The sequence below is a fragment of the Campylobacter sp. IFREMER_LSEM_CL1097 genome (genome assembly GCF_025772225.1).
GTDB lineage: Bacteria > Campylobacterota > Campylobacteria > Campylobacterales > Campylobacteraceae > Campylobacter_D > Campylobacter_D lari_D.
This window is the reverse complement of record NZ_JAKMRT010000003.1, coordinates 1-115343: the sequence shown is the minus strand read 5'-3', so window position 1 is coordinate 115343 and position 115343 is coordinate 1. Positions and strand designations below refer to the sequence as shown.

The 115343-nt window shown below is 29.2% G+C and carries 119 protein-coding genes, 2 pseudogenes and 1 riboswitch (1 of these 122 running past the window's edge); of the genes and pseudogenes, 47 read left to right on the top strand and 74 right to left on the bottom strand.

Annotation, left to right across the window (positions count from 1 at the left end; all coding sequences use genetic code 11):
* Nucleotides 1-171, bottom strand: partial view of an SDR family NAD(P)-dependent oxidoreductase gene (locus L8W64_RS02100; RefSeq protein ID WP_263669812.1) — the 5' portion only. It extends 576 nt beyond the left edge of the window; 171 of the gene's 747 nt are visible here — the first part of the coding sequence; it begins with the start codon at nt 169-171; the stop codon falls past the left edge of the window.
* Nucleotides 168-1415, bottom strand: a complete 1248-nt coding sequence (locus tag L8W64_RS02095; RefSeq protein ID WP_412175210.1) for an ankyrin repeat domain-containing protein — start codon at nt 1413-1415, stop codon at nt 168-170. Before L8W64_RS02095 ends, L8W64_RS02100 begins: the two co-directional genes overlap by 4 nt.
* Nucleotides 1416-1523: 108 nt before the next feature.
* Between L8W64_RS02095 and L8W64_RS02090 the strand changes: the two genes are divergently transcribed.
* Together L8W64_RS02090 and L8W64_RS02085 are read left to right on the top strand one after the other, a co-directional pair.
* Nucleotides 1524-1976: a methylated-DNA--[protein]-cysteine S-methyltransferase gene (locus L8W64_RS02090; protein ID WP_263672768.1), complete on the top strand. Its 453-nt coding sequence runs from the start codon at nt 1524-1526 to the stop codon at nt 1974-1976.
* 1 nt (nt 1977) lies between these two features.
* Nucleotides 1978-2856, top strand: a complete 879-nt coding sequence (locus tag L8W64_RS02085; RefSeq protein WP_263664411.1) for an EamA family transporter — start codon at nt 1978-1980, stop codon at nt 2854-2856.
* Here L8W64_RS02085 and truA read toward each other — a convergent pair.
* The 7 genes from truA to glmU are packed head-to-tail and all read right to left on the bottom strand — an operon-like array spanning nt 2810 to nt 9051.
* The gene (gene truA, locus L8W64_RS02080) at nt 2810-3544 is read right to left on the bottom strand and encodes a tRNA pseudouridine(38-40) synthase TruA (protein ID WP_263664410.1); all 735 of its coding nucleotides are present in this window, start codon (nt 3542-3544) and stop codon (nt 2810-2812) included. The genes L8W64_RS02085 and truA overlap by 47 nt on opposite strands.
* Nucleotides 3544-4569, bottom strand: a complete 1026-nt coding sequence (locus L8W64_RS02075) for an LptF/LptG family permease (RefSeq protein WP_214100351.1) — start codon at nt 4567-4569, stop codon at nt 3544-3546. Before L8W64_RS02075 ends, truA begins: the two co-directional genes overlap by 1 nt.
* On the bottom strand, nt 4566-5315 hold the full coding sequence (locus L8W64_RS02070; protein ID WP_263664409.1) for a prepilin peptidase: 750 nt from the start codon (nt 5313-5315) through the stop codon (nt 4566-4568). Before L8W64_RS02070 ends, L8W64_RS02075 begins: the two co-directional genes overlap by 4 nt.
* Nucleotides 5312-5980, bottom strand: coding sequence for a polyprenyl diphosphate synthase (gene uppS, locus L8W64_RS02065; RefSeq protein ID WP_263672766.1), 669 nt, complete (start codon nt 5978-5980; stop codon nt 5312-5314). The genes L8W64_RS02070 and uppS overlap by 4 nt, the downstream gene beginning before the upstream one ends.
* 1 nt (nt 5981) lies before the next feature.
* Nucleotides 5982-6602, bottom strand: coding sequence for a hypothetical protein (locus L8W64_RS02060; protein WP_047208387.1), 621 nt, complete (start codon nt 6600-6602; stop codon nt 5982-5984).
* Entirely contained in the window at nt 6599-7762 is a 1164-nt protein-coding gene (gene coaBC / locus L8W64_RS02055; protein WP_263672764.1) for a bifunctional phosphopantothenoylcysteine decarboxylase/phosphopantothenate--cysteine ligase CoaBC, read from the bottom strand. The genes L8W64_RS02060 and coaBC overlap by 4 nt, the downstream gene beginning before the upstream one ends.
* Nucleotides 7759-9051, bottom strand: a complete 1293-nt coding sequence (glmU, locus tag L8W64_RS02050; protein WP_263672763.1) for a bifunctional UDP-N-acetylglucosamine diphosphorylase/glucosamine-1-phosphate N-acetyltransferase GlmU — start codon at nt 9049-9051, stop codon at nt 7759-7761. The genes coaBC and glmU overlap by 4 nt, the downstream gene beginning before the upstream one ends.
* Before the next feature lie 162 nt (nt 9052-9213).
* Between glmU and L8W64_RS02045 the strand changes: the two genes are divergently transcribed.
* The 5 genes from L8W64_RS02045 to L8W64_RS02025 all read left to right on the top strand — a co-directional run bounded on the left by L8W64_RS02045 (nt 9214) and on the right by L8W64_RS02025 (nt 17231).
* Nucleotides 9214-11568, top strand: coding sequence for an autotransporter outer membrane beta-barrel domain-containing protein (locus tag L8W64_RS02045; RefSeq protein WP_263672761.1), 2355 nt, complete (start codon nt 9214-9216; stop codon nt 11566-11568).
* Nucleotides 11569-11712: 144 nt separating this feature from the next.
* Nucleotides 11713-12447, top strand: coding sequence for a flagellar type III secretion system pore protein FliP (gene fliP, locus L8W64_RS02040; protein ID WP_133318758.1), 735 nt, complete (start codon nt 11713-11715; stop codon nt 12445-12447).
* A 65-nt stretch (nt 12448-12512) separates the two neighbouring features.
* Entirely contained in the window at nt 12513-14261 is a 1749-nt protein-coding gene (locus L8W64_RS02035; RefSeq protein ID WP_263672759.1) for a bifunctional anthranilate synthase component I family protein/class IV aminotransferase, read from the top strand.
* Nucleotides 14258-14824, top strand: a complete 567-nt coding sequence (locus L8W64_RS02030) for an anthranilate synthase component II (RefSeq protein WP_263672757.1) — start codon at nt 14258-14260, stop codon at nt 14822-14824. Before L8W64_RS02035 ends, L8W64_RS02030 begins: the two co-directional genes overlap by 4 nt.
* 94 nt (nt 14825-14918) lie before the next feature.
* Nucleotides 14919-17231: an autotransporter outer membrane beta-barrel domain-containing protein gene (locus L8W64_RS02025; RefSeq protein WP_263672756.1), complete on the top strand. Its 2313-nt coding sequence runs from the start codon at nt 14919-14921 to the stop codon at nt 17229-17231.
* A 48-nt stretch (nt 17232-17279) separates the two neighbouring features.
* Here the strand turns inward: L8W64_RS02025 and L8W64_RS02020 are convergent, their stop codons facing one another.
* The 18 genes from L8W64_RS02020 to L8W64_RS01935 form a co-directional block, all read right to left on the bottom strand.
* Nucleotides 17280-17609, bottom strand: a complete 330-nt coding sequence (locus L8W64_RS02020; RefSeq protein WP_133318754.1) for a Spx/MgsR family RNA polymerase-binding regulatory protein — start codon at nt 17607-17609, stop codon at nt 17280-17282.
* Nucleotides 17603-18943, bottom strand: a complete 1341-nt coding sequence (locus L8W64_RS02015) for a class II 3-deoxy-7-phosphoheptulonate synthase (RefSeq protein ID WP_263672755.1) — start codon at nt 18941-18943, stop codon at nt 17603-17605. Before L8W64_RS02015 ends, L8W64_RS02020 begins: the two co-directional genes overlap by 7 nt.
* 53 nt (nt 18944-18996) lie before the next feature.
* Nucleotides 18997-19350: a cupin domain-containing protein gene (locus tag L8W64_RS02010; RefSeq protein ID WP_243705616.1), complete on the bottom strand. Its 354-nt coding sequence runs from the start codon at nt 19348-19350 to the stop codon at nt 18997-18999.
* 1 nt (nt 19351) lies between these two features.
* Nucleotides 19352-19708, bottom strand: coding sequence for a 50S ribosomal protein L19 (gene rplS, locus L8W64_RS02005; protein WP_012661698.1), 357 nt, complete (start codon nt 19706-19708; stop codon nt 19352-19354).
* An 11-nt stretch (nt 19709-19719) separates the two neighbouring features.
* Nucleotides 19720-20424: a tRNA (guanosine(37)-N1)-methyltransferase TrmD gene (gene trmD / locus L8W64_RS02000; RefSeq protein WP_263672753.1), complete on the bottom strand. Its 705-nt coding sequence runs from the start codon at nt 20422-20424 to the stop codon at nt 19720-19722.
* Nucleotides 20421-20945 carry a ribosome maturation factor RimM gene (gene rimM / locus L8W64_RS01995; RefSeq protein ID WP_133318751.1) on the bottom strand — a complete coding sequence of 175 codons (525 nt, stop codon included), beginning with the start codon at nt 20943-20945 and terminating at the stop codon, nt 20421-20423. Before rimM ends, trmD begins: the two co-directional genes overlap by 4 nt.
* Nucleotides 20935-21180 carry a KH domain-containing protein gene (locus L8W64_RS01990; RefSeq protein ID WP_043019956.1) on the bottom strand — a complete coding sequence of 82 codons (246 nt, stop codon included), beginning with the start codon at nt 21178-21180 and terminating at the stop codon, nt 20935-20937. The genes rimM and L8W64_RS01990 overlap by 11 nt, the downstream gene beginning before the upstream one ends.
* Before the next feature lie 2 nt (nt 21181-21182).
* Nucleotides 21183-21410, bottom strand: a complete 228-nt coding sequence (rpsP, locus tag L8W64_RS01985) for a 30S ribosomal protein S16 (protein ID WP_012661702.1) — start codon at nt 21408-21410, stop codon at nt 21183-21185.
* 71 nt (nt 21411-21481) lie between these two features.
* Complete coding sequence (gene ffh, locus L8W64_RS01980; RefSeq protein ID WP_263672751.1) at nt 21482-22819, bottom strand: signal recognition particle protein; 1338 nt, start codon at nt 22817-22819, stop codon at nt 21482-21484.
* Nucleotides 22820-22883: 64 nt separating this feature from the next.
* Nucleotides 22884-23636, bottom strand: a complete 753-nt coding sequence (locus L8W64_RS01975) for a pseudouridine synthase family protein (protein ID WP_263672750.1) — start codon at nt 23634-23636, stop codon at nt 22884-22886.
* A complete protein-coding gene (waaA, locus tag L8W64_RS01970; RefSeq protein WP_263672748.1) occupies nt 23617-24801 on the bottom strand; it encodes a lipid IV(A) 3-deoxy-D-manno-octulosonic acid transferase in 1185 nt (394 codons plus the stop codon). Before waaA ends, L8W64_RS01975 begins: the two co-directional genes overlap by 20 nt.
* Complete coding sequence (locus tag L8W64_RS01965; protein WP_258107572.1) at nt 24798-25517, bottom strand: zinc ribbon domain-containing protein; 720 nt, start codon at nt 25515-25517, stop codon at nt 24798-24800. The genes waaA and L8W64_RS01965 overlap by 4 nt, the downstream gene beginning before the upstream one ends.
* Before the next feature lie 11 nt (nt 25518-25528).
* Nucleotides 25529-26254 (bottom strand): Nif3-like dinuclear metal center hexameric protein, encoded by a 726-nt coding sequence (locus L8W64_RS01960; protein WP_263672747.1) that lies wholly within the window; start codon nt 26252-26254, stop codon nt 25529-25531.
* Complete coding sequence (gene glyQ, locus L8W64_RS01955; protein WP_258107574.1) at nt 26244-27104, bottom strand: glycine--tRNA ligase subunit alpha; 861 nt, start codon at nt 27102-27104, stop codon at nt 26244-26246. The genes L8W64_RS01960 and glyQ overlap by 11 nt, the downstream gene beginning before the upstream one ends.
* The gene (locus L8W64_RS01950) at nt 27101-27607 is read right to left on the bottom strand and encodes a DUF3972 domain-containing protein (protein WP_220566839.1); all 507 of its coding nucleotides are present in this window, start codon (nt 27605-27607) and stop codon (nt 27101-27103) included. Before L8W64_RS01950 ends, glyQ begins: the two co-directional genes overlap by 4 nt.
* 9 nt (nt 27608-27616) lie before the next feature.
* Nucleotides 27617-28111, bottom strand: coding sequence for a 5-(carboxyamino)imidazole ribonucleotide mutase (gene purE / locus L8W64_RS01945; RefSeq protein ID WP_133318743.1), 495 nt, complete (start codon nt 28109-28111; stop codon nt 27617-27619).
* Nucleotides 28108-29364 (bottom strand): peptidase U32 family protein, encoded by a 1257-nt coding sequence (locus tag L8W64_RS01940; RefSeq protein WP_263672745.1) that lies wholly within the window; start codon nt 29362-29364, stop codon nt 28108-28110. Before L8W64_RS01940 ends, purE begins: the two co-directional genes overlap by 4 nt.
* A complete protein-coding gene (locus L8W64_RS01935) occupies nt 29361-30068 on the bottom strand; it encodes a protein phosphatase CheZ (RefSeq protein WP_263659057.1) in 708 nt (235 codons plus the stop codon). Before L8W64_RS01935 ends, L8W64_RS01940 begins: the two co-directional genes overlap by 4 nt.
* A gap of 214 nt (nt 30069-30282) precedes the next feature.
* Between L8W64_RS01935 and glnA the strand changes: the two genes are divergently transcribed.
* Complete coding sequence (gene glnA / locus L8W64_RS01930; RefSeq protein WP_263672744.1) at nt 30283-31713, top strand: type I glutamate--ammonia ligase; 1431 nt, start codon at nt 30283-30285, stop codon at nt 31711-31713.
* 24 nt (nt 31714-31737) lie between these two features.
* On the opposite strand, the gene purU is transcribed toward glnA, so the two are convergent.
* From purU to L8W64_RS01860, 14 genes are all read right to left on the bottom strand, one after another.
* Nucleotides 31738-32565, bottom strand: a complete 828-nt coding sequence (purU, locus tag L8W64_RS01925) for a formyltetrahydrofolate deformylase (protein ID WP_133318739.1) — start codon at nt 32563-32565, stop codon at nt 31738-31740.
* A 2-nt stretch (nt 32566-32567) separates the two neighbouring features.
* Entirely contained in the window at nt 32568-33671 is a 1104-nt protein-coding gene (locus L8W64_RS01920; RefSeq protein WP_263672742.1) for a CCA tRNA nucleotidyltransferase, read from the bottom strand.
* Nucleotides 33640-34077, bottom strand: coding sequence for an effector protein CiaD (gene ciaD, locus L8W64_RS01915; protein ID WP_263672740.1), 438 nt, complete (start codon nt 34075-34077; stop codon nt 33640-33642). The genes L8W64_RS01920 and ciaD overlap by 32 nt, the downstream gene beginning before the upstream one ends.
* A complete protein-coding gene (locus L8W64_RS01910) occupies nt 34074-34322 on the bottom strand; it encodes a hypothetical protein (RefSeq protein ID WP_087691144.1) in 249 nt (82 codons plus the stop codon). Before L8W64_RS01910 ends, ciaD begins: the two co-directional genes overlap by 4 nt.
* 61 nt (nt 34323-34383) lie before the next feature.
* Entirely contained in the window at nt 34384-35556 is a 1173-nt protein-coding gene (locus L8W64_RS01905) for an MFS transporter (RefSeq protein ID WP_263672738.1), read from the bottom strand.
* 2 nt (nt 35557-35558) lie between these two features.
* Nucleotides 35559-35726 carry a hypothetical protein gene (locus L8W64_RS01900; protein ID WP_087699327.1) on the bottom strand — a complete coding sequence of 56 codons (168 nt, stop codon included), beginning with the start codon at nt 35724-35726 and terminating at the stop codon, nt 35559-35561.
* Between the two features lie 2 nt (nt 35727-35728).
* Entirely contained in the window at nt 35729-36064 is a 336-nt protein-coding gene (locus L8W64_RS01895) for a chaperone NapD (RefSeq protein ID WP_133318735.1), read from the bottom strand.
* A complete protein-coding gene (locus tag L8W64_RS01890) occupies nt 36051-36977 on the bottom strand; it encodes a WD40 repeat domain-containing protein (protein WP_263672737.1) in 927 nt (308 codons plus the stop codon). Before L8W64_RS01890 ends, L8W64_RS01895 begins: the two co-directional genes overlap by 14 nt.
* A gap of 4 nt (nt 36978-36981) precedes the next feature.
* On the bottom strand, nt 36982-37500 hold the full coding sequence (locus tag L8W64_RS01885; RefSeq protein ID WP_133318733.1) for a nitrate reductase cytochrome c-type subunit: 519 nt from the start codon (nt 37498-37500) through the stop codon (nt 36982-36984).
* Nucleotides 37490-38281: a quinol dehydrogenase ferredoxin subunit NapH gene (gene napH, locus L8W64_RS01880; RefSeq protein ID WP_263672736.1), complete on the bottom strand. Its 792-nt coding sequence runs from the start codon at nt 38279-38281 to the stop codon at nt 37490-37492. Before napH ends, L8W64_RS01885 begins: the two co-directional genes overlap by 11 nt.
* Nucleotides 38278-39027 carry a ferredoxin-type protein NapG gene (gene napG, locus L8W64_RS01875; protein ID WP_133318731.1) on the bottom strand — a complete coding sequence of 250 codons (750 nt, stop codon included), beginning with the start codon at nt 39025-39027 and terminating at the stop codon, nt 38278-38280. The genes napH and napG overlap by 4 nt, the downstream gene beginning before the upstream one ends.
* A 2-nt stretch (nt 39028-39029) precedes the next feature.
* The gene (napA, locus tag L8W64_RS01870) at nt 39030-41804 is read right to left on the bottom strand and encodes a periplasmic nitrate reductase subunit alpha (protein ID WP_133318730.1); all 2775 of its coding nucleotides are present in this window, start codon (nt 41802-41804) and stop codon (nt 39030-39032) included.
* 168 nt (nt 41805-41972) lie between these two features.
* Nucleotides 41973-42767, bottom strand: coding sequence for a flagellar basal-body rod protein FlgG (gene flgG, locus L8W64_RS01865; protein WP_133318729.1), 795 nt, complete (start codon nt 42765-42767; stop codon nt 41973-41975).
* A gap of 16 nt (nt 42768-42783) precedes the next feature.
* Entirely contained in the window at nt 42784-43596 is an 813-nt protein-coding gene (locus tag L8W64_RS01860; RefSeq protein ID WP_133318728.1) for a flagellar hook-basal body protein, read from the bottom strand.
* 134 nt (nt 43597-43730) lie between these two features.
* Here L8W64_RS01860 and rpoD point away from each other — a divergent pair, with 134 nt between their 5' ends.
* A complete protein-coding gene (gene rpoD / locus L8W64_RS01855) occupies nt 43731-45608 on the top strand; it encodes an RNA polymerase sigma factor RpoD (protein ID WP_133318727.1) in 1878 nt (625 codons plus the stop codon).
* Between the two features lie 21 nt (nt 45609-45629).
* Here rpoD and L8W64_RS01850 read toward each other — a convergent pair whose 3' ends face one another.
* Nucleotides 45630-47723, bottom strand: coding sequence for an RNA degradosome polyphosphate kinase (locus L8W64_RS01850; RefSeq protein WP_263664387.1), 2094 nt, complete (start codon nt 47721-47723; stop codon nt 45630-45632).
* Nucleotides 47724-47949: 226 nt separating this feature from the next.
* On the opposite strand from L8W64_RS01850, the gene nrfH reads away from it, so the two are divergent.
* Together nrfH and L8W64_RS01840 are read left to right on the top strand one after the other, a co-directional pair.
* Nucleotides 47950-48444, top strand: coding sequence for a cytochrome c nitrite reductase small subunit (gene nrfH / locus L8W64_RS01845; protein WP_039618639.1), 495 nt, complete (start codon nt 47950-47952; stop codon nt 48442-48444).
* 16 nt (nt 48445-48460) lie between these two features.
* On the top strand, nt 48461-50278 hold the full coding sequence (locus L8W64_RS01840; protein ID WP_263672734.1) for an ammonia-forming cytochrome c nitrite reductase subunit c552: 1818 nt from the start codon (nt 48461-48463) through the stop codon (nt 50276-50278).
* Between the two features lie 27 nt (nt 50279-50305).
* On the opposite strand, the gene thiC is transcribed toward L8W64_RS01840, so the two are convergent.
* The 3 genes from thiC to rpe form a co-directional block, all read right to left on the bottom strand.
* Nucleotides 50306-51604 (bottom strand): phosphomethylpyrimidine synthase ThiC, encoded by a 1299-nt coding sequence (gene thiC, locus L8W64_RS01835; RefSeq protein WP_263660121.1) that lies wholly within the window; start codon nt 51602-51604, stop codon nt 50306-50308.
* A gap of 43 nt (nt 51605-51647) precedes the next feature.
* A riboswitch (TPP riboswitch) is annotated at nt 51648-51752 on the bottom strand.
* 32 nt (nt 51753-51784) lie between these two features.
* Complete coding sequence (locus tag L8W64_RS01830; RefSeq protein ID WP_263662503.1) at nt 51785-52549, bottom strand: 3'-5' exonuclease; 765 nt, start codon at nt 52547-52549, stop codon at nt 51785-51787.
* The gene (rpe, locus tag L8W64_RS01825; protein ID WP_220566854.1) at nt 52546-53193 is read right to left on the bottom strand and encodes a ribulose-phosphate 3-epimerase; all 648 of its coding nucleotides are present in this window, start codon (nt 53191-53193) and stop codon (nt 52546-52548) included. The genes L8W64_RS01830 and rpe overlap by 4 nt, the downstream gene beginning before the upstream one ends.
* A gap of 142 nt (nt 53194-53335) precedes the next feature.
* On the opposite strand from rpe, the gene rpmB reads away from it, so the two are divergent.
* From rpmB to L8W64_RS08955, 5 genes and pseudogenes are all read left to right on the top strand, one after another.
* Entirely contained in the window at nt 53336-53530 is a 195-nt protein-coding gene (gene rpmB, locus L8W64_RS01820; protein ID WP_012661734.1) for a 50S ribosomal protein L28, read from the top strand.
* Between the two features lie 25 nt (nt 53531-53555).
* Nucleotides 53556-54683 carry a potassium channel family protein gene (locus L8W64_RS01815; protein WP_220566855.1) on the top strand — a complete coding sequence of 376 codons (1128 nt, stop codon included), beginning with the start codon at nt 53556-53558 and terminating at the stop codon, nt 54681-54683.
* A gap of 51 nt (nt 54684-54734) precedes the next feature.
* Nucleotides 54735-54950 (top strand): YdcH family protein, encoded by a 216-nt coding sequence (locus L8W64_RS01810; protein ID WP_133318720.1) that lies wholly within the window; start codon nt 54735-54737, stop codon nt 54948-54950.
* Between the two features lie 431 nt (nt 54951-55381).
* Nucleotides 55382-55666 (top strand): annotated as a pseudogene (locus tag L8W64_RS08960) (methyl-accepting chemotaxis protein); the annotation flags it as partial.
* Entirely contained in the window at nt 55652-56113 is a 462-nt protein-coding gene (locus L8W64_RS08955; RefSeq protein WP_412175096.1) for a CZB domain-containing protein, read from the top strand. The pseudogene L8W64_RS08960 and the gene L8W64_RS08955, both read left to right, overlap by 15 nt.
* A gap of 12 nt (nt 56114-56125) precedes the next feature.
* On the opposite strand, the gene L8W64_RS01800 is transcribed toward L8W64_RS08955, so the two are convergent.
* The 4 genes from L8W64_RS01800 to groES form a co-directional block, all read right to left on the bottom strand.
* Nucleotides 56126-56695 carry an NUDIX domain-containing protein gene (locus L8W64_RS01800; RefSeq protein ID WP_263672733.1) on the bottom strand — a complete coding sequence of 190 codons (570 nt, stop codon included), beginning with the start codon at nt 56693-56695 and terminating at the stop codon, nt 56126-56128.
* 19 nt (nt 56696-56714) lie between these two features.
* Complete coding sequence (locus L8W64_RS01795; RefSeq protein ID WP_263671272.1) at nt 56715-58304, bottom strand: DUF262 domain-containing protein; 1590 nt, start codon at nt 58302-58304, stop codon at nt 56715-56717.
* Nucleotides 58305-58369: 65 nt separating this feature from the next.
* Nucleotides 58370-60007 carry a chaperonin GroEL gene (gene groL / locus L8W64_RS01790; RefSeq protein WP_070256698.1) on the bottom strand — a complete coding sequence of 546 codons (1638 nt, stop codon included), beginning with the start codon at nt 60005-60007 and terminating at the stop codon, nt 58370-58372.
* A gap of 13 nt (nt 60008-60020) precedes the next feature.
* Complete coding sequence (gene groES / locus L8W64_RS01785; RefSeq protein ID WP_039626536.1) at nt 60021-60281, bottom strand: co-chaperone GroES; 261 nt, start codon at nt 60279-60281, stop codon at nt 60021-60023.
* A 162-nt stretch (nt 60282-60443) separates the two neighbouring features.
* On the opposite strand from groES, the gene L8W64_RS01780 reads away from it, so the two are divergent.
* Nucleotides 60444-62987, top strand: coding sequence for a hypothetical protein (locus tag L8W64_RS01780; protein ID WP_263672732.1), 2544 nt, complete (start codon nt 60444-60446; stop codon nt 62985-62987).
* A gap of 33 nt (nt 62988-63020) precedes the next feature.
* Here L8W64_RS01780 and hpf read toward each other — a convergent pair whose 3' ends face one another.
* The 13 genes from hpf to yajC all read right to left on the bottom strand — a co-directional run bounded on the left by hpf (nt 63021) and on the right by yajC (nt 77089).
* Complete coding sequence (gene hpf, locus L8W64_RS01775; RefSeq protein ID WP_220566860.1) at nt 63021-63539, bottom strand: ribosome hibernation-promoting factor, HPF/YfiA family; 519 nt, start codon at nt 63537-63539, stop codon at nt 63021-63023.
* A gap of 79 nt (nt 63540-63618) precedes the next feature.
* A complete protein-coding gene (locus L8W64_RS01770) occupies nt 63619-64299 on the bottom strand; it encodes an endonuclease III domain-containing protein (protein WP_263662500.1) in 681 nt (226 codons plus the stop codon).
* Nucleotides 64296-67235: a DEAD/DEAH box helicase gene (locus L8W64_RS01765; RefSeq protein WP_263672731.1), complete on the bottom strand. Its 2940-nt coding sequence runs from the start codon at nt 67233-67235 to the stop codon at nt 64296-64298. The genes L8W64_RS01770 and L8W64_RS01765 overlap by 4 nt, the downstream gene beginning before the upstream one ends.
* A complete protein-coding gene (locus L8W64_RS01760; RefSeq protein ID WP_263660127.1) occupies nt 67225-67629 on the bottom strand; it encodes a bactofilin family protein in 405 nt (134 codons plus the stop codon). Before L8W64_RS01760 ends, L8W64_RS01765 begins: the two co-directional genes overlap by 11 nt.
* Entirely contained in the window at nt 67557-68468 is a 912-nt protein-coding gene (locus L8W64_RS01755; protein ID WP_243705623.1) for a M23 family metallopeptidase, read from the bottom strand. The genes L8W64_RS01760 and L8W64_RS01755 overlap by 73 nt, the downstream gene beginning before the upstream one ends.
* Nucleotides 68455-69624: a Mur ligase family protein gene (locus L8W64_RS01750; RefSeq protein ID WP_263672729.1), complete on the bottom strand. Its 1170-nt coding sequence runs from the start codon at nt 69622-69624 to the stop codon at nt 68455-68457. The genes L8W64_RS01755 and L8W64_RS01750 overlap by 14 nt, the downstream gene beginning before the upstream one ends.
* Before the next feature lies 1 nt (nt 69625).
* Nucleotides 69626-70993 carry a hypothetical protein gene (locus L8W64_RS01745; RefSeq protein WP_263666140.1) on the bottom strand — a complete coding sequence of 456 codons (1368 nt, stop codon included), beginning with the start codon at nt 70991-70993 and terminating at the stop codon, nt 69626-69628.
* On the bottom strand, nt 70994-71491 hold the full coding sequence (gene lptE, locus L8W64_RS01740) for an LPS assembly lipoprotein LptE (protein ID WP_133318709.1): 498 nt from the start codon (nt 71489-71491) through the stop codon (nt 70994-70996).
* Entirely contained in the window at nt 71488-73917 is a 2430-nt protein-coding gene (gene leuS, locus L8W64_RS01735; protein WP_263672728.1) for a leucine--tRNA ligase, read from the bottom strand. Before leuS ends, lptE begins: the two co-directional genes overlap by 4 nt.
* 8 nt (nt 73918-73925) lie before the next feature.
* Nucleotides 73926-74267 carry a DUF6394 family protein gene (locus L8W64_RS01730; protein ID WP_133318707.1) on the bottom strand — a complete coding sequence of 114 codons (342 nt, stop codon included), beginning with the start codon at nt 74265-74267 and terminating at the stop codon, nt 73926-73928.
* 2 nt (nt 74268-74269) lie between these two features.
* The gene (gene secF / locus L8W64_RS01725; protein WP_258107597.1) at nt 74270-75241 is read right to left on the bottom strand and encodes a protein translocase subunit SecF; all 972 of its coding nucleotides are present in this window, start codon (nt 75239-75241) and stop codon (nt 74270-74272) included.
* Entirely contained in the window at nt 75241-76821 is a 1581-nt protein-coding gene (secD, locus tag L8W64_RS01720; RefSeq protein WP_039628546.1) for a protein translocase subunit SecD, read from the bottom strand. Before secD ends, secF begins: the two co-directional genes overlap by 1 nt.
* The gene (gene yajC / locus L8W64_RS01715; protein ID WP_039618686.1) at nt 76814-77089 is read right to left on the bottom strand and encodes a preprotein translocase subunit YajC; all 276 of its coding nucleotides are present in this window, start codon (nt 77087-77089) and stop codon (nt 76814-76816) included. The genes secD and yajC overlap by 8 nt, the downstream gene beginning before the upstream one ends.
* On the opposite strand from yajC, the gene L8W64_RS01710 reads away from it, so the two are divergent.
* On the top strand, nt 77059-78381 hold the full coding sequence (locus L8W64_RS01710; RefSeq protein WP_263672727.1) for an apolipoprotein N-acyltransferase: 1323 nt from the start codon (nt 77059-77061) through the stop codon (nt 78379-78381). The genes yajC and L8W64_RS01710 overlap by 31 nt on opposite strands.
* Before the next feature lie 10 nt (nt 78382-78391).
* On the opposite strand, the gene metK is transcribed toward L8W64_RS01710, so the two are convergent.
* A complete protein-coding gene (gene metK, locus L8W64_RS01705) occupies nt 78392-79585 on the bottom strand; it encodes a methionine adenosyltransferase (RefSeq protein WP_133318704.1) in 1194 nt (397 codons plus the stop codon).
* Nucleotides 79586-79714: 129 nt separating this feature from the next.
* Between metK and sstT the strand changes: the two genes are divergently transcribed.
* The 18 genes from sstT (at nt 79715) to L8W64_RS01615 (ending at nt 95706) form a co-directional block, all read left to right on the top strand.
* A complete protein-coding gene (gene sstT, locus L8W64_RS01700) occupies nt 79715-80941 on the top strand; it encodes a serine/threonine transporter SstT (RefSeq protein WP_263659036.1) in 1227 nt (408 codons plus the stop codon).
* A 9-nt stretch (nt 80942-80950) separates the two neighbouring features.
* Nucleotides 80951-81829, top strand: a complete 879-nt coding sequence (locus tag L8W64_RS01695) for an aspartate carbamoyltransferase catalytic subunit (RefSeq protein ID WP_133318702.1) — start codon at nt 80951-80953, stop codon at nt 81827-81829.
* A gap of 4 nt (nt 81830-81833) precedes the next feature.
* The gene (locus L8W64_RS01690; protein WP_263672724.1) at nt 81834-83555 is read left to right on the top strand and encodes a M3 family oligoendopeptidase; all 1722 of its coding nucleotides are present in this window, start codon (nt 81834-81836) and stop codon (nt 83553-83555) included.
* A complete protein-coding gene (locus L8W64_RS01685) occupies nt 83548-83994 on the top strand; it encodes a hypothetical protein (RefSeq protein WP_133318700.1) in 447 nt (148 codons plus the stop codon). The genes L8W64_RS01690 and L8W64_RS01685 overlap by 8 nt, the downstream gene beginning before the upstream one ends.
* Nucleotides 83991-86054 (top strand): ATP-dependent helicase, encoded by a 2064-nt coding sequence (locus tag L8W64_RS01680; protein ID WP_263672723.1) that lies wholly within the window; start codon nt 83991-83993, stop codon nt 86052-86054. Before L8W64_RS01685 ends, L8W64_RS01680 begins: the two co-directional genes overlap by 4 nt.
* On the top strand, nt 86051-86869 hold the full coding sequence (gene truB, locus L8W64_RS01675) for a tRNA pseudouridine(55) synthase TruB (protein WP_263672722.1): 819 nt from the start codon (nt 86051-86053) through the stop codon (nt 86867-86869). The genes L8W64_RS01680 and truB overlap by 4 nt, the downstream gene beginning before the upstream one ends.
* Nucleotides 86863-87090, top strand: coding sequence for a carbon storage regulator CsrA (gene csrA, locus L8W64_RS01670; protein WP_012661763.1), 228 nt, complete (start codon nt 86863-86865; stop codon nt 87088-87090). The genes truB and csrA overlap by 7 nt, the downstream gene beginning before the upstream one ends.
* Entirely contained in the window at nt 87087-87842 is a 756-nt protein-coding gene (locus L8W64_RS01665) for a 4-(cytidine 5'-diphospho)-2-C-methyl-D-erythritol kinase (RefSeq protein ID WP_263672721.1), read from the top strand. Before csrA ends, L8W64_RS01665 begins: the two co-directional genes overlap by 4 nt.
* The gene (gene smpB, locus L8W64_RS01660; protein ID WP_039668585.1) at nt 87842-88297 is read left to right on the top strand and encodes an SsrA-binding protein SmpB; all 456 of its coding nucleotides are present in this window, start codon (nt 87842-87844) and stop codon (nt 88295-88297) included. The genes L8W64_RS01665 and smpB overlap by 1 nt, the downstream gene beginning before the upstream one ends.
* Before the next feature lie 12 nt (nt 88298-88309).
* Nucleotides 88310-88927 carry a TlpA family protein disulfide reductase gene (locus L8W64_RS01655; RefSeq protein WP_263661836.1) on the top strand — a complete coding sequence of 206 codons (618 nt, stop codon included), beginning with the start codon at nt 88310-88312 and terminating at the stop codon, nt 88925-88927.
* The gene (locus L8W64_RS01650; RefSeq protein ID WP_220566880.1) at nt 88911-89204 is read left to right on the top strand and encodes an ATP-dependent Clp protease adaptor ClpS; all 294 of its coding nucleotides are present in this window, start codon (nt 88911-88913) and stop codon (nt 89202-89204) included. The genes L8W64_RS01655 and L8W64_RS01650 overlap by 17 nt, the downstream gene beginning before the upstream one ends.
* The gene (locus L8W64_RS01645; RefSeq protein ID WP_133318694.1) at nt 89201-91330 is read left to right on the top strand and encodes an AAA family ATPase; all 2130 of its coding nucleotides are present in this window, start codon (nt 89201-89203) and stop codon (nt 91328-91330) included. Before L8W64_RS01650 ends, L8W64_RS01645 begins: the two co-directional genes overlap by 4 nt.
* Nucleotides 91305-91946, top strand: a complete 642-nt coding sequence (gene aat, locus L8W64_RS01640; protein WP_263672720.1) for a leucyl/phenylalanyl-tRNA--protein transferase — start codon at nt 91305-91307, stop codon at nt 91944-91946. Before L8W64_RS01645 ends, aat begins: the two co-directional genes overlap by 26 nt.
* A 92-nt stretch (nt 91947-92038) precedes the next feature.
* Entirely contained in the window at nt 92039-92470 is a 432-nt protein-coding gene (flgB, locus tag L8W64_RS01635; protein ID WP_263672719.1) for a flagellar basal body rod protein FlgB, read from the top strand.
* Nucleotides 92471-92480: 10 nt separating this feature from the next.
* Nucleotides 92481-92975 carry a flagellar basal body rod protein FlgC gene (flgC, locus tag L8W64_RS01630; protein WP_133318691.1) on the top strand — a complete coding sequence of 165 codons (495 nt, stop codon included), beginning with the start codon at nt 92481-92483 and terminating at the stop codon, nt 92973-92975.
* A gap of 3 nt (nt 92976-92978) precedes the next feature.
* Entirely contained in the window at nt 92979-93275 is a 297-nt protein-coding gene (gene fliE, locus L8W64_RS01625; RefSeq protein WP_133318690.1) for a flagellar hook-basal body complex protein FliE, read from the top strand.
* Nucleotides 93276-93278: 3 nt separating this feature from the next.
* The gene (locus L8W64_RS01620) at nt 93279-95087 is read left to right on the top strand and encodes a peptidoglycan D,D-transpeptidase FtsI family protein (RefSeq protein ID WP_263660141.1); all 1809 of its coding nucleotides are present in this window, start codon (nt 93279-93281) and stop codon (nt 95085-95087) included.
* 367 nt (nt 95088-95454) lie between these two features.
* On the top strand, nt 95455-95706 hold the full coding sequence (locus tag L8W64_RS01615) for a BspA family leucine-rich repeat surface protein (protein WP_263672778.1): 252 nt from the start codon (nt 95455-95457) through the stop codon (nt 95704-95706).
* An 8-nt stretch (nt 95707-95714) separates the two neighbouring features.
* On the opposite strand, the gene hemH is transcribed toward L8W64_RS01615, so the two are convergent.
* The 3 genes from hemH to L8W64_RS01600 are packed head-to-tail and all read right to left on the bottom strand — an operon-like array spanning nt 95715 to nt 98553.
* Entirely contained in the window at nt 95715-96620 is a 906-nt protein-coding gene (hemH, locus tag L8W64_RS01610) for a ferrochelatase (RefSeq protein WP_263672718.1), read from the bottom strand.
* A gap of 2 nt (nt 96621-96622) precedes the next feature.
* Nucleotides 96623-97480, bottom strand: a complete 858-nt coding sequence (locus L8W64_RS01605; RefSeq protein WP_263672717.1) for a Gfo/Idh/MocA family protein — start codon at nt 97478-97480, stop codon at nt 96623-96625.
* A complete protein-coding gene (locus L8W64_RS01600; RefSeq protein WP_263672777.1) occupies nt 97477-98553 on the bottom strand; it encodes a DegT/DnrJ/EryC1/StrS family aminotransferase in 1077 nt (358 codons plus the stop codon). Before L8W64_RS01600 ends, L8W64_RS01605 begins: the two co-directional genes overlap by 4 nt.
* A gap of 108 nt (nt 98554-98661) precedes the next feature.
* Between L8W64_RS01600 and alaS the strand changes: the two genes are divergently transcribed.
* The 5 genes from alaS to L8W64_RS01575 all read left to right on the top strand — a co-directional run bounded on the left by alaS (nt 98662) and on the right by L8W64_RS01575 (nt 105222).
* Nucleotides 98662-101199 (top strand): alanine--tRNA ligase, encoded by a 2538-nt coding sequence (alaS, locus tag L8W64_RS01595; RefSeq protein ID WP_263672716.1) that lies wholly within the window; start codon nt 98662-98664, stop codon nt 101197-101199.
* Nucleotides 101199-101741 carry a septum formation inhibitor Maf gene (gene maf / locus L8W64_RS01590; protein ID WP_263661028.1) on the top strand — a complete coding sequence of 181 codons (543 nt, stop codon included), beginning with the start codon at nt 101199-101201 and terminating at the stop codon, nt 101739-101741. Before alaS ends, maf begins: the two co-directional genes overlap by 1 nt.
* Nucleotides 101741-103672 (top strand): PBP1A family penicillin-binding protein, encoded by a 1932-nt coding sequence (locus L8W64_RS01585; RefSeq protein WP_263661042.1) that lies wholly within the window; start codon nt 101741-101743, stop codon nt 103670-103672. The genes maf and L8W64_RS01585 overlap by 1 nt, the downstream gene beginning before the upstream one ends.
* 84 nt (nt 103673-103756) lie before the next feature.
* Nucleotides 103757-104650: a protein-methionine-sulfoxide reductase catalytic subunit MsrP gene (gene msrP / locus L8W64_RS01580; protein ID WP_220566891.1), complete on the top strand. Its 894-nt coding sequence runs from the start codon at nt 103757-103759 to the stop codon at nt 104648-104650.
* Nucleotides 104650-105222 carry a sulfite oxidase heme-binding subunit YedZ gene (locus L8W64_RS01575; RefSeq protein WP_263672715.1) on the top strand — a complete coding sequence of 191 codons (573 nt, stop codon included), beginning with the start codon at nt 104650-104652 and terminating at the stop codon, nt 105220-105222. Before msrP ends, L8W64_RS01575 begins: the two co-directional genes overlap by 1 nt.
* Before the next feature lie 45 nt (nt 105223-105267).
* Here L8W64_RS01575 and L8W64_RS01570 read toward each other — a convergent pair whose 3' ends face one another.
* From L8W64_RS01570 to L8W64_RS01555, 4 genes are all read right to left on the bottom strand, one after another.
* The gene (locus L8W64_RS01570) at nt 105268-105792 is read right to left on the bottom strand and encodes a DUF2165 family protein (protein WP_220566893.1); all 525 of its coding nucleotides are present in this window, start codon (nt 105790-105792) and stop codon (nt 105268-105270) included.
* Nucleotides 105793-105858: 66 nt separating this feature from the next.
* Entirely contained in the window at nt 105859-107979 is a 2121-nt protein-coding gene (locus L8W64_RS01565; RefSeq protein WP_263672714.1) for a heavy metal translocating P-type ATPase, read from the bottom strand.
* Nucleotides 107969-108160, bottom strand: a complete 192-nt coding sequence (locus tag L8W64_RS01560) for a heavy-metal-associated domain-containing protein (protein ID WP_263661840.1) — start codon at nt 108158-108160, stop codon at nt 107969-107971. The genes L8W64_RS01565 and L8W64_RS01560 overlap by 11 nt, the downstream gene beginning before the upstream one ends.
* A complete protein-coding gene (locus L8W64_RS01555) occupies nt 108161-108706 on the bottom strand; it encodes a GNAT family N-acetyltransferase (protein ID WP_263672713.1) in 546 nt (181 codons plus the stop codon). It abuts the gene before it with no gap.
* Nucleotides 108707-108786: 80 nt separating this feature from the next.
* Between L8W64_RS01555 and L8W64_RS01550 the strand changes: the two genes are divergently transcribed.
* The 6 genes from L8W64_RS01550 to L8W64_RS01525 all read left to right on the top strand — a co-directional run bounded on the left by L8W64_RS01550 (nt 108787) and on the right by L8W64_RS01525 (nt 112538).
* Nucleotides 108787-109494, top strand: coding sequence for a YebC/PmpR family DNA-binding transcriptional regulator (locus L8W64_RS01550; protein WP_039618745.1), 708 nt, complete (start codon nt 108787-108789; stop codon nt 109492-109494).
* 9 nt (nt 109495-109503) lie between these two features.
* The gene (locus tag L8W64_RS01545; protein ID WP_263672712.1) at nt 109504-109986 is read left to right on the top strand and encodes a peptidylprolyl isomerase; all 483 of its coding nucleotides are present in this window, start codon (nt 109504-109506) and stop codon (nt 109984-109986) included.
* Nucleotides 109987-110034: 48 nt separating this feature from the next.
* Nucleotides 110035-110463, top strand: coding sequence for a trehalose-6-phosphate synthase (locus L8W64_RS01540; protein ID WP_263659020.1), 429 nt, complete (start codon nt 110035-110037; stop codon nt 110461-110463).
* 50 nt (nt 110464-110513) lie between these two features.
* Nucleotides 110514-111119 carry a DedA family protein gene (locus L8W64_RS01535; RefSeq protein ID WP_263672711.1) on the top strand — a complete coding sequence of 202 codons (606 nt, stop codon included), beginning with the start codon at nt 110514-110516 and terminating at the stop codon, nt 111117-111119.
* 127 nt (nt 111120-111246) lie between these two features.
* Entirely contained in the window at nt 111247-112023 is a 777-nt protein-coding gene (locus L8W64_RS01530; RefSeq protein WP_220566900.1) for a threonine/serine ThrE exporter family protein, read from the top strand.
* Nucleotides 112020-112538 (top strand): threonine/serine exporter family protein, encoded by a 519-nt coding sequence (locus L8W64_RS01525; protein WP_263672710.1) that lies wholly within the window; start codon nt 112020-112022, stop codon nt 112536-112538. The genes L8W64_RS01530 and L8W64_RS01525 overlap by 4 nt, the downstream gene beginning before the upstream one ends.
* Here L8W64_RS01525 and argS read toward each other — a convergent pair.
* The 4 genes and pseudogenes from argS to L8W64_RS01505 all read right to left on the bottom strand — a co-directional run.
* Nucleotides 112535-114130 (bottom strand): arginine--tRNA ligase, encoded by a 1596-nt coding sequence (gene argS, locus L8W64_RS01520; RefSeq protein ID WP_263672709.1) that lies wholly within the window; start codon nt 114128-114130, stop codon nt 112535-112537. The two genes, L8W64_RS01525 and argS, sit on opposite strands and share 4 nt — an antisense overlap.
* 9 nt (nt 114131-114139) lie before the next feature.
* Nucleotides 114140-114379, bottom strand: coding sequence for a twin-arginine translocase TatA/TatE family subunit (locus L8W64_RS01515; protein WP_263671247.1), 240 nt, complete (start codon nt 114377-114379; stop codon nt 114140-114142).
* Between the two features lies 1 nt (nt 114380).
* A complete protein-coding gene (locus L8W64_RS01510) occupies nt 114381-114995 on the bottom strand; it encodes a deoxyguanylate kinase / guanylate kinase (protein WP_039628617.1) in 615 nt (204 codons plus the stop codon).
* Nucleotides 114992-115343, bottom strand: a pseudogene (locus L8W64_RS01505) (hypothetical protein); the annotation flags it as partial. The pseudogene L8W64_RS01505 and the gene L8W64_RS01510, both read right to left, overlap by 4 nt.

The window sequence follows — 115343 nt, the reverse complement described above, 5'->3', positions numbered from 1 at the left end:
TCTAACATCAAGTTCTATGGGATAAATTTTATCCCCATAAAGCTCTTGTAGTTTTTCTAATCTGTCTTTGCGTCTTGCTATAGCTATAACTTTGTAATCAAGTTCTATTAAAGCTTTTAAACTCTCTAGTCCAAAACCTGAACTTACTCCAGTTATTAAAGCAGTTTTCATGGTTGTGTCTCTTCATATAGCATCAAATTCTCATTTTCCTTTAAACCAAGTTTTTTTAGATATTTAATATTTTGTTCTTTTTTTGCAATTATGGCAAAATCAAGAGCATTAAATCCCAAATCATCAATTTCTTTATAATTTGCTTTGTAATCTATAAGTAACTTAAGCATTTTTACATCTGCATAGTTTGCTCCATGCATAAAAATATTTTTAGAAGTATGCTCAAGTGCACATAAAGTAATGAAATATGGCGTATTACTTCCCATACTAGCAATAGAAAGTTTTTCATTATCGTTAATGTATTTTTGATTTACATTAGCTCCATTTTCTAATAAAACTTTTGCAACCTTATAATTGTTGTATTCAACTGCATAAAACAAAGGTGTTTTTCCAAAAGAATTTCTATAATCAACAATAGCCCCATTTTCTAATAAAAGCTTGACATTATCTGCACTATCTAATGCAAAAAACAAAGCAGACTCATAACCTTCATTTATTTTTACACCTAATTTTATAAACTCACTTATAATTTGACTTTCTCTATTGTTTAACAAAGCAGATTTAAAACCATTATTTAATTCTAAATTGCTAATTTTTTTAGAATAAATATATTCTTTTATTTGTTCTAAAGAGTTGTTTTTATTAGCCACAAATTTTTCAAAGTCCGAAATATCTTTAAAGATTTTAGTCTCGCCAACTGCCCAATTTAAAAATTCATTCAAAGCATTACTAGCAAAGTAAATAGCACTTGCTTTATCTAAATTAAATTCGTTTTGAAAATATTTTGTTAAAGGATTAATCGCATTATTATACTCTTTCCAAAATTCCTTAAAGAGCTTAAAATTTCCTATACTTTGATAAGCCCAAAATCTAAAATAAGCTTTTAATTTTGCAAATTTTTCTTCAAGTATTATAGGATCTTGTAAAGTTTTTTGATAAACTTGCGGATCAAGCGCAATTTCTAATAATTTAAAATCAAATTTTCTCAAATCGCTAAAATATTCCCCTCCCATACAGGCACTATTACTTCCTCTAATTTCATTAGCAAGCTCATATAATCTTTTTGTAATTTGATTATTTTTTAAAGAAAAATCGCAATTTAAATCTACTTGAGCAAAATCTTGAGAAACTTGTGGTTTAAACTCTTTAAAAAAATCCATCTTATTTTCTTTGACATACCCGCAAGTGTAATCTAAAGCTAATGCATTTAAACTTATAATCAAACTAAATAATAAAATCCTCAAATATTTTCCTTTGATATAAATTAAATCACTATTTTAACTAAATTTTTGCTTTAATAACAATTAATTAATTTAAAATTCATACAATGATTATTTTAAAATGAGGAAAAAATGTATCAAAGTTTTTACAAAGCTAGTTTTGCTTATATTCTTTTGCAGAGTAATGAAAATAAACTTATCAATGTTGATTTTATAACATATAAGCCCAATTTTAGCAAAGATAAACACATTATTTTAGAACAAGCCTTAGAAGAACTAGACCTTTATTTTAATAAAAAACTTTTTTTCTTTAATACACCCCTAGCTCTTCAGGGGAGCGAATTTGAGCAAAAAGTATATAAAGCTTTAATTAAAATTCCCTATGGACAAACTAAAACATATCAAGAAATTGCTTCTTTTATCAATCATCCAAAAGCTTTTAGAGCGGTAGGTAATACAAATTCTAAAAACAAACTTGCAATTTTTATACCTTGTCATAGAGTGGTAGCTAAAAATCACTTAGGCGGATACAATGGTGGTTTATTTATCAAAGAAGCTTTACTTAAATTAGAAGGTGTGCTTTAAAATGCCAAGTTTATTACTAGCAAGTTTTATTTGGGCTTTTTCTTTTCCATTAATTGGGCATTTTATAACCTTAGAAATGGATAGTTTTTTTGCTGCATTTGCAAAAGTTTTTTTGTCTTTATTAGTATTTTTACCTTTTTTAAATTTTAAGCTGAATTTGCATTTAAAACTAAAACTCATAAGCATTGGAGCTTTACAACTTGGTGTGATGAATTTATTTTATTATCATTCTTTTTTATATTTAAGTGTAAGCGAAGTGGCACTTTTTACGATTTTTACACCTTTTTATGTTGTACTTTTTTATGGGCTTTTTTCAAAAAATCTTAGATATTTATATTTTATAAGTATTTTTATATGTATTGTAGGTGCTTTTGTAGTTAAATTTGATAATATTAACTCTAATTTTTTATATGGCTTTTTACTTATTCAAGGAGCTAATTTAGTATTTGGCGCTGGACAAAGTTTTTATAAAATTTTATTAGAAAAAAATACAAATTTAAATCAAAAAGAAGCTTTCGCTTATTTTTATTTAGGCGCAACCAGTATAACCTTACCTGCTTTTTTATTTTTTGGAGATTATAATAATTTACCATCCAATTTAAGTTCTTGGATAGCTTTGATTTATCTTGGGACTATTGCTTCAGGATTTGGATATTTTTTATGGAACAAAGGCTCCACTGAAGTAGATAGCGGGGTTTTAGCTTTGATGAATAATGCCATTATACCTATAAGTATTTTTATCAATATGAGTATTTTTGGAGTAGATGTAGAGCTACTACCTTTTTGCATAGGGACCTTGATCATTCTTTTTTCATTTTTTATACATAGAAAAATCATGCATTATTATAATAAGAAATCTTACTCAAATACAAACCACTAGCAGGAGCTAAAAATCTACAATGAGCTTTTTTGGCATTGATTTGATCTAAAAGCTCATTTTTGCTCATTTTTCCTTCTAATACTTTTAAAATACTTGCCATCATCATTCTAATTTGAGATCTTAAAAAACCATTTGCTTCAAAATAAAACACAGTGTAATTTTTATAAGCATAAACTCTAGTTTTATACATTTTTCTTATACTTGTTTTATTATCAGAGCCTTCTTTTTGAAAGAGTTTAAAATCATGCTCTCCTTCAAATAAAAAAGCAATTTCCTTGGCTAATTTAATATTTATTTTTGGATAAAAATGCACATATGAGGCTAAAAAAGGATTATATTTTTCATGACTTATAATATAGCGATATGCTCTTTTTTGCACATCAAAACGCACTTGGAAATTTTCTTGCATTCTTTGGATATGCTTTATATGTATAAATGGGTGTGCAAAATGATTGATTTTATTTTTTAAATATACAAAATCTTTAAAATGTTCTCCTGCTTTTACACAAGCAACTGCATTAAATGCATGCACACCTTTATCAGTTCTTGAAGCAAATAAAGGTTTTTCATAAATACCCAAATGCGACAAGGCCTGCGCTAAGGTATCTTGGACACTAAGCTTATGTGGTTGGGTGGCTGAACCTTGAAATTTAGAACCATCATAAGAAAAAGTTAATTTTAAAAGCATTAATACTTACTTGCAATTTTTGCTTTAAAATAAAACAAAGAAGTAATTAAAAAGCTTGAAAAAATCACAGCGATAGCTACAAAAGGAGGATTATAAAAACTAATCAAAAGCGTAAAATAGGCAAAAATAATCACAAAAATTCCAAAATAAGCAAAACCTTTTTCATAACGATAAGTTACTATACCAAAAGAGAGTGCAAAAAGCACACTAGCTAAAGGAAATAAAGCTATAAGAATATAAATAACAAATTCTTTTGCTTTTTCTTTATTGCTTGTTACATCAGACCAATACCCATAAAAACTTTGAGTATTTAATTCTTTAGAAGAAAGTTTGCTTTTAATTAATAAATTTTTAAAACTAGAAATATGCCAATCTTCTTCTTTAATCTCATAAGCTTTTCCTTCATCTAGCTTAAAAGTAATAACCCCATCATTTGTTTCTAACTTTCCTTCTTTAGCTAAAATCACTTGTTCTTTATCTTGTGGGTTTTTCTTTGGATGATACATTATGATATTTTTATAAGTTTCATCAGAATTTTTGGCATCGATAAAAACAAGCCATTCTCCATATCTTTGTCCAAATTCCCCTGTTTTTATACTTACTTTAGCACTAATTTTTTTATAATCTACAAAATTATCAAAAAGTTCAAAAGATATAGGTATAAAAACCAAGACCACCACAAGCATAAAAGCACTTACTAAAGCTGCAATTTTTGCAAAAAAACTTGCTATCATGCTTGGAGCTATACTCAAAGCAAACAACACTGTGCTTTCATTTTCTCTAGAAAGCCTATAAAAGGCCAAAGTCAAAGCTATGAAAAAAGATATGGGTAGAGTAAAAATTAATATCTTTGGTAAAAGAAAAATATATAATTTGATTAATTCAAAAAAAGTAATTTCAATATAAGCAGTAATTTTAGCAAGTTGTATAAAAAAAATAATCGAAACAATAATAAATAAAGTAAAAAATAAAGATAACATTGTACTTAAAAACTGATTAAGCAAATACTTATAAACTAGTTTCATAATATACTTTCTACACTTAGATTAATCAAAATTCCACAAAATAAAAAAGGAATCATAGGCATTTGATAATCTTTCTTGGCTATTTTTATAAACATCAAAAGACTTAAAAAACTTGCAATAAATAAAATCAAAAAGCCTTTTTCATAGCCAAAAATTCCAAAAATCAAAGCTATTATTATAACATCACCTTCCCCTAAACTTTCTAAAATTTCATCTCTTTTTTTAAAATTTTTAATAAAATTAATCACACTTTTTAGTATAAAAATTAACCCCGCTCCAAAACACACTCTAAATAAAAAGCTATCTTGAAAATCCTCTAAATTTAAACCATTTTGCAAAAAATCAAAACAAAAAGCTAAAATAAATAAAATCCAAAGCCATAGCTCACTCACTGCTTTTAGATAATAATCCATCCAAGAAAGTGCTAATAATACAGCTAGCATACAAGCAAAAATTAAAATTTGAAAAACATCTTCGATTAAATAAAAAGCAAAGACAAACAAACACGCACAAATAAATTCATTAAAAGGATAAATCAAAGAAATTTTTTCTTTACAAAAAGCACATTTGCCTTTTAAAAATACAAAAGATAACAAAGGAAAAAGATGATAAAATTTCAAAGTTTTAAAACACTTAGGGCATTTTGATCTTGGGCTTATTATGCTTTCTTTATTAATCGTTCTTAAAATCAAAACATTGACAAAAGAACCCACACAAAGCCCTAGTAATAAAAATAAAAATATCATTTACCAAAGGTTCTTTTGCGTTTTTTAAACTCAGTAATGATATTTGTGATTTCTTTTTTAGTAAGTGCAGGAAATAAGGTTTGACTAAAATAAATTTCTGCATAACTTGATTGCCATAATAAAAAATTTGAAATTCTTTTAGCGCTCCCTACCCTTAAAAACAAATCCACATCTTCACTTAAGTCAAGATTTGCTTGTATATTTGCTTCATTAATTTCAAGATTTTTTTCAATCACCTTTTTAACCGCTCTAACTATTTCATCCTTGCTTCCATAAGAAATAGCTAAATTTACACATAATCTTGTGTGGTTTTTAGTTTGTTCTTGAAAATTTTGTATTTTTTTCAAGGTTAATTCATCTAAAAGACTTAAATTTCCTATAGCTTTAAAACGCACTTCATTAGCTATAAATTTATTTAAAGATTCATCAAGATATTTATTTAATAGTTTAAAAAGAAACTCCACTTCTTCTTTTGGTCTTTGCCAATTTTCTGTACTAAAAGCATAAAGGGTTAGATTTTGAATTTTTTCATCTATACATACTTCTATAATTTTTTCAACAACTTTAGCACCTTGACTATAGCCAATTTTTTCTAAAAGTCCATTTTTTCTAGCCCATCTTCTATTGCCATCCATTACTACGGCAAGATGCTTTAACTCATTCATTCTATCCCTTTATATCCATCAATCTTTTAAAAACAAACATAGGATTGAGCGTATTAACTACTTCAAATTTAAAATACTCGTTTAAAAAATGTGCTACTTTGGCAAAAGGTGTTTGTATGCGTGTGATTTTACCATTATCAATTATAATTTTTAAAGCACCAAAAATTTCAAAATACAAATACACCTCTAAAATATTTCCATTTTTCTTAGCTTCAAATAAAGCTCTATTTCCCTCATAAACAAAAGGTATATGATAAATTCCTTCAAAAAACGCAAAAAACATTTCCTTATAAATTTCAAACTCATATGCGCTTTTGCTTTCCATAAGTCTTTGGATAATGAATTTTTTATACCAAGCTTTTTCATCACCTTCTTGTAAAAGCTTTTCTATAAGTTCAGTCCCTTCTTCAAAAAGTCTAATTTTAGGCTTTTTCAAAAGATTTTTAAAAGAAATCACGCCTTTGTCTTCATAAACTTCAGCTAAATACTCCTCCCCTACTTCAAGCTCTATCATACTTTTTGTTTCAAGCTTTTTAGTGTTTAAAAGCAATACATAGCGATTATATGCGCGTTTTTCTAAAATTTGCATTCTTACAGGTAAGGTTGAGTTGATGATATTCACCAAAGTTTCCTTAATTCTTGTGCTAAAATAAAACCAAGTTTTTCTTTGCTTTGTTTAGAACTTTGAGAGATACTATCTTTAGTGATAAAACAAATGCTATTTTCATGACTTCCAAAGTTCATTTGCTCATTTAAGACATTTAAACACACCATATCTAAATTTTTACTAACTAAAGATTTTTTAGCATTTTCTAAAGCATTTTGCTCATCAAATTCCATTTTAAAACCTATTTTTTTGCCTTTAAAATCTAAATTTTTTAAGATATCCTCATTAAGCTTTAATTTTAAATCAAGTCCATTTAGATGTTCATTTTTCTTAATCTTACCCTTATAAGCCTCAAGAGTAAAATCACTCACAGCAGCAGCCATAATTAAAGCATCAAAATCTTTGTATTTTTGCAATTTTTCTTTTAGTTCTAAAGAAGATTCAAATTTTTCTAATTTATAAGGTGTTTTAAACTCTACTGAGCTAACTAGCACCACCTTAGCACCTAAAAAATATAAAGCATCAGCAACCGCCTTTGCCATTTTTCCACTTGAAAAATTACTAATACATCTTACATCATCAATTTTTTCTTTAGTCCCGCCACCGCTTACAATAAAACTTTTATCTTTAAAAAAATCTTCTTGCATTAGACTTCTTTTTAAAGCATTTATAATACTATCAAGCTCAGCCAAAGCTCCCAAGCCTTCATCTTTACAAGCTAGAGTTTTAACTATAGGATCAATGATAATATAACCTTGCTCTTTTAAATTTTTTAAAGAATTTTGAGTGCTAAAATGTAAATACATGTTTGTATTTGCAGCGGGTGCGATTAAAAATGGTTTATTTTTATCTACTGCTATTAAAGTTTGAATGAATAAATTATCTGCTATACCATAGTTTAATTTATTAATAGAATTTATACTAGCAGGCGCAAAAAGCACACAATCGCAAGTCTTACTAAAAGCTATATGATTATTAGTATTTTGCCAACTTTCATTATCTTCACATAAAATTTCATCCGCTAAAGCTTCAAAGCTAAGCTTAGTGCCAAATTTTAAAACTCCCAAACTTAGCAAAACTTTAACCCTAAAGCCTTCTTTTTTTAATAAAGAAATCAGCTCATAAGCTTTATAAAAGGCTATGCTTCCACTTACTGCCAGTAAGATTGTTTTCATTTTTTACCTAGTTTTTTATAGTAAAAATCTTCTATAATTTGCGTCTTTGCTCTATTAATATACAAAGAGCCTTTTTCTACATCCTTACACACAGTACTTCCTGCTGCGATGATTACCTCATCTTTTATCTCAACCGGAGCGATAAATTGCGTATCTGAACCCACAAAAACATTTTTACCTATTTTGGTCTTATGCTTTTTAACCCCATCATAATTACAAGTGATAGTGCCACAACCTATATTAGTTCCCTCATCTATCTCACAATCCCCTAAATAACTCAAATGCCCTACTTTAACTCCATTTAATAAAGCATTTTTACATTCTACGAAATTTCCTATATGGGTATTTTTAAGCTGGCATTTTGGACGCAAATGCGCTAAAGGCCCTACATCGCTATTTTCTACTATACTATCTTCAATCACACTTGAACTTTTAATGATAGAATTAATGATTTTTGATTTTCCTTCTATACGCACATTTTCATACACTTCACACTCACCTACAAACTCAACTTCATCTGAAATAAAAGTCGTCGCAGGCATGTGAAAAATCACTCCTTGCTTCATCCATTCTTTTTTAATCGCTTCTTGCATAAGATCTTGAGCTAGGCAAAGCTCAATTTTATCATTTACTCCCATAAAATCTTGCTCATTTACAAACACCGCATCGATTTCATAGCCCTTTTCTTTTGCTAAATAAACCGCATCGGTTAAATAATATTCTTTAGCTTTATTATCATTTTTTATCAAAGGCAATACTTCTTTTAAAATTTGTGCTTTTATAGCATAAACACCACTATTGCAAATGTTTATAGCAAGCTCTTCTTTGCTTGCATCTTTTGTTTCTACTATTTTTTGAATTTTATTTTCTTTTAAAACTATTCTTCCATAACTTTTTGGATCTTTTGCCTCAAAAACTGCCACATTAAAATCACTCTCATTTAAAGCTATTTTTTCTAAATCATCTGCTTTAACTAAAGGCATATCGCCACATAAAATCAATACTTTTTCATGCTTACTCTCATAATTTCTTAAAGCCCCTGCAGTACCTGGAAAATTTTGCAAGTCTTGTTCTAAAAAGCGTGTATTTGGAAAATACTCTAAAACAACTTGTTCAACCTTTTCTTTTTGATGAGAAAGCACCACACATACATCATCACTAATTTTATATGCTTGTTTTAAAATATGTAAAATCATTGCTTTTGAGCAAATTTTTTGAAGCACTTTTGGATTTTGTGATTTCATACGCGTGCCAAGTCCAGCAGCCAAAATAAGCACAGAAATTTTCATAATTTACCTTTGTTTTAAAAATTATTGCTTATTTTAACAAGCTAAAGTAAAAATTCTTACTAGTTGTTATTTGTTTTTTACAGATTTTCATTTACTTTAAACTTAAATTTATGGGGGGGGGTATAATGCTTTTTTCAATTTAATTTTACAAGGAGTAATCAAATGAAACTTTCTTATTACACAAGTAAAGTTTTAATGGGAGTTAGCATTAGTGCTTTATTAAGCAGTGCTGCTTTAGCTCAAGAGATAAATCATGGAAATTTTTCTGATTTTTTTAACTATAAAGATGGAATTTGGAGTTTAGATTCTAAAGAAAATATAGAATTAAAAATAAGTCCGAGTATACCCCAACTATATCCTATCCAAGAAGGTATAAATGGGGCTGGAAAGACAATAAAAGAAATTAATATCAAAACAAGTGGTATTTTAACCATAGGATCTGATTCAGATTGGGTAGATCTAGGTGAAACTTCAACTAATGAAGCACGATATGATTTATATAGTGTTAATTTAGAAGCAAAAGAAATTATTTTAAATAAAGATCAAACTTCTTTAAAAGCAAATAAAGCTTTTAATATAAAAGGAAATGTTACACTTAATGGTAGCTCGCCTATAACAAATGATAATATAAGCAACGAAGAACTTGATAGACCTAGTTTAGATGTATGGAATGGATATGGCGAAAAAGATGGCTATATGAGCATACAAGGAAATTTAAATGTAAACAATTCTTTTATTGGTATATTTGATGCAAATAAAAAAGGTGGCTTAATCTCTGTAGATGGAGATGTAAATATAAAAGATTCAGCTATAGGCATAAGCACAAATAGTGTTTCAAATTTAGGTATAAACAACTATGTAGCTATAAAAACTACAGGCAATTTTAACCAAGATATAGATAAAAACATAGTAACGGCACTATATACTAAAGATATAACGAACATGCTTGAAACAAGTAATTTACTTCCAAAAAATGTATTTTTTGAAGATACTGATTTGGCTCAATTTACAGATTATAAACTTAGTGTTTCTAATGATGGCAAAAGTCTTTTAATTAGCGGTGGTGCTAATGAAAATGTAAGAGATTTATCAAAAATATTAAAATCTGAAATTGATATTAGAAAAGAAGCTTTAGATAGCTTTAATAATATAAAAGAAGATATTAAAAGAAATGAAAATTTAGAAAATTCTGGATTTGGAACCTACCAAAAACCAGGATATATTGGCGATGATGCTATGCTTGAAGCCATAGCACAAGCAGAAAAAGAACTACAAGAACAAATTAAAAAATTAGAACAACAAATCCAAGATATACAAGATAATGATGGAAAATTTGATGGTAGTGATTTAGTTGAAAATATGAAAGATGTTAGCTTAGAAAATAAAAATTTAGCTGTAAATATGCTAAATAGTATTTTAGATTCTAAACTTAGCAATGATGCTATCGCAGCACTCACTCTAGATACCACAGGAAAAAATCTAAACACACTTACCACAAATACAAAAGCAAGTGCAAAAGCTATAGTAAATAATGCTCAAAATTCTTCTGTTAATTCATCTATAGGTGTAGCAAATGACCTAGCAATTGGAACAAGAATAGCAAAACTTTCAAATCCTTATCAAGATAAAGCTTTAGTAGAAAAATTTGCTACAACCCATATAGCAGCACTAGCAAGCGATGTTTATAATTATTATGGAAATTCTTCATTTAATAATAGCTTTTGGGGTAATGTTTTTGGTGGTGCAAATATCATAGATGGAGATAGTGGTGCTTTATATGGATTTACACTAGGTGCTGATAGAAAAATCAATGATAATGCTTTGCTTGGTTTTTACTTTACTTATGCTGATTCAACTATCAAAGATGGAGTTATGGAACAAAAATCAGATAACTATCAATTTGGTATTTATTCTTTAATTAATCCAAACGATCAATGGGAAATTAATCTAAGAGCTTACGGGCAAATTTCTCCAACAGATCAAAGTGTTGTAATGTTAAATGATTCTAATAAGGCTGATTTTGATAGTAAATTCTTTGGTTTAAGTGCTAATGCCGGTAGAATTTTTAATCCAAATTCATCATCATTATTCATCAAGCCTTTTGCTGGTATAAATTACTACTACGCACACACTCCAAGTTATAAAGAAAGTGGTATGTTTGCAAAAGATGTTCAAAGTATGACAAATAATTCCATATCTTTAGAACTTGGTGCTGAATTTAGAAAATATATGAGCGAAACATCATATTTATTTATCACTCCAAAAATAGAACAATATGTAATGAATAATGGAGATGATTATGTAGCTGGATTTGTTGGATCAAATTCAAATTTTATCATCAAAGGTAATGATAAGAAAAAAACTTATGGACAAATCATCATAGGTGGAAATGTAGATATTAGTGAGCAATTTAGCTTAAATGCAGGTGTTGGGGCTAAACAAATACTAGCTGGTAAAACAGATGGTAAAAATGAAACTTATGTAAGTGGTCAAGTAGGTTTTAAATACAAATTCTAAAAAAATATTTTTTGAGAAACTCCTAAATGCTAGAGTTTTTCACTCTAGCATTTTAAAAATAAACCATTAATTCAATCATATAAATTGCATTTTTAAGAGTAAAATTGCTAAAATAATGCTTTTAATTTTAACCAAGGAAATATTTTGAGGGTTTTACTAGTTTTATTTTTATCAAGCCTAGCTCTTTTTGGCGCTGAAGCAACTATACCAACTGTAAATTTAAGCCTTAGTGCCCCAAATAGCCCTCAACAGCTCGTAACAACTTTAAATATAATTATAGTTTTAACTATACTAGCACTTGCTCCAACTATCATCTTTGTAATGACTTCATTTTTAAGACTTATAGTAGTTTTTTCTTTTCTAAGAACTGCTCTTGGCACACAAACCATGCCTCCAAATACCATCTTAGCGACACTAGCTTTGATTTTAACTTTTTTTATTATGGAACCTGTTGCTACAAAATCATACAATGAAGGCATAAAACCCTATATTGCTGAACAAATAGGCTATGAAGAAGCCTTTGCTAAAGGCGTTAAACCTTTTAAAGATTTCATGTTAAAAAATACCAGAGAAAAAGACTTAGCACTTTTTTATAGGATCAGAAATTTAGAAAATCCAAAAACCATAGATGATGTTCCTTTAACGGTTTTAGTGCCTGCTTTTATGATAAGTGAACTCAAAACTGCTTTTGAAATAGGCTTTTTGCTTTTCTTGCCATTTTTAGTTATTGATATGGTAGTAAGCTCAGTGCTAATGGCTATGGGTATGATGATGTTACCACCTGTTATGATTTCCATGCCTTTTAAATTGCTTATTTTTGTTTTGGTAGATGGATGGAATTTGCTTATACAAAATCTCGTCAAAAGCTTTTTAACTTAGCAATTTAGAGCAAAAATATGTGTATTACTAGCTTTATTTGTATTTTTCTAAATCAAAGATTTTAAATGGCATTTGCTATATTTGGAAAATACCTTTATGATGATCTTGCCTTCACTCTTAAAGCTCACACTCAAAAAGAAAGTAAAAAAGCTTTTAAAATCATAGAAAAATATAAAAATCAATATTATTTTTTAGGCTATATTCAATATGAATTCTATAAATATCTAGAAAATAAAAATTATAAAAGCAAAGAGCCTTTTTTATATTTTTTTGCTTTTAAATCAAAAAAAATCTTTACAAACGAAGAAAAAAATTTAGACTTTTATCCAAGTTTTTCATCCAATTTAAACCAAGAAAAGTATTTTGAAAACTTTGACAAAATCAAAGAAGCCATAGCTAAAGGTCAAAGTTATCAAGTTAATCTTACTCAAGAACTACATTTACAATCAAATCTTAATGTATATGAGAGTTTTTTAAGCCTTTATCCTAAGCAAAATACCCCCTATAAAGCTTATATGAAAAATGAATTTTTAGAATTGGCTTCATTTTCACCTGAACTTTTTTTTAAAATCAAAAATAAAAAAATCATCACAAAACCCATGAAAGGCACAATCAAACGCTCAAATAATCCAAAAGAAGATGAAAATCTAAAAAACTTTTTAAAATGCGATGAAAAAACTATTAGCGAAAATGTAATGATAGTTGATTTATTACGCAATGATATTTCAAAACTCATCAAAAAACATTCTTTAAAATGCAAACTTTTTAAGGTTAAAACCTACCCTACCTTACACCAACTCATTTCAAAAATAAGTGGGAAATTAAAACAAGAAAATGATTATTTTAAAATTTTCAAAGCCCTTTTTCCATGTGGATCTATCACGGGTGCACCCAAAATAGAAACTATTAAACTCATAGAAAATTTAGAGCAAAGAAAACGCGGGATTTATTGTGGAGCAATAGGTTTAATCCATAAAGATAAAGCAAAATTTAGCGTAGCCATACGCACTTTAGAGAAAAAAAATAATGATGATTTTTTAAGATATGGTGTAGGAAGCGGACTTGTGTGGGACTCACAAAAACAAGATGAATTTGAAGAATTAAAACTAAAAAGTAAAATTTTAAAACCTAACTTTTATTTATTTGAAACAATGTATTATAAAAATCACTCTATTTTATTTTTCAAAGAACATTTGACAAGAATTTTAAACTCAGCTAATTTTTTTGGCTTTGATACTCAAAGATTAATACATGATTTTAAAAATATACTAGATAGTAAAGATAAAAAATTCCATTGTAAATCTTTACAAAATTTTAATAATTTTGTTTTCAACCATCATCATTTTTTTACAAAAAGTAATTTTACTCAAAAAGGTTCAAAAGCTATTAAATTAAAACTTTTCAAAAATGGCCTTTATGAGTTTGATTTTAGCAATATACAAGAAAATTCAAGCAAAAAACTACTCATAAGTAAAGATATCGTAAAAGTAAATCTTTTAACACACCATAAAACTTCTCTGCGTAGTTTATATAAAGCAAATTCTCATCTATGGAAAGAAAACATTTGCTATGATATAGTTTTTTTTGATGAAAAAGGTATACTTTGTGAGGGTTCAAGAACTAATATTATTATAAAATTAAATGATGAGTATTTTACTCCTTATGCTAAAAACTGTCTCAATGGCATTTATAGACAAGCACTCTTAAAACACAAGCTCATCAAAGAAAAAGATATCACTAAAGATGAGCTTTTAAATGCTAAAGAAATTTATGCTATTAATTCTTTAAGAGGCTTAAAAAAGGTATTTTTGTGAAAGTTTTGATTATAGATAATTATGATTCTTTTACCTACACCATAGCCTTTTATTTAAAAGAATTAAACATTGCTTATAAAATTATTAAAAACGATAAAATCAAAAATCCAAAAAAGCTTAAAAAATATGATTTTACTCATCTTTTAATCTCCCCTGGACCAAATTCTCCAAAAGAATCAAAGTTAAGTTTAAAAGCTATAAAGTATTTTAAAAAAGATAAAAAAATTCTTGGAATTTGTCTAGGACACCAATGCATAGCACATGCTTTTGGTGGTAAAATTTCTAAACTTCCAAATCCAACTCATGGTAAGGTAAAAACTATAAAATTTAAACCAAACCCACTTTTTAAAAACCTTGAGCAAAATTTTAAAATTTGTTTATATCACTCTCTTTATGTCAGTCATATAGGCAAAAAATGTGAAATTTTAGCCAATAGTGAAGATAATATCATCATGGCTTTAAAACATAAAAAATACGATATTTATGGAGTTCAATTCCACCCTGAAGCCATACTAAGTCAAAATGGCAAAAAGCTACTTAAAAACTTTCTTACTTTGCAATAATCTAATATTTATATTTTTTTCATTTACTTTAAACTTAAATTTATGGGGGGGGGTATAATGCTTTTTTCAATTTAAATTTACAAGGAGTAATCAAATGAAACTTTCTTATTACACAAGTAAAGTTTTAATGGGAGTTAGCATTAGTGCTTTATTAAGCGGTGCTGCTTTAGCTCAAAATATTGACATACAATATACAGGTTTTGATCAAAATAATGCTAAGAATTATTTTAATGAAGAAACCAATGGAAATTTTACATTAAAAAATGAATACACCAATAATGATTTAACATTAAATATTAAAATATGGGATATTCCAAATGAATTATTAGAAAAAAACTCTCAATTATATGATAAAGCTGGTGTTAAAATTGACTTGGGAAATAACAATCTTACAATCAACAACATAGATATGCATTCTAACACTTCTACAGATGAAGATAAAGCTGCTTATATAGGAAATTTCAATATTAGTGCAAAAAATATTTATGCAAATGATATTATTTTTCAAGCATTACATAAAGAATCTGTTATCAATGGAAATATCTATTTACAGGGAAGTAAAGATGTTGATATAAAAAATATAGCTGGTGCTCATGATGATAGACGAGGTTCTACTATTTTAATAGGAAATGGTATAGCTGGAACAAGTGGCTCCTTAAGTATAAATGGAGATCTAAATGCAGATAAGACTGGTTTTGTTTATCAAAGTGATAATAGAAATCAAGTAGCTATAAAGGTTAATGGCAATGTTAATATCACAAATTCTATTTTTTCTGTGGGAACATCTAGCTTTAGCAATCTAAAATTAGATAACTTTACCTTTATACAAGCAGACAACTTCAATAAAAACATCATAGAAAATCAAATAACAGCTAGCCTTGGTAAAGATATTTATAGTGTTTTAGAAAATAAAGAAAAACTTGAAATAGATGAAACACTTGTGCATATATTAGATTTAAGTAAATTTGTTAATTACAACCTTTCTATTTCAAATGATGGAAAACATCTTTTAGTAAATGGAGGAGCCAATGATAATATAAACAATAACAAAATGATTTTAGAATCTGAAAAAGAATATTTATCTTATTTCAAAGAAAGACTAAAAGAAGAATTAGAAAGTGATAAATGTAATAATGATATAAAAAAATGTGAAAATATTTATAACGCACTTAATGAAATTAAAAATAAAATACAAAATATTAATGAAATTATAGCAAGCAATAGCAATGCTGGAAGTGGAGAAATCTCTAATGATGATTATATTAAAAACGATTCTAGTGTTTCAGCTTCTAACAAAGACTTTGTTTCTAAAATTTTAGATGGACTTAAAATTGGTGGAGATTTAAATGCAATAGGTAGTATTAAATTTGATAAAGTCGGGGAACAAGTAGCAAATGATATAAAAGATTCAGCTAAATCTATCTCAAATGTAAATCAAGCCTCATCAGGTATAAACTCGACTATCAATGTATCAAATGATGTATCCATAGGTTCTCGTGTAGCTATGTTAAATAATCCTTATGGAAATTACGCTACAAAATTATCTCAAATAAGATTTGCTACTAATGATTATAGAGGAAATTATGTTGATAATTATAATAACAGCATTTGGGGTAATGTAATAGGCGGTGCAAACATCATAGATGGAGATAGTGGTGCTTTATATGGAGCCACTATAGGTATGGATAGAAAAGTCAATGATGATGTTATTATTGGTGCTTATTTTACTTATGCAAACGCTGAAATAAAAGATAATCTTTTAACCCAAAAATCAGATAATTTCCAATTTGGTGCTTATTCTAATATCCATATAAGTCCAAAGGTAGAAGTTAATGTTAAGGCTTATGCTCAAATTTCTCCAACAGATCAAGATATTGTAAATAGAGGATTTAACACTACAAATAGTGCTGACTTTAATAGAAAATTCCTTGGTTTGAGTGCTAACATGGGATATATTTTTGATTTTAGTAATAATACCTTATTTATCAAACCTTTTGCCGGAGCAAACTACTACTATGCACATACCCCAAGCTATAAAGAAAATGGAATTGCAGGAAAAGATGTCAATAGCGCTAGTAATAATTCTATTTCTTTAGAACTTGGTGCTGAATTTAGAAAATATATGAGCGAAACATCGTATTTATTTATCACTCCAAAAATAGAACAATATGTAATGAATAATGGAGATGATTATGTAGCGAGTTTAAATGGAGTAGCGCTACCTAGCGTAAAAAGTGATGATAAGAAAAAAACTTATGGACAAATCATCATAGGTGGAAATGTAGATATTAACGAGCAATTTAGCCTAAATGCAGGTATTGGAGCTAAACAAATACTAGCTGGTAAAACAGATGGTAAAAATGAAACTTATGTAAGTGGTCAAGTAGGTTTTAAATACAAATTCTAAAAATCTTTCGAGAAACTCCTTAAATGCTAGAGTAAAAACTCTAGCATTTTAAAAACTCTCATATTCTTTAGCTATAAAAACTTCATCATCTTTTACAATTAATGGGCGTTTTATAAGCGTTGGATTTTGCAAAATCATCACTTTAATTTCATCTTGGTTTAAATTTTGAAGTTTTTCTTTATTTAACCCTAATTTTCTAGCACTCATACCCGCTGTATTTACAAGCTCTAAAACACTCCTTTTGCTAAACCAAAAATTTAAAGTTTCTTCATCTAGCTTTTTAATATCTAAAAATTCAAATTCAATTTGCTTAGAATTTAAATAATCCATGGCCTTTTTAACACTATTACAATTTTTAATACCATAAAATTTTAACATTTTCTTGCCTTTTTAACTAAGTCTGCTATGATAAATGCTAATTCTAAAGCTTGGTCAGCATTTAATCTTGGATCACATTGTGTTTCATAGCGTTTAGAAAGTTCTTCTTGAGTGATATTTAAAGAGCCTCCTACACATTCTGTTACATTTTGCCCTGTCATTTCCAAATGTACCCCACCAGGATACACTCCTTCACTCATAGCTATCTCAAAAAACGCACGCACTTCTTGAATAATTTTATCAAATTCTCTTGTTTTAAAATTACCTGATTTAACCGTATTTGCATGCATAGGATCTATGCTATAAAGTATATTAAACCCTTCTTGTTTTAACTCTTTAAATAATTTTGGCAAGGCATTTTCTATCTTATCACATCCCATACGGATGATGAAATTTAATCTTCCTGCTTCATTATGTGGATTTAAAATACTTACTAGCTTTTTTATCTCACCTAAATCATAATTAGCGCTAAGCTTAACACCGAGTGGATTTTTTACTCCACTTAAAAAATGCACATGTGCTTCATCTGCTTTTCTAGTACGCTCACCTATCCAAAGCATATGTGCTGAACAATCATAAATTTCCCCGCTTAAACTATCTACTCTAGTTAAAGCTTCTTCATAAGGCAAAAGCAAGGCTTCATGAGAAGTATAAAAGACTGTTTGAGAAAGATTTGGGGTATCAGTGATACCACAAGCTTGCATAAAAGCTAAAGCTTGAGTGATTTTTTCACTAAGTTCATTATATTTTTTCCCAAGCTCTGCTTTTTTTAAAAAACCCAAATTCCACTTATGCACTACTCTTAAATCTGCTAAACCACCTCTTGAAAAAGCTCTTAATAAATTTAAAGTTGTAGCACTTTGATAATACGCTTCTAGCATTCTTTTAGGATCGGCTATTCTTGATTTTTCATTAAATTCAAAACCATTAATAATATCCCCACGATAACTTGGAAGTGTTACTCCATCTACTTCTTCAAAATCACTACTTCTTGGCTTTGCAAATTGTCCTGCAACACGCCCTACTTTAACAATAGGGCAAGATCCTGCAAAAGTAAGTACTATGGCCATTTGAAGCATAACTTTAAACATATCTCTTATATTATCAGCACCAAAATTTACAAAACTCTCTGCACAATCTCCTCCTTGGAGTAAAAATGCTTGAGAATTTACAACCTTAGCAAGGGATTTTTTTAACTTATCTACCTCACCTGCAAAAACAAGTGGTGGTAATTTTTCTAATTTTTTAACAACATCTTGTAATTCATTTTCATCAGGATATTGCGGCTGTTGCTGAATTTTATAATTTTTCCAAGAATCTTTAGTCCATTTCATAGCTTAACTTCCTAATTTTAAGTAAGCTAAAATTATACAAAATGAGACTTAAATTAAGATTTCAAAACACTCTCAACGCGTTCAAGGCTATCTTGTTTATATAGAGTTAAACGCACTATAGAATCTTCTAGTGCTAAAAGATTATGAATTTCATTAGCTTTTAAACTAATGCTATCTAAAGATTTAAGTAGAATTTGCTGATTTAAAACTCCAAAATCAATAGAGCCTTTTAATACTTGTATAGTAATATCAAAAGGTGCTTTATGATCTTTCATAAAGCTATCCTTTGACATATTTATGCATATTTCCTTAGCATAAGCATTTTCTATTTTTTTAGATATATTTATGCCATTTTCAATTTCTTGTTCCCAAGAAATTACTTCATGCATTTGAGTTCTAAATTTCATTTTATTTTTTAAGTTCTTTAATACGAGCAGCCTTACCTCTTCTATCTCTTAAATAGAATAATCTAGCACGGCGTACACGACCTCTTCTTAATACTGTAATACTTTCTAAACTTTCACTATAAATAGGGAAAATTCTTTCAACACCTACATTATTAGCGCCTATTTTACGCACAATGAAAGTTTCATCTACACCATTTCCTCTACGCGCTATACAAATACCTTCAAAATTTTGAATTCTTGTTTTATCGCCTTCTTTAATGCGAATAGCAAGTCTTAAAGTATCTCCAGCACGAAATTCTGGAACATTTTTACCTTCAATTTGTTTTTGCTCAAATTGCTCAATGTATTTATTTTTCATAACGATATTCCTTAAAATTTGCGTTCATGCTTTTGATACAAATCAGGACGAAAATATTTCGTTTTGCAAGACGCCAAAGTAGTTTTTAAAGCTGTAATTTTAGCGTGATTTCCCTTTAAAAACTCTGAAGGAACATAAAATTTTTTATTTTCCTTTTCAAAAACAAATGGCTTAGAAAATGATGGTGCTTCTAATAAATCATTTTCAAAACTTTCTTCACTTAAACTTTCACTATTTCCAAGAACATCTTGAATATTTCTACTAATAGCATCACACATCACCAAAGATGCTAACTCTCCACCTGTAAGTATAAAATCTCCTATAGAAAACACTTCATTAGCAAATTCTTCCACAATACGCTCATCTAAACCCTCATATCTACTACATACAAAACAAATATGCTCTTTGACGCTTAATCTTTTAGCATCTATTTGCTTAAAAGTTTTAGCACATGGTAAAAGAAAAATAAAATGCGTATTTTTATTTTGGCTTTTAATATGCGTTAAACAATCATATAAAGGCTGAGCTTGTAATAAAAGTCCCGCACCACCGCCTATTTTATAATCATCTACTTTTAGATGTTTATTTGTAGTAAAATTTCTAGGATTAACAAAATCAAATTCTAAAATTCCTTTTTCTTTTGCCCTTGCCAAAATAGAAGTTTTAAAATAAGGCTCAATAAGCTCTGGGAATAAACTTACAAAAGTATATTTCATGAATTTTCTAAAATATCTAAAGCAGATTGTGTGAATATTTTTTTATTTTCTATATCAACTTTTTGAATATATTTATCAACATAAGGAATATAAAAGTTTTTAACCTTTGTCTGTAGTTTTTCATCGCATTTTATACAGAATAAAAATCCAGCTCCATTTTCTAAAATATCTTCAACTATACCTAATTTTTGTTCATTTTCAAAAATTTCACAGCCTATAATATCAAAATAAAAATACTCATCTTTTTTTAACTTACAAGTTTCTTTTGTAGTTTTTATGCTTTGAAATAGTGTAATATTAGTTAGTTTTTTTGCAGATTCTAAATTCTCAAAATCTTCAAATAAAACCAAAGATCTTGTTTTATCGAAAGCTTTTATGGTGTAAATTTTTTGATTACCATCAAAAAATTTAGCACCTGCTTTAAACTGCTCATAAAAATCACTTAAATTATGTAATTTTACATAACCTTTCAAACCAACACTTTTCCCAAGTTTAGCAACTTGGACCAAATCATTCTTCAATAGCTTTTACCGTTATACGATATGAAGTTGCATCTTTAACTTTATAAGCCATAATAACTGTTTTTATTGCGTTGATTAATTTCCCATTTTTTCCGATCAACTTACCAGTGTCAGTTGGATCAACATAAATGATAATTTCAGCAAAATTGTTTTCTAAATTTTGTTTTTGTATATCAACTTTTTCAGGAAAATCAACAATTAATTTTGCGTATTCTCTTAAAAAATTTTCAACCATTTTTACTTGCTTGTAATAGCTGCTACTCTATCGCTTAATTTAGCACCTACGCTCTTCCAATAAGCTAAACGCTCAGCATCAAATTTTACTACTTCAGGTTCAACCATAGGATTATAATATCCAATGCTTTCTATCCAACTACCATCGCGTCTTTTTCTACTATCAGTTACAACTATACGATAAAATGGTCTTTTTTTGCGTCCCATTTTTGTAAGTCTGATTACTGTCATTTTAATACTCCTAAAAAAATTAAAATTTTGTTATAGATATTTTAACTCATATATCCATAAAAAAGCTTTAATTATTGCGGTCTTTTAGCTTGCTGCAACATATTCATAAAATTTTCCATTCCTTTTTTGTTTGAAAATTTCTTTGCCAACTTAGCCGCATTACTAAATTGTTTTAAAAAGCGATTTACTTCCATTTGAGATAAACCAGCACCCTCTGCAATACGACGCTTTCTTGCGTTGTTTAACAAATCAGGATTTTCTCTTTCTTTTGGCGTCATTGATGAAATCATTGCTTTAATATGAATAATTTCTTTAGAATTATCCAAATCAATATCTTTAATATTTGCTGCCATAGATGATAAACCAGGTATCATACCAATGATTGATTTCATACTACCAAGTTTTTTAACACTTTCCATTTGATTTAAAAAGTCATTGAAATTAAATTCACCTTTTTTGATTTTTTTATTAAGTTTTTTTGCTTCTTTTTCATCTATAATAGCGGCAGTTTTTTCAGCCAAAGTCGCCAAATCACCTTCACCCATGATACGATTAACAATCCTATCAGGGATAAATACTTCTAAATCAGCTACTTTCTCACCAACACCAATAAATCTTAAAGGCACACCAATTTGTTTAGCTATACCTAGCGCAACACCACCTTTAGTATCTGCATCAAATTTACTTAAAATAACCCCAGTGATTTCTAAAGCTTCATTAAAGCTACTTGCTGTTTTAACTCCATCTTGACCACTCATAGCATCAGCTACATAAAATACTTCATCAGGATTTAAAATAGCTTTTACTTCTTTAAGCTCATTCATCAAAGCTATATCAATTGCCAGACGGCCGGCAGTATCTACAAGCAAAACATCATACATAGAATTTTTTGCTTTTTCTAAAGCTTGTTTAGCTACATTTAAAGGATTGTTTTCATTTTCTATGAAAAATAAATCAAGCTCATTAGCTTGAGTGAGTTGTCTTAATTGCTCTACCGCAGCTAATCTTTGCAAATCACATGCAGCAATTAATACTTTTTTATTTCTTAGTTTTAAGTAATTAGCAATTTTTACCGTAGTAGTAGTTTTACCACCACCTTGCAAACCGCACATCAAAACAACCGTAGGTGGCTTACTAGCAAATACAAAACCTTGATTTTTACCTTTAACACTAAGAATTTCTTCTAAATTTTTCTTAATTGAGTCTAAAAATTGCTTTTGGCCTATGCCATTAGTTTTTACATCATTTTCTACTAAAGTGAGTAATTCTTTCGTAACTTTATGATGTACATCTGCTTTTAAAAGGGCTTTTTTTAAAGTGTCAAGAGCATTTTTTAAAGCTTTTTCATCATCAACAAAACGAAGTTTATTAACCGCGGATTTAAATGACTCACTAACTATTTCAAACACTTTATTTTCCCTTTATTAAAATTTTAAAAAGCTAAATTATAAACCCTTTTAGCTTTAAACGCCTTTAAAAATTTAAATTTTTTATTTCAAAACCATAAGCATTAAAACTCTCATCAAGTAAAGCTTTAAATTGATAATCAAAAATATGCGTTTCATAAGAATGCAAATACATTCTAGAAGAGCTATTTTTTGCATATTTTTCATCGCCAATAATACCATGTTTTATATGATTTAAATGCACTCTGATTTGATGTGTTCTACCTGTTTTAATGACTGCTTTTATTAAAGTTTTTTTTGTATTTACCATTAAAGGTACAACCTGAGTATGAGCTTCTAAGCCAAATTTATCGATTTTACTAAAAGCTCCGGATTTATTTTTTATAGTAGTTATTTTTTCACAAATTTCAAGTTCTTCAGCAATTACTCCATCGACAATAGCTAAATAGCTTTTATAAACATTTTGTTTTTTATACTCTTGAATGCATTTTAGTCTAAATTCCTCATCTTTGCTTAAAAGCAAAACTCCACTTGTTTCTTTATCAAGCCTGTTAATTAATTTAGCATTATAAACACCTTCTAAATTCTCGCTAATTTCCCCATAAGGCTTATTTAAAGCTATGATTTTATCATCTTCAAAAAGTATTTTTGCTTTTTTTATTTTTTGCACGACAAATCTTGTTTTTGAGCTCATCAAAGCTCTAGCTATAACAACCTTTTTTCCCATAGCAAAAACACAACCTTTATCAATCAAATCTTTTGCTGCATTATTGGAAATTTTTTCTTGCATTGCAAGCAATTTATAAGCTTTTTCTTGCATCTAAACCTTCTTTTATACTTAATATAACTTCATTTAAATCATTTTGCTCTTTGACTCGTGCTTGTGATAATTTTTGCTTTAAAAAATCATTTATATCTTTTACACTCTCACAAATATACAAATCATCAACTTCTTGATATAAACTTTCTTGATTAAAATAATATTTCCCCGAGATAATAACATTATTCCATCTAGCCGCTTCTATAGGATTATGCCCACCTATATTATTTACAAAAGAGCCGCATAAAAAAACCACATCACTAATCTTATAAAAACTTTCTAGCTCACCCAAAGTATCTAGTAATAAACACTTGGTCTTAAAAAAATTTGCAAAATCATTTTCACTTAAAGTAAAGTCTGAAAATTTTTGCATATTATAATGATTTTTTTGGCAAAAATCTTTTAAAATCCCCTCAACCTCGCCAAAACGCTCCGGATGTCTTGGAGCGATAATTAATCTATCATTTTCTTCTAGTTTAATCTCATTAAGCAATAATAGTTCTTCATTTTCATGCGTACTAGCAAATATAATAACCCTAGCCTTAGGTTTTGAATAATTTTTCACTTGTTCTTGTTTTATATATGCTTTGATATTTTTATATGCTGCAACATTTTTAGCACCCAAGCATTCTAATCTTTCTTTGTCTTTTTGACTTTGTGCAAACACAACATCAATATATTTAAAAATTAAACGATAAAAAAAGCTAAAACGCTTGTAGTTTTTTAAAGATCTATCGCTAATCCTAGCATTTAATAAAATAACTTTTGCATTATAAAATTTAGCCATCAATACAAGCATAAGCCAAAGCTCTGCTTCAAAAATAATCAAAACTTTGCAAGGTTTCATCCAAAATGGTATAAAAATTTCAAATGGTAAAAAATTTACTTTTTTAGAATGTCTTAAAGCTTCATTAAATCCAGTTTGCGTGATAGTTGAAATTTTACAAGTTGGAAAAAGTTTTATTAAGGGAACAATGCTTTTAATCTCCCCAAAGGAGCAAGCATGAAAATATATATCTCCTTGTTCTTGTTTTAAGTTTTTGTAAAGAAAAAATCTAGATTTTAGAGATACTTTATATTTTTCTTTACAAAAACTTAAAATCAACAAAAAAGGAACTGCGATTACATATATAATCACAGCAAAAATGTAATAAAAAAAAATCAATTTTGATTTTCTTCTTTTTCTTTATATAAAATTCTTCCGCAATGCGGACAAGTTACGATTTCATCACCTTTTAAAACTGCTAAATAAGTTTTATCATAAATTCTCATAAAACAGCCATAACAAGCATGTTTTTTCACAGGAACTACAGCACTATTTCCCGCCCATTTTCTAATTTTCTCATAAAAAGTTAAAACTTTTTGATTTATTTCGCCAACCAGCTTTACTTTTTTATCATAAATCTCTAATCTTTCTTTTTCAATATCAACTAATACAACTTTTGTTTGAGCATCTATTTGATCCACTTCATTTTCAAGTTCAGTTCTCTTAGTTTGCAATTCTTGTATAAATTTTTCTTTGTTTTCTAAAATTTTATCTAATCTTTCTATCTCTTCATTTGCTGCATCAAGTTGCTCTTTAGCTATATCTTCTTCGATTTTTAAAGCATTTGCTTCTTTTTCAGTTTTCACTGCAGCACTTTTTTTGGCTATTTCTTTAATTTTCACACCAAATTCTGCAATATGGTTATTGTTTTGTATTTTTTGATTTTCTATATCTTTAATATCTTTTTCAAAACCTGCAATTTCTTCTTCAGTTTTATCAAGCAAATTACGCTTTTCTTTTAAATCCTTTGTAGCTTCTTCTACTTTATTTGCAAAACCATCTAACTCTTTATCAATTTGCGATAAAGCTATAAGTTGTTCTAAATATTTATTCATTGATTTTTTCCTTAAAAATATTGAAATGGATTTTTTGAAACTGATATTATAACTTCTAAATGAAATTTTTGCAAATCTTTTGCTAAAATTTCACCAAAGTATGACTCACTTTCATAGTGACCTATATCAATCAAATTGAGTTTATTATGATAACTTTCTAAGGCCTGATGATACTTAAAATCCCCACTTAAAAAACAATCTGCTTTTACACTAGAAATCAAATCTCCACCACTGCCTGTACATATTGCTAAAGTTTTTATTTTTTCTTGATGAGCATTAACAACCCTAATATGATTAAGCTTTAAACACTTTTTAACATGATCAACTAATGTATCTAATTGAAAATCTACATCACTATAGATCAAAAATTCATTTTGTTCTTTGATCTTAAAACCCAAAATTTCGCTAGTAAAATAAGTATTTAAATGACTTAAATCAAAATTTGTATGCATAGCGATCAAGGCTATATTTTTTTGTATCATTTTTGTAAGAAGATTTTGCGGATAAAGCACTCCACTTAAATTCTTCAAACCTTTAAAAATTAAAGGATGATGAACTATAAAAAGTGAATTTTCGCTTGCATTTTCAATTAAATGCATATCTACATCAAGCGCAAGATAAATCTTATTTATGTCTTGATCGAAATTTCCAAGCAATAAACCACTATTGTCCCATGAACTTTGCGTATTAAATGGACTAATAGTATCTAAATAATCATAAATTTCTTTAATTTTCATCTAAACTTTCTTTATATACTAAAGCACAATTTTTAGATAATTCTCTAATTTTAAGCATAAAATCTTGTCTTTGAGTTACTGAAATAGCTCCTCTTGCATCAAGCAAGTTAAAAGTATGTGCTGCTAACATACAATAATCATATGCCGGTAAAGCAAGTTTTGCATCTAATGCATTTTTACACTCATTGTAAGCATTTTCAAATTGTACATTTAAAGTTTTTACATCACTTACTTCAAAATTATATTTACTAAATTCAAACTCACCTTGCTTATGAACATCTTTATAGGTAATTTTTTCGCCGTTAAATTCATTCCAAACTATGTCATATACATTATCTACATCTTGTAAATACATTGCAAGTCTTTCCAAGCCATAAGTAATTTCAGCACTAACTAAATCTACGCTTATACCACCAACTTGTTGAAAATAAGTAAATTGTGTAACTTCCATACCATCAAGCCAAACTTCCCAGCCCAAACCCCAAGCACCTAAACTTGGACTTTCCCAATTATCTTCAACAAAACGAATATCATGTGATTTCAAATCAAAGCCTAAATTTTCTAAACTTTTTAAATATAATTCTTGGATATTATCAGGACTTGGTTTAATTAAAACTTGAAATTGATAATAAGCACCCAACCTATTAGGATTTTCACCATATCTTCCATCAGTTGGTCTTCTACTTGGTGCTACATAAGCAGCCGCCCAAGGTTTTTTACCTAAACTTCTTAAAAAAGTTGCCGGGTGAAATGTCCCTGCACCTGCTGGAAAATCATAAGGTTGCATAATAGCACAACCTTGCTTTTGCCAAAATTCTTGTAAATTTAAAATCATTTGAGAAAAAGTCATTTTTCTTCCTTTAATTCTTCAGACTTCTCAGGCGAATTTGCATATAATTCCACTGTTTTATTCCACATCATTTTATATTTTCTTTTTAGAAATTCAACTTCATTACGCGCATATTTAAGTTGCTCGTTAAGATTTTCTATAGTTTTTCTATCCTCATCATAAAGCTCTTGCATAGAATAAAGAGCATCTTTTAAAAATTTATTTTCACCCTTTAAAGCTTCTAAGGTTTCATCCTTAGCATCAAGAACTTTTTCATGTAAATTTAAAATAGTCCCTATAGTTTTTTCTACAAAACTTTCTCCTGCCAAGGTCATAGAATTTACCATAGCAGGTTGCTTTGAACTTGAAGGAACTACGCTAAAAGTACCTTGATTAGCTTCTATATAAATTTTACCTTCTTCTTCTTTGAAATTTAAAGCACCATTTGCCATCATTCCTTTTACAACATCTTCGGATAAATGAACTAACTGACAAAATTCTTTTAATTCCAAGTAAGTTTGCATATACGCTCCTTAAAGAAAAACTTCAATTGTATTAGAATCTTGGATTAATTTTTCTTGTTGTTTTTGTCTATCTTCTAATAATTTTTGCGCTAAAGACTCATCTTCTATTGCTAAAATTTGCACTGCCAAATAAGCTGCATTAATAGCCCCTGCTTTACCTATAGCCACAGTTGCTACAGGAATTCCACTTGGCATTTGCACAGTAGAAAATAAAGAATCCATACTAGCTAAATTACTTCCTGGCATAGGTATACCTAAAACAGGTTTTGTTGTATGTGCTGCAACAGCTCCTGCTAAATGAGCTGCCATACCCGCTGCAGCAATAAATACTTTTGCACCTTTTTCTTCAGCATTTTTGATGTATTCTTGGGTTCTTTGAGGACTTCTATGAGCTGAAGTGATCAAGACTTCATATTTTACATCAAATTTTTCCAAAATTCCTAAAGCTTCTTTTACTATATCATAATCACTCTTACTTCCCATCAATATGGAAACAAATTTCATTCAACACTCCTTCTTAAAAAGCTAAATTCTGGAAGTTTAAATGGTAAAGTAATTTCATTTTCATTACCACTATGAATTTCACTAAATTCTTTATTGTTTTTTGCTAATAATTGTTTAAACACTATGAATTTTTTTCCTTCATTTTCATATACTAAACCTAGTTTATTTTCCCCTAATTCTATATTAGAATCAACCGGAGCTAGAATTTCATATTCTTTGTTTAATTCTATCCTACCCTTACATTTAAAAAATTCACCATCTTCGCTAATAGCATGCACTTGATGGGTTCCTTCTTCTATACTTGTATTATGATTTATTGAATCGGTTTTTTCATAAGCTCTTGAAACTAAATATCCATCTGTAAAACCTCTGTGTTTTAAAGTATGAATTTCTTTTTCATACTTAGCCGCATCAAAAGTATTTTGCAACACATCTTGCACTGCCATTTTATAAGTTCTTGTAGTCAAAGCTACATAATACTCACTTTTCGTTCTTCCTTCTATTTTAAAAGCATGAATGCAATCTTCTTGCATAATTTTTTGAATATACGAGCTTAAATTTAAATCTTTAGAATTAAACACATGCGTGCCATTCTCATCTTCTTCAAGTCTAAAAAGTGTATTAGTTTCTGGGTTCTTTGCATAAAGTTCATAGTTAAATCTACAATCATTTGCACATGATCCACGATTACTCATGCGTCCACTTTGCACTGAGCTTATCAAACATCTGCCAGAATACGCAAAACACATAGAACCATGGACAAAACTTTCAAGCTCTACGTCACAATTATTTTTCAAATCTTTTGCATCTTTTAAACCAAGTTCCCTTGCTATAACAACACGCTTAGCTCCCATATCTTTATAAACTTGAGCGTCTAAGTAATTTAAAATATTAGCTTGGGTTGATACATGAAGATTGATTTCAGGTGCAAGCTCTTTAACCAAACGCATAGCACCTACAGAAGCTACTATAAAAGCATCAGGTTTCATTTCTTTTAGTTTTAAAATATGCCTTTTCAAACCTTCAATTTGCGAACTAAAATGAAATCCATTAATCGTTACATAAATTTTTTTTCCTTTTGCATGCGTATAATCAATAGCTTCTTTAAAAGTTTCATAATTAAAATCTCTAGCAGTTCTTGCTCTTAATGAAAAATTACTCACTCCTGCATAAACAGCATCAGCTCCATAAGCTAAAGCTATTTTTAATTTTGTAAAATTACCTGCAGGAGCTACTATTTCAGGAATAATCATTTTTTTCCTAAACTTGCGATTAATGCCTCAATATCATCATTACTTACAACATCTGCAGTTGTATCTCCTTCGATATGCACAGCAGATCCCACGCGTTTTTCATCATCAATTTTACCTTCAAACAAACTACTCATATATCTACTTAAAGCTCTCATAACATTAATAACACGCTCAATTTTTTGACGATGAATATCTTGATATTGCATAGCATCCATTGCCATCATAACTTCATCTTGCCCAGTTTGCAAACAACCTGTAATCTCATCTATGATATTTTTAGCATTGTTATTTATCTCAATAGCTTCTTTAAAGCTTACCACATTAGGAAATTTTGCATTTAATTTTTCAAAAATTTCTATATTTTTATTTAAAGCATCACTGATTACACAAAGATCACTCTCAGAATTTGCAAAAAAATCGTTAATAGCTTCTAATTTTTCCATCATCTCTGTGGCTTTTATTTCACTATCTCTTGTAACATCATCAAGTTGATGTACAACTTTATGTTCTTTACTAGGTGGTGGTGGTGGCCAAGCCATATCCGCTCTTGCTTTATAATCACCATTAATCATATCATTAACAATTTGCTTATTTTTTTCCTCATCTTCATAATCTGTATCTGGTTTTTCTTCTGTTTCTTCTACAGAATCAAGATCTAAGTCTTCAGTGCCATTCATTAAAGCATCTAATTCTTCTTGAGTCATTGTTACACCTTTTTTAATAAAAAAACTAATGCGAGATTATATTACAAAAAAATATAAATCAACATTAATTTTACCAATTAATTATTTTTTTACACAAAATAATCTTTTTTTTAATTTGATTATAAAAAAAATATTAATTTAAACTTAATTTAAAAAAAATATACTACAATCTATAAAATAAATTAAAAAACCCAAAAAATAAAAAGGAGAAAAAATGGGTAAATTTGTAAATAGCATTGATGAGTTTTTTAGTTATTGTCAAAAACATGAAGTTTTATTTGTTGATTTTAGATTTACTGATATGATAGGCACTTGGCATCACATCACTTATAATATAAAAGCAATTGATGATAAAACCTTTGAAAACGGAATTCCTTTTGACGCAAGCTCTTTGCATGGTTGGCAGCCTATAGAAAAATCAGATATGATTTTAAAACCTGATGTGGAAAGTGCGTTTTTAGATCCTTTTACAGCTGATCCTACTATCATAGTAATTTGCGATGTATATGATATTTACAAAGATCAAATGTATGAAAAATGTCCAAGAAGTATTGCTAAAAAAGCAATGCAACACTTAAGCACAAGCAATATCGCTGATACTGCTTATTTTGGTCCTGAAAATGAATTTTTTATTTTTGATAATGTAAAAATAGTTGATTCTTCTCACTGTGCAAAATATGAAGTAGATACTGAAGAAGGTGAATGGAATGATAATAAAGATTTTACAGATAGTTACAATAGTGGACATCGCCCAAGAAATAAAGGTGGATATTTTCCTGTAAGTCCTATTGATTCTAGTGTGGATATTAGAGCTGAAATGGTACAAGTTTTAGAAAGAGTTGGTTTAAAAACTTTCGTACATCATCATGAAGTAGCACAAGGACAAGCTGAGATTGGTGTAGAATTTGGGAATTTAGTTGAAGCTGCTGATAATGTACAAATTTATAAATATGTAGTTAAAATGGTAGCGCATTTAAATGGAAAAACAGTAACCTTTATGCCAAAACCACTCTATGGAGATAATGGAAGTGGTATGCATGTGCATATGAGCCTTTGGAAAGATGGAGTAAATTTATTTTATGATAAAGAAGGATATGGAAAATTAAGTGAATATGCGATTAATTACATCGGTGGAATTTTAGCTAATGCAAGAAGTGTTGCTGCATTTACCAATCCTAGTTCAAATTCTTATAAAAGAATAGTTCCAGGTTTTGAAGCACCTTGCATACTAACTTATTCTTGCCAAAATCGCTCTGCAAGTTGTCGCGTGCCTTATGGTATTAATGAAAAAAGCGCAAGAGTTGAAATAAGATTTCCTGATAGCACTTCCAATCCTTACCTAGCTTTTACAAGCTTGCTTATGGCAGGACTTGATGGTATTAAAAATAAAACCATACCGGTAGGTCCTATGGATGAAAATTTATTTGCACTAACCCTAGATGAGATTAGAGAAAAAGGTATAGAGCAATTACCTCACACTTTAAGAGGATCTTTGGAAGCACTCATTAGAAAAAATGCCTTCTTAAAGCCTGTTATGAGTGATGTATTTATTGATGATTATCAACATATGAAATTTGAAACCCAAGTATGGCCTGTAGAAGCTAGACCAACTGCATATGAGTTTAAAACTTGCTATTCATGCTAATCTTGATGCTTTTTAGCATCAAGATTAAAATACTATTGTTTTATTATCATATATAAAAATCCTATCATCAAACACTAAATCCAAGGCCTTAGAAAAAACATTTTTTTCTACATTACGCCCTGCTTGTTGCATAGCTTGCCAAGAATATTCATGAGTAACCGGTATAACATCTTGGGTAATAATTGGCCCCTCATCTAAGTTATTATTTACAAAATGTGCTGTTGCACCTATAATCTTTACCCCTCTTTCATAAGCTTGCTTATAAGGATTAGCTCCTATAAATGCAGGTAAAAAAGAATGGTGGATATTAATAATCTTCCCCTCAAAATTCTCTACAAAAGATGGAGATAATATTCTCATATATTTTGCTAAAACAATATAATCAAACTCATATTGTTTTAAACACTCTAGTAGTTTTTTTTCATGCTCTTGTCTGCTTAAATCCTGTGCTAAAATAGTATGAAAAGGTATGTTAAATTTATCCACTAAAGGTTTTAATACATCATAATTTGCAATAACTGCCTTAATATTTGCATTAAATTCTCCACTAAATTGACGGATAAGTAACTCACCTAAACAATGAGTTTCTTTAGTAGCTAAAACAATAATATCTTTTTTTCTTTTTGAAGTAATTTCAATTTGTGCATTATCAGGAAGCATAGCTTCAAGCGTTCCTTTAAAAGCTTTTATATCAAGCTCACCTTCTAAATGCGCCCTAAAGAAAAAACGATTTTCTCCAACAAATTCATCATTTTTTATAATATTGATTCTATATTTAAAAATAACATCTGAAATTCTATAAATCAATCCTTTTTCATCGCTGCATGAAATTTTTAAAATATACTCATTCATTTTTACTCCTTTATATAGTTTTTTAATTCTTGTAATTTTCTTTTTTCAAGTTCAATTCCAAGTTCTTTCCCGCTAAATCCTTCCTTTAGTAAGTCATTGGCGCTAATTTTACTTTCAAAAGCATGATAGTATAAATTTATTTTTTTTGCTTGTGTTATACGCTCATTATTCCAAAGCCCAAGCCATTTGCAAAGTGGTATTTTTAAAGCAATTTTAGCTAAATTAAAATCATCAATTTTACCTAAAATAAATTCTTGTTCGCATTTTTTTAAAAGCTCTTTTTTTAATTTTGTTTTTTTAAAAAATTCCTCTTTACTTATATGAAAAAAATTCAAATACAAATACAAAAACAAAGCCTCATCACAAATTAACTTTTGGCTATACTCTAAAAGTCTCTCAAATTCTTTATTACAACTTTGATAAAAAAAGATTTTTTCTTCTAAATTTAAAATTTTAAAATACTCATAAGCTTTATTCAGTCTTGAAGTTTTAAAAATTTTATAAAGTTCATTATTAATACGCTCTTTAGATAAATCACTTATATCCATAGTTTGCATTAATTTTAAACTTTCTTTTGCAATTGTTAAATCAAACCTACACGCAAAAGAAATTCCACGAAACACTCTTAAACTATCTTCAATAAAACTTTTATCATCAATATGTCTTATAGTTTTTTCTTGTAAATCTTGCAAACCATTAAAAAAATCTAAAAATTCAAAATCAAAAATATTTACCATCAATGCATTAATGGTAAAATCCCTTCTTTTAGCACCTTCTTGCTCATCATTGCAAACTTTAACCTCAAAACCTCTATGACCTATAGAAATTTTATTTTCATAACGCGCTAGAGCTAAATCAAATTTTTTGTATTTATATACAAAAAAACTTTTTCCCACTCCATTTGCGCCAAGTTTTTGCATAAGCTCATCAAAAAGCTTAGGCTCAATATCATAAATTTCTATATCATAATCATCGCTAGATAAATCTAAAAAAGAATTCCTTACACAACCACCTACTAAATAAACCCTTTGTGTGTAAGGCTTAAGTATATTTTTAATTCTTAAAAAATCTTGGTCATTTTTTAAGTCTATCTTCAATCTTTGCAAGCAAAAACTCTAAAAAAGTAATGGTCATATCTAATCTTTTTTCCATATGCTCATCTTTGGTATTTTTTAATCCTTCAAATAAAACCAAGATACGCTCTCTAAGATTTTTTAAGAAAAATTCTTCATTGTTTATAATACTTTCTTCTTTTTCTTCTAAAGCTTCAACCTTGATAACGACATTTTGTTTATCATCTTTTACTTTTACTTCTAAATCATCTAGTTCTTGGATTAGCTCTTGTGCAACCTTACTAATTTCTTCTTTGATTTTTTTCTCTTGAGTATTAACATTTTTTTCTTGAGTAATTTCTTCTACCATAGGGGCAAATTCATCGTTTTTATTTTTTTTATTATCTAATTGCGAATTAACTTCACTAATAGCCATTTTTGCTAAATCTTCTATATTCATAGTTTTATCAACCACCTTTTAAATTCATTAATTTCTTCTTCACTTTTCATATTGACAAAAAAATCAAGCATATCATAATTTAAATCTTCATGATTAGAACGCAAGCCACTCAAACGCCTTATAGCATCAATGGCATTTTTATTTTGCGGATCTTGTTTTAATATATTTTTATAAATCTCCAAAGCCTCATCTTTTAAGCCTTGCGCTTCATAAATAGAAGCCTCTGTTACTGTATATCGCATTATTAACTCACAAAAATAAAATCCTAAAATTCTAACAAAAAAGGCTTTAATTTATTTTTAATTTTCACTTAATCACAGGAGCCTTATATGCCAAAAATACAAAAATGTTAAGTATTATAGCTACTATAATAAGCATAATAAAGCCTGAAGTGAAATTTCTAAAATTATCATGAAGCATGCCTATAATCCAAGGTGATTGAGCAGCTATTAAATACCCTATACCTTGTGACATAGCAGAAAGTTTAGCCGCTATGATAGAATTTGAGCTTTTGATAGCAATAAATAATAGCGAAATTGTAAAAACTCCACTAGAAGCAAAACCTAAAAAAATAGCCGCTAAAAACAAAATCGCTTTTACTTTAAAAAGAAAAATCATCATAAAACTTAAAAAATACAAAAACCCTAACATCACTATAGCAAAACTTTTAGCACGAGATCTAAGCTTTCCTAAAATGATAGGTAGTAAAAATGCCACAGGCATTCCTATGATTTGAGATAATAATAAAACATTAGAACCAAAGTCAATTCCAAAGCCCTTTTCACTAATCATCACACTAAGCCATGCAAAAAGACTATAAGATAAAAAACTTTGTAATCCCATTACAATAGTAACTTTCCAGGCTGTTAAGTTTAAAAAGATATTCACTTTATTAATATTTTTCTTTTTAGGGCGTAATAATCTTTTATTTTTCAAATGTGGAAAATAAAAAATCAAAGCAATTAAAGCCAATATAGCCCAAAAAAACATAGCTTGAGGTACATCAAAAAATTTAAGCAAAGGAAGCGATAAGGCCACGCCAGCAATTGAAGATAAGCCTATAATTGATCCATATAAACCCATTATCTTATAAGTATTTTTAGAAAATTTTTCTTTTACAAAAGAAGGTAATAAAACATTAGCTATTGCAATGCCTGCTCCTATCAAAAAAACCCCAGAAAATAAACCTATAGTTCCTCCATAACTTCTAATAACTTCTCCAAAGACAATCAAAATTAAGGCAAAAAACAAAGCTTTAATTTGTGAAAAATACGCTACAAAAAACGATATAAGACCAAAAGCTATTAAAGGTAAGCTTGTTAGCATACCTGCTAAAGTAGAATTGATATTGTAATATTCTTGAATATGTTCTATCATAGGACCTATGGAAGTTATAGGTGCTCTTAAATTTAAAGCAAGAGTAATCACAACTAAAATATTAATCCAAAAGAATTTTTTATATGAAATTTGTGTGTACATGATTATTTTTGATTTAATATATTTTCAAGATATCTTTGTTTATCAGAATCGGTATTTTTTTGCACTACTTGTTTTTTTTCTTTTACAACTTCATTCTCTTTGGAAAAATAAAAGTGATCAATGATAAAAATAGAAGAAATAATCACAATTAAAGGAATTAAAAAAATCATAATCAATACTTTCTAAAAACATTACCATAGTATTCTAAATTATCTTTTTTTAAATTTTCATCAAAAGTATTTGCCTCAAAATTTGCTTTTAAAATTTTTTCTCTTTCTTCATCCAAATCCTGATACGAAAATACCATATTAATACTTATCACCCCATCAAGCTGTTCTAATTGTTTATATGCTTTTAACTCATCATCTAAATTTTCACTTTCTATTACCACTATAATTTTTTCTTCTTGAGCCAATTCCACACTACAACATGGTGTTTGTTGAATTTGCTCTTTAAGTTTTTCTAATTTTTCCTCTTTAGTTAAAATCAATACACTAGAAAGATTCATCTATACTCCAAAATATAATTTTATCTTCATAACCAGCACTAATAAATTCATGCTCGTTTAAAAATATAAGATATTCTAGCAAAAAATCTTTATTTTGGAATTTTTTTATTGTTTTTAAATTTTTAGTATCTATAAGCTCTATAATATTTTTTTCATTATCTCCAAAAACCGCTATAGAACCACTTTTATTTAGACTACAAGCATATATTAAAAAGTCTCTTTCTATGCTTTTTTCTTGATTATTTCGCACTATGCCTAATTTTCTATCAGTGCTACAACTTGTAATAATTGCATTTTTAAAATCAAGTTGATAAATATTATCTTTATGAAGATTTTTATAACTTTTTATTTTTTGCCACTTTTTCACATCAAAAAGTATTATTTCACCACTTTCAAAACCTGCTACTAATTGAGTTTTTGTCTCATTTAAAACCACATCACTTAAACTTGAGTTAGAGAAAGTAAAATTTTTTATAATATTTTTTGTTTTTAAATCAAAAAGCTCTATATTAGAACCTAGCAAGGCTAATAAAATAGTATCATCATCTAAAAACAAAGCTTTTTTTACTCCATCACTTAAAAGCTTATAGTTATAAAGTTGTTTATTTTTATAAATACTAAGCCTTTTACTACCAAAATCACCTTCACTTAAAATCAAAATAGCCCCATTTAAGTAATCAATACTATAAATTCTAGGGCTAAGATTTTCTTCGTAAAAATTTTTAATCTTATCAAGTTGAGTGATTTTTTGCATTTTTTTGTCTTTAATAAAATACTGATTTAATTCTCCATTATCAAGTCCTATAAGTAAACTACTATCAACAAGTTTTAAGGCATTTAAATTTGAATCAAGTTTAAGCTCATAACTAAATACATATACACTCATTAGTAAGATTAAAAATATTTTTTTCATAGTTTTATTTTACGCCTTCATTTAAAACATCTAAAAGATTAGATTTTTTCTTTAGTTCCTCATTTTTAAATTTAGCTTCAAAACTATTTCCTACTAAAGGTTTTGCATCGCTTTGTGGCACATGGCATTGTGTACAATTAAACCTTGCATCACTTATCATATCTTTAGTAGATTTGTTTTTTCTTAAGTCAAAATAATGGCTACTTGGAAGCGGAGTGGCTCCAACATCTTTAGCTATAGCTTTATCATGACAGCTTAAACAAATATTATTATCTTTAGTAATTGGAAGCATATCCTCTAAAGTATGTGGAATTAATGGCGGAGCATTTTCAAATGATCTCTCAATTAAAACAGATTCTCCAGCCATTGCTTGAGAATACTTTGCATCCAATAACTCTACATTTTCACTTTCTAAACTTGTTTTTCTTAAACCTATATCTTTTGAATCAACACTTTTAACAGCAAGTCCGCAAGCACTTATTAAAACAGCTGCTGCTAAGGATAAAAAGATTTTATTTTTCATTTTCTCTCCTTAAATTTATTATACTAAAACCTAAAGCATCATCACCGCAAACATCAATACATTTTCCACATCTTATACACTCACCTGATTTTACATCTTGATTTTCTTTACCCATCATCCAAAGCACTTGCTTTTCAGGGCATACTCCAAGGCATTTATAACACTTGGTGCATTTTTGCAAGTTATATCTTACTTTTAGTAATGAAAAATGCGAACTTAAAGCCCAAAAAGCTCCTAAAGGACAAAAATGCGAGCAAGTAAATCTTGGACTAAAAAATGTATCTATACAAAAAACAATCAAAGCTACAAAAAGCCAAGAAATACCGCCGAAAATAATTCCTCTTTGGATTATTCCTATATAAGAAAATTCCTCAAAAACAGGAAAGGAAAAAAGAAAAGAAAAAATCAAAACAAAAGCCAAAACATAATAACGCAAATTTTTATTTACATTAAAAATCCTTGCTTGATTAAAACCTAATTTACTTCTAATAAAATAAGCAAAATCAGTAATGATATTTACAGGACAAACCCAAGCACAAAACGCTCTTCCAGCAAAAATAGCATAAAATAAAAATACTATCAAAGCACCACTTAAAGCCATTAAATCTACTTGCAAACTTGCTAACACAAGTTGAATAAATGCAAAAGGATCACTTAGCGGCACCGAAGAAAATAAAACTGAAGAGCTTAAATTTCCTTTTAATATAAAATTAAATATACCAAAAGAAAAAAAAGTTAAGATAGACAATTGCACTATTCTTCTTAAAATAAGATATTTCATAACAATTCTCCATCATTAAGATAATCTTTAGCCTTGTTTTTATTGAAATTTTTATCTGTGTTTACATCTTGCAAGCGTTTTTCATCTTTTTCATCCCAACCTTTGATGTAATTATCCCCAGCTTTTCCCAAGACAAATTCTCTAGGTAAAACTCTAATAGCAGCTTTTTGCGTTATACAGGCTTTCTCACAAATCCCACATCCCACGCATACTTCATGATCTACTACAGGTAATAAAAATGCGTGCTTTGCAGTTCTTTCATTGCGTTTTATTTCAAGCTTTAATGCCTTATCTATCAATGGACAGGCTCTATAACAAGCATCACATTGAATTCCCCAATAAGCAACACAACTTGCACTATCAATTATAGCTATACCCATTTTTGTTTTATAAATTCCATCATTTTGCTCTAAATATTTATGATCTAGCGCATTTGTAGGGCAATCTCTTATACAAGGTATATCCTCGCACAATCTACAAGGATTTTCTCTTGCTATAAAAAAAGGTGTGCCATTTTTAGCACTATTTTCTAAATTTGCTAGTTTTAAAACATCATAAGGACAAGCTTTTACACAAAGTCCACATCGTATACATTTTGATAAAAATTCTTTTTCATCATCTGCCCCAGGAGGTCTTAAAAAATACTCCTGATTTGAGCTAAATGCTAAACTTGCTAAAAATGCACTTCCGCTTCCTATACATAAAAGCTTAAAAGTAAAGGCTAAAAATTCTCTTCTATTTTTCATTTTTATGCTTTAGTAATTTTTACGGCACATTTTTTGAAATCTGTTTGATTAGACAATGGGCAAGTTGCATCTAATGTAACTTTGTTTATATATACATTTTCATCAAACCAAGGCACATACACAAGCCCTTTAGATGGTTTATTTCTACCACGAAAATCTACTCTAGCTTTTACTTTACCACGGCGTGATTGTACCCATACGATATCACCTTGATTAATTTTCATTGCCCTAGCATCATCTTCATTCATATAACAAAGTGCTTCAGGTACTGCACGGAAAAGCTCAGGAACTCTCATAGTCATAGTTCCACTATGCCAATGCTCTAAAACCCTACCAGTACATAACCAAAATGGATACTCTTCACTCGGTCTTTCAGGAGCTTTCATAAATGGTCTAAAGAAAATTTTCACTTTGTTTTTCAAGCTATATTTTTCTTTAGTCTGCGGAGCCAATAAATCTCCTTTTGGCAGTTCTTTAGCGAATTCACCATAAAATGCAAAATCTGAATTTGGAGCTGCTTTTTTAGCATAATAATCAAATTTAGTATTAAATCTCCATTGTGTTTCTTTACCATTTACCACAGGCCATCTTAAACCTCTTACTTTATGATAAGTATCAAAATCAGCTAAATCATGCCCATGACCTAAACCAAATTTGCGGTATTCTTCCCAAAGGTATTTTTGCACAAAAAAGCCATAACCTTCAAATTCTTTACCATCACTACCTATAATTTTTCTTTCATCGCCATTAACATCACTATTATCAAATCCTTTTGCAATAGAATCGTTTGCTTTGAAAGATTTTGCTTCTTTGTTTGCAAATAATACATCATATAAAGTATCATCTTCACTATAACCCATAGCTTTAGCTTCTTCTAAAACACTTGGCAGAGTAAGTTTATCATTTACCTTAGTTTCACCCCAAACTTCTTTTAATTTAAAGCGTTTTGCAAATTCCATAATTTGCCAAGTATCACTCATAGCCTCACCTACAGGCAGCACTTGCTGTTTCCAGTGTTGAGTTCTTCTTTCAGCATTACCATAAGCACCCCATTTTTCATAAATCATAGCACTTGGTAAAATTAAATCTGCCACCTTAGCACTAATTCCTGGGTAGCAATCACTCACAACGATAAAATTATCCATTTCTCTAGCTGCTGCTATCCAGTGATTTGCATTAGCAGTGTTTTGCCAAGGATTATTTACTTGCACCCAAGCAAATTTGATATTTCCATCTTCTAAATCTCTCATGATTTTTAAGTATGGAGCACCTGGTTTAGGATTGATTGTTTTTGCCGGAACTTTCCAAATTTTTTCGCTAATTTCTCTGTGTTTAGGATTTGCAACGACCATATCAGCAGGTAAACGATGCGAAAAAGTCCCTACTTCTCTTGCAGTTCCACAAGCACTTGGTTGCCCTGTCAATGAAAACGCACCGCTACCTGGCTTAGCTTGTTTACCAAGTAAAAAATGCACCATATAAGCTTGTTCATTTACCCAAGTACCTCTTGTGTGTTGATTAAAGCCCATAGTCCAAAAACTTACAACTTTTCTATTTTTTTCTATATATAAATTTGCTAATTCTTGAAGTTTTTTCTTAAATTCTTCAATGCTTTCATCTTCATTACCTTTAGCAACTTTAGCAACATAATCAAGCGTATAAGGCTCTAATGCTTTTTTGAAATCTTCAAATGAAATTTCCCAATGTGCATCAGGAGCACTTTGGTGTTTCATTTCAAATTTATCACCTGCTTTTACTCCTAAATAAGCCAAAGATACCGCTTCTTCTTCATCTACAATAATAGCATTTTGTTTTGCTACTGTATCTTTCTCACTTGCTTTAAATTTAGGATGGTTTGGATTATTTCTCATTCCATAACCAATATCAGCATAGCCTGTTGTAAAGATACAATGTTTTTCAATAAATTCTTTATCCATAGCTTCAGGATGATTATAAACAATCTCTCTAGCGATATAATTCCAAATAGCTAAATCAGTATTTGGCTTGAAGATGATTTCAGTATCTGCTATATGAGAAGTTCTATTAGAAAAAGTAGATAAATTTACAATTTTGACTTTATCTAAATTACTTAATTTTCTATCACTTACCCTTGACCATAAAATCGGATGCATTTCTGCCATATTTGCACCCCAAGTAATAATAGTATCAGTAAGCTCTATATCATCATAACAGCCAGAAGGCTCATCAACTCCAAAAGTTTGCATAAAACCAACAACTGCACTAGCCATACAATGGCGTGCATTTGGGTCTATATTGTTTGATCTAAAACCAGCTTTTACTAATTTTGCAGCAGCATATCCTTCTTGTATAGTATATTGACCGCTTGCAAAAATTCCAATTCCTTCAACACCTTTTTCTTTGTAAGCTTTTTTAAATTGTTTTTCCATTTCATCAAAGGCTCTTTGCCAAGAAACTTGTTGAAATTTTCCATTTTTATCAAACTCACCTTTTGCATTTACGCGAAGTAAAGGTGTTACTAAGCGATCTTCTCCATACATAATTTTTGCATTAAAATAACCTTTAATACAATTTAATCCACGATTTACAGGAGCTGCTGGATCTCCTTTTACAGCAACAATTTTACCATCTAAACTTGCAACTAAAATTCCACAGCCTGTACCACAAAATCTACAAACAGCCTTATCCCAACGCCATTTATTCTCAGTATTAGCAAGTACACTACTTGGAACACTAAGACCTGCAACACCACAAGCACTAGCAATAGCGGTGTTTTTAATGAAGTCTCTTCTGTTCATTATATCCCTCGTTATTGTTTATTCAATGTATTTTAATACATCTAAAAAATATTACTACATTAATGATAAAATTTAAATTATAAAAAAGAATATTTTATAAGTATTTATAAATAGGAGTTTTTTAGTATATTTTTAAATATTTTTACATATTATAAACGCTAGTTAATTCTAGCGTTTTAATTGATTTACAATTCCAAGCATATCATCACTTGTAGTGATTGCTTTTGAGCCTGCTTCGTAAGCTCTTTGTCCTGTAATAAGATCAGTCATTTCCTCTACAAGTTGAACATTACTAAGCTCCACAAAGCCGTGTTTGATGACAGAAAAACCGTTCTCGCCCGCTATACCTGCAATAGGCGCCCCACTTGCATCAGTTTCTACTAAAAGATTATCCCCTAAAGCATGTAAACCTGCAGGATTGATAAAATTTACAAGTTCAATTTGTCCTATTTGAGTTTCAGCTGTATTTCCTGGCTGCATTACTGAAACTGTTCCATCACTTGCAACATTTATAGCAATAGCATCTTCAGGTATAGTCATTTCCGGTAAAAGTCTATAACCATCTGAATTTACTATGTTTCCTTCAGCATCTTTAGTAAATTGACCATTTCTAGTATAAGCTATAGTTCCATCAGGCATTTGAATTTGGAAAAAGCCATTATTACCAGCAATTGCCATATCAAGACCTGAAGTTGATGTTTGTTTTAAACTACCTTCACTAAAAATTTTACTTACAGCTGTTACTCTTGCTCCAAGCCCTACTTCAATGCCGCTTGGATGTTTTGTGGTGCTTGAGGTTGAAGTTCCTGCGTATTTCATCGTTTGATACATCAAATCTGCAAATTCTGCACGCGATTTTTTATAACCTACTGTATTAACATTTGAAATATTATTTGAAGTCACATCAATTTGTGTTTGTTGCGATACCATCCCTGATGCTGCTGTGTATAATGATCTTAACATTTTATCTATCCTTAGTTTATTTAGTACTTGCCAATTTATTAATAGCTTCTTGATTTAAATCATCCATATGAGATGTCATAACTTTTTGATACATCTCAACCATTCTATTTGCCTCAATTAATCCTACCATTTCTGTAACTGGATTAACATTTGATCCTTGAGTAAAACCTTGCTTAATGGCATTTGAATTTGGTAAATCTCTAATCTTGTTTAAATTATCAATTTTATACATATTATCGCCATCTTTTTGCAAATCTCTTAAATCATCAACTTGTGCTACAAATAATCTTGCAATATTTTGATTAGCTGCACTGATAATTCCATTTTTATCCACATTAATAAAAGAAGTAGAATCTCCTATGCGGATGCCATCATTTTCGGGATTATTAAAATAATCACTGCTTAAAACTCTGTATCCTTGACGGTTTACCAAATAACCCTCATCATCAAGTTGGAAATTTCCATCTTGACTTAATCTTATTTCACCATTATTTGTTTTAATCAAGTAAAAAGTATCTTCGCGAGTAAGAGCTAAATCCAAAGGATTATGCGTCATTTTCATAGAACCTACGCTAAAATTTGTATAGACATGATTAACCTGCGGAACTCTATCTATAGTTGTATTAACAAATCTTGCAGCATCTCTTGTGTGATTTTGTATAGGCAACTCATCTTGAGTTTCTTTAAAAATCCTTTTAAAATCTGCAATAACAACATTATCTCTTTTATAGCCACTTGTATTTACATTTGCTAGATTGTTAGTTACAACATCTAAGCGATTAAATTGCGTAACCATAGCACCGGTGGCTTGATAATACCCATTTTGCATTATTTTTCCTAACTAAAATCTTAATTTTTCACTAACAAAGCAAAAGTTGTTCCAAAATATTTTTATTTGTTTTTAATTAATTTTTAGGCATAATATTTAGTTTTACACTCATTACTTAAATACAAGGGGTATCCATGGCTAATGAAACTAATGTTTTAGAAGAACTTTTCAAAGAAAATTCTAAAGATTATATCACATATGAAAAACTTGTCAAGTATTTTGCAAAGCTTCCAAACGCAACAAGTGCAAAAAAAATCCGTGATCTAATGGATAAATATAAAGTAGAATTAATCTCTTCAGCTGAAATTGCCAAAAAAAGAAATTTAGAAGAAGCAAAAAAGCTACAAGAGGAAAAACAAAAATTACAAGATACAAGTTTGGAAAATGAATTTGATTTAGCCAATGAAAATGATTTACTTGAGTGGAGCAGATCAGACTCTCCTGTAAGAATGTATTTAAGAGAAATGGGACAAATTGCTCTTTTAAACAAAGATGAAGAAATTGAAATTTCTAAAAAGATTGAGCTAGGCGAAGACATTATCATCGATGCTTTTTGTTCTGTGCCTTATTTGATTGATTTTATACTTGATTATAAAGAACCTTTAATTAATAGAGAAAGAAGAGTGAAAGAGCTTTTTAAAAGCTTTGAGGATGATGATAAAAGCGATGATGATAAAAGCGATGAAGAAATAGATTCTGAAGAAGAAAACGAAAATGAGGAAAATGAAAATTCTAATGAAAAAAAACCTAAAAAAACAAATAAAAAAGAAGATGAAAGAACTCTAAAAGTCATAGAAAGCTTTAAAGCATTAGAAAAAGCAAAAAAAGAATGGTTAAAAACTATATCTACTATTAATGCAGAAAAAAATGATGATGAACTATTAGATAAACTCATAATTGCTTTTAAGAAAAATATACTAAAAGAAAAACTAATGGATCTAGGTCCAACATCAAAACTTATTTCTGAAATAGTAAAATCTATGGAAACAGCATTAAAAAGTGATGAGGAATTTGATAAAGAATTAAAACGTTTAGAGTATCGCTTACCAATGTTTTCAGAAGAATTAAAACAAAGACACCAAGATATTTTAAAAGATATTACCAAACTTAGCAAAGAAGAAATTGCAGAGCGTGCCCTAGAAACTACCATGGTAAGCACTTATATGGAGATTAAAAAACTCATTCAAACTAAAGAAGCTAGTCAAAATTCTTTTGATTTAGAAAAAGATCAATTAAAAGAAATTCTAGAGCAAATTAAACGCGGTAAAAAAATATCTGATGAGGCTAAAACTAGAATGGCAAAATCAAATTTACGCTTAGTTGTAAGCATTGCTAAAAGATATACTAACCGCGGATTACCATTTTTAGATTTAATCCAAGAAGGCAACATAGGCTTAATGAAAGCGGTAGATAAATTTGAATACAAACGCGGTTATAAGTTTTCAACCTATGCAACTTGGTGGATTAGACAAGCTATTTCAAGAGCAATTGCTGATCAAGCAAGAACTATAAGAATTCCTATTCATATGATAGAAACTATCAATCAAATCAATAAAATCATTCGCGAGTATTTGCAAAAAGAAGGTAAAGAACCGGATGTAAGTATTATTGCAAAAGAAGTAGGACTTAGTATAGATAAAGTAAAACAAGTTATTAAAATTACTAAAGAACCAATTTCCCTAGAAGCACCTATTAGCAACGAGGATGATGGTAAATTTGGAGATTTTGTAGAAGATAGAACCTCAATTTCACCTATGGATCACATCTTAAAAGATGATTTAAAAGAACAAATTGATGAAGTTTTAGATCAGCTTAATGATAGAGAAAAGGCTGTTATTAGAATGCGTTTTGGCTTAATGGATGATGAAAGTGATAGAACTTTAGAAGAAATCGGTAAAGAATTAAATGTCACAAGAGAAAGAGTAAGACAAATAGAAAGCTCAGCTATAAAAAAACTTAAACACCCAAAAGTTGGTAGAAAACTTAAAAACTACATAGAAGGTTGGAAATAATCCTTGCTAAAAAAGCAAGGATTAGCTATCTCTAAAAAGCTTCGTTGCTAAGTGCGTCGCCCTGCTGTGATCAGTATCTTTTTTCAAGGTATTAAAAATTCTACTAATATACTCTTCTAAAGTTTGTTGAGAATTGTTGATTTTTTCTGTCTCATTTAAAATAACCTTACGATATCTTCCCTCGTTGTCTAACTCATAAGCTAAATCATTGTCGCTTAATTGTAGTTTTAAAATTTGAGCCAATTTTGCACGAGAATGCTCATCAAAAATAGGAGTCATTAATTCTAGTCTTCTTTCTAAATTCCTTGGCATCCAATCAGCACTTGAAATAAAATAATTTGGTGTTGTATGTTTAAAATATAAAATTCTAGCATGCTCTAAATATTTTCCCACTATACTTCTAACTCTTATATTTTCACTATATCCTTTTACTCCAGGTCTTAAACAACAAATTCCACGCACAATAAGATCTATTTTAACACCTTTATTTGAAGCTTCATATAAAGCTTTAATCACATCACCATCTACCAAAGCATTCATTTTGGCTATGATTACTCCATCTTTTCCATAGCTTGCTTCAGTAGCTATCATATCTAAAATTCTTTCTTTGATTTGCTTTGGACTCATTGATAAAGTCTTTAAACGACGACTTTTACTATATCCTGAAAGTATGTGAAAAAAAGTTGTAGTATCTTGAGAATATTCTTCTTTTGAAGTAAAATAACTCACATCAGTATAAATTTTAGCTGAACTTGCATTGTAATTACCCGTACTTAAATGATTATAAATTTTTAATTTATCCCCTTCTTTTCTAATCACTTGAGCTACTTTTGCATGCACTTTAAAACCAGTGATTCCATATACCACATGAGCCCCTGCATTTTCTAATGATTTTGCCCAATGCAAGTTATTTTCCTCATCAAAACGCGCTTTTAATTCTACCATTACAGTAACTTGTTTGCCATCGCTTGCTGCATCAATTAAAGCTTGAACTATGTTTGAATTTTTTTCTACTCTATAAAGAGTCATTCTTATAGAAACAACCTTAGGATCTTTACTTGCCTCTTTGATAAATTGATATACAGGCTCAAAACTCTCATAAGGCTGTATAGCCAAAATATCTTGTTTATCTATTGCACTAAATATAGATACATTATCCCCAAAAGGTGGTAAAATTTTTGGTGTATACATAGGATTTAGCAAATGTGTAAATTCTTTGTTGGAAATGATTTGCCATAATGAAGCTAAATTTAAAAGTATATTATACTCATAAATATCTTTATGAAAAATATTCATATGAGAACTTAAAAATTCAATCAACTGCTCATCTGCGCCTTTTTCTATTTGCAAGCGTATAAAAGCACCTTTTCTACGAAGTTTTAAACCCTGCTCTAAAATCAACATAAAATCATCGGCTTCTTCTTCTTCTATTTCCATATCTGCATTTCTAGTTACTCTAAAAGCAGCAGAAGATAAGAGCTTGTAGCCAGGAAAAATATGCTCAGTATGATAGCGTACTATACTTTCTATAGGCACATAAATATTAGAACTTACTTGATAAAATCTTGGTAAAACCCTAGGTATGCGTATCATGCCAAATTTTAAAAGTTCAGGGTGCATAGGATCACAAAGTTTCACCGCTAAAGAAAATGAAAGGTTATTTAAATGCGGAAAAGGATGAGTTGCATCAACTGCAATTGGAACTATCACAGGAAAAATATTAGAAAAAAAATGCTCATTACATTGCTGTTTTAAATCCTCATCAAGTTCTTCGTATGAGCGAATAAATAAATTTTCTTTTTCTAAATCTTGGGTAATTTTAGTAAAATACTGCTCTACTACATATTTTTCTTCATGTAGATAATTTCTAATAGCTTTAAGTTGCGCAAGAGGAGTCATTTCATCATTGCTTGTTGTGCTTATTCCTGCCACAAAAAGTTGTTTTAATCCAGCCACTCTTATCATATAAAACTCATCTAAATTTGTACAGTATATAGCAATAAATTTAAGTTTTTCAAGCAAAGGAAGATCTTTAGAGCATTGATCTAAAACACGAGAATTAAACGCAAGCCAAGAAAGTTCTCTGTTAATATACATTGATGGTTGAATTTGCATGATATACCTACCTTTATTTCTAGATATTTATATTTTAGTATTTCTTTCATTAAAATTTATTTTATTTGTATAATAGTAAATATAATTATATAAAAAATAATACTTTTTTTATCTTATTAAAAAAATAATAAATGATTAATAAATATATATTTACTTTTTTGCCTTTATGGTGTTATATAATTATACACAAGTTCTTGTAACTTAAACTTCATTCAAAGGAGAGACTTTGAAAAAAGCAAACTCAAAACTTTTTGCTGTTTTCCTCTTCTTACTTGTAATTTTAGCAGGAGTTGGAATGTATACTTTCCATAATGCTAAGGGCACTTCTTATTTTAGCGATGCTAGTGAAAGCTGTAATAATTGCCATATTATGAACGAGGTTTATAATGATTATTTAAAAGCTTCGCACTCTAAAGAAGTTGATGGTAAACCAAGAGCAACCTGTAATGATTGCCATTTGCCACATAGCTTTTTTGAAAAATGGATTGCCAAAGCTCAAAGTGGCTTAGGACATGCTTATGCATTTACTTTCAAACTAGATTCTTTACCTACACATTTGAGTGCAAATGCAAAAAGTAAAGAAATAGTCCAAAATAACTGTATAGAATGTCACAAAGAAATTGCGAGTAACACTATCAACCCTACCCTAGATCCACATAAAGATAATGCTTTAAGTTGTGTATCTTGCCACCAAGGTGTTGGTCATAAGAGAGGATTTTAAATGAAAGGAGTATTTAATGAATAACAAAGGCATTTTATATAGTGCTATAAGTGCTACTATAGTAGCTATTGCAGGTGTATTATGGCTTAATCAGGACATTACAGCTAAAACAAATGATTCAGTAGGTGGGATCATTTCACAAGAAATTGTAAAACTTGGTGATGAAAATCCTACTTTTGATTACTGGGGAAAGAACTTTCCTGATTATTTAGACATGCACACAGCAGTAGAAAAACAAACACCTAATGCAACAGAATTTGGTGGAAATTTAGCTTATTCAAAGCTTATTCGCTATCCACAACTAACTGTTCTTTGGGCAGGTTATCCATTTAGCATTGATGCAAATGAAGAAAGAGGACACTTTTGGGTTCAAGTAGATCAAATGGATACAGCTAGAAATAATAAAGATTTCTTAAATGCACATGGTTTTACAGGATTTGGCGGTCAACCAACGGCTTGTATGAACTGCCATAGCGGATGGACTCCATGGCTTTTAAACAACACTGCAAAAGGTGATTGGGTAGCATTTAACTCTGCAAAATATTGGACTATGGTTAAAACTATCCCGGCTGTAAATGGAGCTAAAGAAAACTCACCTGAACACAGCGGACCTCATGGTGGAAAAAGAATGGGTGTAACATGCGCAGATTGCCATAACCCAACAGATATGAGTTTAAGACTTACAAGACCAGCTTTAATTAAAGCATTAATTTCAAGAGGTTATGAAGCAGACGAAAAACAAGGTGTTAAAGCTTCAAGAAGCGAAATGAGAACTTTAGTATGCTCTCAATGTCATGTTGAATACTACTTCAAACCAACAGGCACTAAAGTGAAAACTATAGGCGAAAGTATTGCTAATGATAGTTCTAAAAAATGGTGGAATGGCACTCAAAAAACTTATGATGAGTTTGATTCTTGGAGAGATGGTAACAAGCCAGTTGAAATCGAAGTTGATGGTATAGAGCTAGCATTTCCATGGAGTGAGTGGAAAAAAGGCGAGCCATTTAGAATAGAAATGATTGATGATTATTATGAAAAAAATAGAGAAAATTTTCCAAGTGATTGGGTTCATAAAATCACAAAAGCACCAATGATTAAAATTCAACACCCAGAAAGCGAACTTTATAGTGGTGGAGTACATGCTGCAAATGGTGTAAGTTGTGCAGATTGTCATATGCCTTATATTAGAAAAGGTGCAAAAAAAGTTACTAACCACAATATTACTTCACCTTTAGTTGATATTAACTCAGCTTGTAAAACTTGTCACACTCAAAGCGAAAGCTATCTAGCTAAACAAGTAAAAGATATTCAAAATTCAGTAGCTCATGATTTAAGAACAGCTGAATATTCTTTAGTAAGCTTGATTAAAGATGTAGAAACTATTCGTGCAGAACTTGGAAAAATGCCTAAATTTCAAACTGATGGCAAAGCAGATGATGCTAAAATTTCGGCTGAATTAAAAGAAGTATTAGAACTACATAGAAAATCTCAAATTAGAGCAGACTTTGTAGGTGCTGAAAACTCAACAGGTTTCCACAATCCTAGAGAAGCTTCAAGAATGCTTTTACAATCAGTTGATATGTCAAGACAAGGACAAACTAAGCTAGCAGAAATTGCGGCCAAAAATGGCATTAAAGATTTCAAAACTTCAAATTTAGGTTTTGAAGATATTCAAAAATTAAATCCAGGTGAAATTCACTATAAAGTAGATCTAAATGGTAATAAAGCAGGTGATCGCTACTATAAACACCAAGAAGTAAATGGTAATCCACCAGCAAAACTTCTTGAAGATGATAAAAATCTAAAACCTTATAATTATAAAGTAATAGATTAATCAAAATAAACCCTCATAATTGAGGGTTTATTCTTTTATCAAACTTACATCCTCACCTTTTAAAATTTTATTCATAGTGTTCATAGCACACATTTTTCCACACATTGAGCAAGAATTAAGCTCTTCAGGTTTTCTTTCATTAAACATTTTCTTAGCCTTTTCTCCATCAATTGCTAATTTAAACATTTTTTCCCAATCAATATCTTGTCTTGCTTTACTCATTTCATCATCTATTTTTCTTTCTTTGGGAAGCTTGGCTATATCTCCTGCATGAGCTGCTATTTTAGTTGCTACTATACCATCTCTTACATCTTCTAAATTTGGAAGTCTTAAATGTTCAGCAGGAGTTACATAACAAAGTATATCAGCACCAGCTGCTGCTGCAACTGCTCCACCAATTGCTCCACTTATATGATCATATCCTGCACCTATATCAGTAACTAATGGTCCTAAAACATAAAATGGAGCTCCATTGCAAATTCTTTTTTCAAGTTGCATATTAGCTTCTATTTCGTTAATAGCCATATGACCAGGTCCTTCTATCATCACTTGCACATCTTGAGCCCATGCTCTTTTGGTTAGCAATGAAAGTTCTATAAGTTCAGCAATTTGAGCTCCATCACTTGCATCATGAGTACAACCAGGTCTTAGTGCATCACCCAAAGAAAGTGTCACATCAAATTCCTTACATATAGCAAGCAAATCATCATAATATTCATAGAATGGATTTTCAGCATCATTCATTTGCATCCAAGCATAAAGAACTGAACCTCCTCTTGAAACTATATTAGTAATCCTATCACACTCTTTAAAAACCCTAGCAGCACGAGAATTTATCCCTGCGTGAATTGTCATAAAATCCACTCCACTTTTAGCATGATGATATACTACATCTAAAAAATCTTTTGCTTTAATATCTTTTAAATCTTTTTCTAAAAAACCTACCGCATCATAAACAGGCACAGTACCTATCATAGCTTTTGAAGTAGCAATTAGCTCATCTCTAAAACGACTAGTTTTACCATAATTACTAAGATCCATAATAGCTTCTATATTAAATTTGTGAGCCAATTCTACCTTTTTCATCTCTTCACTATAATCTACACAATCATTTGAAACACCTAAATTCACATTTACCTTTGTTTTAAGTCCATAGCCAATACCATTTGGATCTAATGCTTTATGGTTGATATTTGCAGGAATGATGATTTTTCCACATGCTATATTTTCAAGTAAAAAACCTTCACTTACTTGTTCTTTTTGTGCAACAATTTGCATTTGCTTTGTGAAAATTCCTTCTTTTGCATAAGACATTTGAGTTTTCATTTGAATTTATCCTTGAAATAAATTTGGATAAATGAAGGGTATGTGAGTAGTTGATAAATTATCCCAACGCTAGCATTACCTAGTTCTGGTGCGGTCTAAGCTTTTAGCTTACTCTCAGCCTGTATCACAAGCTCCCGTCATTTATGCAAAAGAAGTATAGCAATAAATACAAAACAAAGTTTATTTTTTTGTTTGATTTTTAGCTTGCTTGCTAAAATGTAACAATTCTTCAGTAGTTTTAATGTAAAAAGGAATTTTTTTAAGACAGTATTTCAAAATTTCACTTGCGGCCAAAGCATCACTTAAGGCTCTATGATGCTTACTTTCAATACACAAAAACTCTTTTAGAGCATCAAGGCCGTATTTGGGACTTTCAATGCATTTTTTAGCTAAATCAATAGTACATAATCTTCTATTTAAAAGCACTCCAAAATCATTTTCATACATAGCTTTAGATATAAAATGATAATCAAAACGCACATTGTGTGCTACAAAAATGCTATCTTTTAAAAATAACTTAAAATCATTTAACACAGCTTTCAAAGAAGGAGCATTTTCTACCATATCTAAACTAATCCCAGTTAATTCTGTAATATTTTCAGGTATGCTTTCTACTTTTACAAAACTCTCAAATCTATCAATTTCTTTATAATTTTGAATTTTTACAGCACCTATTTCTAAAATTTGACCACTTTTTATCCCGCCGGTACTTTCAATATCTACAACACAAAATATCTCATCTTTTATTTTTTTATTTTTACTTTTTAAACACAAACAATTTTGTGCATTAAGCTCTACCCCTAGTCCTAAAAGCTCAAAAATATATAAATCAAAATCATAGTGGTTTAATTCTTCTATTTTTGCAAGTTCTTTTAAAACCCAAGGAAAAGGTTTGTTTTCTTTGCTTAGCTTGATGATTAAATCATCGATTTGTTGTTGGCTCAAAATTCAAGCTTTAAAGAATTAATTGCTGTTTTTTTATCTTGCGAAGAAAAAATATAACTACCCGCGACCAAAATATCAGCTCCTGCTTCATCCAAATCAGGTGCATTTAAGCCATTTACCCCACCATCAACCTCTATAAAAACTTTAAGATTTTTCCTATCTATCATTTCTCTCAACTGGCGAATTTTATTATACACCAAAGGTAAAAAACTTTGCCCGCCAAAGCCTGGATTAACACTCATTAAAAGCACCATATCTACAAATTCTAAAATATGTTCTATGCTTGAAACTGGAGTATGTGGATTTAATACAATAGCAGGATGAATGCCGTTTTTTCTTATATACTCGCACACCCTAATAGGATGGTTTTCAGCTTCTAAATGAAAACTAATAAATTTTGGTTTTATAGGTATAAATAAATCTACAAAACTACTAACATTATGCACCATTAAATGCACATCTAAAGGTACTGAAGTAATTTTTGAAATATTTTCAATCACACAAGGACCAAAAGTAAGATTTGGCACAAAATGTCCATCCATCACATCAATGTGCAACAAATCAGCTCCCGCTTGAGATACTTCTTTAATCTCATTTTCTAAGTTTAAAAAATTTGCAGACAATAAACTTGGCGCTACATACATTATATATCTCCAATAAAATAAAAAATAATTTTATCATACTTATTATCAAATTTTCTTTATGTATTTTTAATAATATTTGATTTTTTTAAGCTTGCTTTAGATATAATGCTAAAAATTATTTTTATTTCATAAGGAAAAATTTATGTCAAGAATTTGCCAAATTACAGGAAAAGGACCTATGGTAGGTAACAATGTTAGCCATGCTAACAACAAAACTAAAAGACGCTTTTTGCCAAATTTAAGAACAGTTCGTATTACTTTAGAAGATGGAACTACTAGAAAAGTTAGAGTTGCTGCTTCAACTTTAAGAACACTTAAAAAACAGAGTAGCAAATAATCCTTAATATAAACGAGGAATTATTATGTCTTTTTTGAAAAAGCTACAAAAATTCCTCAATTGGTCCCCCTCTCCAAAACCTTCAATCAACCTCAATGACGAGCTTTACGAGCAGCTTAGATTTTTAAGAATCCCTCTTATTGCTGTCGTAATAATGACACTAATTGGAGCTTTTGGTTATATGCTTACAAGTAATTATAATCTCAATGATGCTATTTACCAAGCTGGTATGACATTTACCACTTTAGGCTACACTGAAGTCAATCCCATACCAACAGCGGGTAGAATTTTTACCGTTATATATGTATTATTAACTTTTACAATATTTACTTTTTGCATGGGTTTAGTGATAGAAATAGTAAAAAAAGGAATCTTGTCTAAAATAATCAAGGAGAGAAGAATGCTTCATAAAGTTGCAAGATTAAAAAATCATTTTGTAATATGCTATCACAATGATTTTACCATAGAACTAGCACAGCAATTCAAAGAAAATCACATTCCTTTTGTTGTTGTTGATGAAATAGAAAATTTTAGCGAGATAGCTGAAAAATACAATTATCCTTATTATATAGAAAGTGCTCCACATACAAATATAGCCTTTTTAAAGACCAATCTTTCTAGCGCAAAAGGTGTAATTACTCTTAGCAATAACATAGCAGATAATATAGCCATCATTGCTTCAGTGAGATTGTTTGAAAAAGAATTACAAAGAATCAATCCTTATTTTATACTAGCTAGCTCAAGCAATGAAGACGAAACTGAAAAACTAAAAAAACTTGGAGCAAATTCCATAGTTTCTGCTACAAAATTGGTCGCACAAAGACTTAGTGCTATGTCAGCAAGACCTGATATGGAAAATTTATTAGAAAATTATCTTTACAAAAAAAATAGCCCTATTGATTTAGAAGAGGTTAAAATTCCTGACGAGTCATGGGTGAGATTTAAAAGACTAAAAGAAATCCATTTAAGAGATATGGCAAATGTTAGCATAGTAGGAATTTTGGAAAATAAAAAATTTACTCCTATGCCAAGAGGAGACACTTTAATAGGCACTGGTGCAAAATTGTTAATCGTTGGTACAGCAGATAGTATAAAAATAGCTAAAAAGATTATTAAAAATAAACAAAAACCTGACGAGTTAAAATACATTTAACTTATTTAAGCTATAATCAATAACAATAAAATTTCAAAAAAGGAGGCTTACATGCTACATGAATTTAGGGATTTAATCACCGAGTTAAAAGGCAAGGATATGCATTTTGATAAGTTGTTTGAAGAGCACAACAAACTTGATCACAAAATCAAAGATGCAGAAGAAGGTAGAATTCATCTAGATAGCTTAGAAATAGCAAATCTAAAGAAAGAAAAGTTAAAATTAAAGGATGAATTAAATACTTATTTATCAAATTATAAAAAATAATTTCTACCAATTTTTTTAACTTTTAAGGATTAAATATGTTTGGAAAAAAAAGTCAATTATCACAAGACTTTGAAAATTTACAAAATAAAATCAAAGAACTAGAAGAAGAAAACAAAAGACTTCTTTCAGAAAAACAAGAATTAATTAAAAATTATGAAAAACAACTTCAAGGAAATTGCGGAAAAACTGAACTTGAAACAAATCTTTTAGAAATGCTATTAAATGGTGTTTTAAAAGGTATTGCAAATGTTCAAAGTGATATGCAGGAAAATGTTAATAAAGCGGAAATGATTTCTCAATATTCTGATTCCTCTTTAAAAGATATGCAAGAGTTAAATTCAATAACTCACTCTATCATATCTTCACTTCAAAGCATTATAGAATCAGCTAATCGCTCAAGAGATACAGCGGGAAATTTACACCGCAGCGTTGATGAGATCACTAATGTTATTAACTTAATCAAAGATGTATCCGATCAAACCAATCTTTTAGCACTAAATGCCGCAATCGAAGCTGCTAGAGCAGGAGAACACGGCAGAGGCTTTGCTGTTGTTGCTGATGAAGTAAGAAAACTTGCTGAAAAAACACAAAAAGCAACTTCTGAAGTAGAATTAAATATTAACCTATTAAAACAAAATGCTGATGAGATGTATGGACAAAGTGAACAAGTAGAAAAAGTATCATTAGAATCTAATGAGCATATAGTAAAATTCTCTAGTAATTTTGCTCAATTAATTTCTAATGCAAATTCAACTAGTTCTCACGCTAAAAGCATTACCTCTGAAATATTCATATCACTAGCAAAACTAGATCATATTGCATTTAAATTAAATGGATATAATGAAATTATTCATGCTTCAGGAAAAACTTTATCTGATCATTTAAGTTGCAGACTTGCAAAATGGATTGCTGGTATTGGCAAGGAAAGATTTTCTGGCGGAAGAACTTTTGGTAAGTTAAATTTACCACATCAAAAAGTACATGAAAATATGAACCAAGCCGTTGCTTTAGCACATAATGAAGATACAAGTGATAAACTAGTACAAAATCAAATTTTAGATAAATGCTCTAATGCTGAAAAGGCTTCTGAAGATTTATTTGGAATCTTTAAAGAAATGCTTGATGAAAAAGATCTAAATATTGAAAATAAAGAGGAAAAATAAAAAGAGGTAAGATTAATTCTTACCCTTAAACCATAAATACGCATACTCAAGTAAAGGAGTTTTTATAGGATTTTCTTTAGAAAACTTTTCAAAATCTTTTCTTTTTATCCATACTGCTTGGATATCTTCCCCCTCAATTCCACCACCATTACCAATTTTATCATCTTCATTAATTTCAGCAAAAAATAAAAATTGTCTACTAACACCTGAACCAAAACCTGTATAAAATTCTCCTATTTTTTCTACAACCTTAGGAGCATAACCTAGTTCTTCAATACATTCTTCTTTAGCTATTTCTTCCAAACTCAAATCTTTATCAACAAGCCCTGAACAAAGTTCTATACTAAATCCTATCTCATCTAAATACAAATTATTACGTTTTTGATAATCCCATAAAGGAATTCTAAATTGCTTTACAAAAACAAAAGAATCTTTTTGAGTATGATATAAAAAAACAGAAACGCTATCTAATGCTTCTATAAAATCCCAAGTGTATTTTTTGTTATCTTTACCTATATAAGTATATCTTTTAGGCTTAATATATTTTGAGTTAGAAAATTGCTCTTCTTGTAAATTTTTCACTTTATGATACCTTTTGCAATTAAATTCTTTTTAAAATTTCTTCAGCTAACACATTAGCTCTTTTGTCTAAAAACAAATTATAGTCTACAAAATCATCGTGTATAATAAAATGAGATTTTAATGCCTCATCGATATTACTATTTTCTTTTTCAAAATATTTTATATACTCTTGAGGATTTCTATCCCTTATAATTCTTTTATTTAAATAATCATCCACTAGCGTTATGTTAGCTAATGCATTTGCATTATCGGTATTGTTTATTCTTTTCAAATATGCTTTTGGAAAAAAATGATGATAATTTTTAGAAGAAGCTATACTGAGATAAGAATTATCTAATCTTACTTTTGAATTGTCGCTAAATTTTTTAGGTTCATTATAAGCTAATATACAAAGAACTGCTTTATCAAAAGCATTTGATGATGAAAAATCTTCTTTTAAAAGTTCAATAAAATAATCTTTTTGTTTGTTTTGCAATGGTAATTCTTTATCAAAATTTACATTTATATTGTTTTTGATATTTTCAATTATTTTTATATCAGAATTTAATTTACTTTCAACAGAAGAAGAAAACCTCCAACTGATTGCACATCTAAAAAAATATCTTTCAATTTGTTTTAATTGAGTATTAGTTGGAGGTTTAAAATCATTAATTCTATAAAAATAAGCAATTGGAACTATTAAAACATAATAAGGCAAAAGTTTTGATACTTCTATTTTAAAATAATCTCTTATTTTATCAATCGCTAATTTTAATGCCTTAATTGTATTATCCCATTCATCTATAAATTGATTTTTATTTATAGATAAAATTGCACTTGTTTTAGAATTTTTTATTAAATTTAAAGATAATAATTGCAAAATAATAGTTTTATTTTCGGCTATTGTTTCATATGCACTAATTTCTAATTCTCTTATGAGATTATTATAACTATCTTCTAAATCAAATTTTTTATTTTCATCATAGACTTTAGCATTCATTATTTCAAATAATGTTAAATCTTTTCCCGTTGTATTAATTCTTGTAAAAATTTCAGTTATTCTTTCTATAGAAGTATCATCAATCTCTATAGTTGAAAATTCATACGATTTTATCCAATCTCTTATTTTTTCTATTTTATGTATTTTATCTAAGTCTTTATTAAAATTATTTACCAAATCCACAATAGAAGCATTCATTAAATCATAAAAACTTATATAATTTCCCTTGCCTTTTTCTATACTGCAAATTTCTTCATTTGTTTCAAGTTTATCTAAATTAATATAGAGTTCTTTGTAATCTTCTTTTTCTATTTGAACGCCATTTATGGCAAGATATAACGAAGTCATTCTTTGTTGGCCATCTAAAACATATAAAACAAAATCACCTTCTTTTATATCATTTAGAAAATAATTACCAATTTTTTTTAATGATCTTAACCTTTCTTTGGTTTTCCACAAAATAAAACTTCCTATAGGAAATCCCTTGATTAAGCTATCAATTAATTTAGCAACTTGCTCTTTTTTCCATACAAAATCTCTTTGAAATTTTGGAATTTGATAAAAACCTTCATTTATATTTCTAATTATATCTTCATACTTTCTTGTAATAGGTTTTGGTTGAATAAGCATTTTAACCTCAGAGATAATACAAATAAAGCAAGGAAAATCCTTGCTTTTAAAAAATTAAGAATGGGTTACATCATACCACCCATGCCTCCCATACCACCCATGCCACTCATATCAGGCATAGCAGGTTTGTCTTCTTTAATTTCGCTAATTGTAGCTTCAGTTGTTAAAAGCATGCTAGCTACCGATACCGCATTAAGTAAGGCTACTCTTTCTACTTTAACAGGATCGATAATACCGCTTTCAAGCATATTTACATATTCACCTTTTGCAGCGTCAAAACCAGTATTTTCTTCTTTACTATTTTCTACTGTATTTACAACTACACCAGCATCAAATCCAGCATTTTCAGCAATTTGTCTTAAAGGTGCTCTTAATGCTCTTTCTACAATAGCTGCACCAATAGCCTCATCGCCTTGCAAATTCAAGCTGATTTTTGATTTTGCTTTGATTAATGCAGCGCCACCACCTATTACTATACCTTCTTCAACTGCAGCTTTTGTAGCACTTAATGCATCATCAACTCTATCTTTTTTCTCTTTCATTTCAGTTTCAGTAGCCGCACCAACTTTAATCACCGCTACACCGCCGCTTAATTTAGCTAATCTTTCTTGTAATTTTTCTCTATCATAATCTGAACTTGTTTCAGCAATTTGAGCTTTGATTTGGTTAATTCTTGCATCAATATTTGCTTTTTCACCTGCACCATTTACAATAGTTGTATTGTCTTTATCAATAATCACGCTTGAAGCTTGACCTAAATCTTGAATACTAGCACTTTCTAAAGTTCTTCCAAGCTCTTCAGAAATCACTTCACCACCTGTTAAAATAGCAATATCTTCAAGCATAGCTTTTCTTCTATCGCCAAAACCAGGAGCTTTAACTGCTGAAATATTTAAAACACCTCTTAATTTATTTACAACTAAAGTTGCCAAAGCTTCGCCTTCAATATCTTCAGCTATAATTAAAAGTGGTTTTCCTGTTTTTTGAATTTGTTCTAAAATTGGTAATAAATCTTTTAAGTTGGCAATTTTTTTATCAAATAACAAAATAAAAGGATTTTGCAATTCAGCTGTCATTTTTTCAGTATTTGTAATGAAATATGGGCTTAAATAACCTCTATCAAATTGCATACCTTCAACTACATTTAATTCATCATTGATTGATTTTGCTTCTTCAACAGTGATAACACCATCTTTTCCAACTTTTTCCATAGCATCAGCGATTAAATTTCCGATTTTCTCGTCTGAATTTGCAGAAATTGTCGCAACTTGAGCTATTTCTTTTTTATCTTTAACTTCACGAGAAAGTTTTTTAAGTTCAGCTACTATAGCTTCGCAAGCTTTATCCATACCTCTTTTAACTTCGATAGGATTAGCACCTGCTGTAATATTTCTCAAACCTTCTTTAAAAATAGCATGCGCTAAAACTGTTGCTGTTGTTGTTCCATCGCCTGCTTGATCAGCTGTTTTACTAGCTACTTCTCTAACTAAAGAAGCACCCATATTTTCTAAAGAATCTTTTAATTCCACTTCTTTAGCTACACTCACACCATCTTTTGTGATAGTTGGAGCACCAAAACTTTTTTGGATTAATACATTACGACCGCGTGGCCCCATAGTGACTTTTACAGCATCATTAAGTTTTTTAACACCTTCATAAAGTTTATTTCTTGCTTCATCTGAAAAAAATATTTCTTTTGCCATTTTTTATCCTTTTTTATTTAATAATCCCTAAAACATCTTCAACATTAAGAACTAAATACTCTTCATTATCAAGTTTAATTTCAGTTCCACCGTATTTTGCAAACATTACTTTATCATTTACCTTAATATCTTCTATTTCTTTGCTTACTGCAACAACTTCACCATTTAATGGTTTTTCTTTAGCATTATCTGGTATAATAATCCCAGAAGCAGTAGTTTTCATTTCTTCTAAGCGTTTTACTAAAATACGCTTTCCTAGAGGTTGAAAATTCATTTTTTATCCTTTCTAAAATGTGCCATTTTTAGCACTCTTTGTTTTTGAGTGATAGAATTATACATTAAAGAAAGTTAATTGTCAATAAATTAAGTAAAATATATCATATAAGTTTAGTCTATATCACTAAATTTATATGATATATCATTATAAAGGTTTCTCATGAAAAAAATTCTTTACATTCTTTTAGGTGTAGTGTGTATAGCATTTCTAGCTATATATACATTATTATTTACAAGCATGGGTAATGCTTTTTTAAAGCCAAGAATCGAAACGATTATTGCTCAAAAAAGCGGTATGAATGTTAAATTTGAAAATTTTAAAATTAGTTTTTCACAACTTGACATTAAAGCAAATATTGATGATAAATTTTTTGCTAACATAGAAGGTGGCATATCACCTTTAAGACTAGGATTTGATTTAAACTATCTTTTAGGACTTAAACAAAACTATATTCAAAATCTTGGCTTAAAAAGTGATAAAGATTTTACATTTAAAGGTAGTGCTGTAGGTAAAAGTAGTGATTTTTTAGTAAAAGGTAATGGATTTTTGTTTGATTCTAATCTTAGCTTAGATGCAAAAATTGTTGATTTTTCTCCTATAAATCTTGAATTTATTGGCAAAAATATAGATTTGGCTCAAATTTTAGATTTTGCTAATCTACCAAGATATGCTCAAGGAAAAATTAGTATTATAAGCGATATACAAGCTAAAGATTTAAAACCAAATGGTAATGCTTTGATTAATTTTTACACAAGTTCTATCAACAATACTCTAATTGAAAAAGATTTTAATCTAAGCTTACCAAAACAAAGCTATATAAAAGGTGAAATAAGATCTTTAATCCAAAACAATGAAGTTATTTCTAAAAGTGAAATTTTAAGTAACTTCTTCAAACTTTATACACAAAAAAGTATTTATGATATAGCAAAACAAAGCTTAACTAGTGATTTTGATATCAAAATAGATGATTTTAATCAATTTTCATCTCTAGCCAAAATGAAACTCCAAGGTAAAAGTCAAATTCAAGGTAATTTACTTTTTGCAAACAATCAATTGCAAAAATTAGATGCTAACTTACTTGGATTTGGTGGTAGCTTAAAAGCTGTTTTAGAAAATAATAATCTTAATATCAATACAACTAATATAGAAGTAGCAGAACTTTTAAAAACCATATCCATACCTGCTTTTATTAATTCTAAATTAGTTTTAGATTTAAAAGCACAAGGGCTTGATTTTAAAAATTTCAATCTAAACACTAGGTTAAACAATGCAAATATAAATGTTATGGAATTTAAAAAACTAAGCAATCTTGATTTTCCAAAAACAAATTTTAACTTACAAGCTAAAGCAAATGCGAAAAATTCTTTGATTGATTATGAAGCTTTACTTGATTCAAACATAGCAAAAATACCTCAACTAAAAGGTTCATATAACCTTACAAACAAAGATTTAAACGTACAAATTAGTGCTTTTATAGATAATCTTAACAAATTAAAACCTTTAACCAAACAAGATCTCAATGGACCTTTAAATTTAGATGCCAAAGTTGATCTTAAGTCAAATCAAATTCAAAATCTTGATGCAAATATTAAAATCATGCAAGGGCTTATCAATGCAAAATCCAATGGAAAAAGTTTACAAGCAAAGATTGATAATATAAAACTAGAACAACTTTTTCCTTTGATAGGAAAAAAAGTTTTAGCATTTGGTGATGTAAATGCAGATATTGACTTAAAGTCACTTGATTTTAACAATATTAATGGTGATTTTAAAGCAAATATTAATTCTTCTTTTAATGAAGTAGAATTATCCAAGCTTTTAGAGAAAAAATTTCCAAAGAATACTTCAGCAAAAATCAATCTTGATGGAAAAATTTCTAAATCAATCATTGATTTTAACGCTAAAGCTCTAAGTTCATTTGCAAATATTAATTCATTAAAAGGTAAATTTGATCTTAATCAAATGGCTCTAGTAAGCACTTATAATATATCATTGCAAGATTTTTCTAAGCTAGGATTTTTAGTTGATAGAAACTTAAAAGGCAAGGCTGATTTTGAAGGAAAATTTGATTTTAAAAACGCTTTAATAGATGCAAGTATTAATAGTAAAAATATATTTAACGGCTCATTAAATGCCACTTTAAAAAATAATATTTTTAACGCTAAAATGCAAAATACCGATCTTTCAAATTTAACTCAAAGCTTAGATTTGCCTGATTATTACCAAGCAAAATCAAATTTAAGCATTGATTATAATCTTTTAAAAGAAAGTGGTGTAGTGCTAATGAATTTAGCCGATGGGCAACTTAAGAAAAATCTTATCACAGGTGCTTTAATGTTACTTTTACAAAAAGATATCACTCAAGATGTATATCGCAACGGTGAAGCCAAAATAAATATCAACAAAAATCTTATAGATTTAAATTTAAACCTAGTGGCTGATAGAAGCAATATAAATATTAGCAAAGGTAAGGTTGATACAAAAAGTACCAAATTAAACATTCCTTTTAATATCGTCATTGATAGAGCAAACTTCAAAGGTGTTATAAAAGGAACAACACAAGATCCTAAAGTAAGTCTTGATACAAAAAGTGTTGTAAATTCTATTGTTAATACAATAGGCGGAAATGCTAGTGATGGTGCTAAAAATACAGGTAAAAAAGTAGATCAAGCAATAGATAAAATTTTTAACAAACTCTTCTAATAAATCTAGCCTTTAAAAAAGGCTAGATTTTTATTAAAATAAACCAAATTTACCATCTTTTTTCTTATATAACACCCTCATTTTTGCATCTATGTCATTAAAAACTAAAAATATATCTTTACTTGCTTTTAATTTTTCCAATGCTTCTTCAATTTCCAAAGGCTTATATAGCTCAAGTTCTGTTGGAACTATCTCATCTTCCTCAATCAAGCTCGGTAATACTAAATTTTCTTTTATCTCATCTTGATGTTTATGGGTAATATTTTTATCATGCAATCTTCTTAAAACCTTAGAAATTCTATCAGTAGCTAAATCTATAGCAGCATATAAGTCTTTATCTTTTTGCTTTACAACCACTGTATTAATACCGGCTAGATTAATGCTAAATTCAGCCCAAAATCCTTTCTTTCCATGCCTTTCATCAGCACTTATAACACAACGCGCAGAAATCACATCTAAGCCATATTTACTTAAAGCATCAAAGCTTTTTTCCACATACTCTTTTATAGACTCAGTTAGCTCAAATTGCTTTCCAACTATACTTGTATTCATTACTTCTCCTTTTTATGAAGTTAAATACATTATAGCACTTTAATCGTAAAAAAAATAACTTTTTAAATAAAAAATAAATTTAAAATTTTAAAGGATCTAGAATAAGCACACCATCCTCTGAAAGTTTTTTACCTTGAAAATGTGTTTTACAAAAAGAAACAATCAAAGCATGAAAAATTTGATAAAGCTCATATAATTTACATTCTTTTTTTAATAAAACACACAATTCTTGTTGATTTTTAGCTATGTCTTTTTTTAAAAAATCTGCCAACTCATCATAACTTTGACACTCATAGCCTAAATAATTAGCTATTTTTGCACTATAAGCATCAACTACTAAAACTTCTTTTTTGCATATATAATTTAAAATTCCATCAGCACTTTCTTGACCAAAACCCTTAATATCCAAAAGCCATTCTCTATCAACTTCTTCTTTAAAAAGCTCAAAAGAATTAAAGTATTGAAAATATTTTTGAGTAAAATTTTTAATATATTTTGCCTTAGTATTATAAAATCCACTTGGCTTTATTAAAAACGCTAAATCTTGAGTGTTTAAATTTGATAAATCTTCTATCTTGGTAATATTTGCTTGTTTTAAATTTATCAAAGCTTTCAATACATTTTTCCAGTTTGTATTTTGAGTTAAAACTACAGAAATTAAAATTTCAAACTCACTTAAAGTATTATTTTCTAGCCATTCAAAATCTTTATAAACAATATTTGCATTAACTAAAGCTTTAAAAATTTCATATCCACTCATGCTTTTTCACTCTTTCTTAAATGCATCAAAATAGCCTCAATTACATCATCATCGTCTTTACTTTTTGCTTTAATGACTTCTTTGCTCTCATCATCTTTTACAAAACAAATATTTTGTTCATAATTGCTCACTAATTTATAATGTTTGCTAGCTAAAATTTTTATGATAATTAAATCCAAAAACTGCTTTGTGAAGATATCAGGCCTTCCAAAACGATCATTCATCTCACTTTCTATCTCATAAACTTCATTAGCACTCATACACTTACTAAGTCTTCTGTAAAGTTCTAATCTCAAACGATCTTCACTAATATACTCACTATTTAAAAAAGCATTGATATTAAGCTTTAGATCTATTTTTTTCTCTTTAATTTCTTCTTTTTTACTTAGCTTATTAATTTCATCTTCTAACATTTTAAGATACAAACTATAACCAATTTGTTCTATATGTCCACTTTGATCCACACCTAATAAATTTCCACCCCCACGAATTTCTAAATCATGGTAAGCAAGCACGCTTCCTGAGCCTAAATAAGAATTGCTCTCTAAACTCATAAGTCTTTTTAAAGAATCTTTTGTGATTTTTTCCTTATCTTCAATCAAAAAATAACAATATCCTTGCTTAGCACTACGCCCTACTCTTCCTCTAAGTTGGTGCAAATCAGCCATACCAAAGCGATCTGAATTTTCTACTATAATAGTATTTGCATTTGCTAAATCAATACCACTTTCAACTATAGAAGTACAAAGCAATAAGTCATATTCTTTATTTTCAAATTTAATCATTTCTTCTTCAGTAGTTTTTGCATCAATTTTAGAATGCAAGATTAAAATTTTTAGATTTGGAAACAAATCTAAAAGATATTTTTTACACCCATCAATACTTGCTATATGATTGTGTATATAAAAAATCTGTCCTGCTCTTCTTAATTCTCTTGAAATAGCTTCTTTAATCAAAGCGTCATTACTTTCTCTAACAAATGTACGCACATCCAAACGATCCTCAGGTGGAGTTTGTAAAACACTATATGACTTTAAAGAGCTAAGAGCTTGATTTAAACTTCTTGGTATAGGCGTTGCTGACATAGATAGAATATGTGAATTTTTACTTAGTTCTTTGAGTTTTTCTTTTTGTTTTACACCAAATTTATGCTCCTCATCTATCACGACTAAACCCAAATTTTCACACTCAACCCCTAAAAGAAAATGCGTTCCAACCACTACACAAGGCTTATTTTCTTTTAAAAATGCTAAAACTTGTTTTTTTTCTTTAGCACTAGTAAAACGATCTAGCTTAAAAACCTCTATATCAAAAGAATCAAATCTTCGTTTTAAGGTTTTAAAATGCTGGGCTGAAAGCAAAGTAGTTGGCACAAAAAATAAAGCCGTATAACCACTTTTTACACAAGTAAATATAGCGTTCATAGCAACTTCTGTTTTACCAAAACCCACATCGCCACTTAAAAGCCTATCCATCACCTGCATACTTTTTAAATCTTGAGTGATTTCTTGACAAACTTGACTTTGATCTTTAGTGTAAAAAAATCCTGCCTTATTGATAAATTCATCTTGTAATTCTTGAGAAATTTTTAATTCTTTTGCTTTTATCAAAGCTCTAGCCGCTGCTAAAGAAACTATATTTGAAGCAATAGCAAATAATTTTTCTTTTAATCTTTCCTTGATTTTTAAAAAACTTCCTTTTCCAAGCTTATCAAGTAAAGGCACGCCACCACTTACACCGATATATTTATCAATCATATATAAATTTTCAACAGGCAATAAAAGCTTATCGTTATTTAAATACCCAAGAGCGACAAATTCTTTTTTTGCTCCTGCTATTGCAATAATCTCAAGACCTAAAAATTTAGCTACACCATAATCTTCATGCACAACAAAATTCCCAACTCTAAGTTCATCTATTACCAAACTTGCTTTTCTAACTCTTTTATTTTTTTCTTTTTTATTTAAAGATATGATAAGCTCATCTTGAGTACTTAAATTAATTCTTTCTTGGGATATTTTTAATTTAATATTTGAAAATTCTTGTAAATTTAAAGCTTTAAACAAAGCTTCATTTTTTGCCAAAATAGTAATTTTTTTATCTTTGTGAAAAGTGAAAAAATCATAATTATAAGAACTTACCAAATCTTTATAAAATTTTGGTTCAGGTAAAATATTTTGATTGATTTTACTAATATCTTCTTCAAAATCATTTACATCAAATTTTTTTATGCTTACAAAATTTAAATCTAAATAATCACAAAAATCATCAACACACCAAAAACCTAAAGAATTAACATCGTTTATAATACTTTGGCTTTGGAAATTTTGAATTTTTTCTTGTAAATTTTCATATTGTTCTTGACTAAAAGCACTCAAAAAAGGACAAATTTCTATATTAGAGAGTTCAGCAGGGATTGATTTTTGCGTATGTATATCAAAATATCTTATACTTTCTATCTCATCTGAAAAAAGTAAAATTCTAAAAGGTTGTTCTTCGTTAATCGCAAAAATATCTATAATATCCCCGCGTATTGAAATTTCACCCTTATCTTGAACTATATCTACAAACTCATATCCACTATGTAAAATTTCTTCTTTAAATTTCTCTAAAGCAAGAAGTGAATTTCTTTTAAGAATAATGTTTTTTAGATGCTTTTTACCTGGTAATTTTTGCAAAATTGTTTTTATAGGAGATATTAAAATTTTATTTTCATTTTCTTTATGATAAGCATTTAATACTTTACAAATTTCAAAAAGTTCTTTAGAAAAAGAGCGTAAATCGCTACCAAATTCTGCTCTAAAATCAGGTAAAATAAAAGTTTTTAATTTTAAAAATAAGCAAACTTGAGCTAATTCATCTGCTTCTTTATCATTCTCACAAATTATTAACTCAGTTTTATTACTTAATAAATATTCATATAATTTAGCTTGCATTTTCTGAATTTTCTATACTCACATCAATAGTTGCAAGCTCTTCTTCTTTTTCAATTATTTTACTACTTCCGTTAAATTTCCCACCATTTTCAATACTTAATTGTTTAACTATGATATTACCATTAAGCACACCGCCGGATAAAATTTCTAAAGAATCAACTTGCATTTCTCCCTCAAAAACTCCATTGATTACTATTTTACTTGCCTTAACTTGTCCTTTTAAAACACCACTTTTACCTATCACTATCACATTAGAAGAATTAATTACTCCTGTAATTTCTCCATCTAAATGAAGCATAGAATCAAAATAAAATTTTCCTTCTATTTTTGCTCCGTTTGAAATGACTGTAGTTTCGGATACTGCAGCAATAGAGCCTTTATTAAAGATTGCCATGGCACTCTCCTTTCTTTTTCAAAAATTTGTTCATAGTTTTTTCGGTTTAAATCTATAAAAATCTTAGGATCTAAAAGTTTATTAATAAATCTAACCTCATAATGCAAATGCGGCCCCGTAGAAAGACCTGTATTTCCTGTATAACCCAACAAATCACCTTTTTTTACAAATTGCCCTGCTTTGACAACATCCTGACGCGTCATATGCGCATAAACCGTTTTAAAACCAAAATTATGGATCAAAATCACTGAGTAACCATAACCATTATTGCTATATGCAGCGTATTCAACCACTCCATTTGCAGGCGCATAAATAGGAGTTTTTAAAGCTGCTCTTAAATCAATACCTGGATGAAATTCTTTTTTATTTAATATAGGATGATGACGCCATCCGAAATTACCTGTGACTCCATTATCTTCTATCACATGACCATTTGGAATTTGTGTTAAAAATAAATAAGCTTGATCATTAGTAAGTTTGACTTTTTCTAATCTTTCTGGTATATCTAAACTTTCATCTTGCTTTAAGCCTAAATTATCCTCAATATCTGCAAGTTGGGTTTGGAGTTCATCATATAAGGCTGTTTTTTCTTCTAAACTTTTTTGCATACTCTCATTTTGAGAAAACAATTTAGTATTCTTTGAAGATAATATTTCTTGTTCTTTTAAAAGCTCTGAACGCTTATCTGCTAGATAATTAATATATAAAGCACCTAAAACTATAACAACAAAAACAAAAGTAGTAAAATAAATTATTACTTTTTTTATAATCTGACTTAATAAAAAATGTCTAGAACCATTTACATCTGTAATAGTTAGCGTAAATTTATCTTTCATTATAGCCTCTTAAAAATTTTTCTACCAATACAAAAGAACCAAAAACTAAATATAACTCATCTTTTTTTATTTGTTCAAATTTTTGATAAACAATATCTAATTTTTCTAAATTTTCTAGCAAAACAGAACCCGCCAAAGGTCTATCTTTACTTTCATAATCATAAATTTCAACTATTTTTATTATAGGTTTTAAAACCTTTAAAATTTTATAAGAATCTTTATCTAAAAAGCAATTATAAACTAAATGAACTTTTTTTTCCTTGAAAATTTCAACTAAAGCTAAAGCCGCCATTTCATTATGTCCTACATCAATAAAAATATTTTGACTTATTTGTTCGCACCTTCCTTTTAAATCAAGTTTTGGTAGATTATTGATACTTTGAATTAATTCTTTTTCATTTTTAGCACAAATTTTAGAAAAAGCTTCTAAAGCTAAAAAAAGATTATCTTTTAAAAAAGTTGCAAAATTATATTTTTGAATATATTCTTGCACATAAGTATAAATAAAATTATTTTTTTCTAGCAAACTGATACTTAAACTAGCTTGTTTTAAATTTGCTATTTTTTGAGCCAAATTTAATACTTTTGCTTCTTGCTTATGATTAATTAAAGCTTTGGCACTCATGGCTTTTAATTTTGTTCTTGCTATTTCTTCTAAATTTTTACCTAATAAATCTTGATGATCAAATCCTATTTTAGTAAAAATACTAAAATCTATTTCAAAAACACTTGTCGCATCATACTCCCCACCTACTCCGGCTTCTAAAATCACATAATCACAATCTTTAAAAATAAAAAAAGTTAAAAAAGTAGCGTATTCAAAATAACTAAGTTTTTTTACATCTTCCAAAAAAACACTTTCTAGTTTTTCATGCGCTTTTTCTAAAAGTTCATTGCTTGCAATTTTGCCATTTAACCAAAATCTTTCATTAAATTCAAAAATATGTGGACTTGTATAATGACCTACTTTATATCCTTGCTCTAAAAGTAAAAGCGCTAAAAATCTACCCGTACTTCCTTTGCCATTAGTGCCAATAATTTGGATATTTTTAGTTTTTGGAATAAATTTTTTATACTTCTCATACATACTAAACATAAAAAATCTACTAATTTTTTGCACATACATAGTTTTTTGTGAAAGTGTTTGTTGAAATTTCATGCTAAGCTTTTTGGATTAATTCTTTTAAAATATCGCCATCTGGAAATTCTTTTTTTTCTATGTAAGAAGATGATAAAATAAGTTTAACTACTTCTTCTTTATAAATAAATTTATAATCATCTATAAGCTTTAAGGCTTTTTCTATAAAAATCTGAGCACTTTCTAAATTTTTACCCGGAAGTATAACCAAATAAGAACTTTCATCTAAAATCCAAATTTCACCCATATCTTTACATAAATCTTTAAGTATCTTTTTAAACTTTCCACTAATTGCCTTAAAGCTATCAACACCATAGACATTAATAACATGCTCTATATTATTAATTTTAAAAAAACATAATGCATAATTAACAGCATAAAGCTTATAGTTTTCATCAAGTTTTTTAAGTTCTTGAGCAAGACTCCACTGCTCTCTTTGCTCATCGTCACTTGTAGCTTGAATTTGAGTTTTAATTTGCGCTATTTGCTCGTTTGCATACAAAAGTTTATCTTTTAGTGTATCAAAATTAATTTGAACATTACCATTTTCATCTTTAGTTAAAGCATTAATAAATTTCACATCTTCTTGGCTGTTATCATAAAGCTTTGATACCATTTCATTTAAGCTTTCTAAGTGCTGATTAAAAAAAGAAAGGTTTTTTTGTATATAATATTTATCTGTTGCTTCTTTTTTTTGCAACATTAAATAATACTCATGTGCAAATTCTTTCCTGGCAATTAATTTAGGATTTTCTTTTAAATTTTGCTTAAACTGCTCAAGCTCTTTACTTACTCCAAACAAAGACTCCAAAGAAGCTAGTAAAAGTTCAGCCTGCTTCTCATAAGATCTCTCCTTTAACATAACAATGAGTTTTTCAACTAAAGTGTGAAAATCCAAAAACGCTCGAATATTAAATTCTTCTAATTTTTTTAAAAGCTCATAATCCTCATAAGATTTTTCAAGCTCTCTCCATTTAGCCCTTAAAAGATATATGGTTTCTAAATCCATAGCTTGAGATAATCTGTGTTGAGTAATTTTTGCTAGTTCTTTGATTTTTTTATCTTTGCTAATACTAAGCTGATGCACAATCAAATCAAGCAAAGCATAAACATCTTCATATTTTCTACTTACTTGCCTATTAAGCCTAGAAACTAAAAACATCAAAAACTCATCAATAGTTCGAATGCTTTTTCCTTTTAGCTCTTGCTTATAAATATCATCTAAAAGATTAGTATATTTTTCTATCCTTGCTTTATTAAAACTCATCACTCCCGCTTTTTTAGCACATTCTTCAAATACCTCACTATAATTTTCAGGAGTTGGATGCAACTTACGCTCTTTTAATTTTATCAATGTTTCTTTTGCAATCTCATTGATATGACTTGCCATTTATTTATAACCCCTAATAGCTATGATAGAAACAAATTCATCAAAAGCTTCACTTGATGCATTTTTAATTGCTTCAAATCTAGCTTGATCGCTAATAATAGAATTTGGATTAATATCAAAATTATAACTTCCCTTGGTATTTACAACTTCTTCTTTACCATTTTTATAACGCATAAGAAATTCCAAGTAAAGCTCTGCTTTATAATTAACTACATAGCCATTTCTATCATACACCATAGGATGAAATTCTAACTTTTTCATCGTAACTATAATAGAACTATCTGCATTATGTTCATCTGTGACTTTTCTGCCAAGCTTATTAAGCATAGCTTCTCTTAAAATATCTGTTATATAAACACTATTTTCGGGATCTTGTTTACTAATATTGATTTTCAAAAATACATTTTCACCCAAAACCCTACTTGCCATTTGAGATGATGGGATATATCCACAAGATATAATAAAAAAAGCAAAAAAAGATATTAAATATTTTTTCATTTAACCACCAAATTTACCAATTTCTTATCAATATAAATTTCTTTTACAATGGTTTTTCCTTCTAGCCATTTTGCAACATTTTCTTTAGCCAAAGCTAAAATCTCATCTTCTTTAGCATCTGAATTTATTTCAATCTGTGCTCTTTTTTTACCATTAACACTAATAGCTATATTAAAACTATCTTTTACAAAAACTTCTTCTTTTATTTTTAATACTTTAAAATTTTCACATTTAAACAAATGCTCGCTAAGCTCAAAACAAACATGAGGGATAATAGGCTCTAAAATATTTAAAATAATATAAAAAGCTTCTTTTAAAACTTCTTTATGATTTATAGCATTTAAGGCATTTAGAGCTTCCATACATGCAGCTATTAAGGTATTAAAGGCAAAACTTTCTTCATAAACTTCAAAAGATTTTTTCAAAGCTTCATATACTTTTAATCTAGCATATTTTTCTTCTTTATTTAAACTTTGATGATCAATTTCTTGTAATTTTCCACATTCTAAACTCATAGCCTTTTCATAAAGCCTATTGATAAATTTAAACGCACCCTCTAGCGCACTATCGTTCCATTCAAGTTCTTTAGCAGGTGGTGCAGCAAACAATATAAACAATCTTGCACTATCTGCTCCATATTTTTCTATAATATAATCAGGATCAACTACATTACCCTTAGATTTACTCATCTTAGCACCATCTTTAGTGACCATTCCTTGGGTTAAAAGTCTATTAAAAGGCTCATCATCTTTTAAATAACCCAAATCTCTAAGTGCTTTTTGGAAAAATCTAGCATAGAGTAAATGCAATATCGCATGTTCAATCCCGCCAATATATTCATCAACATTCATCCAATAATTAATACTTTTTTCATCTACCGCTTTTTCTTGCCATGTTTTATCATCACTTGCAAAACGCGCAAAATACCAAGAACTTTCAAAGAAAGTATCTAAAGTATCGCTTTCTTTTTGTGCTTTTTTGCCACATTTTGGACAAATGCACTCTTTCCATATTTCATGCTTATCAAGTGGATTTCCCTCTCCATTTATAATCACATCTTCAGGCAAGGTAATAGGTAAATTTTCTATTTTTTGAGGAACTATGCCACAAGAATTACACTTAATCATTGGTATAGGAGCACCCCAATATCTTTGTCTAGAAACACCCCAATCACGAATTTTAAAATTGGTAACCTTTTTACCAATACCCAAAGATTCAATTTTTAAACTAATTTTTTCTCTAGCATCATTACATTCTAATTGATCAAATTCGCCACTATTGGTTAAAACACCTTCTTTTAAAGTGTAACATTGTGCGTCATTTTCATCTTTATAAATTACTTTTTTTATAGCTAAATTATAAGTTTTTGCAAACTCATAATCTCTTTCATCATGAGCAGGCACACTCATAACAGCCCCACTACCATAATCACTTAAAACAAAATTAGCTACCCATAAAGGAATTTTTTCTTTACTTAGTGGATGGATTACATGAAGATTTAAAAAATATCCTTCTTTTGGTGCAGCTTGTCTTTGGCGGGGTGTTTGATTTTGTATATTTTGAATTTTTATGATAGTATCTTGATCTAGTAATTTTTTATCAATTAATTCGTTTACTATTTCATGATCAGGTGCTAAAGCAATATAAGACACTCCATAAATAGTCTCAGCTCTTGTTGTAAAAACATTGATCTTTTTTGCACTGATTTTATCATTTTCTTCTATATCAAAATCAAAACTAAGTCCTGTGCTTTTACCTATCCAATTTTCTTGCATAGTCAAAACCTGACTTGGCCATTTTCCTTCTAATTTTTTAAGATCTTGCAATAATTCATCTGCATAAGCGGTAATTTTTACATAATATCCTGGCATTTTTTTTCTAATGACTTCATGTCCACAACGCCAACATTTGCCATCTTCAACTTGCTCATTTGCTAAGACTGTTTTATCATTCTCACACCAATTAACTTCAGCTTCTTTAGTATAAACAAGTCCTTTTTCATACATTTTGATGAAAAATTCTTGCTCAAATTTAGTATATAAAGGATCAGAAGTAGCAAACATTCTTTTTTTAGAAAAGGAAAAGCCCAAAGAAGCAAGTTCATTTTGCATATAATCAATATTTTCATAAGTCCATTTCTTAGGATGAATACCGTGTTTTATCGCAGCATTTTCAGCAGGCATACCAAAACTATCAAAACCTATAGGATGTAAGACATTAAAACCTTTTTTTCTATAATATCTAGCCATAGCATCACCTATGCTATAGTTTCTCACATGTCCCATATGAATTCTACCACTTGGATATGGAAACATAGATAAAATATATTTTTTTGGTAAAGAAAAATCATCTTTTGGCTCAAAATATTCTTTTTCTTGCCAAATTTTTTGCCATTTTTTTTCTATTTTACCTGCCTCATATGCCATTTTAACTCCTAATTTTCTTCTTGACTTTTTACTGAATCAACTATAACTAAAATCATTGAAAAGATATTAGCTATCAAAGCACCAATTGCTAAAGTATAAACCATAACATTAGCTTCTGGATTAATTTGTATTAAAGCAAAAGCTGGAATTAAATGCAAATCAGCCACTAAAGAACTAGCAAATAATTCAGCTGCTAAGAAATTTCTAACTCCGATTTTCAATAAAGTAGAAATTAAATTCACACAAGCTGCAATAAATAATGCAACTTCATTTTGATCATATAAAAATCCTGCGGTTGTAGTTAAGCTCATTAGAGCAAAAAAGATATAAATAACCTTACCCCAATTCATTTTTACACCGTTCCTTTTTCATACATCGCTCTTAATTTCTCTTTTTCTTGTTTTTTCTTTACTTTTTCTAATTCTTTTTGACGATACTGCGTAACACTAAATTTGAACCATAAAAGTGCTGGACTTGCTACAAATATAGAACTTGCAGTACCTGCCACAATACCCACTATCATAGTTAGAGCAAAACCTTCTATCATAGATCCACCAAAGAAATAAAGCACTACAACAGTGATTAAAGTTAAACCCGTTGTTAAAGTAGTTCTTGATAAAGTTGCAGAAACTGATTCATTAATAATTAAATCAAGTTTTGAATTTTTACTTGTTTTAACACCTTCTCTAATCCTATCAAAAATAATAATCGTATCATTTAAAGAATATCCAAGCACAGTTAAAACAGCCGCCAAAATATCTAAATTTACATCTATTTCAAATAATGCAATAGCACCTAAAGTAATGACTATATCATGAATTTCACACACAATAGAAGCCATAGCAAAACGCCATTCAAATCTCACTGCCAAATAAATCAAAATAGCAATCAAAGAAATTCCAACCGCCATAAGACCTTTATTACGCAGTTCATCTCCTACTTTTGGACCTACTACATCCACGCGGCGCACTTCAAATTTGCCTGTATCTTTTAACAAATTTGCAATACTTACTCCAATATCACTTCCCAAGCTATCGCTACTTCCTGAAAAACGAATAATAACTTCATTAGCACTACCAAATTCGGTAACACTAGCTCCTTTTAAATTTTCATTTATAGATAAAGCTTTACGAATTTCAGCCAAGGGTGCTTTTTGCTCATATTGAAGTTGTATCAAAGTTCCACCGGTAAAATCAATACCAAAATTCAAACCCTTAGTAAAAAGGATAAAAATAGAACCAAAAAATAAAATAAAAGACAAAGAGATGGCTGCAAATCTCATTCTCATAAAATCATAAATATGCTTTTGACTAAAAAATTGCATTAAGGTCTCCTATATCCAAACCATAATCTTGTATTATTGCTTTTTTCCATACGGTTCATAAACATTTCAAACATACCATGAGTTCCAACAATAGAAGTAATCATTGAAACTAAAATTCCAATGCTTAAAGTCACCGCAAAACCTTTTACCGCACCTGTTCCATAAGCATAAAGTACTACTGAAGTAATAAGCGAAGTAATATTAGAATCTAAAATCGCGCTCATTGCATGCTTATAACCATTTTCAACACTTTGCCTTATACTAGCACCCTCTCGCAATAACTCCCTAATTCTTTCATTAATAATAACATTAGAATCTACTGCCATACCTACAGTAAGCACAAGTCCTGCCATACCAGGTAAAGTTAAGGTTGCACCAAACATAGCCATTACAGCAATAATCACTAAAATATTTGCCACTAAAGCAATATTAGCAAAAATTCCTGCTATACCATAATACATCACCATAAATGCAATAACTAATATAGAAGCACCTGCTAGGGCTATCATACTCATTTTAATACTATCAGCACCCAAAGATGGTCCAACACTTCTTTTTTCAAGCATTTTAACCGGTGCTAAAAGTGCCCCACTTCTTAAAGCAATGGCCACATCATGAGCTTCTTCAACAGTAAAGCTACCACTAATTTGACCACTACCTCCACCTATTCTTTCATTAATTCTTGGAGCTGAATATACTTTATTATCTAAAACTATAGCTAAGCGTTTGCCTACATTATTTCCTGTATAGTCTCCAAATTTTTTAGCACCTTCTGAATTTAAGGTAAAATTAATAACAGGAAGATTATTACTTTGCGCAAAACCTACTTTTGCATCTGTTAGCATAGAGCCATCAAGAATAGGTATAGATTTTACTAGATATTTAATTTGAGGATTTTTTGCATCTTCAAAAATTAAATCTCCATATTCAGCAGCTTGAGCTGGAGTAAGATTATTTACCTGATCCATTCTAACATCATCTACTTCCATTAATTGCAAATGTGCAGCTTTTGCAATAAGTTCTCTAGCTCTAGCCTCATCTGCAGCAGTTTTAATACCTGGAAGTTCGACTAAAATTTTATCCTCACCTGATCTTGCTACATTTGGCTCTGCAAGACCAAATTGATCAAGTCTATTTCTAATTGTTTCTACAGCTTGCAAAATAGCTTGCTCATGAGTTAATTTAATTTCTTCTTGGGTTAAAGAAAGTGTGTAGTGTAAATTTTCGTGTGTAATAGCCAAGCCTTTAATGTCTTTTAACAACAAATCAACCTTAGCTACATCATTTTCATCCAATAAACTAAATTCAATACTAGTATCATTTACTTTGATTTTATCAACAATAATATCTTCTTTATTGATAGAATAACTAAGAGAAGAGGCTATGGATTTAACCTTTGACTTAACTGCCTCTTCCACTTCTACACCTAATAACATATGCAAACCACCTTGCAAATCAAGTCCTAGGTTAATCTTAGCACCACTTTGGGTTTGCATAAAAGAAGGTATAGAAAAAACAAGCCCTATAAGAAAAACTACAAAGAAAATAATACTTCTATAAGTAATTTTTCCACTACGCATCAATTTTCTTTGCTATAAAATCTCTAGAAATTTTTACAACTACATTTTCATCATTAAGCTTAACTTTGATAAAATCCTCTTCTGGTTTTACCACCTCGCAAATTATCCCACCATTTGTGATGATTTTATCTCCTTTTTCTAAAGATGAAACCATCAACTTATGGTCTTTTGCTTGTTTTTGTTGTGGTCTAATAACCAAAAAATAAAAAATTGCAAAAAGCACAATGAGAGGCAACAATGAAGTCCAAATATTTCCGTTTTCTGCCATTTCTTCCCCTTTTTTTTAAGTTCATAAATTCTAATTCTACCACTTTTAAAATAATAAAAGCCTTTTTTTCTGCACTTTTATTGTCAAATTTTATTTATTTTTCTTTTTTTGAAAATTTACTTTTCGAATTTATCTCACCGTTTTTAAGCATATATGGTTTAATTTTATTACTAAGAAACAAAAGTAAAGCAGGATATTTTTACACCGGTTTTTTTATAGGAATTTTATGGTTTTGGTGGATAGGTTTATCATCAATTTATTTTAATTTAGCTTATTTAATTCCTTTAGAAATTATCTTAATTGGATTAATTTATGGATTTTTGTTTTTTGTATGTTTTTTTCTTAAATATGATTTTTTAAGACTTTGTGGAATTTTTTTACTTTGTTTTATTCATCCTTTTGGCTTTGATTGGCTAAATTGGGGTGTTTTAAGTGTATATGGAATCTTTGATGCAAGTTACCAAGGTATTATAGCTATGTTTTTGATTGCTTATTTTTATTATGAAAAATATATTTCAAGATATTATAAAATAGCAATTATTCTAATCCTTATTCTAATCGGTGCTCAATATAATCAAAAACAATCACAAACGCTAAATTTAGACTATAAATTAATCCAAACTAATATCTCCCAAGATCAAAAATTCATACAAGAAAATTTACAAACTCATTCTAAAGATATATTTTATCAAATCAACAAGACTATAAAAGAAGGTAAAGAAATAATTATTTTTCCTGAAACTGCTTTTGCTTTTGCATTAAATAAAGCACCAAGTTATTTACAAGCCTTAAAAGATTTATCAAAACAAATCATCATCATCACAGGTGCTATAAGCACTACACCTAATCATCTATACAATAGTACTTATGTATTTGACAATGGCAACATACAAGTTTTTAACAAACATTATCTTGTACCTTTTGGAGAAGAAATTCCTATATTTAAAAACTTTTTTAAAAAATATCTTTTAAATATTGATGAATTTTCAAAAGGAAAAGAATTAAATCAATACACTCTAAATAATCAGCTCATCACTAATGCTATCTGCTTTGAAGCTACAAAAGAAAAACTTTACAAACACTCAAAAATCATCATCGCTATTTCAAACAATGCTTGGTTTAATTTTTCAAGTGAGTATAAATTACAAAATTTTCTAATGCGTTTTTATGCAAATAATTATAATGTAAGCATATATCATGCAGTTAATGGAAAAGAAAATGCGGTAATTAAGCCAAAAGAGATATTGATTTTAAAGATAAAAGAAAAACTTTTAAAGCAAAATGAAGCTTAAAAGCTTCATTTTATAATGCCTTAAATTCATCAAGTGCGTCTAATTTTTCCCAAGGATAATCAGCTTGACCCACTTGACCACGAGCAGCTACATCAGCATACATGAAAGTATCTTTACTTGGTTTATCAAGATTGAATTTATTTTTAATCCAATTTGGAGTTAATGGGAAAGTTTTCATCACAAAATCACTTAAAATATCATCATTTAATCTTGTATTTGTTCCCATGCAATCCACACTTACAGAAGTTGGTTTAGCCACACCTATAGCATAAGAAAGTTGTACTATACATTTTTTAGCAAGCCCTGCTGCTACAATATTTTTAGCAAGCCATCTTGCAGCATAAAGTCCGCTTCTATCAACCTTAGTATAGTCTTTAGAAGATTGTGCACCACCTCCTATTGGAGCATAGCCACCAAAGCTATCTACTATAAGCTTTCTTCCTGTTAAACCACTATCATGTAATGAGCTGTGATTTACATATTTTCCCGTTGGGTTGATTAAAATTCTTGTTTTTTCTGGGCAAAAAAGCTCTTTTGGTAAATTTGAATCCAAAATCAAATCCATCACCAAAGCTCTTAAATCTTCTATTTTCATACTTTCAACACAAGGAGCTGAAACTACAATAGTATGGATACTTTGAGGTTTACAATTTTCAAAATTTTCTTTATTTGCATAATCAATTGTAACTTGAGTTTTAATATCTACTCCAAGTTTATCAGGATTGTTTTTTGCAAACTCATATACTTTATCACAAAGCATTCTAGCATAAGAAATAGCTGCTGGCATATATTCTTTTGCTTCATTGCTTGCAAAACCAAACATTATACCTTGATCACCTGCTCCAATCTCTCCATCTTCTTGATCAACACCTTGATTGATATCAGGACTTTGCTCATTTAAAAATACCATTACATCTAAATCATCAGGGTGCAAACATTGTTTTTTGCTAAAATGCGGATTTCCATTGTAACCAATATCTGCTAGAGCTTTTTTTACAATATTTTCATAATCTTGTTTTTCTAGTTTATATTTTGATTTAATCTCACCACCAATTACTACTTTATTTCCTGCTACAAAAACCTCACTAGCAACCCTTGAGTCTTTATCATGAGTTAAAAAGGCATCAACTATAGAATCAGCTATAATATCAGCACATTTATCAGGATGTCCTGCACTAACAACTTCAGAAGTAAATAAATACATATTTTATATTCCTTATCATAAAAAATTCTAGCTTTATTTTAACACAAGCTAACTTAAAAATCAAAAAGCTTATTTAAGCTTTACTTTGCTAGAATAAATTTAAATTTATCACTACAAAAAAGGTAAGAAATGAGTTTATTTTCTTATGCAATCAAACGCTATAAAGATGGAAATCTTATTTTACAAATTTGCATAGGTATTGTTTTAGGAATTTTAGTAGGTATTTTTTCTAAAGATTTAGCTATTTTTGCAAATATTTTTGGTGCTTTATTTACAGGAGCTTTAAAAGCTATAGCACCAATTTTAGTTTTTATTTTAATTTTAACAACCATTTGCACAAAAGAATTTAATCATGGAAGTGAGAAAATAAAACACATTATTTTCTTGTATATTTTTGGAACCTTTTTAGCTTCTTTAAGCGCAGTTAGTATAAGTTTTATCTTTCCTGTAGAATTAGTATTAACCGATATTGAAAAAGCTTCCACTACAAGCCCTGTGCATATAGGCGAAGTATTTAAAACCTTACTATTTCAAGTAGTAGACAACCCGATCCATGCCTTATCTTCAGGAAATTATTTAAGCATATTAGCTTGGGCTATTGGTGGAGGTTTTGCTCTAAGACATTGCTCTAATGATGCAAAACAACTTTTTACTGATATAAACGAGGGTGTATTAAAAATTGTTAAATTTATAGTCAAGCTTGCTCCTTTTGGAATTTTTGGACTTGTGGCTAATTCAGTTGCCCAAACAGGAGCAGCAGGACTTTTAAGTTATGTTAAATTATTAATAATTTTAGTTTTAACCATGTTTTTTGTAGCCTTTGTAATTAATGCTTTAATTGTCTTTGCTTATACGAAGAAAAATCCTTATCCTTTGATTTTTATTTGCTTAAAACATAGTGCTGTTTTTGCATTTTTTACAAGAAGTTCTGCAGCAAACATCCCTGTAAATATGGCACTTTGCTCTAAATTAAATATCAACAATAATCTATATAGCATTTCTATTCCACTAGGAGCTACGATTAATATGGCAGGGGCAGCTGTAACTATAGCTATACTAAGTCTTGCAGCAGCTCATACAGTAGGTATTGAAATAAATTTTTTACAAGCTATGCTTTTGAGTGTATTAGCTGCATTTGCAGCTTGTGGAGCTAGTGGGGTTGCCGGAGGTTCGCTTTTACTCATACCGCTTGCTTGCTCTTTGTTTAATATCGATTATGATATAGCTATGCAAGTAGTTGCGGTTGGATTTATCATAGGGGTTATTCAAGATAGCGTTGAAACAGCTTTAAATAGCTCAACAGATGTTTTATTTAGTGCTATTTGTTCAGATAATGAACTTAATTTAAAAATTTAAGGAGGACTTATGAGGCATTTAATTACTACAAAAGATTTTAACAATGATGAAATCTTGACTTTATTTAAAGAAGCAAAAGAATTTTTAGATGAAAAACCGCGTACATTTTTAGAAGGAAAAAGTGTCACAACAATTTTCTTTGAAAATTCAACACGCACTCAATCAAGCTTTGAAACAGCCGCAAGAAGACTAGGTGCTAAAGTTTTAAAATTAGATGTTTCAAGAAGTAGTTCAAGCAAAGGCGAAACACTTTTTGATACTGCTGCAAATTTAGACGCAATGGCGCCAAGTGCTATTGTAGTTAGACACAAAAACTCAGGCGTGCCTCATACTTTAGCAAATTACACTCATTGTCCTATAGTTAATGGAGGCGATGGTAAACACGCTCATCCTACCCAAGCTTTGCTTGATCTTTTTACTATAATGGAGCATTTTAACTATAATGTAAAAGGTAAAAAAATAGCGATAGTAGGAGATATTAAAAACTCACGCGTTGCTGCTTCAAATTTAGAATTATTACCTCGTTTTGGTATTGATATCACCCTAGTGTCCCCGCCTCATTTTATGCCAAATTATCCTATTAAAAAAACAAATAAACTAAAAGAAGTTATTGATGATGTTGATATTATCATGAGTCTTAGAACACAAACTGAAAGACACAATATTCCAACCTATGCATCGCTTAAAGATTATGCAAATGATTTTTGTATTAGCAAAGATTTAATAAAAGATAAAAATCTCATTATCTTACATCCTGGTCCTGTGCATAGAAATATCGATATTAGTGATGAAGTAATGGCTGATAAAAGATGTAAGGTTTTAACTCAAGTTAAAAATGGTGTTGCCATTAGAATGGCTGTATTAAAAAAACTCATTTTAGAAAGCTAAAATCATGCAAAATTGGAACTTAAGTACATTATTTAAAGATGAGCAAGAATTAAATCTTTTTTTACAAAAAACCCAAGATGAAGCTTGTGAATTTAAAAAACAATATGAAACTAATCTTCATAGTTTAAGCAATGAGCAATTTTTACAGGCTTTAAAAAATTATGAAGAATTAATCTTAAAGCTTTCCCACATACTAACCTATGTGTATTTAAATTTTGCTCAAGATACTACCAAGGGTGCTTTTTATGCAAAATATGAAAATTTAAGTAAAAAAATAGAAGAAAATCTTTTATTTTTTGAACTTGAATTTTGTGAGTTAAAAGAAGAAAAAAGTAAAACTTTCATCACATTTTGCAAAGATTATGAGTTTTATTTAAATAATCTTATCAAACACAAAAAACACAATCTTTCTAAAAAAGAAGAAAGAGTTATCCTAGCTCTATCAAGTACAGGTTCAAATGCATTTGCAAGATTATTTGATGAAACCTTTAGTGCTTTAAAATTTAATTTTGAAGGACAAAAATTAAGCGAGGAAGAAATTCTAAGCAAGCTTTATGATAAAGATAGAAGCATTAGAAAAAAAGCTTCAAAATGCTTTAGCAAAACTTTAAAAAAACAAAACAAGCTTTTAGTATATATTTTTAATATGATTAAAAGTGAACTTGCTAGTATTTGTGAGTTAAGAGTCTATGAAAATCCTGAAACTCCAAGGCACATAAGAAATCAAATTTCTAAAAAAAGTGTTGATGCGCTTATTAGCGCTAGCGAGAATAGCTTTGATATTGTTTCTAAATTTTATAATGCAAAGAAAAAAATTCTAGGGTATAAAAAGCTAAAAGATTATGATCGTTATGCACCTATTGGAAAAGAAATGCAAGTTGATTTTGATCAAGGAAAGGATATAGTTTTAAAAGCCTTTGAAAAATTTTCTAAAGATTTTTACATGATAGCAAAAGAAGCTTTTGAGAATAATTGGATTGATATCTATCCTAAAAAATTTAAACAAAGTGGTGCTTTTTCTCACCCAAGCACGCCGCTAAGCCATCCTTTCATACTTTTAAATTATACCAACCAAAGACGCGATCTTTTCACCCTAGCACATGAGCTAGGTCACACTATACATCAAAAACTTTCTTATAAAGTAAGTTTTTTAAATCAAGATACACCTCTAACTACAGCAGAAACTGCTTCAGTATTTGCAGAAATGTTGATTTTTGATTATATTAAAGAAAATTTAGACAATGAAGAGCTTTTATCTTTATATGCAGCAAAGATTGAAGATATTTTTGCTACTCTTTATAGACAAATTAATTTTACTACTTTTGAACGCAGGTTTCATGCTAAAAAAGAAGAACTAAGCGCTCAAGAACTAAGTGAAATTTGGCTTGAAGAATCAAGAAAAATGTTTCAAGATAGCGTAATTTTAACCAAAAATTATGGCCTTTGGTATTCTTATATACCACATTTTATACACTCTCCATTTTACTGCTATGCTTATGCTTATGCACAACTTTTAGTTTTAGCACTCTATGGTCTATATAAAAGTGGCAAATGCTCTAATTTTACTTCAATTTATATTGAGTTTTTAAGTAGTGGGGGAAGCAAAAGCCCAAAAGAACTTGTAGCTATGTTTGGCTTTGATATAGAAAGTGATGAGTTTTGGAATATAGGCTTAGAGCAAGTTAGAATACTAGTAGATGAATTTTTAAGGCTAAGCAATGATTGATAAAATTTTAAATAATAAAAATTTTATAACTTTAATGCAAAAAAGCATTTATGAATGTTTGCAAATTTTAATCCAAGAAGATATTGAGTTTAATATCATTGTAAATACTAAATTTGTTACACTCGAACCTCCTTTGCCACCAGAATTAGATGTAGTGAGTAAAAATCCTTATTGTCTTTTCGCACTCGGTGGCTATACTTTTAAATCCATAGTTTTAACAAATGAACATATAGAATTTCACGCAGGTTTTGGGCCTGATGATTTTGCAACCTTTGTAAAAGTGGATTTAGGTGCAATTACTCAAATTCAAGTTGAAGATAATATCATTTTTGTTAATTTTTCAAACTATTTCAAAAAGCAAAATGATCAAAAATTAAAAGAAAAATCCATGAATGCTTTTTTAAATAATCCTAACAATAAAGATTTATTTAAAAAATGAGTTTTTTTGAAGGTTTAAATGATAGCCAAAAAAAAGCTATCGTGCATATTGATGGAGCTATGCTAATACTAGCAGGCGCAGGTAGTGGAAAGACCAAAACCATTACCACTAGACTTGCCTATTTAATCGATCATGTAGGTATTCCTGCGCAAAATACCCTCACGCTAACCTTTACAAATAAAGCTGCTAATGTAATGAAAACAAGAGCCTTAGCACTTTTACAAGATCAAAATTTACACAATCCCCTTTTATGTACTTTTCATAAATTTGGCTTGTTATTTTTAAGACTTTATAGCGAAAGAATTAATAGGGCAAATAATTTTGTCATTATTGATACAGATGATAAAAAGAAAATACTAAAAGATTTAGCTAGCGAAAATTTACAAAGCTCTTTAGCAAGTATAGGTGCTTATATTTCAAATTTTAAAAATCAAAGCAAAAGCGCCCAAGAAATACGCAAAGAATTAGAATTTTTAAAAGATGAAAAAAACAAAAATTACGAAGAAATCATTCATTTATATGAACAATATGAGCATTTTTTAATCCAAAATAATTTCATGGATTTTGATGATTTACTCATGCTAACTAATAAAATTTTAGAAGATGAACAATTTGCAAAAGAGCAAAGTCAAAAATATACTTATATAACAGTAGATGAGTATCAAGATACTAATGCCTTACAATATCAAATTCTAAAAAAACTTTGCACGTCTCATGAAAATATTTGTGTGGTGGGTGATGATGATCAAAGTATTTATGGTTGGCGCGGGGCTAAAATAGAAAATATCTTAAATTTCAAAGAACAATTTAACAATGTAAAATTAGTCAAATTAGAGCAAAATTATCGCTCAACTAGCGCTATTTTGCAAGCTGCAAATGAGCTTATAGAGCATAATAGAAAAAGACTAGGAAAAACTTTGATTTGTACCAAAGATGAGGGCGAAGAAATTACAATTTTACAAAATGATGATGAAAAAATTGAAAGTTTTAAGGTTGCAAGAGAAGTTTCAAAACTTTTAAACTCGGGGATTAATCCTAGTGAAATAGCCATACTTTATAGAGTAAATGCCCTATCTCGTGCTCTTGAAGAAGCTTTTAGCAAAGAAAAAATTCCTTTTAAATTGCTAAGTGGAATTCGTTTTTATGAAAGAACTGAAATTAAAGATATTATTTCTTATTTAAGATTACTTTCAAATTTAAATGATGATTATTCTTTTAAACGCATTATCAACCGCCCTAAAAGAAACTTTGGTAATGCAAGTTTAGAAAAGCTAGAAAATTATGCCAAAGAAAATCATTTGTCTTTATTTGAAAGTCTATGTGCTTTGCAAGGAAGTGGTTTTTTTAGTAAAAAAACAGACAAAGAGTTAGAAAAATTCATACTAAGCATACACAAAATCAAAGAAAAAGATGATTTGCTTGCAATGATTTTAGCCTTAGAAGAAGAATTTAAAATCAAAGAATTTTACAAAGATAATCCAGAGGGTGAAGATAAACTTTTAAATATAGATGAACTTTATGCTAATTTAAAAGATAAAATTACTCATGGAAATTATAATGGCTTAGATGATATTTTAAATGAAATTTCTTTACTTAATGAGCAAGATGGACTTGATAAAGAAAGTATTTGTATTATGAGTATTCATGCAAGCAAAGGACTTGAGTTTGATTATGTTTTTATCATAGGTTTAGAAGAAGGATTTTTCCCACTCACTAGCGAATCAAGCAATATAGAAGAAGAAAGAAGACTTGCCTATGTAGCAATCACTAGAGCCAAGAAAAAACTTTATTTAAGTTATGCTAATTCTAGATTTTATAAAGGAAGTCGCACAAGATTAGAAAAAAGTAGATTTTTTGGCGAGAGTAATGTAATCAAAAAAGAATTAACACTAGATCATCAAAAAAATTGCTACAAAAAAGGCGATTTAATCAAACATAAAATTTTTGGCATAGGCAGAGTCACTGGGGTAAGTAAAATAGGTGCTGAAGAAAAACTCACAATTAATTTTGGAGGCATAGAAAGAATGATAATGTCAAGTTTTGTGGAAAAAGTGATATGAATAAACTTTTTGTAGCTTATAAACCAAGCGGTATGAGTTCTAATGCTTTTTTAGGCAAACTCAAGAAAAAATATAAAAATAAAAAAGCAGGTTTTTCAGGAACACTTGATCCTTTTGCAAAAGGTGTTTTACTCATAGCCTTTGATCAATACACAAAACTTTTTCGTTTTTTTGATAAAAATCCAAAAGTTTATAAAGCAACACTTTGGTTAGGCGCGCATTCACTAAGCCTTGATAATCAAAATATCAAAGAAATCAATCTTATAAATGCTTTTGAAGAAAAAGTTTTAGAACAAATTAAAAATAAACTTTTAGGTAAAATCACCTACACCCCACCCGCATTTTGTGCAAAAAAAATAGATGGGGTGCGCTCTTATGAGCTTGCAAAAAGAGGTTTTGAAGTCAATTTAAAGCCTTGTGTTATGGAAATTTTTTATACTAAAATTCTACATTACAACCATCCCTTTTTAACCATAGAAATAGCAGTTAGTGAGGGTTCTTATATACGCTCTTATTGTGAATTATTTGCTAGAAAACTTGGTATTAAAGCCACACTAAGCTCATTAGAGCGTTTAAGCGAGGGAGGGTTTTTTTATGAGAATGAAAAGGAGTTAAATCCTTTAGCTTATTTAAATCTTAGAAAAAATACGATAAAATATCCCCAAAAATTACACAATGGACAAAAAATATTTTTGGACGATTTGGAAATTCAAGAAGAAGGTAGCTATATTTTAGAAGAAAAAGATTTTTTTTCTATCATTTCTATCCAAGATAATCAAGTGCAATATTATTTAAATAAGGTATTAAAATGTTAATTTTATCAAGAAAAGAAAATGAAAGTATAAAAATCGGAGATGATATAGAAATCAAAGTAGTTCAAACAGGCAAAGGCTATGCTAAAATAGGCATCGAAGCTCCAAAGTCTTTAATGATACTACGCAAAGAGCTTATCGAGCAAGTAAAAAGTGAAAATTTACATGCAATTAGCGATGAAACGATAAAACTTGACGATCTAAGTAAAAAGCTTAAAAAATGAAAGCTTACGCAAAAGCTAATATTTTTTTAAAAATCATAGGAATTGACTCAAGATCTTATCATTTATTACAATCACGCTTTGTTTTATTAAAAGATATTTTTGATGAGCTAAGCTTTAGTGATGAAAAAACTAAAGAAGGATTTGAAATCACTGGAAATTTTACTCAAGATACTATCATACACAAAGCTTATAAAGAATTAGAAAATTTAGGTTTTTCTAATGAATTAAATGAATTTTTTAAAGACAAAAGTTTAAAGCTTACCAAAAACATTCCCATAGGTGGAGGCCTTGGTGGAAGTAGCACTGATGCGGTTGTATTTTTATTAATGATCAACGAAACTTTAAATTTAAAACTCAATCAACAACAACTTAAACAAATCTGCCAAAAACTTGGCTCTGATTTAATCTTTTTTTTAAGCGGATATGATAGTGCAAATGTTAGCGGGTGTGGCGAGATTGTAGAATATTTTGAAGATGATTTTAGTCAACTTGATTTTACTTTTCCATCTATTGAATGCTCAAGCGCAAAAGTATATAAAGCTTTTGATGAAAGCTCATATGATTTAACAGCGAATTTAAATTTGTCTAAAACACTTAAAACACTTAAAACAAGTGAAATTTTAGAGTATAAAAATACTGATTTAAACGACTTATTTGCTCCTTGTGTAAAAATTTATCCTAAAATGCAAACTTTTCTTAATGAGGCTTATTTTTTAAGTGGAAGTGGAAGTGGAGTTTTTAAGGCTAAATGATGAAAAAAACTATAGTAAAAAACAAAAAAGCTTTTTTTGATTATGAAATTTTGGAAAAATTTGAAGCAGGTATTGTTTTAAAAGGTTCTGAAGTAGTGGCATTAAGAGCTAGTAGAGCAAATTTGAAAGATTCTTTTGTACGTATTATCAAAGGTGAAATTTTCTTACTTAATGCTCATATTTCTCATCTTAGCACTACACATTCTTTTTATAAGCATGATGAAAAAGGTGCGCGAAAACTTTTAATGCATAAAAAGCAAATCGATAGGCTTTTTGGTAAAATTAGCACCCAAGGCTTTACTATAGTGCCATTAGAACTTTATTTTAATGAAAAAAATAAAGCAAAAGTCTTAATAGCCTTAGCCAAAGGAAAAAACTTACACGATAAAAGAGAAAGCTTAAAGAAAAAACAAGCAGATCTTGAAGCAAGAGCTGCTATGAAAAATCATTATTAAAAAAGGATTTTGATGAAAAAATTTACTTATTTGTTTTTTACATTTGCTTTTGCATTTTTAATAAGTGCTTGCTCAAGTGAAGAAAAAATCGAAAATGAATTTGCATTTGCTGAGTATAAAATGGGTGATGAAATTCTTTTAAAAAGTGTCAATGGTGGCGAGAAAACCCTAGTAAGAACACAAAATGGTTTTGTAGTAAAAGGTGAAGAGGGTAAAATTTTAATGTTTGATTTTTTTGGAACCTTTTGCACACCTTGTCAAGAAGAAGCCACTCATCTAACAAGTTTGTGGCAAAAAAATGCTGACAATTTTATCATCATAGGACTAAGTCATTTTGAAAATGTTAGCGATCAAGCTGTAAAAGATTTTGCCATTAAATATGGGGCTTATTATTTCTTAAGTAATTCTAAAGAAAATGATAGAATTGTCGCACAAGCTTTAAAAGATATCAACTATCAAAGCATGGAACAACTTCCTTTTAAAGTAGTTTTAAAAGATGGAAATTATCAAGATCTAACAGATTTTTGGAATAAAGACTCAAAAAGTTATGTGAAATATTATCTTGGAAAAGTTTCTACTGAGATTATGCAAGAAGATATTACTAGGATATTAAATGAGTCTAAAAAATGAAATTTTAGAACAACAAAAACTAGCAGAACCTAAAATGTTTAAGGTTTTGCTTTTAAATGATGATATTACCACCATGGATTTTGTAATTGAAATTTTAATGAATATTTTTCATCATGATTTTGAAAAAGCAAGTGCAATTATGCTTGAAATCCATCATCAAGGAAGCGGAGTTTGTGGCATATACACAGAAGAAATTGCGCTTAGCAAAAAACAGCAAGTTGACATGGCAGCAAAAAATAATGATTTTCCACTCCAAACAAGGATAGAAGAACAATGAAATATAAAGAATTGATTGACTCATTTATACCAAATGCAAGACATTTAAGCTTTATCAATCATCATGAATTTATCACTTGTGAGCATTTACTTTTTGCTTTAGTTAAGCTTAGCAATGATTTTAAAAATCTACTTGAAGAAATCGGAGATGGTGATTTACAAGGCTTTGAAAATGAATTAAAAAATTATCTAGCTAAAAATAATGAAATTTTAAAAAAAGAAATAGAACCTATTTTTTCTGTGATCTTGGAAAATATATTACACAAGCTAAATGCAAAAAATCAAACAAGTGTGATTGATTTTATCATTGCACTTTGCAAAGAAGAAAAAGCTTATTCTTATAATATCTTAAAAAAACACCTAATAGAAGAAGAAAAAATAAAAGAATTGTTACAAAATGCTGAATTTGAAAATTTAAAAACCCATACCATAGAGCTAGTTGAACTTGCAAAAAAAGGCAAAATAGATCCTGTTATAGGTAGAAAATTTGAACTTGAAAGAATGATGCAAATTCTAAGCCGTCGTAAGAAAAATAATCCTATTTTAGTTGGTGAACCAGGTGTTGGTAAAAGTGCCATTATAGATGGACTAGCACTAGCTATAGCTGAAGAAAAAGTGCCAAAACATTTAAAAAACTCAAAAATTTATAGCCTTGATATGACAAGCTTACTTTCGGGGACAAAATATAGGGGTGATTTTGAAAAAAGGTTAAAAGATATCATTAAAGAATTAGAAAATATCCCTAATGCTATTTTATTTATAGATGAAATTCACACCATAGTAGGAACCGGCGCAAGCAATGAAAGTCATGCAGATATGTCAAATTTATTAAAACCTGCATTAAGTAATGGCAACATCAAATGCATAGGTGCAACTACTTTCATAGAATACAAAAATACCTTTGATAAAAACAAAGCTCTAAGTAGAAGATTTGCAAAAATTGATATAGATGAGCCAAGCGAAGAAGAGTGTTTTTTGATCTTGCAAGGCTTAAAAAGCAAATATGAAAATTTTCACAAAATCAAAATCAGTGATGAAATTTTACAAACAAGCATAAAACTAGCAAAACAATTTTTACATGATAAATTTTTACCCGATAGTGCAATTGATTTAATTGATGAACTTGGCGCAAGCTTTGCTTTAGAAGATAAAAAAAGTAAAAAAATAGTAAAAATAAAAGATTTAGAAAATACTTTAGCAAGAATGACACATTCTCATAAAATTTATGAAAGTGATCAAGGTAAAATCTTAAAAAATTTAGAGCAAAACTTAAAGCAAAATATTTTTGGACAAGATGAAGCCATTAAAGCTTTGTGTTCTATTTTAAAACAAAGCTATGCGGGGTTAAAAGGCAAAAATACCCCAAAAGGCGTGTTTTTATTTACCGGTTCAAGTGGAGTTGGTAAAACCGAACTTGCAAAAAATTTAGCACAAATTTTAAACCTTAATCTTGAAAGATTTGACATGAGTGAATACTCGCAAAAACATGATGTGAGCAAACTCATAGGAACTTCAGCAGGTTATGTGGGCTATGAAGATGGCGGCTTGCTTAGTAACAGCATTAGAAAAAATCCATTTAGCGTAGTCTTATTTGATGAGATAGAAAAAGCTCATCCTGATTTAACTAATACCTTTTTACAAATTTTTGATAATGCAAGTTTAACAGATAATAGTGGATTAAAAGCTGATTTTAAAAATACTATTATCATTATGACTTCAAATTTAGGTCTCAAAGAAAGTAATGAGCTTGGTTTTTTAAGCAGTGATAAAGAAAAAAGTAATAAAGCCATAAAAGATTTCTTCGCACCTGAATTTATCAACCGTATAGATAAAATCATTCATTTTAATGACTTAAGTCAAGAAATTTTAGAACAAATCGTTCAAAAAGAACTAGATTTAATGGCAAAAAATTTAAACAACATCACCATGGAAGCTGATAAAAAAGTAAAAGAATTTCTTGCTAAAAAAACTAATAATAAAGAATTTGGAGTAAGATTATTAAAACGCATTATTGCCGAAGAATTAGGCGAGAGATTAAGTGATGAAATTTTATTTGGAAAATTAAAAAATGGTGGTAAATTAAAACTCAAACTTTCCAAAAATGAAAAAATTGAATTTGTATTCTAAACTTTTAAAAAGCCCTGATGATGCGCCTGTTTTTATTAGTGAAAAACTAGAAGTAAATTTTATACCTCATGCTTATAGCTTAGGACTTTTTCCATGGACTAGCAATCCTGTTACTTGGTGGTGTCCTTCTCCTAGAATGGTACTTTTACCTGATGAAGTGCGCATACAAAAAAGCATAAAAAAAGCTTTAAGAACTTATGAAATAAGACTTAATTTTGATTTTAACTCGCTTATAAGTCATTGCGCAAAAAGAAAAAAAACTTGGATAAGTCAAGAATTTATACAAGTTTATACAAAGCTTTTTGAGCAAAATTTAGCTCATAGTGTTGAAGTTTATGAAAATGATATTTTAATTGGTGGTTTATACGGACTTATAATAGGTAAAATATTTTTTGGTGAAAGTATGATAAGTCTTAAAAAAGATGCCTCAAAAGTAGCCCTAATAAGACTTTGTGAGCTTTTAAAACCATATGATTTTTTAATAGATTGTCAAGTGCCTAATGAGCATTTAAAATTTATGGGTGCTAAAGAAATGACAAAAAAAGATTTTTTGAAAACACTAGAAAAAAAAGTTTCACTTGAAAGTGGCTTTAAAAATTTCAAAAATTTACTATAAAAAGATATACTTATACATAAATAAAATTGCATAAATATTTTGGAATGATTTTTGCTTTTAGTCTATAAAAGCTTTATTTTAAAGGAAAAATTATGATAAGCCCTTTTAAGTCAAAAGAACTTATTGTTGATGCCTTAGCAGGAAGAAACCTAAGAAGTCAAATGATTAATTCTAACCTTGCAAATGTTGATACTCCTTTTTATAAAGCAAGAGATATAGAATTTGAAACTGCTTTAGTTAATAGAGCAAATGAAATTTTCAAAAAAAAAGATACTAAAGAGCTTGAATTAGCAAGCACAAATACAAATCATCAAAAACCTTGGAAATTTCCAGATCCTAATAAATCAACTATTTATTTAAGAGATGGGCATTTGGCAAGAAATGACGCAAATACAGTAGATCTTGATGTAGAAACTACTGAAATGAGCAAAAATACTATGATGATTTCTGCTTTAGATAGTGTTTTAAGAAGACAAAGTAATATTTTTTCAACCATCATAGAAACAAGCTCTAAATTAGGCTAGGAGAAAAATAATGGCTTATTTAAGTGATTTTGATATTAGTGGATATGGACTTAGTGCTCAACGCTTTAGAATGAACGTAATTAGCTCAAATATAGCTAATGCTAATACTACTAGAACAGCAGAAGGTGGTCCATATAGAAGAAGAGAAGTGATTTTTAAAGCAACTGATTTTAACGAATTGCTAAACAAGCAAATAGCTAAAGATAATAATTTTTTAGAATATGAAAATCCTTTAAACGATCCTGCTTCACAAAAAGATGCAAAACCTGCTATAATGAGCGTAGTAGTTGATAAAGTTGTAAGAGATGATAAAGATTTTCGTATGAAATTTGACCCATCTCATCCAGATGCGAATGAACAAGGTTATGTTGCTTATCCAAATATAAATCCTGTTATTGAAATGGCCGATTTAATAGAAGCAACAAGAGCTTATCAAGCTAATGTAAGTGCCTTTACTAGCACCAAAACTATAGCACAAAGTGCGATAGATTTACTAAGAGGTTAATAAATGAACACTATTAATGGTATAAATCAATTTAACAATGTTAATAACAAAAACAATAATAACAACACAAGCAACATAGGAGATGAGTTTTCGAGTTTATTAAAAAATTCCATCAACGATCTTAATAAAACTCAAGAAACCGCCGAAGCTGCTATGGTAGACATTGCAACAGGCGAAGTCAAAGACTTACATCAAGCTGCAATTGCGATTAGCAAAGCTGAATCAAGTATGAAATTTATGCTTGAAGTTAGAAATAAGGCTATAAACGCATATAAAGAAATTTCAAGAACCCAAATTTAATATATGCTTTCAAACACCATTAGAAATAGGGTTTCAAAAGTAGCTTTTGCTTTTTGTATGGCTCTGTTTTTTATGGCCTTATTTTTACTTTCTACTTTTTTTCTAACCTCAAAACGCCATATACCAAATACTCAAAAAGAACAATATTTTTCCGCTCTTAGAGGCAATATCATCACAAGCGATAATTTTACCGTAACTTCTAGTAGGCAAATTTATAGAGCTGAAATTGATCTAAGGAGCTTGAATCCTGATAAAAAGGATTTGTTTTTAACTCTTTTTCAAATTTATAGTGGCGCAAGTGATGAACAAATGCAAGATATAAAAAAAAGAATGCTTGCAAAGAAAAAAAGAAGTTATAATTTTATTTTACTCCAAGATATTAACTCAAAAGATGCAAGTTATTTAAAAGAACTAGCTAAAAAACTTTATACTCAAGGTTTTTTTAAATCCTTCACAAATAATAATGGCAGAGTGGAGACAAGAGGGCTTGATATTATAGAACACAAAGAAGATCGTGTATATATGCCAAAAGATTCACTTACTCCAATCATAGGCTACACAAGAACTTATATGGATGAGCAAAGTGAAATTTTTAAAAATGTCGGCATAAAAGGTTTGGAAAAATACTATAATGAATGTTTAAATCCTTTGCAAAATGCTAAAATTCAAGGTTTAAGAGATATAGGTGGTAATATCATCTTGAATTTGCATTCTTATGAACAACGCAAAATAGATGGTTGTAATTTATACTTAAATATTTCCTTAAAACTTCAAAAAGGTTTAGAAAAAGCTATCGATAAAAGAAATGAAGATCTAAAAGCCAATGAAATTATAGTTGCCATCATGGAAAGTAAAAGCGGAAAAATTCTAGCACTTGCTAGCTCAAGAAGATATGATCCGCAAAATCGCGGAAAAGATCTATCTGTACTCAATGCAAGTGCCATAGAATATGGCTATGAAGCAGGATCTGTTATAAAACCTTTTATATTTACCACTGCATTAATGCTTGATAAAATCAAAGTTGATGAAATCATTGATACTCAAGGTGGACAATACAAACTTGGTCGTTTTACTATACGCGACGATCACAAAAAAAACAAAATGAGCATGGAAGAAGTTATTACTTACTCTTCAAATGTCGGTATGATTAAAATTGCCCAAAGATTAAGTAATCTTGAAATCATCTCAGGACTTAGAATTTTTCGTTTTGGAGAAAAAAGCGGTATTGATCTTCCTTATGAGCAAAAAGGAGAAATACCAAATCCAAAAAGATTAAGAGAAGTTGAAAAATCTGTATTAAGTTATGGTTATGGCTTGAAAACAACTTTTATACAACTTTTAGCTGCTTATAATGTATTTAACAATGATGGAATTTACATCACCCCACAAATTGCAAATAAAATTTATCAAGATGGGCGTTTAATAAAACTTGATGATGAAGTTAAAAAAGAAAAAATTCTTTCAAGCAAAGCTGCCAAAGAAATGCAGCAAATTTTAATTAATGTTATAGAAAAAGGAACCGGTAAAAAAGCACGAACTCAAGGTATCATTATAGGTGGAAAAACGGGTACAGCTAGGATTGCTGAAAGAAAAGGCTATACTTCAAATCGCTATAATGCCTCGTTTTTTGGCTTTGCAAATGATGAGAAAAATACCTATACCATTGGAGTTTTAGTAAGACATCCTACCAAAGCTTATAGTTATTATGCCGCACAAAGTGCTTTACCTATGTTTAAAGATACAGTAAATCTTTTGATTAAAGAAAGTTATTTAAAACCCATAGAAAGCAAAAACAATGACATTAAAAAATAAAATTACAATAATAATCTTTTTTTATATTGATTTTTTGTTTCGCTTATTTAAAGTATTGGGTTCTATTATTTATAACTTTACTTGTGTTTTTAGTTATATTGTATTTACTCAAACTGCAATCAAAAAAGATAATCCACAAACCAAAAACAAAAGAAACTCTTAAATATTTGATACTATCAGATATTCCGCTTAAAAATATAGATACAAGTTTAATTCAAGATATGAGCTATTTATTTAGTAATATTAGTGAAGAAAAATTTATAGGTATAAAAACTTGAGATACAAACAATGTTGATAACATGGAAGGAGTGTTTTTAGGATATAAGATCCAACAAGCTCTAAATAACTACAACAAAAAAGCTTAAAAATTCATTGCTGGGATGTTTCAAATGTATTATGGATGGAATATGCATTTTTTTGTGAATCTATTTTCAAAATTCCTTTTTCAAAAACTCCAAAATTTAATCAAGATTTAAACAATTGGAATATTGATAGTGTTATAAGCACACAAAGTATGTTTAGTGGATGTATAAATTTCAATCAAAAACTATCAAACTGGAATTTAAAAAATATCCCGAGAAAAAAATATATGTTTTTTAATACCGCTATAAAACATTAATATAAAAACTATATTTTTACTTGATTTAAAATAAACTCTATAAACTCATCACTATCATTAGGACATTTAATAAGCTCATAATCGCTTTTTGCTAAGTGCCTATATTCAACTCCAAGCTCAAAAATCGTTTCAGAGCAATCTATACAAAAAGATATAGGATAAATCAAAGCTTTTTGATCTAAACTTTCTAAAATATCACTTGTGTTAGGCTCAAGCCATTTAACTGGACCTAGTTTTGATTGATATGATAAAACGATTTGGTCAAATTTATTTTTAAGTTTTCCTTTTAAAATATCCACATGCTCTTGCACATGTTTTTCATACAAATCACCTTTTTTAATCACTGAAAGCGGTAAAGAATGCGCAGAAAAAATCAAAGTTTTATAATCGTATTCTCTCTTTTTTTCTAAAATATGCTTTATAATCATTTCATTATAAAGTTCATCTTTATAAAAAACATCAATGATTTTTACATTAACTTGGTTTTGGATATTTCTTAGCTCATTTTCCACTACTTCTAAAGAACTAGTTACAGTGGTTTTAGAATGATGAGGATACAAAGGAAATAAAATAATTTCGTCATTTTGCTTAAAATCATATTTTGAAAAAACCTCATTTGCAAAAGGTGGTACATAAAGACTAATAAAATCGAATTTATATTCTCTAGTTTTAGAATTTAATTTATCACATAAACTTTGTGTGATTTGAGTAAGTGGGGATTTCCCACCCATTTTTTCATAGTTTTGTTTCATAGCTTTTAATCTTGATTTTCTTATTATAAAAGCTACAAATTTTCTTAAAAAAACATTTTTTATCCCTAAAATATAAGGATCATTAAACATATTTTTTAAAAAAACTTCACACTCGTCAAGTTTATTAACCCCGCCCATATTTAAAAAAAAGACATATTTCACTATCAAACACCTTCTAAAATTTCTTGTACCCTCAAAGCATCTTCAATGCTAGCCAAATTTTCGCAAACCCCATTTTGTAAAAACTCAAAAAAAGCCTCATGCTCAGCATATAAAGGAGAATTTTTATATAAATTTGGAATTTTTTGCATATTAATAAAAAGTTCAAAATTTTTAAGATCAAGTTCATAAGTATGTTTTTTACCTAAAAGTGTGATCTTTCTTATAATGCATTGTCCATTCCAACTATCATGGATATTTGCTAAAATATTTTCCAATTTTAAACCTATCATTACCTCATCTTCAAATTTATCATGATGAAAGCTTTTATAAATATTTGCTTTTAAAATTTGTTCTTGACTTAAAAATCTAACTAAGTCAATATCATGCACACTAAGATCACTTAAAACACCCACATCATTTATTCTTTGCGGATAAGGAGAAATTCTTTGTATGTTAATACTTATAATCTCATCTTCTAAAAGTTTTTCTTTTAAAGTTAAAATAGCCGGATTAAATCTCTCACAAAAGCCCACCCCTACTCTGACTTTATTTTCTCTAGCTTTTTGCTCTAAAATTAAAATTTCATCTACATTTAATGCCAAAGGCTTTTCTATTAAAACATTTTTTATTTTAGGAAAAACCTTTAAAGCTATATCTAAATGCGTATGAGTAGGCGTGGCAATGATAACACCATTAAGATTTTGTGCTAAAAAATCATCAAAATTTTTATGAAAAAAGTGTTTAAATTTATCTTTACAGAAAGGATCATAAAGATGAATTTCTTTTACTTTTAAATTACGCTCGAGTTCTCTTAAATGGTTTTTACCCATTTTACCAAGGCCTATAAGCCCTATTTTCATTTAAAAGCCTCAATCACTCTAATTTGGTGTTCTTCTTTTAAAAACGCACTCATAGGTAAGGATAAAATTTCATCACTTAATAGCTCTGTATTTGGCAAATCACCTTTTTTATAAGCAAGATAATCGAAAGCTTCTTGCAAATGAAGCCCCAAAGGATAATGCACCGCAGTAGGTATACCTTGCTCTTGTAATTTTTGCATGAATTTTTCTCTATTCTTTACACGCACGCTATATTGAGCCCAAGCACTCACAAAATCATCTTTTCTTGGCGGTAAAATACAATTTTTTAAATTTTCATCATAAACTTTTGCTATTACTTCTCTTTTTTTAATCTCTTCATCTAAGTATTTTAATTTCACATTTAAAACAGCCGCTTGGATGGTATCAAGCCTTCCATTAATACCGATGTATTTATGCTTATATCTTTGCACTTGTCCATGATTTAAATAAATTTTTATTTTTTGCGCTAATTCATCATCTTGGGTAAAAATCGCCCCGCCATCTCCATAAGCACCTAAAGGCTTAGACGGAAAAAAGCTTGTGCAAGATATATCAGCTATAACACATGATTTTATACCTTTTTGACTAGCTCCAAAACTTTGTGCGCTATCTTCTATCAAAGCGATGTTTTGACTTTTACAAAGTTCTTTTAAAGCAAACATATCAGGCATAAGCCCAAAAATACTCACAGCAATTACAGCTTTAGTTTTAGGCGTGATAGCACTTTGAACTTTTTCTAAACTAAGATTATAATCTTTAAAATCAATATCTACAAAAACGGGCTTAGCGCCGATTAGAGCAACCATTTCAGCTGTAGCTATAAAGGTAAAACTTGGTACTATTACCTCATCATTTTTACCCACGCCCAAAGCCATCAAGGCTAAAAATAACGCACTTGTGCCACTTGAACAACCTATTGCGTGTTTAATACCTGCATATTTAGCTAAATTGTTTTCAAATTCTTCTAATTTTGCACCACCTATAAAAGAAGCGCTTTGTAAAACTTCACCAATAGCCTCATCGATTTCATTTTTATAAGCATTATATTGAGCATTTAAGTCTATAAAAGGAATTTTCATTATATTAACCTTATAAATTTAAAATCATGATTATAAGATAGTTTTACTTAATTTAAAGTATTTTTGGTATTATTTTAAACAAAAAACTAGCTAGGAAAATCTATGGATATAAGAAAAGAATATTTAGAATTTTTTAAGTCAAAAGGACATGAAATCACTCCTTCAAGCCCTTTGGTGCCTGATGATGCAACTTTACTTTTTACTAATGCAGGTATGGTACCTTTTAAAAGCATATTTACCGGAGAAGTACCACGCCCTAATCCTCCGCGTAAAACAAGCTGTCAAACTTGTATAAGAGCTGGTGGAAAACATAATGACTTAGACAATGTAGGCTATACGGCAAGACATCATACTTTCTTTGAAATGCTTGGGAATTTTAGTTTTGGAGATTATTTTAAAGCACAAGCCATTGCTTATGCTTGGGAATTCGTAACTGAAGTTTTAAAATTACCTAAAGAAAGATTATATGTAACCGTTCATGAAAGTGATGATGAAGCATATGAGCTTTGGCAAAAACATATAGAAAAAGAAAGAATTTATAAATTTGGCGATAAAGATAATTTCTGGCAAATGGGCGATACTGGACCATGTGGACCTTGTAGTGAAATTTTTTATGATCAAGGCGCTGAGCATTTTAATTCTAGCGAAGATTATATGGGTGGAGATGGAGATAGGTTCTTAGAAATTTGGAACCTAGTTTTTATGCAGTATGAAAGAAGTGCAGATGGAACGCTTACTCCATTACCAAAACCAAGTATTGATACAGGCATGGGGCTTGAAAGAGTTAGTGCTATAAAAGAAGGAAAATTTAGTAATTTTGATAGTTCTTTGTTTATGCCTATTATTGAGAGTATTGCAAAACTTTGCGGTAAAACTTATACTTATGAAAGCGGAGCTAGTTATAGAGTAATTGCTGATCATATAAGATCAAGTGTATTTTTACTTGCTCAAGGAATTGGCTTTGATAAAGAAGGCAGGGGCTATGTTTTAAGAAGAATTATGCGTCGTGCCTTAAGACATGGATATTTGTTAGGTCTTAAAAGAGCTTTTATGCATGAGCTTGTAGATGTAGTTTGTGAGTTAATGGGTGGGCATTATACTTACTTAAATGAAAAAAAAGAATTTATTAAAGAACAAATCAAACTAGAAGAAGAAAGATTTTTAAGCACTATTGAAAATGGTATAGAAATTTTTAATGAAGAACTTAAAAAAACTAAAGATATTTTTAGCGGTGAAGTAGCTTTTAAACTTTATGATACTTATGGTTTTCCGCTTGATTTAACCCAAGATATGCTAAGAGAAAAAAATCTTAGTATAGATGAGGCTAAATTCAATGAGCTTATGCAAGAACAAAAAGATAGAGCTAAGGCTTCTTGGAAAGGAAGTGGGGATAAAGCAGTTAGCGGGGACTTTAAAGTTTTATTAGAAAAATTTGGCAAAAATACTTTTAGTGGTTATGAAAATTATGAAGAAAAAACTAAAATCATGGCTATTTTGGATGAAAATTTTAAAATCATAACCGAAACTAAGGCAGGAGATATAGCGTGGTTAATGCTTGAAAAAACTCCATTTTACGCAACAAGTGGAGGGCAAAGTGCTGATATAGGTTTTATCAATGAAAATGAGGTTTTAGATACACAAAAATTCTTTGATATTAATCTTAGTCAAGTGAAATTAAAACAAGATCTTAAAACAAACGATGAAGTGTTAGCTTGCATAGATACTAAAAAAAGAGAACAAATTGCTAGACATCATAGTGCGACACATTTATTACACCATGCTTTAAGAGAAAATCTTGGCTCACACATTAGCCAAGCAGGCTCTTTAGTAGAACACAATAAATTAAGATTTGACTTTACTCATCCAAAAGCTCTAAATAAAGAAGAATTAAAGCAAATAGAAGCTTTAGTAAACACTTACATCATACAAGCAAATGAAGCTAAAATTGAAATTTTAGCTTTAGATGAAGCTAAAAAAAGCGGTGCAATAGCTTTATTTAGTGAAAAATATCAAGAAAAAGTAAGAGTTTTAACCCTAGGAGCTAGCAAAGAGCTTTGCGGTGGTACTCATGTGAAAAATAGCTCTGAAATAGGAAGTTTTTACATCATCAAAGAAAGTGGTGTTAGTGCTGGGGTTAGAAGGATAGAAGCGGTGGTAAGTAAAGCTGCACTTGATTATGTTAGTGAAAATTTAAAAGAGCTTAATCAAGCCAAAGAAGAATTAAAAACTCAAGATATTTTAGGCTATGTAGCAAAATTAAAAAATGAAATAGTCAGTTTAAAAAATGAATTAAAAAATTCAAACAAAACAGAATTAAACTCTAAAGAACTAAATGGCATTCAATATTGTGTACAAAAAATAGATAGTGGTGATATAAAAACTATGATAGATGAGTTTAAAAATAAATTTAACAAAGCTGTAATTTTACTTTTACAAGAAAAAAAAGGTAAGATTATCATAGCAGCAGGTGTTAAAGACGCTTCATTAAAAGCTGGCGTTTTAGTAAAAGAAATTGCACAAATACTTGGTGGAAACGGTGGCGGTAGAGATGATTTTGCAACAGCTGGCGGTAAAGATACAAGTAAAATAGAACAAGCACTTGATCATGCTAGAAAAATCATAGAAGAAAGTCTTGCTTAATGCTTTATTTAGCTTCAAGTTCGCCTTCACGCGTTGCTTTATTAAAAGAAGCAAATATCGCTTTTGAGCAAATTATTATCGATTATGATGAGAGTTTAATAAAAAAAGATAATCCAAGCTCTTATGTGCAAAAAATTGTTTTAGAAAAAGAAAGACAATTTTTTACAAAATATCCTGACTTAAAAAATGTTTTATTTGCTGATAGTATAGTTTGTACTCAAAATATCATTCTTACTAAAGCTAAAAGCGACAATGAGGCTTTTAATATGCTCAATTTGCAAAGTGGCAAAAGCATTAGCGTTTTAAGCGCGATGATTTTAGTTTTAGAAGATAAAAAGATTTCTAATCTTAGCAAGTGTGATTTGATTTTGGATAAATTTGATTTAAAAGATATGCAAGAATACATTGATTCAAAACTTTATCAAGGTAAAGCCGGTGCTGTGATGTGTGAGGGATTTCATAAAAAATATATTAAAAAAATCATAGGCCATCAAAGTACAGCACTAGGGCTTAATATAGAACTTTTGAAAGCATTTTTATGATAAAAATTTTAAAAATATTTCTTTCTTTTTGTATAGTATGTATGGTTGGAGTTTTTATATTTATTGCATATTTGTTTTCTGATTCTGATTTAAATCAATACACCTTTAAAGATTACAAACCGCCTCTTACAACACAAATTTTTGATAAAAATGGAAAATTAGTTGCAAATGTTTTCGAGCAACACCGCTTTTATGCTCCTTACGAAGAACTTCCACCAAGACTTATAGAAGCTTTGGTAGCCATTGAAGATACTAGCTTTTTTGAACATGGTGGGGTTAATATAGATGCAATTTTTAGAGCAGCTATTAAAATCATAAGAAGCGGTGGAAAAACTATGGAAGGAGCTTCCACTCTTACTCAACAATTCATAAAAAATACAGAATTAACTCCTGAGCGTACTTTGAGCAGAAAGCTAAAAGAAGCTTTGCTTGCATATAAGATAGAAAATACTTTAACTAAAGAGCAAATTTTAGAAAGATATTTAAATTTCATCTTCTTTGGACATGGATATTATGGAGTAAAAACTGCTGCGCTTGGGTATTTTAGAAAAAATTTAGATGAGCTTAGCTTAAAAGAAATTGCCATTTTAGTAGGTATGCCAAAGGCTCCAAGTACTTATGATCCTACCAGACATTTAGATCTTTCTTTAGCTAGAGCAAACAGCGTAGTACAAAGGATGTATAATCTTGGTTGGATTTCTAAAGAAGAGTATGAAAATGCCTTAAAAGAAATTCCAAAAGTATATGATGATACCTTAACGCAAAATGCAGCTCCTTATGTTACTCAAGAAGTTTTAAAACAACTAAGTGGGATTAAAGACTTAAAAAGTGGTGGCTATAAAATAGAGCTTGCCATTGATCTTGATGTGCAAAATATTGCAAGAGAAGCCTTAAAATTTGGCTATGATGAAATAGTTAAAAGAGATAAAGATGCAAATTTAAGCACACTCAATGGAGCTATGATAGTAGCAAATCATCAAAATGGAGACATTTTAGCCTTAATTGGTGGAGTAAATTACACAAAAAGTAATTTCAACCGCGCTACTCAAAGCTTAAGACAACCAGGGAGTTCTTTTAAGCCTTTCTTATATCAAATTGCCATTGACATGGGCTATTCTCCTATGAGTAAGGTTGCTGATATTTCAAGAATTTTTGAAAGTACTAAAAAAGATGAGAAAGATTGGAAACCTAAAAATTATGGTGGAAAATTTCTAGGACTCATAAGTTTAAAAGAAGCGCTAACTGGCTCAAGAAACCTAGCTACCATAAATTTAGCTCTTGCCCTAGGACTTGATGTAATCCACGATAAGCTTCAATTTATGGGCTTTGAAAACATACCAGTTGATTTATCTATAGTTTTGGGTAGCTTTGGAATTTCCATTTATGATTATGCTAAACTTTACACGGTATTTGGAAACTATGGTGTGCAAAAAGACTTATTACTCATTAAAAGAGTAATCGATAAAAATGGTAAAATAGTAGTAGAATTTAATTCCGGAGAAAGAAAAATCAGCGAACCTGAACAAGCCTTTTTAGTCAATGATATGATGCAAAATGTTGTAAAAAAAGGCACTGGGCGTAATGCTAGAGTAGAAGGGATTGAAATAGCTGGAAAAACAGGCACTTCAAATAAAAGCATTGATGCGTGGTTTTGTGGCTTAACTCCTGAAATAGAAGCTATCATTTGGTATGGAAATGATGATAATAAGCCTATGAAACAAATAGAAGGTGGGGCAAGAACTGCTGCGCCGGTTTTTAAAGAATTTTTAACAAAATACTTAGAACTTTATCCTGATAGCGCTAGAAAATTTATCATCCCAAAAGGGGTTTATCAAGGAATTTATGAAAAACAAAGAGAGTACTACACCAATACTTCTCCATTTCCAAAAAACAACCCTGCTCTATCTGAAAATAATGAGGTAATTTTTTAAAAATATTTTTTATAAAATAATAAAAATTATCCTTCTATTTTCCTTTATATGTTTTAATATCACAAAATATATAAAGGATGCTTCATGAATATCACAAACGAACAATTATATAACAAAAGACGCCATTTTTTAAAACTAGGTGCTGGAGCTTTAGTTAGTTCAGCTTTAGTTCAATCTGAATTAATGGCATTAAATTTCTTTCCTGATCCTAACAATGAAAAATTAAATTTAAGTGAAGAAAAAATTGCAACTAATTATGTTAATTTTTATGAATTTTCTACTGATAAAAAAAGAGCTGTTGAGCTTGCAAAAAATTTCAACACAAATGGTTGGAAAATAGAAGTTAGCGGGGAAGTTGAAGAACCTTTGACTTTAACTATGCAAGATTTATTGGCTTTTCCATTAGAAGAGAGAATTTATAGATTTCGCTGCGTTGAAACTTGGTCCATGGTGGTGCCTTGGGTTGGTTTTGAATTGCGTGCTTTAATAGAAAAATGTAAAGTTAAAAGTGAAGCTAAATTTATAAAATTTACCACTCTTTTTGATAAAAATCAATTTGCCGATCAAGCCTCATTTTTTCCAACTCTTGATTATCCTTATGTAGAAGGCTTAAGATTAGATGAGGCTATGCACCCACTAACACTTATGGCCGTGGGCATGTATAAAAAGCCTTTATTAGGACAAAATGGAGCACCGATTCGCCTTGTAGTTCCATGGAAGTATGGCTTTAAAAGTATAAAATCTATTGTAAAAATAGAATTTACCAAAGAACAACCTAAAACCACATGGGAGTTAGCAAACCCTAGAGAATATGGATTTTATGCTAATGTTAATCCAAATGTCTCTCACCCAAGATGGTCTCAAGCAAATGAGCGTCCTTTGGGAGATTTTTTCACTAAGCCTACACAGATGTTTAATGGCTATGAAAAAGAAGTAGCGCATTTGTATAAAGATATGGATTTAAAGGTTAATTTTTAATGAGCAAAAAAGTTTATAATATCAGTGGATTTTTAGCTTTTGTTTTAAGTATTGTTTTTAGTGTTTATCAAATCATGCAAGAATTTGATATTGTAAAATCTGTATATTTTTATAGTGGTGTATTTGGCTTAATCTTTTTTGGATTAAGCCTATTTTTTTCACTTTTAAAGTATAAACACACAAAAGATTACCCTAAATTTTTAGGTTTTTATGCATTTTTTTGGGCTTTGATTCACTTTTTTAATTACTTTGCTTTTAGTAAAAATTTAGATTTAATGCTTTTTTTCAAAGATACTTTTAGTAAAAATTTAGAATTTAGTGGTTTTATAAGCTTTTTCATACTCACACTTATGTTTATAAGCTCATTTAAGCTTTTTAAAAAATTAAGCAAGATAAGAAAATTTGGCTATTTTTGCTTTTTACTAGTATCTTGGCATTATTTTTTATCTGCAAAAATACCGCAAATTCCACATTTTTTAGCACTGAGTCTAGCTTTAATTTTTTTGTTTTTTAAATTATGGAATAATTACAAAAAAAGAAGAAATAAATATTTACAAGCTCAATTATTATAAAAACATTTTATATTTTCCACAAACCCTCAACAGAGAGTTTGTGATTTAATCATCGTTTTTAATACTAATATAAACTAATGCTAAAAGCATATAGGTTACTAATCTAGTAGCATCAGGCAAACCATTCCAAGTTTTACTCATCCACATGCCAAACCACTCTGCAGCCACCACTTGAAAACCAAAAAACCATAACAAACAACAACAAGTTAAAGCAATGATTCCAAATTTTTTAGCTTCATGGAAAGTTTTTGCATCTAAATTTCTTGCTTTAAACATATCTAAAGCACCTTTTAAAGCAGTCAGCATAATAAAAGCTTCAAAACAAATAATAAAGATATAGGCAATATGATGGATCGTAGAATTTGTAATAGCCCTATAAATAATAGCATTACCTAAATAATCAGGCTTAGTATCCATACTCATAACATGTTTTACAAACTGAAAATTTGAATTATAATCAGTTATATTACCAAAAACAACAATAGCAGCCAAAGAGGCAACAGTAAGCAAGATAATCATTTTAGAATATCTTATTACACTCATCATAGAAAAACTACAATTGCAATTCATTAAATACTCCTTTTTGTTAAAATTATATTAATATAATATAACAAATATTAAATAAAACTGAAATATCTAACGCAATCTCAAAGAATTGACTACAACCGTTACCGAACTAAAACACATTGCTAAAGCTGCCAAATGCGGACTAAGACTTATAAATGGCACAAGACCTGCCGCAATGGGAATACATAAAGCATTGTAGACAAAAGCCCAAAAAAGATTAAGTTTGATGATATTTTTAGTTCTTTGAGAAAGCTCAAAACAATAAGCTATTAAAGATAAATCATCTTTTATCAAAATCAAATCTCCGCTTTTTTTAGCAAGCTCACTTGCTTTAGAAAAACTTATGCTTGCGCTAGCTAAATTTAAAGCAGGAGCATCATTGATACCATCTCCTATAAAAAGAACTTTTTCTTTTTTGATTTTTTCTTTTATGAAATCAAGTTTTTGCTCAGGTTTTAAATCAGAATAATATTCATCAACATTAAGTTCATTTACTATTTTAGTAACACTTTTTTTATTATCACCACTTAAAATAATACTTTTTATACCTTTTTGTTTTAAATTTGCTATCAAATTTTTAGCTTCGTTTTTAAGTTCATTTTTTAAACAAACCCCGCCAAGACAAATATTATTTTTTGCAAAATACAAACATATAGGTGCTTGATCTTCAAATTCTTGCAAAAATTGCTTACTTTTTTGTATATCAACACTATTTTCAAGCATTAATTTCTCATTGCCTATTAAATATTTATCTTCATTTTCCTCATAAAGCAAACCACTACCCACTAAAACACTTAATTTTCCTTGTAAATTTAAATTTATATTCAATTCTTTAATAAAAGCCTTTGCAATAGGATGTGAGCTTAAATTTTCAATTTGGGTGAGTTTTTGAAAATCTTCTTGAGTTAGATTATACTTATAAATACTTAAATCATCTTGGCTTAAAGTGCCTGTTTTATCAAAAATAGCAAGTTTTATACTAGCTAAATTCTCTAATACCGCTGGATTTTTTACTAAGATAAAATTTCTTGCACCATTTGCTAAAGCACTCACTATGGCTATAGGAGTTGCTAAACCCAAAGCACAAGGACAAGAGATTAAAAGCGTGGCACAAGCATGTAAAAATGCTGCGTTGACTCCTTCTTTAAAATACCAAAAAACAAACACAAAAAGTGATAAAATAATAATACAAGCTACGAAATAAGCTGAAATTTTATTAGCTAAATTTGCTAAAGGTGTTTTGATATTGCCTGCTTTAAAAACAAGATCTTTAATTTGTTCTAATGAGCTTTCAATCGCCTTTTTACTAGCTTTAATCTTTAAGCTTCCATTAATCAACACACTTCCTGCTAGAATTTCATCATTTTGCTTTTTCAAAAGTGGTAAAAATTCTCCTGTTAAAAAACTCACATCAACCTCAGCCTCGCCTGCTATAATTACCCCATCAGCAACAACGCTTTCACCCTCTTTCACTAAAATCACATCATTTTCTTTTACAAAAGCACTAGGTATGCTTTTTATACTTGCATCTTCTAAGATTATATTAGCTTTTTTAATATCTATATTTTTTAATTTGTTTTGATATTCTAAGGATTTAAATTTAGCCTTTTCTTCTAAGTATTTACCTAATAGAACAAAGCTTACAATCATCGCTCCGCCACTAAAATACAAATAACCATCTTTACTAAATACCTCAAAATACACAAAAAAAGAATATATAAAAGAAGTAAAAGCACCTAAGGATATTAAGGTATTCATATCTAAATTTTTATGCCTTAATCCTTTAAGAGCGTGGATAAAAAAACCTTTTCCGCAATAAAAAATCGCTATCATAGATAAAAACATTTGAATTAAAGCAGAAACATTTCCTTGAACAAACATTTCAAAATACATCACAATAGAGCTTAAAATTATACTCATAATAAGCTTTGTTTTCATATTTTTAAGCTCTTTGAGTTTAAATTCGTATAAATTTTGCTCTTCTTGTAATATTTCAAAACCCAAAGCCTTAATTTTTTCTTTGATCTTTGCTTCTAAAGATAAATCTTTAAGCAAAAACACTCCACTAGAATTGACATAAGAAACACTTACATCTTCTACTCCATCAATTTTTGCACAAACTTTTTCTATAGCATTAGAGCAATTAACACAAGTCATATTGCCTATTTTTAACTTTAACTCATGCTTCATCTATCTCAAAACCTAAATCTTGCAATTGTTTTTTAAACTCTTCAACTTGCTCTGCTTTTAAATCAATCTCTATGCTTTTATTTTCAACACTTATTTGCATAGCACCAAATTCATCTTCCAATGAAGCTTTGATTAAATTTACACAACTTTGACAATTAATATTTTTAGTTTTTATAATCATTTATTCTCCTTTTTCTCTGTATTCATATTTATGAGCGTGAAAAATTTTATTTTTTATAAATTTAAAACCCATTTTTTCATAAAGCATTTTTGCATTTATATTTTCATCTTCTACGATTAATGAAAGTTTTTTATCATTTTTCAAAGCTTCATCGAAGGCATATTCAATCAATTTCTTAGCAATACCTTTCCCTCTTGCCTTTTCATCCACGCAAATACTATCTAAATAAAACTCATTATCACATTCTTTTAAAACTTTTTCATTAATTCCTAAAAATTCTAAATGCTCATTTAAAGGCTTATCTAGCTCATCTGCCAAAGCCCCATCATAAAAACAAATCGCGCCTAAAATTTCATTATCTTCTTCATAAACATATATATTTTCATAGCTTAAACGATTATTTTCTTGAGTGAAGAAATTTTCTAAAACCTCTATGGCTTTTTGATGATCATTATAGCCACTAAGTTTATATATAAAATGATCCATTGCCAAAGCAAGCAATTGTATGCATTTTTTAACATCATCTTTCCTAGCTTTTCTGATCACTCTTTTGCTCCTTTAAAATCAAATTTAGACTTCTTAGTTTATACTTTTAACTTTAAAACAATATAAGAAAGAGAGAATTTATGGGAAGAGCGTTTGAATATCGCAGAGCCTCTAAAGAAGCAAGATGGGATAAAATGAGCAAACTTTTTCCAAAACTTGCAAAGGCTATACAAGTAGCAGCAAAAGAAGGCGGAGCTGATCCTGATATGAACCCAAAGCTTCGTAGTGCCATAGCTACTGCAAAAGCTAATAATATGCCAAAAGACAATATCGATGCAGCTATTAAAAGAGCAAGTGGAAAAGATAGTGCTGATATTAAAAATATCCACTATGAGGGAAAAGCAGCACATGGGGCTTTAATCATTGTTGAGTGTATGAGTGATAATCCTACACGCACAGTGGCTAATGTAAAAGCAATTTTTAGCAAAAATGGTGGAGAAATTTTGCAAAATGGCTCTTTGACTTTTATGTTTTCACACAAAGCTGTTTTTCATCTTGAAAAATATGATGGAGATTTAGAAGAACTTGAACTTGAACTCATTGATGCAGGACTTGAAGAACTTGAGCAAAATGAAGAGGAATTACTAATTATAGGTGATTACACTGCTTTTGGTGAGCTTAGTAATGCCATAGAAAAAAAAGGCTTAGTGCTTAAAAAAGCAGGACTTGAATATCTTGCTAATAACCCCGTAAGCTTTAGCGAAGAGCAACTTCTTGATATTGAAAAATTGCTTGATAAATTAGAAGATGATGATGATGTACAAGCAGTTTATACCAACATAGAATAGGAGCAAAAAATGCTTAAAAAAATCGACATAAAAGATGCAAAAAAATACAATTTTGCTATCATTAGCACCGAAAAAGGTGATATGAAATTAGAATTATTTCCCGATGAAGCACCACAAACTGTGTGTAATTTTGCTAATTTAGCTAATGAAGGTTTTTATGATGAGCTTGTTTTTCACCGTGTGATTCCAAATTTTGTAATACAAGGTGGTTGTCCTTATGGTATAGGTTCAGGTGGTCCTGGTTATGAGATAGAATGTGAATGTGGCGATCAAAAACACAAACATTTAAGAGGTAGTTTATCTATGGCTCATGCTGGTAGAGATACAGGTGGTTCACAATTTTTTATTTGTCACAGCCCACAGCCTCATTTAGATGGAGTGCATACTATTTTTGGACAAATCAATCCTGAAGACAAAGAAAGTTTAGAAGTACTAGATAGCATTAGAGCAGGAGATAAAATCAAAACTATCCAAATTTTAGAAAAACTTTAATTTTACATCTCCTTAAAATTGTGCTATGATTTTTTAAGGAGATTAGTTATGCATTTTATTTTTATTTGTATTCATCTTATCTGTGCTATATTTTTTATAGCCTATGTATTTTTTGATGTTTGTGTTTATTGCTTTGCTTATAAACACGAAAGCAAAGAAGATTGCGATAAAATTAAAAAAGCCTATGCCAAATCAAGTATTTTTATTTTTGCTAGTATTTTTATCTTACTTTTATTGAGTGGTTTTTATCTTTTAAGTTTTTATGAATTTAATTCTTTTTGGGATTTTTTTGCAAGCAATTTTGGAGTATTTTTATTTATCAAGCTTTTGCTACTAATAACAATGTTAGCTTTAACTTGTTATTCTTTGTTTTTTATAAGAATTTTAAAAAGAAAAGATCCTTTAAAATCTCACTTGATTGCTTTGATTTTATGTATTTTAATAGTCATTTGTGCAAAAGCCATGCTATATTTTTAAAACATTAAAACTAAATTTATATCATTAGTTTAAAAAATTAAAGGGTATTTATGCTTGGTGATATTATAGATTTTTTACTTACTCTTACAAAAGATTGGGGTTACTGGGGGATTATCTTTCTTATGTTTATAGAAAGCTCCTTTTTTCCTTTTCCTAGTGAAGTAGTGATGATACCTGCTGGATATTTAGCTCATCAAAACGAACTTAACTTTTGGTTATGTCTACTTTGTGGGACTTTTGGAGCTCTTTTGGGTGCTTTATTAAATTATTACTTATGTTATTTTTTAGGGCGTAATGTTATTTTAAAAATATGTAAATATTTTGGAGTTAATGAAACAAAATTTGCTCAGTTTGAAGCCTTTTTCAATAAACATGGTGAAATATCAACATTTAGCGGTAGATTAATCCCTGGATTGCGTCAATACATTTCTTTACCTGCTGGACTTGCAAGAATGAATTTGAAAAAATTTATATTTTATACTAGTTTAGGAGCTGGAATTTGGTGTTTAATTTTACTTATATTAGGTTATATTTTAGGTAAAAATGAAGACTTACTTAAAGAATATCTACATTTTGTTATTATTGCTTGTATTATTTTTATAAGTATGCTTTTAGCTATCTATATTTATATACAAAAAAAGAAAAATCACACTTAATTTTTTTTAACTTCCTTAAATTACCTAGTGCATACATTTTTAATATTTTTACAAAAATATTTTAAATTTATAAGATTTTATATTTTAATTTTGATAAAATCTTTAAAAACTATTTTAAAGAATATTTATGCAAAAACCATCAATTCAAAATTTAACTAATTTTTTAATCGAATATATTAGCGTTTTTCTAAGTGCAGGAACTTACACAGCAAGAGTAGCAAAATGCGTTGGAAGGATAGCTAATGCGTATGGTTATGAAATTAATATGAATTTTTTCTTTCATCATACTACGCTAAATATTTTTGATAAAGATGATAACTCTATACAAAGAACCTACATCATACCTAACAAACACAATCATATTAATTTTAAACTTATTTTAGAACTTAGTGCATTAAGTTGGCAAATTCATGATCATAAATACAACCTAGAAGAAGCTAAAATTTCTCTTTTAAAACTCAAACAAACCAAAAGAAATCCTTTTTTAGCTAATTTATTTTTAGTTTCAGCAGCAAATTCGGCCTTTTGTAAGCTATTTGGGGGAGATTTTTATGGATGTTTATTTGTATTTTTAGCTACTTTAGTGGGTTTTAGTTTGAGAGTTTTACTCACTAGAATAAAAATTGATTTAAGAATTCAATATATTTTTTGCTCTTTTTTATCTTCTTTTATTGTGTTTTTTGGAGTGGATTTAAAGCTTATACAAGAAGCAAATATTGCTTTGGGTTCTAGTATCTTGTATTTAATACCTGGAGTTTATTTTATAAACTCAATTATAGATATTTTAAAAGATCACATACTTATGGGTTTTAGTCGTATTATTAGTGTGGCGATATTGGTATGCTGTATTGCTATTGGAATTTATACCACTCTTAGCATTAGTGACTTTGGAATTTTAAGATGATTGATTATTCTTCTATACTTTGGGATATGTTTTTTGCAGCTTTAACAGGATTTGGTTTTGCTTATGTGTGTAATCCACCCTTTAAAACACTCATACTCTCAGCCATATTAGCCGCTATAGCGCATAGTATGCGTTTTACTCTAATGGGATATTTTGGCTTTCAAACTTTAGCTATTGCGACCTTTATAGCTTCTTTTAGCATAGGTTGTCTTGGTTTGTTTTTGGCTAAGATTTTTAAAACACCTGCTGAAATTATAGCTTTTCCTGCTCTTATCCCTATGATACCCGGAATTTACGCATACAAAGCTATATTGTATTTGATTTCTTTTATACGCTCAGAGGATATTGGCGAAAAAACTAATTTTTTGATTCATTTTTTTGATTATTTCTTTACAACACTTTCGGTAACATTAGCTCTAGCAGTAGGAGTAAGCATAACCTTGCTTTTATTTTTTGAACAAAGCTTTATGATGACAAGAAGTATTAAAAAAAGCAAAAATCACGATCAAAATTAATCGTGATTCATTTTATTCTTTGCCTCTATTCCCATGAGTGCAAAAGCTGTTTTAATACTCAAGGCACATATGGCAAAAAGTTTTAAAAGCTCATCTTCATTGCTTGAGCCAACAACTTTATTTTCATTATAAAATTTATGAAATAAAGAGGCTAAATTTTTTAAATAATCAGGAATTTTTTGCAAGGCTCTTGATTCGAATGCATCATTAAGTACTGCTTTTAAATTTAAGCTTTCAAACAAAAGATTCATACCATCTTCATTTAAACTCTCAAATTTAGCATATATAACATCATTTACACTCTTACCTGCTTTGGCAAATACTTGATGAATTCTCGCATGAGCATAATTAATATAATACACAGGATTAGAGCTATCTTCTTTTTTAAACTCATCTACATCAAATTCCAAATGCGTATCACATTTTTTGCTGATAAAAATATATCTTAGCACATCACTACCAAGTTCTTCTAAAACATCACCCATTAAAATGAAATTTCCTGCTCTTTTACTCATCTTATAAGGCTCGCCATTTTTTAACAATGAAACCATTTGTGCTAAGATAATTTCAAGATTTTGACTATCATGACCTAAAAATTCCATAGCAGCTTTCATTCTAGCTATATAGCCGTGATGATCAGCCCCCCATATATTGATACACTTATCATAACCACGGCTCATTTTATCTTTATGATAAACTATATCAGCAGCTAAATAAGTTCCTTCTCCATCATCTTTAATAATCACACGATCTTTCTCATCGCCTTTAGCACTTGATGCAAGCCATATTTTACCATCTTGCTCATAAGTTCCACCATGCTCTTTTAAGGCTTTTAAAGTATTTTCTAATTCATTATAATAACTTGTTTCACTCACATAAGCATCAATAAATATCTTAGCATCAGCTAAATTTTTCTTGATAATTTTAAGCATTTTATCTTTAGCCCAAAGTGCTAATTGCGGAATGTTTTCTTCTACAAAGAAATCTTTTTCAAATTCAGCAAAAGCCTCTTTTGCTACATCTACGATATATTCACCTTTATAATACTCATCAGGATATTGAACTTGCTCTTTTAAACAATGCTCTTTCACTGCAAGTAATATAGAAAGACCTAAAAGATAAATTTGATTACCCGCATCATTGACATAATACTCTGTATCAAATTTATATCCTAAATGCCTAGCAACCCTAGTTAAAGTATCGCCAAAAATAGCTCCTCTAGCATGTCCTATGTGTAAAGGCCCTGTTGGATTTGCACTCACATACTCAAGTAAAAAACTCTGCTCTTTTTTATCATCTTTTGCAAAATTCTCACTATCACTCAAAGCTTGTGTAGCTAAAGAATTTAAAAAAGCTCTTGAAAGCTTAAAATTTACATAACCATTTAAAGCCTCTACACTTTCAAAACAATCACAATCTTTTAACTTAGCAACAATATCATTAGCAATTATCATAGGGTTTTGCCTTAATTCTTTGGCTAAAGAAAAAGCCAAAGGTGTAGCAAAGTGAGCTAGATTTTTATTCTTAGGATTTTCTAAGATAAAATCTCTTCCTAGTTTTTCTTTAATTTCTTTATAAACTAAAGTTTTCAATGTTTTGCCTTAAGCTTTTTTTACTTCTTCATTGTTTTCTTTTACAAGCACATCTTTTTCATTGATTTTTTCAATTTTTTGTGCATCTTCTTGAACGATTTTTTTATCATCATCAGTATTCATTTCATCTTTAAAAGTTTTAATACCTTTTCCTAAACCTTTAGCAAGCTCTGGAATTTTTTTTGCACCAAAAAGTAACACCACAATAAGTAATATAATCAACCATTGAGTTCCGCTTGGCATATGCATTTTATTCTCCTTTATTCCATTGAATTTGAATTTGTTTTAAATCATGTTTTGTACTTTTTAATTTTGAAGCTTCAAAAACTGCTTCTAACTCCCTATAGCTTTTTTCAAGATCATCATTTATGATTAAAAAATCATATCGATCTAAATAAGCCATTTCATCACTAGCATTTTCTAATCTTTTGCTAATATCTTCTATTTTATCAGTATTTCGCTTAAGCAATCTTTTTTCAAGTTCTTTTTTATTTTTGGTTGTAATAAAGACAGAAGTAATATATTCAGGCATTTTTTCTTTAGCTATACAAAAACCTTGCACATCAATATCAAAAACGACACTTTTACCCTCTTGCAATGCTTTTTTTACAGGGATTAACGAAGTGCCATAATAATTTTTATGCACCAAAGCCCATTCTAAAAAATCACCTTTTTCTATGCCTTGTTTAAATTCTTCTTCACTGATAAAAAAATAATCTACTCCATTTTTTTCATTTTCTCTAGGAGCTCTTGTTGTACTAGAAATAGAAAAATAAATATTATCTTTTTCTTTAAAAAGTCTTTGAAGCAAGGTACTCTTACCTGCTCCACTTGGCCCTGAGATGATTAAAATTTGACCACTCAATGTTTATCCTCATCAAAGCTTATATTAATGTTTATATTCATTTTCATACCTTTTAAGGCTGCTTTTAAAGTATCATCAGTAATACTCGAAGTAATAGTTTGAGCTATACTTTTACTAAGTTCATTTACCATTTCATCTTCTTGTAAATCTTCTGCTTTTTCTTTAGTATTTACCTTGCCCTCTTCTTTCTTTTCTATAATAGCTGGAGTAAGCTCTTCACCTAAAGCTAACATAATATCATTTTCATTTAAATTTGCAAACTCATCTTGTGTATCATCTAAAATTGCGCCCATATTTTCCTCTATATTTTCCTCTATATTTTCCTCTATATTTTCCTCTATATTTTCC

Bases quoted from the DNA above. Each gene is read 5' to 3' on its own strand.
- L8W64_RS01905 (WP_263672738.1), bottom strand. From the start codon at position 35,556: ATGTACACACAAATTTCATATAAAAAATTCTTTTGGATTAATATTTTA.
- L8W64_RS01550 (WP_039618745.1), top strand. From the start codon at position 108,787: ATGGGAAGAGCGTTTGAATATCGCAGAGCCTCTAAAGAAGCAAGATGG.
- L8W64_RS02070 (WP_263664409.1), bottom strand. From the start codon at position 5,315: ATGATATTTTTATTTTTATTACTAGGGCTTTGTGTGGGTTCTTTTGTC.
- L8W64_RS01545 (WP_263672712.1), top strand. From the start codon at position 109,504: ATGCTTAAAAAAATCGACATAAAAGATGCAAAAAAATACAATTTTGCT.
- L8W64_RS01535 (WP_263672711.1), top strand. From the start codon at position 110,514: ATGCTTGGTGATATTATAGATTTTTTACTTACTCTTACAAAAGATTGG.
- purU (WP_133318739.1), bottom strand. From the start codon at position 32,565: ATGAATGAGTATATTTTAAAAATTTCATGCAGCGATGAAAAAGGATTG.
- L8W64_RS01525 (WP_263672710.1), top strand. From the start codon at position 112,020: ATGATTGATTATTCTTCTATACTTTGGGATATGTTTTTTGCAGCTTTA.
- rpsP (WP_012661702.1), bottom strand. From the start codon at position 21,410: ATGACAGTAATCAGACTTACAAAAATGGGACGCAAAAAAAGACCATTT.
- flgC (WP_133318691.1), top strand. From the start codon at position 92,481: ATGGCTTATTTAAGTGATTTTGATATTAGTGGATATGGACTTAGTGCT.
- L8W64_RS01620 (WP_263660141.1), top strand. From the start codon at position 93,279: ATGCTTTCAAACACCATTAGAAATAGGGTTTCAAAAGTAGCTTTTGCT.
- napG (WP_133318731.1), bottom strand. From the start codon at position 39,027: ATGAAAAATAGAAGAGAATTTTTAGCCTTTACTTTTAAGCTTTTATGT.
- L8W64_RS01560 (WP_263661840.1), bottom strand. From the start codon at position 108,160: ATGATTATAAAAACTAAAAATATTAATTGTCAAAGTTGTGTAAATTTA.
- lptE (WP_133318709.1), bottom strand. From the start codon at position 71,491: ATGAAAAAATATTTAATATCTTTTTTTGCTTTTTTTATTATATCTTGT.
- L8W64_RS01685 (WP_133318700.1), top strand. From the start codon at position 83,548: ATGATTGATAAAATTTTAAATAATAAAAATTTTATAACTTTAATGCAA.
- rpe (WP_220566854.1), bottom strand. From the start codon at position 53,193: ATGTATGTAGCGCCAAGTTTATTGTCTGCAAATTTTTTAAACTTAGAA.
- L8W64_RS01810 (WP_133318720.1), top strand. From the start codon at position 54,735: ATGCTACATGAATTTAGGGATTTAATCACCGAGTTAAAAGGCAAGGAT.
- coaBC (WP_263672764.1), bottom strand. From the start codon at position 7,762: ATGAAAACAATCTTACTGGCAGTAAGTGGAAGCATAGCCTTTTATAAA.
- L8W64_RS01770 (WP_263662500.1), bottom strand. From the start codon at position 64,299: ATGAGTGGATATGAAATTTTTAAAGCTTTAGTTAATGCAAATATTGTT.
- L8W64_RS01655 (WP_263661836.1), top strand. From the start codon at position 88,310: ATGAAAAAATTTACTTATTTGTTTTTTACATTTGCTTTTGCATTTTTA.
- L8W64_RS02075 (WP_214100351.1), bottom strand. From the start codon at position 4,569: ATGAAACTAGTTTATAAGTATTTGCTTAATCAGTTTTTAAGTACAATG.
- L8W64_RS01760 (WP_263660127.1), bottom strand. From the start codon at position 67,629: ATGGCAATCTTTAATAAAGGCTCTATTGCTGCAGTATCCGAAACTACA.
- uppS (WP_263672766.1), bottom strand. From the start codon at position 5,980: ATGAATGAGTTAAAGCATCTTGCCGTAGTAATGGATGGCAATAGAAGA.
- L8W64_RS01965 (WP_258107572.1), bottom strand. From the start codon at position 25,517: ATGAATAAATATTTAGAACAACTTATAGCTTTATCGCAAATTGATAAA.
- maf (WP_263661028.1), top strand. From the start codon at position 101,199: ATGCTTTATTTAGCTTCAAGTTCGCCTTCACGCGTTGCTTTATTAAAA.
- L8W64_RS01885 (WP_133318733.1), bottom strand. From the start codon at position 37,500: ATGAAAAATAAAATCTTTTTATCCTTAGCAGCAGCTGTTTTAATAAGT.
- truA (WP_263664410.1), bottom strand. From the start codon at position 3,544: ATGCTTTTAAAATTAACTTTTTCTTATGATGGTTCTAAATTTCAAGGT.
- napH (WP_263672736.1), bottom strand. From the start codon at position 38,281: ATGAAATATCTTATTTTAAGAAGAATAGTGCAATTGTCTATCTTAACT.
- L8W64_RS01645 (WP_133318694.1), top strand. From the start codon at position 89,201: ATGAAATATAAAGAATTGATTGACTCATTTATACCAAATGCAAGACAT.
- L8W64_RS01750 (WP_263672729.1), bottom strand. From the start codon at position 69,624: ATGAAATTTCAACAAACACTTTCACAAAAAACTATGTATGTGCAAAAA.
- L8W64_RS01605 (WP_263672717.1), bottom strand. From the start codon at position 97,480: ATGAAAATAGGGCTTATAGGCCTTGGTAAAATGGGTAAAAACCATTTA.
- L8W64_RS01940 (WP_263672745.1), bottom strand. From the start codon at position 29,364: ATGATTATTCCTGAAATAGTAGCTCCTGCAGGTAATTTTACAAAATTA.
- L8W64_RS01890 (WP_263672737.1), bottom strand. From the start codon at position 36,977: ATGAAAAAAATATTTTTAATCTTACTAATGAGTGTATATGTATTTAGT.
- napA (WP_133318730.1), bottom strand. From the start codon at position 41,804: ATGAACAGAAGAGACTTCATTAAAAACACCGCTATTGCTAGTGCTTGT.
- L8W64_RS01515 (WP_263671247.1), bottom strand. From the start codon at position 114,379: ATGCATATGCCAAGCGGAACTCAATGGTTGATTATATTACTTATTGTG.
- L8W64_RS01540 (WP_263659020.1), top strand. From the start codon at position 110,035: ATGCATTTTATTTTTATTTGTATTCATCTTATCTGTGCTATATTTTTT.
- csrA (WP_012661763.1), top strand. From the start codon at position 86,863: ATGTTAATTTTATCAAGAAAAGAAAATGAAAGTATAAAAATCGGAGAT.
- thiC (WP_263660121.1), bottom strand. From the start codon at position 51,604: ATGAAAACTCAAATGTCTTATGCAAAAGAAGGAATTTTCACAAAGCAA.
- L8W64_RS01895 (WP_133318735.1), bottom strand. From the start codon at position 36,064: ATGAATCTTTCTAGTGTATTGATTTTAACTAAAGAGGAAAAATTAGAA.
- L8W64_RS01575 (WP_263672715.1), top strand. From the start codon at position 104,650: ATGAGCAAAAAAGTTTATAATATCAGTGGATTTTTAGCTTTTGTTTTA.
- L8W64_RS01780 (WP_263672732.1), top strand. From the start codon at position 60,444: ATGAAAAAAATTCTTTACATTCTTTTAGGTGTAGTGTGTATAGCATTT.
- flgG (WP_133318729.1), bottom strand. From the start codon at position 42,767: ATGTTAAGATCATTATACACAGCAGCATCAGGGATGGTATCGCAACAA.
- L8W64_RS01730 (WP_133318707.1), bottom strand. From the start codon at position 74,267: ATGAATTGGGGTAAGGTTATTTATATCTTTTTTGCTCTAATGAGCTTA.
- L8W64_RS02020 (WP_133318754.1), bottom strand. From the start codon at position 17,609: ATGTTAAAATTTTATGGTATTAAAAATTGTAATAGTGTTAAAAAGGCC.
- L8W64_RS02045 (WP_263672761.1), top strand. From the start codon at position 9,214: ATGAAACTTTCTTATTACACAAGTAAAGTTTTAATGGGAGTTAGCATT.
- L8W64_RS02015 (WP_263672755.1), bottom strand. From the start codon at position 18,943: ATGAAATGGACTAAAGATTCTTGGAAAAATTATAAAATTCAGCAACAG.
- L8W64_RS01815 (WP_220566855.1), top strand. From the start codon at position 53,556: ATGTCTTTTTTGAAAAAGCTACAAAAATTCCTCAATTGGTCCCCCTCT.
- L8W64_RS01765 (WP_263672731.1), bottom strand. From the start codon at position 67,235: ATGCAAGCTAAATTATATGAATATTTATTAAGTAATAAAACTGAGTTA.
- rpmB (WP_012661734.1), top strand. From the start codon at position 53,336: ATGTCAAGAATTTGCCAAATTACAGGAAAAGGACCTATGGTAGGTAAC.
- L8W64_RS01530 (WP_220566900.1), top strand. From the start codon at position 111,247: ATGCAAAAACCATCAATTCAAAATTTAACTAATTTTTTAATCGAATAT.
- L8W64_RS01900 (WP_087699327.1), bottom strand. From the start codon at position 35,726: ATGATTTTTTTAATTCCTTTAATTGTGATTATTTCTTCTATTTTTATC.
- metK (WP_133318704.1), bottom strand. From the start codon at position 79,585: ATGTATTTATTTACTTCTGAAGTTGTTAGTGCAGGACATCCTGATAAA.
- L8W64_RS01695 (WP_133318702.1), top strand. From the start codon at position 80,951: ATGAGGCATTTAATTACTACAAAAGATTTTAACAATGATGAAATCTTG.
- L8W64_RS01650 (WP_220566880.1), top strand. From the start codon at position 88,911: ATGAGTCTAAAAAATGAAATTTTAGAACAACAAAAACTAGCAGAACCT.
- L8W64_RS01710 (WP_263672727.1), top strand. From the start codon at position 77,059: ATGAAGTCCAAATATTTCCGTTTTCTGCCATTTCTTCCCCTTTTTTTT.
- L8W64_RS02035 (WP_263672759.1), top strand. From the start codon at position 12,513: ATGGCATTTGCTATATTTGGAAAATACCTTTATGATGATCTTGCCTTC.
- hpf (WP_220566860.1), bottom strand. From the start codon at position 63,539: ATGAATACAAGTATAGTTGGAAAGCAATTTGAGCTAACTGAGTCTATA.
- L8W64_RS01990 (WP_043019956.1), bottom strand. From the start codon at position 21,180: ATGGTTGAAAATTTTTTAAGAGAATACGCAAAATTAATTGTTGATTTT.
- L8W64_RS01975 (WP_263672750.1), bottom strand. From the start codon at position 23,636: ATGCAAGAAAAAGCTTATAAATTGCTTGCAATGCAAGAAAAAATTTCC.
- sstT (WP_263659036.1), top strand. From the start codon at position 79,715: ATGAGTTTATTTTCTTATGCAATCAAACGCTATAAAGATGGAAATCTT.
- secF (WP_258107597.1), bottom strand. From the start codon at position 75,241: ATGCAATTTTTTAGTCAAAAGCATATTTATGATTTTATGAGAATGAGA.
- L8W64_RS01665 (WP_263672721.1), top strand. From the start codon at position 87,087: ATGAAAGCTTACGCAAAAGCTAATATTTTTTTAAAAATCATAGGAATT.
- L8W64_RS02090 (WP_263672768.1), top strand. From the start codon at position 1,524: ATGTATCAAAGTTTTTACAAAGCTAGTTTTGCTTATATTCTTTTGCAG.
- L8W64_RS01570 (WP_220566893.1), bottom strand. From the start codon at position 105,792: ATGAATTGCAATTGTAGTTTTTCTATGATGAGTGTAATAAGATATTCT.
- groL (WP_070256698.1), bottom strand. From the start codon at position 60,007: ATGGCAAAAGAAATATTTTTTTCAGATGAAGCAAGAAATAAACTTTAT.
- trmD (WP_263672753.1), bottom strand. From the start codon at position 20,424: ATGAAATATACTTTTGTAAGTTTATTCCCAGAGCTTATTGAGCCTTAT.
- fliE (WP_133318690.1), top strand. From the start codon at position 92,979: ATGAACACTATTAATGGTATAAATCAATTTAACAATGTTAATAACAAA.
- L8W64_RS02085 (WP_263664411.1), top strand. From the start codon at position 1,978: ATGCCAAGTTTATTACTAGCAAGTTTTATTTGGGCTTTTTCTTTTCCA.
- L8W64_RS01680 (WP_263672723.1), top strand. From the start codon at position 83,991: ATGAGTTTTTTTGAAGGTTTAAATGATAGCCAAAAAAAAGCTATCGTG.
- L8W64_RS01950 (WP_220566839.1), bottom strand. From the start codon at position 27,607: ATGCAAACTTACTTGGAATTAAAAGAATTTTGTCAGTTAGTTCATTTA.
- glnA (WP_263672744.1), top strand. From the start codon at position 30,283: ATGGGTAAATTTGTAAATAGCATTGATGAGTTTTTTAGTTATTGTCAA.
- msrP (WP_220566891.1), top strand. From the start codon at position 103,757: ATGAATATCACAAACGAACAATTATATAACAAAAGACGCCATTTTTTA.
- truB (WP_263672722.1), top strand. From the start codon at position 86,051: ATGAATAAACTTTTTGTAGCTTATAAACCAAGCGGTATGAGTTCTAAT.
- L8W64_RS01850 (WP_263664387.1), bottom strand. From the start codon at position 47,723: ATGCAAATTCAACCATCAATGTATATTAACAGAGAACTTTCTTGGCTT.
- L8W64_RS01690 (WP_263672724.1), top strand. From the start codon at position 81,834: ATGCAAAATTGGAACTTAAGTACATTATTTAAAGATGAGCAAGAATTA.
- L8W64_RS01565 (WP_263672714.1), bottom strand. From the start codon at position 107,979: ATGAAGCATGAGTTAAAGTTAAAAATAGGCAATATGACTTGTGTTAAT.
- L8W64_RS01745 (WP_263666140.1), bottom strand. From the start codon at position 70,993: ATGGCAAGTCATATCAATGAGATTGCAAAAGAAACATTGATAAAATTA.
- smpB (WP_039668585.1), top strand. From the start codon at position 87,842: ATGAAAAAAACTATAGTAAAAAACAAAAAAGCTTTTTTTGATTATGAA.
- L8W64_RS01795 (WP_263671272.1), bottom strand. From the start codon at position 58,304: ATGCTTATTCAACCAAAACCTATTACAAGAAAGTATGAAGATATAATT.
- L8W64_RS02025 (WP_263672756.1), top strand. From the start codon at position 14,919: ATGAAACTTTCTTATTACACAAGTAAAGTTTTAATGGGAGTTAGCATT.
- ciaD (WP_263672740.1), bottom strand. From the start codon at position 34,077: ATGAATATAGAAGATTTAGCAAAAATGGCTATTAGTGAAGTTAATTCG.
- L8W64_RS01960 (WP_263672747.1), bottom strand. From the start codon at position 26,254: ATGAAAATTAAAGAAATTTATGATTATTTAGATACTATTAGTCCATTT.
- L8W64_RS01860 (WP_133318728.1), bottom strand. From the start codon at position 43,596: ATGCAAAATGGGTATTATCAAGCCACCGGTGCTATGGTTACGCAATTT.
- yajC (WP_039618686.1), bottom strand. From the start codon at position 77,089: ATGGCAGAAAACGGAAATATTTGGACTTCATTGTTGCCTCTCATTGTG.
- L8W64_RS01840 (WP_263672734.1), top strand. From the start codon at position 48,461: ATGAATAACAAAGGCATTTTATATAGTGCTATAAGTGCTACTATAGTA.
- L8W64_RS01935 (WP_263659057.1), bottom strand. From the start codon at position 30,068: ATGACTCAAGAAGAATTAGATGCTTTAATGAATGGCACTGAAGACTTA.
- groES (WP_039626536.1), bottom strand. From the start codon at position 60,281: ATGAATTTTCAACCTCTAGGAAAGCGTATTTTAGTAAAACGCTTAGAA.
- rpoD (WP_133318727.1), top strand. From the start codon at position 43,731: ATGGCTAATGAAACTAATGTTTTAGAAGAACTTTTCAAAGAAAATTCT.
- alaS (WP_263672716.1), top strand. From the start codon at position 98,662: ATGGATATAAGAAAAGAATATTTAGAATTTTTTAAGTCAAAAGGACAT.
- L8W64_RS02010 (WP_243705616.1), bottom strand. From the start codon at position 19,350: ATGAAATTTAGAACTCAAATGCATGAAGTAATTTCTTGGGAACAAGAA.
- secD (WP_039628546.1), bottom strand. From the start codon at position 76,821: ATGCGTAGTGGAAAAATTACTTATAGAAGTATTATTTTCTTTGTAGTT.
- purE (WP_133318743.1), bottom strand. From the start codon at position 28,111: ATGAAATTTGTTTCCATATTGATGGGAAGTAAGAGTGATTATGATATA.
- glmU (WP_263672763.1), bottom strand. From the start codon at position 9,051: ATGAAAATTTCTGTGCTTATTTTGGCTGCTGGACTTGGCACGCGTATG.
- flgB (WP_263672719.1), top strand. From the start codon at position 92,039: ATGATAAGCCCTTTTAAGTCAAAAGAACTTATTGTTGATGCCTTAGCA.
- rplS (WP_012661698.1), bottom strand. From the start codon at position 19,708: ATGAAAAATAAATACATTGAGCAATTTGAGCAAAAACAAATTGAAGGT.
- leuS (WP_263672728.1), bottom strand. From the start codon at position 73,917: ATGGCATATGAGGCAGGTAAAATAGAAAAAAAATGGCAAAAAATTTGG.
- glyQ (WP_258107574.1), bottom strand. From the start codon at position 27,104: ATGACTTTTTCTCAAATGATTTTAAATTTACAAGAATTTTGGCAAAAG.
- aat (WP_263672720.1), top strand. From the start codon at position 91,305: ATGAAAAAATTGAATTTGTATTCTAAACTTTTAAAAAGCCCTGATGAT.